We start from the raw sequence: 111,814 nt of genomic DNA, 5'->3' as shown, positions 1-111,814 counted from the left end.
AGGGTGTGGCTTGGTCTTCTGGCAGGGGCGGCGAACGGTAGGATTTGCCGAGCTTGTGACCATCGGGCTGGATAATCAGGGGCACGTGCAGGTAGCGCGGCTGGGACAGGCCGAGCAGTTCCTGCAGATAAAGCTGCCGTGGCGTCGAGTCGAGCAGGTCGGCCCCACGCACCACGTTGTTGACGCCCTGCCAGGCGTCATCGAGGACGACCGCGAGCTGGTACGCGTACAGACCGTCACGACGGCAGATGACGAAATCGCCCACTTCGCGGCCCAGGTGCTGGCTATACTCGCCCTGCACCCGGTCGGTGAAGCGGTAGATCAGTTGTGGCACGCGCAGGCGGATGGCGGCGTCGTGACGGCCGTGGCCGGCATTAGCGCAGTGGCCGGGGTAGATACCGCCGCTGCCTTCGAGCTGCTTGCGCGAACAGGTGCAGGCGTAGGCCAGGCCCTGATCGAACAGGCGTTGCACCAGCGCTTCATACTCGGCATGGCGCTCGCTCTGGCGTACGACTTCACCGTCCCAGTGCAGGCCGTAGCATTCCAGTGTTTGCAGGATGGCAGCCTGCGCACCGGGGACTTCCCGGGGCGGGTCGAGGTCTTCCATGCGCAGCAGCCAGCGGCCGCCGACGGAGCGGGCATCGAGGTAGGAAGCGAGGGCGGCCACCAGCGAGCCAAAGTGCAGATAGCCACTGGGCGTGGGGGCGAAACGGCCGACGTAGGTTGGGTTGGACATGAGGGCGTTTACGGAGGGGGGAAACGAAACGGGGCGCCTAAGCGCCCCGTTCAGTCGACTCAGGAGCCGACCTGTTTTTCCTTGATTTCCGCCAATGTCTTGCAATCGATGCAAAGGGTGGCGGTGGGGCGGGCTTCCAGACGGCGAATGCCGATCTCGACGCCACAGGAGTCGCACCAGCCGTAGTCTTCGTCCTCGATCAGCTGCAGCGTTTCGTCGATCTTCTTGATCAGCTTGCGCTCGCGATCACGGGCACGCAGTTCCAGGCTGAACTCTTCTTCCTGGCTGGCACGGTCTGCCGGATCCGGGAAGTTGGCTGCCTCGTCCTGCATGTGGTGCACGGTACGATCGACTTCCTGCATCAGCTCCAGCTTCCATTTGTTCAGGATGCCGGTGAAGTGGGCGCGCATCGCCTCGCTCATGTACTCCTCGCCCTTTGTTTCCTTGTAGGGTTCGAAGCCACGAATCAATTGGCCGTTTGTTGCTTTTGCTTTGATGGGCATGGATGACCGCCTCTCACTCTCTCTAATCCACCGCGCAGGGAATGGTTCCGTGCCGTTTACAATAACGGCCCTGCGACTGCAAGCCGGCGAACTTACCAGATCGACTCAAGCCGCGCCACTCCTGCATGCCGTGGTTGTGCGTCTTGCTTCGTTAGAGCGTCTTCGCCTGCTTAACCACAGACACTAACAGCCGCTCGAGGCCTCAGCCTATCTGCTGAACGGCTTGTGCAGTCGCAGTGTAAACACGTGTTTCTATCCCCCATTGGCACGGTATGACAGAGCCGTCCTGATAGAATTCCACCTTTATCAGGCATCCCAAGGCGTCCCTCATGGCCCAGCTCTACAGCGCCCGCAGTCGCGCGATCGAACCGTTTCATGTCATGGCCCTGCTGGCGCGGGCCAACCAGTTGCAGACCGAGGGGCATGACGTCATCCATCTGGAAATCGGCGAGCCGGATTTTACGACTGCCGCGCCTATTGTTGCGGCTGGGCAGGCGGCCCTGGCGGCAGGGCACACGCGATACACCGCGGCGCGTGGGCTGCCCGCCCTGCGTGAGGCGATTGCCGCTTTCTACGCGCAACGCTATCGGCTCGACATAGACCCACAGCGCATTCTGATCACTCCCGGCGGCTCCGGCGCCTTGCTGCTGGCCGCCAGCCTGCTGGTCGACCCTGGCAAGCACTGGCTGCTGGCGGACCCGGGCTACCCCTGCAACCGGCATTTTTTGCGACTGGTGGAGGGTGCTGCGCAACTGGTGCCGGTCGGGCCTGAAGAGCGCTATCAACTGACGCCGCAGGCGGTGGCCGAGTATTGGAATGACGACAGTGTCGGCGCCTTGCTGGCCTCGCCCGCCAATCCCACCGGTACCTTGCTGAGCGCGCAGGAACTGGCCGCGTTGTCGCAGGCGCTGAAAGCGCGCGGCGGCCATCTGGTGGTCGACGAGATCTATCACGGCCTGACCTACGGCGTGGATGCCAGCAGTGTGCTGGAGGTCGACGACGACGCCTTCGTGCTCAACAGTTTCTCCAAGTATTTCGGCATGACCGGTTGGCGCCTGGGCTGGCTGGTGGCGCCCGAGGAGGCGGTGGGCGACCTGGAAAAGCTGGCGCAGAACCTCTACATCAGCGCGCCGAGCATGGCCCAGCACGCGGCGCTGGCCTGTTTCGAGCCGCAGACCCTGGCCATTCTCGAAGAGCGCCGCGCTGCCTTTGCCGAGCGTCGCGACTTTCTGCTGCCAGCGTTGCGCGAGCTGGGCTTCGCAATTGCCGTCGAGCCGCAAGGCGCCTTCTATCTATATGCGGACATAAGCGCCTTCGGCGGCGATGCCTACGCCTTTTGCCAGTACTTTCTGGAAAACCAGCATGTGGCATTCACCCCGGGGCTGGACTTCGGCCGCTATCGGGCCGGGCATCATGTGCGTTTCGCCTACACGCAAAGCCTGTCGCGCCTTGAGGAGGCCGTTGAGCGCATCGCCCGTGGCCTGAAACGCTGGAATGCCGATGCGATTTGATCCACCGCTCGAGGAAGCCCGCCTGCTGCGCCGTTACAAGCGCTTTCTCGCCGATATCGAAACCGCCGCCGGCGAGCTGCTGACCATCCACTGCCCGAACACCGGCTCGATGCTCAATTGCATGAGCGAGGGCTGCCGGGTGTGGTTCAGCCGTTCCAATGACCCGAAGCGCAAGCTGCCGGGCACCTGGGAGATCGGTGAAACGCCTCATGGCCGCCTGGCCTGTATCAACACCGCGCGGGCCAACGGCCTGATCGAAGAGGCGCTGCGTGCCGGGCTGATCAGCGAGCTGGCCGGTTTCAGCGCCCTGCGCCGCGAGGTGCCATATGGCGTGGAGCGCAGCAGGGTGGATTTCTGCCTGGAATACGCCAGCGGCGTGGCCTTCGTCGAAGTGAAGAGCGTCACCCTGGGCTTTGCCGACAGCGCGGTGGCGGCCTTTCCCGATGCGCGCACCGAGCGCGGCGCCAAGCATTTGCGCGAACTCGCGGCGCTGGCACGCAGCGGTGTGCGCGCCGTGCAGCTGTATTGCGTCAACCTGTCCGGTATCGAGGCGGTGCGTGCGGCCGAGGAAATCGACCCGGCCTACGCGGCGGCGTTGAGGGATGCCGTGCAGGCGGGTGTTGAGGTGTTGGCGTATGGCGTGGATATCTCGCCGCAAGGCATCGAGGTGGTCAGGCGGCTGGATGTGTTGCTGACGTAGAGACCGTTCCCGGTATCGCTGCGCTCCACCCAGGCTACGGGGCCGCGTCCCGCCGGCATGCTTCTGTAGCCTGGCGTTGAGCGAAGCGATACCCAGGTTTTGCTCTACAGGTCGACCCAGATCCCGTCCGCGTCTTCTTTGCTGCTGATCACCTGCAGCGCATCGCCCTCGCACGGCCCCGCCACGCATTCACCGGATTCGATCAGGAACAGCGCGCCATGCCGGGCGCAGCGGATCAGGCTGGCGCTGTCGTCGAGAAACTGGTCGGCTTGCCACTCCAGCGCAACGCCGCGGTGCGGGCAGCGGTTGCGGTACACGAACACGTCGCCGTCCTTGCGCACGGCAACCACTTGCAGCTCATCAACGACAAAGCCCCGGCTGTGAGCTTCGGCAAGCTCATGCGGGGCGCACAAACGAATCATCGCTATCTCCAGGCCAGAGCGGGGATTATCCCGTATCGGCCTGGCGATGGAAAAGGGCACGCGTCCTTGCGCGAATGGGCTCAGATCTCCCAGATCAGGTTAAAGGCTGCATGGCGGCCCGGTTGGGAGTAGCGGCCCAGGCTGGGGCTGTTCTCGGTAAGGCTGCGCACGTCGCCCCATTGCCAGTACTGTTTGTCAGTCAGGTTGAACAGGCCGGCATTCACCGAGACGCCCGAACCGACGTTCCAATAAGCGCTGAGGTCGAGCGTGCCGTAGCCCGATGGCTCGAATTGATTGGCGATCTGGGTGTGGTCGACGCGTTCCTTGGCGGCGGCAACCGTCCAGGTAAGTTCGCCGCCAAACTGACCACTCGGGGCGTCGTAGCCCAACCCGAGTACCGCCTTGAGCGGGTCGACACTGTTGATCGGCTGCCCGCTGGCTTCGTCCTTGCCGCGCGCATAGGCAATGGCGCTGCGCAGACGGCTGCCAGCCGGCATACCGAAGCTGTCGAGGAACAGTTCGCCGCGTGCTTCCGCGCCGCGAATGGTGACGCGGTCCAGGTTCTGATACTGGAAGGTCATGCGCCCTGCGCCCGTCGGGTCGCTGGCCAGCGTCACCTGTTCGATGAAATCGTCGTAGCGGTTGTAGAACAGTGCCACGCCAAAGGCGCCGGACTGGTACTGGCCGCGCACGCCAATCTCGTAACTGTCGCTGGTTTCCGGCTTGAGGCTCGGGTTGGCGATGGTCTGGTAATTACGGGCGAAGTTGATGAACTCGCCGAAGATATCCACCGCATTTGGAGCCCGGAAGCCGGCGGCGTACTGACCGTAGACGCTGTGCGCCTCATCGAGCTGATAGGTGACACCGAGCTTGGGCGAGATGGCCTCGTCACGGTAGTCAGCGGGGTTGCGGTTGATCGGTTGGCTATTCAGATAGTGCTGCGTGACCTGCGGTTTCATCTCGTAGTGGTCGTAGCGCAGGCCTGGCAGCAGCGTCCAGCGACCGATCTCGACGTTGTCCTGAACGAAGAACGCATACTCGGTCGAGGTCGGGTCCGGGAAGTCGCTGAGCGGGAAGGTTTCATCGCCGGGAATTGCCGGAACCGGCAGACCGCTGCTCGCGAATACTTCACGGCCTCTGCGCAGGTCGCTGCTTTCCTGACGTTTGAGATCCAGCCCGTAGATCAGCCGGTGGCTGGCCGGCCCGGTTTCGAATGTTTTGTCGAGCTTGGCGTTGAAGGCCCAGAGGTCTTCCTGATAGGTCGAGTCGCGGCTGCGTTCACGCAGGCTGCCGCCGCTGAAACGCTGCTGGTAGGTGCGCTGGCGAATCTGGCTTTGCTGATAGCTCAGTTGCCACTCGGCACGGTCGCTGATCGGCGTTGCCAGGGCGAACGTGTGTTGCAGGCTGACGCGCTGGCGATCCGTGTTGTCGGTGGCATCGGATGTACGCACCGTGGCCGTAGGGCTGTATTCACTGAGCACCCGGGTATCGGCATCGTCTTCGTAGCGCTCGTAAGTCAGTTGCAGACGGTCGTCGTCGAGGTAGTTCCAGCCGAGCTTGGCGAGCAGGTTGTTGGCCGTGTAGTCCTGATGGTTGGCCTCTTCGCGGCTGGCGCCGATCCCGCCTTGGCCGCCATGGGTGTCGAGTGCCTGGCCGTCACGTCGCCCCAAGTGCAGCAGGCCATCTACCGAGCCCTGGCGACCGGCGAAGGTTGCGCTGCGCGACCAGCTGTCGTCGGCGCCGTCATAGCCGGTCTTGAAGCGTGCATAGGCATCGTCACCGGGTTGCAGGTAATCGGCGGCGTCCTTGGTCAGGAAGCTGACGGCGCCGCCGATGGCATCACTGCCATACAGCGAACTGGCCGGGCCGCGGATGATCTCGACGCGCTTGAGCGTGTCCGGGTCGACGTAGTTGCGGCGCGCATCGAGGAATGGGCCGAAGGCAAAGGCGTCCGGCATCGGCACGCCATCCACCTGGGTGAGAATGCGGTTGCCGCCAATGCCTCGAATGGTGAACCCGGCCAGGCCGAAGCGGCTGCCAGTACCGCTGACCGACACGCCTGGTTCGTAACGCACCAGATCCCTGATGTTCTTCACTGTCTTGCGGTCGATGTCCTGTTGGTCGAGCACCGACACGGTATTCGGCACGCTGTCGGTGCTCTGTTCGGTGCGTGTCGCGCTGATGGTGGTCTTCTCCAACTGCAGCGTCTGGGCGGCGTAGGTGAAGGTTGGCGTCAACAGCAGCATGGCCAGGCAAGAGCGAAGCGGGAAGGGCGGGAAAGGCGGGAAGGACGACATGCGGTTCTCCTTGATCATGTCGATAAACGAGTGAAGCACTGGCGCTGTATTTAATGCTAGTGATTATCGTTTGTAAACGAGATCTCATAACATTTAAGATGTGCCAAGATTTGCGAGGCGTTGCCTGCAAAAGCTGGCCTTTTCCCCTTTCCGTTGTCGGTTCCGCGCTTGGCCAGCGCGACTTCATAGGAGTTGAAGCAATGAGTGAGCAAGCCGCAGCCAGCAACAGCCTGTACGCCTCGTGGCAGATTTTGCGTGCCAAGCAGCCGCACCTGCGGGCTCGGGATGCGGCGGCGCAGCTGGGCGTCAGCGAGGCTGAGCTGACCGCCAGCCGGCTAGCGGTCGATACTGTGCGCCTGCGCCCCGAGTGGGCATCGCTGTTGCCGGCGCTTGGCGAACTCGGCCAGGTGATGGCGCTGACCCGCAACGCATCCTGCGTGCATGAGCGCAAGGGCGTGTACCGCGAGGTGACAGTGGCGGGTAACGGGCAGATAGGCCTGGTGGTGTCCGCCGATATCGATCTGCGCCTGTTTCTCGGTGGCTGGGCCAGCGTATTCGCCGTCGAGGAACCAGGGCCGCGCGGGGTGCTGCGTAGCGTTCAGGTGTTCGATCAGCAGGGCGTGGCAGTGCACAAGGTGTACCTCACCGAACAGAGCGAGTCGGCAGCCTGGGCGCCGCTGGTCGAGCGCTTTCGTGACGAGCAGCAAAGCGCCGAGCTCGAGCTGATACCCCTTGCCGAGCCGACACCGCGCCGTGCGGATGAGCAAATCGATACCGACGCACTGCGTGTCGGCTGGTCAACGCTCAAAGACACCCATCATTTCTTCGCGCTGCTCAAAACCCATGGTGCCACGCGTACTCAGGCGTTACGCCTGGCGGGTCGCGAGTGGGCCGAGGCGCTGGCGCCCGATGCCTTGCCTGGGCTTTTCGAGCGGGCCGCGGCGACCGAGGTGCCGATCATGGTGTTTGTCGGCAACCGGCACTGCATTCAAATCCACACCGGGCCAGTGAGCAATTTGCGCTGGATGGACACCTGGTTCAACGTGCTCGATCCACAGTTCAACCTGCACCTCAAGGCCCACGACATCCATGAGCTGTGGCGGGTGCGCAAGCCGAGCAGCGACGGGGTGATCACCAGCTGGGAAGCTTTCGATGCCCAGGGCGAGTTGATCCTGCAGCTCTTCGGCGCGCGCAAGCCCGGCGTGCCGGAGCGCGAAGATTGGCGTCGACTGGCCGAAGAGACGCCAGCTTTGAATGCCTGAGGGCCGCAGTCGGCGTGACTGCGGCTACACTGGCAGCCCTGGCCATCGCCGCTTGGCCCTGCCTGAGACTTTCCTGATCCAACTGGAGCCTGATCCATGACCCGCCCCATCGCCGTATTCGCCTTGTTCGCCAGCCTGCTGTCGCCGCTGGTGGCGAGCGCCGAGAACCTGCCCCAGCGCTGGGTCAGCGCGGGCGGATCACTCAGCGAATGGGTGGTCGCGTTGGGCGGTGAGAGCAAGCTGGTCGGCGTCGACACCACCAGTCAGCACCCCGCCGCCCTGCAGAAACTGCCGAGCGTGGGCTATCAGCGCCAGTTGGCCGCGGAAGGCATCCTGGCCCTGAACCCCGATGTGCTGCTTGGCACCGAGGAGATGGGCCCGCCGCCCGTGCTGGCGCAATTGGCGGCCGCTGGCGTCAAGGTCGAAGCCCTCTCGGCGGACGCTGATCTGCAGGTGCTGCAGGGCAACCTGCAGCGTATCGGCGCACTGCTTGGCGACCAGGCGCGTGCCGAGCGCGTCTTCACTGCTTACCAGGCTCAACTCGGCGAGCAGGCTGACTGGGTCGCCAAAGCCAAGGCCGAGATTGAGGCGCCAACCGTGCTGTTGTTGCTCGGGCACGCGGGCAGCAGCCCGATGGCCGGCGGGCAGGACACCGCTGCGGCGTGGATGATCGAGCGTGCCGGTGGCAGGAACCTGACCACCCACGATGGCTACAAAGCGTTGTCCACCGAGGCGCTGCTGGCACTGGACCCCGAGGTGGTGATTTTTGCCGACCGCCGTCTCAGTGGTGACGAAGCCAAGCAGGCGCTGCTCAAGCATAACCCGGCGCTGGCATCGACGAAGGCCGGGCGGGAAGGGCGCCTGGTGGCGATCGACCCGACCTTGCTGGTCGGCGGTCTCGGCCCGCGTGTTCCGGCTGGGCTCGCCGCACTGTCCGCCGCCTTCTACCCCAGCCGCACGCCGCTTCCTGCCGCCACCCCATGAAAGCGGTGATCAGCCCCCGCTCACTGTTTATTGCACTGAGCCTGCTGCTGGCGCTCGCATTATGGCTGTCGCTGGCGCTCGGGCCGGTCAGCCTGCCGCTTGGCGATACTGTTCGGGCGGCGTTGCGCCTGGCGGGCCTGCCGCTTGACGATGAAGGCCTGCAGCAGGCCGAGCTGATTCTCGGCCAGATCCGCATGCCGCGCACCTTGCTGGGTCTGGCCGTCGGCGCTGTGCTGGCGTTGTGTGGGGTAGCGATGCAGGGGCTGTTTCGCAACCCGCTGGCTGACCCCGGCCTGATCGGCGTGTCCAGCGGTGCCGCGCTCGGCGCGGCTGTCGCCATTGTCGGTGGCGCGGCGTTGGGTGGCATTCCCGAGTTGTTCGCGCCCTATCTGTTGTCGCTGTGCGCCTTTCTCGGTGGCCTGGTGGTGACTGCGCTGGTCTATCGCCTGGGCCGTCGCAACGGCCAGACCAGCGTGACCACCATGCTGCTTGCCGGCATCGCCCTCAACGCGCTGGCATTTGCCTGCATCGGCTTGTTCACCTACCTGGCCGACGACGCCACGTTACGCACCCTGACCTTCTGGAACCTCGGCAGCCTCAACGGTGCCAGCTATGCGCGGCTTTGGCCGCTGCTGCTGGTAACGCTGGCCGTGGCGCTGTGGCTGCCGCGCCGCGCCCAGGCGCTGAATGCCCTGCTGCTCGGCGAATCAGAGGCGCGCCACCTGGGCGTCGCGGTCGAGCGGCTGAAACGGGAGCTGGTGTTTTGCACGGCGCTGGGTGTCGGCGCGGCGGTGGCAGCGGCCGGGATGATCGGCTTTATCGGCCTGGTGGTGCCGCACCTGGTGCGCCTGCTGGTCGGCCCAGATCACCGCGTGCTGCTACCGGCTTCGGCACTGGCCGGGGCCAGCTTGTTGCTGCTCGCCGACCTGTTCGCCCGGCTGATCCTGTCACCGGCCGAGCTGCCCATCGGCATCGTTACCGCGCTGATTGGCGCGCCGTTCTTTCTGTATCTGCTGCTGCGGGGGCGCACCTGATGCTCAGTGCACGCAAGCTGTCGATTCAACGCGGCGACAAACAGGTGCTGGTCGATATCGACCTTAAGCTGCAGCCCGGCGAAGTCCTGGGCGTACTCGGCCCGAATGGCGCCGGCAAGAGCACGCTGCTCGACGCCTTGTGTGGCGAACTGAATCCGGCCAGCGGCGAGGTGTGGCTCGGTGACCGGCCGTTGAGTGACTGGCAGGGTGTGGAGCGCGCGCGGCGCCTGGCGGTGCTGCCGCAGAGTTCGTCGCTGAGCTTCGGCTTTCGGGTCAGCGATGTGGTGATCATGGGCCGCATGCCCCACGGCACTGGCCAGGCCCGTGATGCCGAGATCGTTCGTGAAGCGCTGCAGGCCGCCGATGCCGAGCACCTGGCCGAGCGTAGCTACCTGGAATTGTCCGGCGGCGAGCGCCAGCGCGTGCACCTGGCACGGGTGCTGGCCCAGCTGTGGCCGGGCGGTGTCGAGCAGACGCTGCTGCTCGACGAGCCCACTTCGATGCTCGACCCCCTGCACCAGCACACCACGCTGCAGGCCGTACGGCGCTTTGCCGAAGAGGGCGCGGCGGTGCTGGTGATCCTGCATGACCTGAACCTGGCCGCGCGCTACTGCGACCGCCTGCTGTTGCTTAATGATGGTCGCGCCCACGCCATTGGCACGTCCGACGAAGTGTTGCGTGCCGAGCCGCTGCACGCGGTATTTGGCCTCGAGGTGCTGGTGCAACGGCATCCCGAGCGCGGCCATCCGCTTATCGTTGCCCGCTAAGGAGCCCTTATGCGATATCTCCTGCTGTGCGCCGTGCTGATGCTCGGCGCGTGCCAGAGCCAGCCTGCGCCGGCCCCTTTACCCGACTGGCAAAGCCCCGAAGGTCGCGGGCAGGCCGAGCTGGGGCAGATTCATGACCTGCGTAGCGGCCAACGGCTGACGCCCCAGCAACTGGTGGAGCGACTGGCTGGCGCGCCTCGGGTGCTGGTCGGTGAGCAGCACGACAACCCTGACCATCACGCGCTACAGCTGTGGCTGCTGCATGCCCTGGAAGCGCGTCGTGATCAAGGCAGTCTGCTACTGGAGATGCTTGCGTCAAGCCAGCAGCCGTTGGCCGACAATGTGGCGATGCAGCTCAGGGAAGGCCGGCAGATCGATAACCTGGCCAAGGCGCTGGAGTGGACCAATGGCTGGCCGTGGTCGCTGTATGGGCCGATTGTGCGCCATGGCCTGGCTCAGGATTATGGGCTGCGCGCGGCGAATCTCGACCGTGCCGAGATCATGGCCATCTACCAGCGACCGCCTGCTCTGTCAGGCGATGCGTCGACAGCAGCGGCGGTACGTGAACGGCTGCTGGCACAGATTCGCGAATCTCATTGCGACAAACTGCCGATCAGCCAGCTACCGGCGATGCTCGCCGTGCAGCAGCAACGAGACCGGCGCATGGCCGAACGCCTGCTGGCCGCGCCCAAACCGGCAATGCTGTTGGCGGGCGCCTTCCATGTAAGGCGCGACCTGGGCGTGCCGCTGCACTTACGTGATCTGGGATCGGCGGAGGGCGCGCAGGTGCTGATCCTGTCCGAAGTTGGCAAACCAGTCACGGCAGAGCAGGCGGATTACGTCTGGTATACCGCCGCTTTGCCGGCCGAGGATCATTGCGCACGATTCGCTAGCGCAACATCTTCGTAGGGCGGACGACGCTTTATCCGTCCACATCATTCACCGTGGTGGTGGATGAAACAGCGTCATCCATCCAACGGGGCCCGGCCTCGGTCAGAAGCCTTCGAGCACGATCTTGCCTTTGGCGGTGCCGCTCTCCAGCAGGGCGTGGGCGCGGCGCAGGTTGTCGGCGTTGATGGTGCCGAAGTGTTCACCCAGGGTGGTTTTCAGGGTGCCGGCATCCACCAGGTCGGCAACCCGGTTAAGTAAACGGTGCTGTTCGAGCATGTCCGGGGTTTCGAACAGCGAGCGAGTGAACATCAGCTCCCAGTGCAGGGAAATGCTCTTGCGCTTGAGCTTCATCACGTCCAGCGGCTGCAGCGGATCGTCGATCAGCGCCAAGCGGCCCTGCGGCGCCAGGGCTTCGACCAGCTGGTCGTAGTGCTGGTCGGTCTGCGTCAGGCTGGCCACGTAAGTGACCTGCGGCACTCCGAGGCGCGCCAGTTCCTCGCTTAGCGGCAGGCTGTGATCGATGACGTGGTGGGCGCCCAGCTCGCGTACCCAGGCTTTGGTTTCTGGCCGCGAGGCCGTCCCAATCACGGTCAGCCCGGTGAGCTGCCGCGCCAGTTGCACGAGCATCGAGCCGACGCCACCGGCCGCACCGACGACCAGCAGGCTCTGGCCCTGGTCGGCCGTGCCGTCGGCCACCTGCAGGCGGTCGAACAGCAACTCCCAGGCGGTGATCGCGGTCAGCGGCATGGCCGCGGCTTCGGCGAACGGCAGGCTGCGTGGCTTGCGACCGACGATGCGCTCATCCACCGCGTGCAACTCGCTATTGGCCCCAGCGCGATTGATGGCGCCCGCGTAGGACACCTCATCGCCGACCTTGAACAGGGTGACGTCGCTGCCGACCGCCTTGACCACGCCAGCGGCATCCCAGCCGAGCACCTTGGCCTGGCCAGCGTCCGGCGCCACGTTGCGGCGGATCTTGGTGTCGACCGGGTTGACGGAGATGGCCCTGACCTCGACGAGCAGGTCACGCGGGCCGGCTGTCGGCGCGTCCAGTTGCACGTCCTGCAAGGCCTGCGGGTTATCGATGGGCAGTGACTGGTGGTAGGCGACGGCTTTCATGAGCTTCCTCGGAATCAGGCGATACGGTTCAGGGGTTGCAAGGCGACACCCTGCAGCGCGTCGCCGCAGGTGGCCTTGAAGTGGCGGTAATGGTCGGTGCCCTGGTGGAAGGCGAGGGCGGCGCTGTCCTGCCACTGCTCGATCATCACGAACACATTGGCATCGTCCTGGTGACGGTGCAGGTCGTACTGCAGGCAGCCGGCTTCGGCACGGCTGGCGCTGACCAGTTGGCGCAGCCCGGCTTCGACGGCGTCGGTCTGGCCGCTCAGGGCGGTGATGGTGGCAACCAGTGTCAGGGTCATGGTGAGGCTCCGCTGTAAGGTCAGTCATGCTCGTTTATTTGCGTGGCAAGAAAAACAGCGTGCAAGTAGAGTCTCTTTCAATATTTTTTTGAAAGTGAGCGGCCGTGTTGCGTCTGGATGATCTGCAGGTATTCGTGCGCACTGCCGAAGTTGGCAGCCTGTCCGCCGCCGCGCGGCTGCTCGATATCTCGCCCGCGGTGGCCAGCGCCGGCCTCAAACGCCTCGAGCAGCAACTGCAGGCACGCCTGTTCGCCCGCTCAACCCGTAGCCTGCGCCTGACGGCCGAGGGCGAGGCGTTTCTGGTGCATGCGCGGCAAGCCCTGCAGAGCCTGGAAGCGGGCCGCCAGCAGTTGGCGGGCAGCAAATCCACTATCAGTGGCCCGTTGCAGCTCTCGGTGCCCTCCGACTTCGGGCGCAACACGCTGCTGCCGTGGCTCGATACCTTCATGCATAACCACTCGCAGGTGCAGCTGAGGCTGCTGCTTGGCGACCGGGTGACCGACCTGTTTCGCGAGCCGGTGGATATCGCCCTGCGCTATGGCGAGCCGGAAGACTCCAGCCTGGTGGCGCTGCCAGTGGCGGCTTGTAACCGGCGGGTGCTGTGTGCGGCGCCGGCTTATCTGCAGGCCCATGGCGAGCCGTGGCAGATCAGCGAGCTGCGCGAGCACAACTGCCTGATCTACATGCTCGGCGGGCGCGCCTACGAGCGCTGGCGCTTCCACACCGCCGATGGCGAACACAGCTTGCAGGTAGCTGGTGACCGGCTCAGTGACGATGCCGATGTGGTGCGCCGTTGGGCGTTAGCCGGCGCCGGCGTGGTGTACAAGTCCTGGCTGGACGTGGCTGGTGACGTGCAGGCCGGGCGCTTGAAGATTCTTTTGCCGCACGTATTGGGTGAGCCGACCCCGCTCAATCTGATCTGCGCACATCGCGAGCAACTGAGCAAACCGGTGCATTTACTCCGCGAGTTCGTGCAGGCCCGTTGCACTGAATTGTTGGCCCAGGCGCCTTGGGATCGCTGACGGTGGGTGCCCACCAGCGTGAGGCAAACGCATCGCCCGGATTTTTCATCAGCCTGCCGCTCGTGATAAAACCTGAACCGCCGCCGTGCTGCGGCAATCCACCGCAGCACCTGACTGGCCACAGCCACTAGAATCGCCGCCCATGAACCTGTCCCGCTCCGACCGCTCGTTGCTCGCCTGGGTGCTGTATTTCAGCGTCCTGTTCAGCGCGTTCGCCTGTGCCATTGGTCACGGGCAAATGACCGGTCTGCAGCTCAGCGGGATGGACGGTGGCTTCTGCGCACTGGATGCCAGCGGCAATGCGGGCATGGACATGGGCGGCGTGGAGCCGGGTATGCCGATGCCATCGACCGGGCCGGGCTGCCTGCTGTGCTCCTCCTTCGTCGCCCTGGCGCTGGCTGCTTTCTTCGGCCTGCTGGGCCTGTCGCCACGCCAGCGCTCTGCAAACCCTCGCCCCAACGCCGAACCCGGCGCAGCAGTCCGATACCTCTGGCCTTCGGCCAACCCTCGCGCCTCGCCGCTGATCGCCTGACTTCGTTTCGCTGTCGTTGCTTGCCGCGCTCGTTGCCGCGGCGGCAGTTCGCTATGCAAAAGATCGGGCTCACAATGAAAAACTCGACTCCATCCTTTTACAACCTGGCCTGGCGCTGGCATTTCTACGCCGGGCTGTTCGTCATTCCGTTTCTGATCATGCTGTCGCTGACCGGCATCATCTACCTATTCAAACCGCAGCTCGACCAGCTGATGTACGCCGACCTGCTGCAGGTCGAGGCCAGCGGCCAGTCGCTGACGGCCGATGAAATGCTTGGTCGGGTCCAGGCGGTCTACCCGCAGGGCAGTGTCAGCCAGTACCTGCCACCGGTGGACGCCGAGCACAGCGCGCAGTTCGTCGTTGGCGTTGGCGAGCGCACCCGCAATGTGTTCGTCGACCCCTACAGCGGCGCCATCCTCGGCACCCAGGACGCCCACGATAACCTGCAGGCGTTGGCGCGTGCGGTACACGCCGACCTGCTGATCGGTACACCGGGCGATCGCCTGATCGAACTGGCGGCCGGCTGGGCAGTGGTGCTGGTGGTCTCTGGCCTGTATCTCTGGTGGCCGCGTGGCACCAGCAAAATAGGCGTGCTGTGGCCGCGGCTGTCGGCCCGTGGCCGGTTGTTCTGGCGCGACCTGCATGCCGTCACCGGTTTCTGGGGCGCCTTGCTGTTGTTGTTCATGCTGCTGACCGGCATGACCTGGACGGGTTTCTGGGGCAAGCAGTTCGCGGGTGCCTGGAACCACTTTCCCGCGGCCATGTGGGACGAGGTGCCGACCTCGGATCGCCAGGCCGGTGAGCTCAACCAGAGCCACAAGCAGACCGTGCCATGGGCACTGGAAAATACGCCGATGCCGGAGTCCGATCCGCACGCGGCGCATAACGGTGGTGCCATGCCGGCCTCTACGGCCAACCCAACAGTCAGCGTGCAGCGGGTGGTCGATATCGCCAGCGAGCGCGGTGTGCATCCGGGCTACAGCATCACCTTTCCGACCACGCCCACGGGTGTCTACACCATCGCCGTGTTCGCCGACGACCCGCGCAATGACGCGACTCTGCACATCGACCAATACAGCGGCGCGGTGCTGGCCGATGTACGCTGGCGCGATTACGGCCTGGCGGCCCGCGCCGTGGAAAGTGGCGTGATGCTGCACATGGGCAAGCTCTATGGCCTGCCGCATCAGCTGTTTATTTTTTTCGTGTGCCTGATGATTCTGCTCAGCTCGATAAGCGGTCTGGTCATGTGGTGGAAGCGTCGCCCCAGCGGCAGCCTTGGCGTGCCGCCGCTGCGCCACGACCTGCCACGCTGGAAGGTCGGCGTGGCGATCATGATCGTGCTGGGCGCGCTGTTTCCCCTGGTCGGCGCCTCGCTGCTGCTGATCTGGCTGGTGGATTTCTTTGTGCTGTCGCGCCTCGGGTCGCGTCGCACTGCTTGATTTCAGGTCGTGCCTCCTGGCACGGCCGTTACGTTCATTTCGTTTGTGGAGAGCAAGCATGTCGTTGAAAAAGATCGTTCTCGCTGCCGTACTGCTGAGCACCAGCCTGCTGGCCAACGCCCATGAATACGACGCTGGCGAGCTGCATATCGACCACCCCTGGTCGCGGGAAATGCCGCCGGTGGCGCCGACCGCCGCCGCCTACTTTGTCGTGCACAACAAGGGCGACGCCGATGACCGCCTGCTCACCGTCGAAACCCCGGTGGCCGGCAAGGCGGAGATTCACGAGCATGCCCACGTGGGCGGCATGATGAAGATGCAGCAGGTGCAAAACGTGCTGATTCCCGCCGGCGGCGAAGTGAAGTTCGCGCCCATGGGTTACCACGTGATGTTGTTCAACCTGAAGCAGCAGGCCAAGGAGGGGGATCGCTTCCCGCTGACCCTGACCTTCGAAAAGGCCGGCAAGGTGCAGGTCGAAGTCGCCGTGCAGAAGGATGAGCCGGCCGCCGGAGGCGGGCATGACCACCAGGGTCACTGATCCACCGAGCCCAAAAGCGTAGCCTGGGAGCGCAGCGATACCCAGGGCCGGGTATCGCTGCGCTACGACGTTTCACACCAACCGTGCATCCAGGCTGTTCTGCGCCAGGCGTTTGGCCTGCTCTTCGCTCATGCCCAGGCCTTGGTGCAGGGCCGCGAAGTTTTCGGTGACGTAACCGCCGAAGTAGGCCGGGTCATCCGAGTTGACCGTGACCTTCACGCCGCGCTCGAGCATGTCGAGGATGTTGTGTTGGCCCATGTGCTCGAATACGCAGAGCTTGGTGTTCGACAGCGGGCAGACGGTCAGCGGAATCTGTTCGTCGATAATGCGCTGCATCAAACGCTCGTCTTCGATGGCGCGCACGCCGTGGTCGATGCGTTGGATTTTCAGCAGATCCAAAGCCTCCCAGATGTACGCGGGCGGGCCTTCCTCGCCCGCGTGCGCCACCGCATGCAAACCCTCGCTGCGCGCCTTGGCGAACACGCGCTCGAACAGCCGCGGCGGAAAGCCCTGCTCCGAACTGTCGAGCCCGACGGCGATAAAGGCATCGCGAAACGGCATGGCTTGCTCCAGGGTCTTGAACGCCTGCTCTTCGGGCAGGTGGCGAAGGAAGGCGAGAATCAGACCATGGCTGATGCCCAGCTGTTTTTCGCCATCCACCAGCGCCTGCTGGATGCCGCGCAGCACCACCTCGAAGGGAATGCCACGGTCGGTGTGGGTTTGCGGGTCGAAGAACGGCTCGGTGTGTACGACGTTCTGCTCTTTGCACTTGAGCAGGTAGGCCCAGGTCAGGTCGTAGAAATCCTGCTCGGTACGCAACACGTCGGCGCCCCGGTAATACAGGTCGAGGAATTCCTGCAGGTTGTTGAAGGCGTAGGCCGCGCGTAGCGCCTCGACATCGTTCCAGGGCAGGGCGATGCGGTTGCGCTCGGCCAGGGCGAACAGCAGCTCGGGCTCCAGAGAACCTTCCAGGTGCAAGTGCAGTTCGGCCTTGGGCAGGGCGTTGAGCCAATCGTACATAGGGAGCAATCTCGTTCAGCAGCGGTAAGTCCGTCAGTTTAACCGCATGCGGCCAGAGCCGCGGCCGCAGCATCCAGATGGTGTGAATTATTTACTGGATGTTGCAGTCCGAGCAGAGATCGACGTCTGTCTGCAAGGAATCGCTCATGTTAAGTGCCATCAAGCAGGAATACTGGCTGCTGCTGGCCGTGCTCGCCGCCCTTATCGCACTGCCGATGGAGCATGCGGTGCTGGGGCATGGTCAGGGTGTCGCGCTGATTGGCGCAGTCGCTTTGATCGCGGCCATCGTCTGCGCCTCGCTGCGCGTGGCCCATCACGCCGAGCAGCTGGCGGAACGCGTTGGCGACCCTTACGGCACCATGATTCTCACCTTGTCGGCGGTGTTGGTCGAAGTGGTGATCCTGGCGATCATGATGAGCAATGAAGCGTCACCGACGTTGGTGCGCGACACCATCTATTCGGCAGTAATGCTCGACATCAACGGCATCCTTGGACTCGCCGCCCTGATGGGCGGGATCAAGCACGGCGAGCAGTCCTACAACGACGATTCCGCGCGCAGCTACAGCGTGATGATCCTCACCGCCATGGGTATTTCCATGGTGGTGCCCGAGTTCATCCCCGAGGCCGACTGGAAGGCTTATTCGATGTTCACCATCGGCGCGATGCTGGTGCTGTATGCGGTGTTCCTGCGCATGCAGGTCGGCCCGCACAGCTACTTCTTCAGCTACGCCTACCCGGAGAAAAAGAGCCGCGGCGGCGAGGTGCATGCGGGCAGCGAGCACAAGGTCAATGTCGGCTGGTCGGTCGGCGTACTGGTATTTGGCGTGGTGGTGATCGGCGTGCTCGCCGAGGTGATGTCCCAGGCGCTGGACGTTGGCCTCGAGGGCACCGGCGCGCCTCCTGTGCTCACCGCCATCGTGGTGGCGGGGATTTCCGCCGCGCCGGAAATCCTCACGGCGCTACGGGCGGCGTTGGCCAACCGCATGCAATCGGTGGTCAATATCGCCCTCGGCGCGTCGCTGTCGACAGTTATCCTGACCGTGCCGGTGATGGAGGCGATGGCGCTGTACAGCGACCAGCCGTTCCAGATGGCCATGACGCCGGTGCAGACGGTGATGGTGTTCATCACCCTGATCGTCTGCGCCATCAACCTCAACGATGGGGAAACCAACGCCATCGAGGGCATGACGCACTTCGTGCTGTTTGCCACCTTCATCATGTTGGCGATGCTGGGGTTGTAAGCCGGCTTACCAGGCGATCTGCTGACCCTGGTAGTCGACGAAGTGATGACCGCCCTGGCCGGCAAAACGCACGACCTGTTCGATCAGGCCGCGGCAGCTGTCAGCCACTTCAACCATCGCGCCATCGCCGCCCATGTCGGTCTTCACCCAGCCTGGGTGCAGCGACAGCACCGTCGGGCGTGGCCCCGGCAGTTCGCAGACAAAACTGTTGGTCAGCGAATTGAGCGCTGCCTTGCTGGCCTTGTACAGCGCCAGGTTGTTGCCCTCGGGGTTGGCCACGCTGCCCAGCCCTGAACTCATGAAGGCCAGCACGCCGCTCTGCGGGCGCAGCTGAGCCACCAGGCATTCGGCCAGGCGAATGGGCGCGGTGACGTTGGTCAGGAACAGCTGGCCCAGCTCCTCGGCGGTGGCGGCTGCTGCAGATTGGTGGTTCGGGCCGAGAATGCCGGCGTTGACGAACAGCAGATCGAATACCTGACCGCTCAAGCGCACCGTCAAGCGTTCCAGCGCCGCGGCATCGTCGATATCCAGGGATTCGATGTGCACGCCCTGAAGTGCCTGCAGGTCTGTTGCCCGGGACGGGTCACGGACCGTGGCGGTGACCTGCCAGCCATCGGCATGCAGCTGGCGCACGAGGCCCAGGCCGATGCCGCGCGAGGCACCAATTATCAATGCGGTCTTGGGGGACATGGTGCAGCTCCGAGCAATATCAGGGATGGCAGCTTAACAAGCGCAGCGTCCGCAGGTGTCTGCAATAAGCTTCAGCGCTACACATTGGCTGACAAAACATGGGCTTATGGGCTCTATCGTAAAGGTTGGCGAAAGGTTGGCGCTCTAGGATGTCGCGCTCGTGTCGTGTGTAGCGATCCTCACAAGAAGAATAGGAGACCTCCGGTTTGCTGACCCTGATTGGCTTGTTGACCATTTTCTGCCTGGTCGTGTTGCTTCTGAGCGGGCGTATGTCGCCCGTATTGCCGTTGATCGTCGTGCCGTTGCTGGGCGCGCTTTGCGCTGGCTTCGGGCCGGAAGAGATCTCCGAATTCTTCACCGCAGGCGTTGGCAAGGTGGTGGCGATTGCCACCATGTTCATCTTCGCCATTACCTTTTTCGGTGTGCTGCAGGACACCGGCCTGTTTCGCCCGATCATCGGCTTCATGGTCAAGCTGACTCGCGGTAACGTGATTGCCGTAGCGGTCGCCACGGCGATCATCGGCATGCTCGCCCACCTCGATGGCGCTGGCGCGACCACCTTTCTGCTGACCATTCCCGCGCTGCTGCCGCTGTACAAAAAGCTGCGCATGAGTCCCTACCTGATGCTGATGTTGCTGGCCACCGGCGCCGGCATTCTCAACATGGTTCCTTGGGCGGGCCCGCTAGGCCGCTCGTCCGCAGTGACCGGCCTGGATGTCACCGAATTGTGGCGTCCACTGCTCGCCGTTCAAGGCGTCGGCGTTGTGCTGCTTGTCGCGTTGGCTGCGCTGCTCGGTTGGCGTGAGCAACGACGCATCGCGGCGACCGGAGGCACCGTTGTCGATGATGGAGAGATAGACCATATGGGCAGCATCGATACGATCAGCGCCGAGGAGCGCGCACTCGAGCGCCCTGGGCGGATGTGGATCAATGGTGCTGTGTTCTTTGCGGTGCTGGTGGCGTTGTTCACCGGTGTGCTGCCGGCCGGCTACGTGTTCATGATCGGCCTGAGCGCGGCACTGTTGATCAATTACCCCAGCGGTAAATTGCAGATGCAGCGAATCGCAGCGCATTCTGCTGCGGCCTTGAGCATGGGCATGATCATCCTGGCAGCGGGCTCGATGCTCGGCATCCTTTCCGGCACCGGCATGCTGACGTCCATTGCCCAGGATCTGGTCAAGGTGCTGCCTGGCAGCATGGTCGGTCAGCTGCACATCATCCTGGGTATCTTCGGCTTCCCGATGGAGTTCCTGCTCAACACCGACGCCTACTATTTCGGCCTGCTGCCGGTAGTCATGGAAGTGGTCGAGCACCATGGCGTAGCGGCACCGAGCGTGGTCTACGCGCTGATGATCGGCAACATCATCGGTACCTTCATCAGCCCGTTCTCGCCCGCGCTGTGGCTGGCGCTGGGCTTGGCCAGGCTGGAGATGGGCAAACACATCCGCTATTCGTTCTGGTGGATGTGGGGCTTCTCGCTGGTGCTGTTCGGGTTCGCCTGGATCATCGGTCTGTTCTGATCCCAACTCGGCGCCGCTTTTGCGGCGCCGAGTCGTTTTACACCTCGGCTGCTAACGGCCGAGGCGGTGCAGCTCATCCGATTCGACCACCCGCAGGCCTTCGTCTTCCTCCAGCGCCAGGCGCCACAGCGCGCGTGCCAGAGCGGTGACGTCGATGGCTCGGTGCTTGCCCGGCAGCCAACGCATGAACGGCGCGGCCAGGCTTTCGCCAAGGCGATATTCGTTACGAGGGCCGAGCAATAACGAGGGCCGGGCCAGGGTCAGTTGTGGCCAGCCCTGCGCCTTGAGTGCTTCCTCGGTTTCGCCCTTTACTCGGTTGTAGAACACCGAGGAATCGGGATTGGCGCCAATGGCGCTGACCACCAGCAAGTGCCGTGCACCCAGCTCCAGGGCGCGCTGGGCAAATGCCAGCACCAGGTCATGATCGACTGCGCGAAATGCATCCTGCGAGCCTGCCTGTTTCATGGTGCTGCCCAGGCAGCAGAAGGCGGTGTGGATCGGGCCATCGAGTTGTGGCAGTAAATCGAGCATCTCGCCAACCGGGTTGACCAGGTTGGGGTGTTCGGCCAATGGCTTGCGACTCGGTGCCAGCACGCGCTCGACGGTGGGTTCGTTGAGCAGGCGATCAAGCAGGTGTTCGCCGGTCATCCCGGAGGCGCCTGCCAGAAGAATGTGCTGGGGGGTCAGGTACATGGTCGATCCTCGACTGCTGTTTCGATTCATGGGCTCTGTACGCACGTTACCTGCATGCGGCGGCTTGCGTACCGACTCAGTTTAGAGGGCAGCGCCCGATTGATCGTTCAAGGCCGCTGCGCTTGGCTGTGCGCGCAAGGCGTTCCAGTGCTGCAACACGGCAGCGGGCGCCCAGATCTGCGGCTCGGAGGGCTCGAAGCCTTCGGCTTGCTCGCGCTCGGCGACGGCGGCGCTAGCTAGGTCGAAGGCACGTTGCAGATCATCGGTCTGCTGCAGCGCTTCGGCGAACAGCGCCCGGCCGAAGTAGGTGAAATCGGCCTCTTCCGAGCAGCCGAACGAAACCCGATCAGCCCGTGCGGCGGTCATCAGCAGGGTCTTGTCATTTTTGAGCGCCGGGATGAAACCGCCGGAATAGCACGCGGAAATCACCACCACCTTGTGGCGGTCGGCCAGCGGCTGCAACAGACCAGCCAGCTCGTCAGCCGGCAGGTCGGCCAGTTGCAGGCGTGGCTGATCGAGATTCAGCTCGTGCGTGCGCGAGCCGTGGCTGGTCAGGTAGATGAACACCAGGTCTTCCGGGCCGCTGCGCTCGGCGATCGCCTGCACCGCGCGGCGCAGGTTCTCGCGGGTCGCCAGCGGACGGTCGGTCAGGTGGTCGCGGTGGTTGGCCAGGGTGATGCGGCCACGGGCGGCGAAGCGTTCGGTGAGCAAGTTGGCGACGTAATCGGCCTCGCGTAGGAACACGCTCTGTTTGCCATCGCCGGCCAGCGTGAGGGCATAGAGCTCGCTACGCGGGGTGGACGGCGGTAGCGCAGCGATGGCTTGGTCGAGCAGTTCGCCCTGTTTCAACAGGCCGATTTCCAGTGGGTCGGGCAGGGCCTGGCCGTGTTCGTCCCGCACGCGCAGGCCGCGTTGCCACGTGCCCTGTTGGCGAGTGCCATCGGCAAGCGTCAGGGTGCCTTCGCCATGAAAGCGGCCGTTGACGAAATGCCCCTGGTAACGGCTGCCATCGGCCTGCAGCAGCAGGCCCGCACCCTGGTAGCGCCAATCCTTGAATTGCCCTTGGTAGCGATTGCCGTCGCTGCCGGTGTATTCACCTTTGCCGGTGAGGGCGCCATCCACGAAGGTGCCGCTCCAGGCATCACCGGTGGCGCTCTGGTAGCGGCCCTGGCCATTGAACAGGCTGTCCTGCAGCTCACCGTCGTAGCTGTCGCCCTCGCTGCTGCGGTAGTTGCCGGCGCCCTTCAGTTGGCCGCCGACGAAATGGCCGGACAGCTGGTTGCCGAGTTCGTCCTCGCGTACGCCCTGACCATCCGGCAGGCCATTCACGAAATGTCCTTGGAAGCGGCTGCCGTCGGTCTGCTCCAGGGTGCCGAAACCGTGGAAGCGACCGGCGCGAAATTGCCCGCGGTAGGTCTGGCCAGCCTCTTCCAGTGTGCCTTCGCCGCCGAAGCGGCCCTTGGCGAATCCGCCGCTGTAACGGCTGCCGTCGGCCATTTTCAGGTTGCCCTGGCCGGAGAAGCTGCCTGCCGCGAATTCGCCGACATAGTGCTGGCCATCGGCACCCTGCCATTCACCGGCACCGTGGCGCTGACCGTCGAGGAAGTGGCCGACGAACCAGCTGCCGTCGGCGTAGTCCAGGCGGCCCTCACCCTGCAGCAGGCCATCCACTACGTCGCCGTGATAGCGCGAGCCGTCCGGCAAGATGGCGTCAGGCGGCAGCAGCGGGGCGCTCTGGCCGCAGGCAGTGAGGGACAGAATCAGGACCAGAGGCGCGAGGCGGAACATGCGGGGACATCCAGGTCAGATAAGCAATGTCGGCAGTATGCCGCAAGCGTCTGGTGACGCCCAGGCAGACGCAGTGAGCGGGGCGCTGCAGCGCTGGCGGCGTTCCGAGAGCCCGCCTTACCTGCCTATAATGGCTGCCTTGTACGGTGGCGCACCCTGCCCGGGTGCCCGCCCCAGCGTCTGAGGGGAGTCTTCATGCTGCTTCGTGGCCTGTTCTGGCTGGTGCTGTGCCAACTGCTCGGCACGGCGATCAATGCGCTGTTTCTGCCGATGCTGCCGGGGCCGATCCTCGGCATGCTGCTGTTGGTGGGGTTCCTGCTCTGTCGCGGGCGGGTCGATGAGCCGATCCAGCAGGCCGCCAGTGGCCTGCTCAAATACTTGCCGCTGCTGCTGGTGCCGCCCGCGGTGGGCGTAATGGCCTATGCCGAGGCGATCGTCGCCGATTTCTGGGCGGTAATCGGTGCGCTGGTGCTGTCGCTGATTCTCTCGCTGGTGTTCGCCGGCTGGATGATGCAAAAGCTGATCGAACGGCAGGCACGCCGCGGGGAGCGCGGGTGATGCTCGACTGGCACGGCGCCTGGATGGCCGTTACCCATCATCCGCTGTTTGGCGCCGGCATCACACTGGGTGCTTATCAGCTGGCCATTGCGGTCTACGAGAAGACCCGGCTGGTTTTCCTGCAGCCGGTGCTGGTTTCTACCTTGCTGGTCATCGCTATTTTGCTGCTCTGTGGGTTGACCTTTGCCGAATACAACAGCGGTGCCGAGGCGCTGACGGTGTTTCTGGGGCCAGCGACCGTAGCGCTGGCGGTGCCGTTGTACCTTAACCTCAAACGCATCCGCGAAATATTCTGGCCTACCGTGCTGACGCTGTTGATTGCCGGGGTGATAGCCACCGCGCTCGGCGTAAGCCTGGCCTGGCTGCTGGGTGCCGAGCACAACATGCTGATGAGCATGGCGCCCAAGTCAGTGACTTCGCCAATCGCCATGCTGGTAGCCAGCCAGATCGGTGGCTTGGCCGCATTGGCGGCGGTGTTCGTGATGATTACCGGCGTGCTGGGGGCGATCATCGGGCCGTCGTTGCTGCGCTGGTGCGGCGTTCACCACCACGCCGCCGTCGGTATGGCGCTGGGCATGACTGCCCACGCGGTCGGCACTTCTCGCGCCATGCAGGAAAGCGAGGAATGCGGCGCCTTCGCGGCCCTGGCCATGAGCCTGATGGGCGTATTCACTGCCATCCTGCTGCCCCTGGCTATCGTCTTTCTGAGTTGAGAACTGCAATGACCCTACCTCTATTTCCGCTGCACACTGTCCTGTTCCCCGGCTGCGTGCTGGACCTGCAGATATTCGAAGCGCGCTATCTGGATATGGTTAGCCGCTGCATGAAGCAAGGCGAAGGTTTTGGCGTGGTGTGCATCGTCGAAGGCGATGAGGTCGGCGATGCTGTCGAGCGCATCGCGCAGACCGGCTGCGAGGCGCTTATCACCGATTTTCAACAGCGCCCCAACGGGCTATTGGGTATTCGTGTGCAGGGCGGCCGCAGGTTTAACGTCAAGCAGGCGCAGGTGCTGCCCGACAAGCTGACGCTGGCGCACGTCGAATGGCTCGAGGAACAGCCACAGCGGTCTCTGGAAGAGGAACATGCTGACTTGCTCGCGTTGCTTGGCGCGCTGGCCGAACACCCGATGGTCGCCAGCCTGGACATGGGCGGTGGCGCCGACAGCCAGGCCGAACTGGCCGACAAGCTCGCCTACCTGCTGCCATTCAGCGCTGAGCAAAAGATCGGCCTGCTGGCCGAGCCAGACGCCGCCCAGCGCCTGGTCATGCTGCAAGAACTGGTCGAACAGCTGCAGAGCGACGGTGCGGCTCAGTAGCGATAGATCTCCACTCCAGCGGACATTCGCCACAGCGCCATGCAGGTCAGCAGTGCAATGCAGCTGGGCAGGATCATCCACCAGACCTTCGTTGGCAGCGGCGGCAGCGACGCGAAGCGCTGCATCATCGCCAGGCTCAGCGCACACAGGCTGCTGGCCAGCAGGGCGCCGGCGATGATATCGCTCGGCCAATGCACGCCCAGGTAGACCCGCGACATCGCAATAGCGAGGGCTGGCATGCAGGCCAGCAGAATCCAGGTCAGGCGCAGGCGCGCAGGCAGGCCACGACCCGCGAGTATGGCCAGGGTCAGGAAGAAGGCGAACGCTGCCGAGCTATGGCCGCTGGGAAAACTGTAGGTATGCAGCGGCTCGAGCAGTACCTCGGGGCGTGCCCTTTCGAACAGGCCCTTGAGTGCGCCATTAGCCAGCGCTGTGCTGAGCATGGCGCCCGTCGCGAACAGCAGGGCCTGCCATTTACGGGCAACTAGCAGCAGCACGCAGAGCAGGGCGGCAACCGCCAACTGAACATCGAAATCGCCGAAGTGAGTGATTAGTACCGCTACATAATCGAAGCGCGGGCTGCGCTCCTCCTGAATCAGGGTGATCAGCCCTTGATCCAGCTGAATGAGATGCGGCCAGCCGACGAACAGCGCAAGCAGCATAATTACGCCCAGGCCGCCGGCGATGAGGCTGGCCTGGTGTTGTTCGCGCAGGCTGCTTTGTACGGTCAGCACCAGCAGCAGTGCCAGACCGCCTGCGACCACCGCGGCTTGTGGCCAGAAACCCGGCGGCAGTGGCAGGCGCAACGCGGCACCGGCTGCCCAGCCAGGCGCCAGATAGGCGACCGCCCAGCCAGCGGCGGCGAGCATGCTCACGGCAATGAAGCGGCCCAGTGGCATGCTCAGCATGCCGGCAACCATCGGCAGCATCGGCCGCAGCGGGCCGATGTAGCGGCCTAGCAGCAGACTGGCAACGCCGTAGCGCTCGAAGTAACTTTCCGCACCGCTGAGCCACTGCGGGTGGCTGCGCAGGCCTGGCAGGCGGCGAATGTCCTGGTGGAAATAGCGGCCCAGGGCATAGGAAATAGCGTCGCCAAGCAGGCCGCCAAAATATGCCAGCGCCAGGGTTTCCCAGAGGCTCAGCGCACCGTTGCCGGCCATCACGCCGACGGCGAACAGCAGCACAGTGCCAGGGACAATGATGCCGGCAATGGCCAGGCATTCAATGCACGCGATCAGGAAGATCGCCAGGCCCAGCCACTGCGGGTGAGCCGCCAGCCAGGTAGTCAGACTATCGAGCCATTGGCCCATGGGTGGACACCTAATAGATGAGAAATCGCAGCCTTCGACCCGTGCACGTGAAAAGCGGTTCCTTTGCCGAATTACGGCGCAGGCCAGTGAGGGCGAGCGATCATAGCAACAAGCCGCTGATTTGCGATGGTGCCTATATGCGGCCCAATCACGCGGTACAGCCAGTTACAAGGCTTTCACGACCATCTGCCCGGCGCTGCTGTGCGCGGCGCGGCATGCCCGCTATACTCAGCAACTTTTTCCAGCTGCCAGACCTGAGTTGCCATGACCGAGTCCGTGCTTGACTACATGACCCGCCTGGGCCGCGCCGCCCGCCAGGCTTCGCGCGTGCTTGCGCGGGCCAGCACCGCGCAGAAGAACCAGGCCCTGCAAGCCGCCGCCGCTGCGCTCGACGCCGCCCGCGCCGAGTTGAGCGCCGCCAATGAGTTGGACTTGGCCGCCGGCCGTGCCAACGGTCTGGAGCCGGCAATGCTCGACCGCCTGGCGCTGACGCCCAAGGTCATCGACAGCATGATCGAAGGCCTGCGCCAGGTTGCCACGCTGCCGGATCCCATTGGTGAAATTCAGGGTATGCGCTACCTGCCGTCCGGCATTCAGGTCGGCAAGATGCGCGTGCCGCTGGGCGTGATCGGCATCATCTACGAATCGCGGCCCAACGTGACCATCGATGCGGCCAGCCTGTGCCTGAAATCCGGCAACGCCACCATCCTGCGTGGCGGCTCCGAGGCGATTCATTCCAATCAGGCCATTGCGCGCTGCATCCAGGACGGTCTGGCCGAAGCCGGTTTGCCGGCCAGTGCCGTGCAGGTCGTGGAAACCACCGACCGCGCCGCAGTCGGCGCATTGATTACCTTGCCCGAGTTCGTCGATGTGATCGTGCCGCGCGGTGGTAAAGGCCTGATCGAGCGCATCAGCCGTGAAGCCAAGGTGCCGGTGATCAAGCATCTCGACGGCGTTTGCCACGTGTATGTGGATATCGCCGCCGACCTCGACAAGGCCATCCGCGTTTGCGACAACTCGAAAACTCAGCGCTATTCGCCGTGCAACACCATGGAAACCCTGCTGGTGCATGCCGATATCGCCGCGCGTCTACTGCCACCGCTGGCCGCCATCTACCGTGACAAGGGCGTGGAGCTACGCGGTGACGCGCAGACCCGCGCACTGCTGGGCCGCGACGTGCTGGAGGCCAGCGAAGACGACTGGTACGCCGAGTACAACGCGCCGATCCTGGCGATCCGCGTGGTCGACTCGCTGGATGCGGCTATCGAACACATCAACACCTACGGCTCGCAGCACACCGACGCGATCATCACCGAAAACTTCAGCGATGCCCGGCGCTTCCTTACCGAAGTGGATTCCAGCTCGGTAATGGTCAACGCCTCGACACGCTTCGCCGACGGTTTTGAATACGGCCTGGGCGCGGAGATCGGTATTTCCACCGACAAGCTGCATGCCCGCGGGCCGGTCGGTCTGCTGGGGCTGACCAGCGAGAAGTACGTGGTGTTCGGCGACGGGCACGTGCGCGCCTGATGGCAAGCTGCAAGCGCATCGGATTGTTGGGCGGTACCTTCGATCCGGTGCATATCGGCCACTTGCGCGGCGCGCTCGAGGTGGTCGAATTCATGGGGTTGGACGAGCTGCGGCTGATTCCCAGCGCGCGTCCACCGCATCGGGAAACGCCGCAGGTCGGCGCGCAGGATCGCTTGGCGATGGTCGAGCAGGCCGTTGCGGGTTTACCGCCGCTGCGGGTGGATGACCGCGAGCTACAGCGCGACAAGCCGTCCTACAGCATCGATACCCTGGAGTCGCTGCGGGGCGAACTGGCGGCGGATGATCAGCTGTTTTTGATTCTAGGTTGGGATGCCTTTTGTGGCTTGCCGGCCTGGCATCGGTGGGACGAGTTGCTATGCCATTGCCACATTCTGGTGTTGCAGCGCCCGGACGCCGACAGTGAAGCGAGCGAGCCGCTACGCGACCTGCTGGCAGCACGCAATATCGCTGACCCGCTGGCGCTGAAAGGGCCGGCAGGGCAGATTTCGTTTATCTGGCAGACACCGCTGGCGGTGTCTGCCACCCAGATCCGTTCGCTGCTGGCGAACGGCCGCTCGGTGCGCTTTCTGGTGCCCGACGCGGTGCTGGCTTATATCAACGCCCATGGACTGTACCGTGGGTGAATCGAACACGAGGCAAACGAGTTAGTTATGACGAAGCAAACCATGCACAGTGAAGACCTGGTCAAGCTGGCCATCGCAGCACTGGAAGAGATCAAGGCCCAGGACATCACCACCATCGACGTGCGTGACAAGACCAGCATCACCGACTTCATGGTGATCGCCAGCGGCACCTCCAGCCGTCACGTCAAGTCGCTGGTCGACAACGTGCTGGAAAAGACCAAGGAGCAGGGCGTGCGGCCGATCGGCAGCGAAGGCCTGGACAGCGGCGAATGGGCATTGCTCGACCTGGGCGATATCGTCGTTCACGTGATGCTGCCGACCGCTCGCCAGTTCTATGACCTGGAGCGTTTGTGGCAGGGCGCCGAGCAGAGCCGCGCGCAGCACGGTGCAGAAGGCGAGTAAGGGACTGTCGTGCGTATCAAACTGATTGCCGTCGGCTCGCGCATGCCGCGCTGGGTCGAGGACGGCTGGCAGGAATACGCCAAGCGCATGCCGTCCGAGCTGTCGCTGGAGCTGGTGGAAATTCCCCTGACCACGCGCGGCAAGAACGCCGACGTGGCGCGGATGATCCGCCAGGAAGGCGAAGCGATGCTGGCCAAGGTGCAGCCTGGGGAACGCATCGTTACCCTGGAAGTCGAAGGGCGACCCTGGAGCACCGAGCAACTGGCCGTCGAGCTCGACAAGTGGCGGCTGGACTCGCGCACCGTCAACCTCATGGTCGGCGGCCCGGAAGGGCTGGCTCCCGAGGTTCAGGCGCGCAGCGAGCAGCGCTGGTCACTGTCGCCGCTGACCCTGCCTCACCCGCTGGTACGGATACTGGTCGGCGAACAGATTTATCGGGCCTGGACGGTATTGTCCGGTCACCCGTACCACAAGTAGTCAGCCGTTCCGATGCCCCAGCCGATTCGCCTAAAAGACCACGAAAAGGACGCACGCCTGATTCGCAAGCGTGCGTTGGTTGGTGGCGCGTTTTTTCTGGCGCTGACTTGTCTGCTGGTGGGTCGTCTCTATTATCTGCAGGTCATTCAGTACGAGTACCACTCGACGCTGGCAGAGAACAACCGCATCCACGTACAGCCGATTCCGCCGAACCGCGGGCTGATCTACGACCGCAATGGCGAGATCATCGCTGACAACCGGCCCAGCTTCAGCCTGACCCTGACCCGCGAGCGCGCCGGTAATTGGGAGCAGGTACTGGATGTGATCGTCGAAGTACTGGAGCTCACGCCAGATGACCGCGAACTGTTCGAGAAACGAGTGCGCCAGGGACGGCGACCGTTCGAGCCAGTGCCGGTGCTGTTCGAGCTGAGCGAAGAGCAGATCGCGCGGCTGGCGGTCAACCAGTTCCGCCTGCCCGGCGTCGAGGTGGCCGCCCAGTTGGTGCGCCACTACCCGCAGCGTGAACATTTTGCCCACTCGGTCGGTTATGTCGGGCGTATCAACGAAAAAGAGCTCAAGGAACTCGATCCGGTCGAGTACAGCGGCACGCACCATATCGGCAAGACCGGCATCGAGCGCTTCTACGAAGATCAGCTGCACGGCAAGGTCGGCTATGAAGAGGTCGAAACAAACGCCCGTGGCCGAGTCCTGCGGGTGCTCAACCGCACCGACCCGCTGCCCGGCAAGGATGTGATCCTCACGCTCGACGTGCGTCTGCAGGAGGCTGCAGAGGCAGCGCTGGGTGGCCGGCGAGGAGCCATTGTGGCCATTCAGCCATCGACTGGCGAAGTACTGGCAATGGTCAGCCAGCCAAGTTTCGATCCCAATCCGTTTGTCACCGGGATCAGTTTCAAAGCCTATGCGGAATTGCGCGATTCCATCGACCGACCGCTTTATAACCGCGTGCTTCGCGGTTTGTATCCGCCAGGCTCGACGATCAAACCGATGGTCGCGGTCGCCGGCCTGGATGCCGGAGTTATCACCCCGACGTCGCGGGTATTCGATCCAGGCTTCTACCAATTGGCCAACCACAGCCACAAGTATCGCAACTGGAACCGCACCGGCGACGGCTGGGTGGACCTGAACCTGGCGATCATGCGGTCCAACGATACCTACTTTTACGACCTGGCCCACAAGATGGGCATCGATCGCTTGCATGATTACATGACCCGCTTCGGTATTGGCCAGCGCGTTTCTCTGGACATGTTCGAAGAGACTGCCGGCCTGATGCCGTCGCGTGACTGGAAGCGTGCGCGCTATCGTCAGCCCTGGTACCCCGGCGAGACGCTGATTCTGGGGATTGGCCAAGGCTACATGCAGACCACACCCTTGCAGTTGGCTCAGGCCACGGCGCTGGTCGCTACCAAAGGCAAGTGGATTCGTCCGCACCTGGCCAAGACCATCGATGGGCAGTTGCCACACGACGAAAACCCGATTGACGATATCGTGCTGCGTGACCCCAAATCCTGGGATTACGCGCGCCTCGGCATGGAAGCAGTGATGCATGGCGCGCGCGGTACGGCTCGCAAGGTCGGTGAAGCCGCGGCTTACCGCATCGCCGGCAAGAGCGGCACGGCGCAGGTCGTGGCGATTAAGCAGGGCGAAAAATATGACCGCAGCAAGGTGCAGGAGCGCCATCGCGACCATGCCCTGTTCGTTGGCTTCGCACCCGCAGAAAACCCGCAGATCGTCGTCGCGGTGATGGTCGAAAACGGTGAGTCCGGCTCGGGTGTCGGTGCGCCGGTGGTCAAGCAGGTGATGGACGCCTGGTTGCTCGATGAGAGTGGCCAGCTCAAGGCCGAATACACCACGCCAGCGGCTTCGGCACCGCTCAACGCAGAGGTGAAGCATCCATGAGCCTGACCGGTAGCTTCGACCGCACGCTTTCCACCGATGACGTGCTGCGTCGCCGTTCCAGCCTGCTGCAGCGTTTGCACATTGACGGCATTCTGCTGTTGCTGTTGCTGCTGCTCGCCACTGGCAGCCTGTTCATCCTCTATTCGGCCAGCGGCAAGAACCTCGATCTGCTGACCAAGCAGGCCAGCTCATTCGGCATCGGCCTGGTGGCGATGGTGATCATCGCCCAGTTCGAGCCGCGCTTCATGGCGCGCTGGGTGCCGCTGGGCTACCTGGGCGGCGTTGCATTGCTGGTGGTGGTCGATGTCATGGGCCACAACGCCATGGGCGCTACCCGCTGGATCAACATTCCAGGGGTGATCCGTTTCCAGCCCTCGGAATTTATGAAGATCCTGATGCCGGCGACCATGGCCTGGTATTTGTCCAAGCGCACGCTGCCGCCCAGCCTCAAGCATGTGGCGGTCAGCCTGGCGCTGATCGTCACCCCATTCGTGCTGATTTTGCTGCAGCCGGACCTCGGCACCTCGGTGCTGATTCTGGCATCCGGTGCGTTCGTGCTGTTCATGGCCGGGCTGCAGTGGCGCTGGATCGTCGGCGCTGTCGCCGCGCTCGCGCCAATCGCCACGGCGATGTGGTTCTTCGTCATGCACGACTACCAGAAGCGCCGGGTACTGACCTTCATGAACCCGGAAAGCGACCCGCTGGGCGCTGGCTGGAACATCATCCAGTCCAAGGCGGCAATCGGTTCCGGCGGGGTATTCGGCAAGGGGTGGCTGATGGGCACACAGTCGCACCTGGACTTTTTGCCGGAAAGCCACACGGACTTTATCATTGCGGTTCTGGCCGAAGAATTTGGCCTGATTGGTGTCTGTCTGTTGCTGCTCTTGTATGTGCTGTTGATCGCACGCGGTCTGGTGATTACCGTGCAAGCGCAGACACTGTTCGGTAAGCTGCTCGCCGGCGGTTTGACCATGACGTTCTTTGTCTATGTCTTTATCAATATCGGCATGGTCAGTGGTTTGTTGCCGGTGGTGGGTGTGCCGCTGCCGTTTATCAGTTATGGCGGCACGTCGTTGATCACGTTGTTGTCGAGTTTCGGAATTCTGATGTCCATCCACACGCACCGTAAGTGGATCGCTCAGGCTTGATTGGGGTTATGAATTCAATGCAGATTTTGCGTGGCTGGGCCGCACGACATGCACATTGGCTGGCGGTTGCCGGCCTGTTCGGTGCTCCACAGGCGATGGCTGCCAATGAATACGCGAACTCGCCGCAGGTCGGCGAATTCATCACCGAGATGACCCGTGACTACGGTTTCGCTGGCGAGCAGCTCAGCGAGTTGTTCGGCGGCGTCGAGCGCAAGCAGGCGATCCTCGACGCCATTTCGCGCCCGGCCGAACGCGTCAAGCCGTGGAAGGAATACCGCCCGATCTTCATCACCGACGCGCGCATCAACAAAGGCGTGGCGTTCTGGAACGAGCATGCCGAAGCGCTGGCGCGTGCCGAGCAGGAATACGGCGTGCCGGCCGAGATCATCGTCGCCATCATCGGCGTCGAGACTTCCTACGGCGGCAACACCGGCAGCTACCGAGTGATCGATGCGCTGTCCACGTTGGCTTTCGATTACCCGCCGCGGGCGCCGTTCTTCCGCAAGGAATTGCGTGAGTTCCTCATGCTGACCCGTGAAGAACAGGTCGACCCGGCCAGCCTGAAGGGTTCCTACGCGGGTGCCATGGGCCTGCCGCAGTTCATGCCGAGCAGCTTCCGCGCTTATGCCGTGGACTTCGACGGCGACGGCCACATCAATATCTGGAACAACCCGACCGATGCCATCGGAAGCGTGGCCAGCTACTTCAAACGGCATAAGTGGCAGCCGGGCCAACCGGTCGCCAGCCTCGCTACGGTCAAGGGCGACCAGGCCGAGCAGGGCCTGAGCGCCGGTCTCGATCCGGAAAAGAACGTCGGCGAACTGCGCGCGTTGGGCTGGTCGAGCAACGACGTGCTGGCTGATGATCTGCCGGTCACCGCGTTTCGCCTCGAAGGCGCCGAGGGCGCCGAATACTGGATTGGCCAGCCGAACTTTTACGTCATCACCCGCTACAACCGCAGCGTGATGTATGCCATGGCAGTCAATCAGTTGTCCGAGTTGCTGGTTCAGGCCCGAGGTGCCAATCAATGACGGGTCTGCCGTTCAAACTGGCCGCGTGCGGCGTTCTTGCGCTGGTGCTGGCGAGCTGTTCGTCCAGCCGCGCGCCGACAGGCACGGCGGCCACGCCTGCTGCCGGCGGCTCGCTATCCGGGCCATCCGAATTCGATCGCCCACACAAGGATGGTGCGCCCTGGTGGGATGTCGACGTCTCGAAGATTCAGGACGCCATTCCCATGCCCCATTACGGTCCGGTGAAAGCCAGCCCGTATGTGGTGTTCGGCAAACAGTACTACCCGATCGCTGATGCCCGTCGCTACAAGGCGACCGGCCCTGCATCGTGGTACGGCACCAAGTTTCACGGCCAGGCCACTGCCAACGGCGAGGCCTATGACCTGTATGGCATGACCGCGGCGCACAAGACCCTGCCGCTGCCCAGCTATGTGCGCGTGACCAACCTGGAAAATGGCAAGAGCGTGATCCTGAGGGTCAATGACCGCGGCCCGTTCTATTCCGATCGCATCATCGACCTCTCGTTTGCCGCCGCCAAGAAGCTCGGTTATGCCGAGAAGGGCACCGCGCAGGTTCACGTCGAAGGTATCGATCCGACCGAATGGTGGGCTCAGCAAGGCCGGCCGGTGCCGATGATGCTGGCAAAGCCGCAGATGGCCAAGGTCCAGCCCGCACAGGTTGCCCAGCTGCAGGCAGCCAGCGCTCCGGTCGAGCAATTTTCGCCGCCGCCAGCCCAGCACGCCGCCGCCACCGTACCGGTGCAGATCGACTCAAAAAAAAACGCTTCAGCCGCAGCGTCTGGCCTGTATCTCCAAGTGGGAGCCTTCGCCAATCCCGACGCTGCGGAGCTCCTCAAGGCCAAGTTGAGCGAGTCGGTGACTGCCCCGGTGTTCATCAACTCAGTGGTGCTCAATCAACAGATTCTGCACCGCGTCCGACTGGGTCCGATCAACAGTCAGGGCGAGGCTGAGCGGGTGCGTGACAGCATTCGCGTGGCCAATCTCGGGCAAGCAACTCTGGTCAAGGCAGACTGAAGGGCGCCGCCCTTCGATGCGGGCAACTATTTGCCCGGCCGCCTGACTAAGCAGTGAATCCCCGCCGTGTGCGGGGATAACTTCTCATATGTGCCCGCAAGGGCCTGTTCGACCATCAGCTACATAGAGAGACGGATGAAAATCACCAGCTTCGCGCAACGCATCTTCCTGTCACTTCTGCTCCTTGGCGCCTCCAGCGTCTGGGCCAGTCAGGCGCCGCTGCCGGCTCCCCCGCAATTGGCCGCCAAGTCCTATGTGCTGATGGATGGTGCCAGCGGTAACATCCTGGTCGAGAACAATGGTGACGAGCGCCTGCCGCCCGCCAGCCTGACCAAGCTGATGACCGCCTACATCGCCACCCTGGAAATTCGCAACGGCAAGATCGGCGAGCAGGACATGGTGACCATCAGCGAGCATGCCTGGCGCACCGGCGGTGCTGCTTCGGGCGGCTCCACGATGTTCTTGCCGGTGAACAGCCAGGCGTCAGTCGACGATCTGCTGCACGGCATCATCATTCAGTCGGGTAACGATGCCAGCATCGCCTTGGCCGAGCACATTGCCGGTAGCGAAGACGCGTTCGCCGACATGATGAACGCGACTGCCGAGCGTCTGGGCATGAAAAACAGCCACTTCATGAACGCCACCGGGTTGCCGCATCCGGAGCACTATTCCAGCGCTCATGACATGGCGATCCTGGCTCGCGCGATCATCAATGAAGATGCCGAGCATTACGCCATCTATTCGCAGAAAGAGTTCCTCTGGAACAACATCAAGCAGCCCAATCGCAACCTGTTGTTGTGGCGCGACCGCACCGTTGATGGCCTGAAGACTGGCCACACCAACGAAGCCGGCTTCTGCCTGGTGGCGTCGGCCGTTCGTGACGGTGCGCGGATGATCACCTCGGTGTTCGGCACCGACAGCGAGCGCGCCCGTGCTGCGGAAACTCAGAAGCTGCTGACTTACGGCTTCCGCTTCTTCGAAACCCGTACTTTCTATCAGAAAGGTGCCGAACTGGCTCAGGCGCAGGTCTGGAAGGGCCAGTCGCCGCAGGTCAAAGCCGGCCTGGCGCAGGATCTGACGCTGACCCTGCCCAAAGGCCAGCTGGAAAAGCTGCAGGCCAGCATGACCCTGAATCCGCAAATCACCGCGCCAATCGCCCAAGGCGATGTAATCGGCAAGGTCGAGGTGAAGATGGGTGACCAGGTGGTGCACAGCGCCGATCTGGTAGCGCTGGAAGCTGTCGAGGAAGGTGGCTTCTTCCGCAGCCTGTGGGATAGCATTCGCCTGTTCTTCTACGGGTTGTTTAACTGACAGCTCGCCCCCATGTAGCGATGAACGCCCTCGAACCGAGGGCGTTTCATTTTGGATCAGTGAACACCATGACCGATACCGACGTACAAGCTCCGAAAATCGAATTTCCCTGCAAGAACTATCCGATCAAGGTGATCGGTGAGGCCGGTGAAGGTTTCACCGACATGGTGATCGAGGTGATGCAGCGCCACGCGCCTGACTTCGACACCGGCACTCTGGTGACCCGCGACAGCAGCAAGGGCCGCTTCCTTTCCGTGCAGGTGCTGATTACCGCCACTGGTGTCGAGCAGCTGGAGGCTATTCACGTTGACCTACGCGCCACTGGCCGCGTGCACATGGTGCTGTAGTGACCGCCGAGCTGATCGTGCGGCACCTCGGAGTGGTCGAGTACCTGCCCACCCTGGAGGCGATGCGCACGCTGACTGCCGAACGTGACGATGCCACGCCGGACGAGATCTGGCTGCTGCAACATCCGCAGGTGTTTACCCAGGGGCAGGCCGGCAAGCCGGAGCACCTGCTGGCACCGGGTGATATTCCAGTCATACAGGTGGAGCGCGGCGGGCAGGTGACCTATCACGGGCCTGGCCAGCTGGTGGCCTACCTGATGCTCGATCTGCGTCGCCTCGGCTTGGGCGTGCGCGAGCTGGTCACCGCGATGGAGCAGACCCTGGTCGACGTGCTGGCCAGCTATGGCGTCGAAGCAGCGCCCAAAGCCGACGCGCCGGGCGTGTATGTGAAGGGTGACAAGATCGCTTCGCTGGGCCTGCGCGTGCGCCGTGGTTGCTCGTTCCATGGCCTGGCGCTCAACGTCGACATGGATATGCGCCCGTTCCAGCGCATCAATCCGTGCGGTTATGCCGGCTTGAAAATGACGCAACTCAGGGATCAATTGGACGCGCCGCTGCGTTTCGACGAGGTTGCCGAGCGCCTTGAGCGGGCTCTTCGTCAGCGCTTGGGGTATGAGCAGTAAGGCTGTTATGGCTTCACTGGAGCGCAGCTGTTTCCTGGGTATCGCTGCGCTCAACCGCAGCTACGGTTGGCCAGGCTCGCTTTTGAAGCCTGGCGTTGAGCGCAGCGATGCCCGGGTGATCAGTTGACGTTCAGCGCCGGGATCAGGCTGGTGTCAGCTTGCTGGCCGGGTACTGGAACCGGCGCGGCGAGGCCCAGGTTGTTCTTCTCGAACACCTTGTCCGCGCGGTAGCTGGAGCGCACCAGCGGGCCAGCCGCTACCTCCATGAAGCCCATTTTCAGGCCGATTTCACGGAAACGATTGAATTCGTCCGGGCTGACCCAGCGCTGCACCTTCAGGTGATTGCGGGTGGGCTGCAGGTACTGGCCAAGGGTCAGGATATCCACGCCTACGGCACGCATATCTTCCATGGCTTCGAATACTTCGTCGTCGGTCTCGCCCAGGCCCAGCATCAGGCTGGTCTTGGTGAGCACGTCCGGGCGATGGCGTTTGGCGTGTGCCAGCACGTCGAGGGTCTTGCGGTAGCCGGCGCGAGGGTCACGCACTTCGCGGGTCAGGCGATTGACGGTCTCGACGTTCTGAGCGAACACTTCAAGGCCCGAATCCACCACGCGCTCGATGGCTTCGAGATCACCGTCGAAGTCCGGCGTCAGCGCTTCGACCACCACTTGCGGGGTATTGGCCTTGATCGCCTGCACGCACGCTGCGTAGTGAGCCGCGCCGCCGTCTGGCAGGTCATCGCGGTCCACCGAGGTGAGCACGATGTAACGCAGCGCCATCAGCTCCACCGACTTGGCGGTGTTCTGCGGTTCTTCCTTGTCCAGCCAGCCATTGGGGTTGCCGGTATCGACTGCGCAGAAGCGGCACGCCCGGGTGCACACCGAGCCCATCAGCATGATGGTGGCCGTGCCGTTGGACCAGCATTCGCCCATGTTCGGGCAGTGGGATTCCTGGCAGACGGTGCTCAAGCGGTGTTCGCTGACGTTGCGTTTGACGGCTTCGAAACGACTGCCGCCCGGTGCCTTGACTCGCAGCCAGCTGGGCTTGGGTTCGTAAACCTGGGGCTCGCTCGAGGCGCGGCGCTTCTGGCCGTCCTTGATTGCGGTAATACCCTGTACGGTACGGAATTTGTCGCCGCTGGCAACGGGTTTGGGCGAGGCAGTATCGGACATCGAAAATCTCGGCTCCGGTAGGGGCTGCGGTGGCGGATGGGGAGCTTGTGGCCGCCGCGCAGTGTATCACAGAGGTATTTGTACGAGGCTCACCGTCTGTTCGCGCTGCCGTCCCTTACCCGCCGCCGCTTGGCCGGAAAGCGTTTCAGTGGATCACTTCACTGCCGCTTCCGGTAGCTTGGCGATCACCTTGATCTCGAACTGAAAACCGTACAGCCAGGTGACGCCCACGCAGGTGATGTTCGGATGTGGCGCCTCGCCCCAGTACTCGGGCACCACCTGCCAGATGGTTTCGAATTGCGCTTCGGGGTTGACGATGAACACCGTCACGTCGACCACGTCATCGAAGGTGCAATCAGCAGCCTTGAGCACGGCATTGAGGTTCTCGAAGGCCAGGCGAACCTGTGCCTTGAGGTCCGGCTCGGGTGAGCCGTCGGGGTGGCTGCCAACCTGGCCCGAGACGAACAGCAAGCCATTGCAGCGCACAGCTGGCGAGTAGCGGTTGCGCTCGTAAAGCGCCTGGCGGCCTGCTGGGAAAACTACGTCGCGGTTATTCATGTTGCCTCCTGTGGGTCAGGTCGACCCGAATAGCGGTGAGGCCACTATAGGAAGGACTGCTGGCTGGAAAAACCGGCTGGCACCGGCAACACTGTTCGGGAACTCCAAACAATCAATGGTCAGGCCTCACCACATGGATCGATTCGAAGCGATGCGGGCATTCGCTCGCGTGGTCGAAACCGGCAGCTTCACTAAGGCGGCCGATACCCTGCAAATCAGCAAAGCCACCGTGACCCAGCAGGTGCAGCAGTTGGAGGCGCGACTGCGCGTGAAGCTGCTCAATCGCACCACGCGCAGAGTCAACGTCACAGCGGATGGCGCGGCCTATTACGAGCGCGTGCTGCGCCTGCTAGCTGATATGGATGATGCTGAAACCAGCCTGTCGGATGCCTCCAGCAAGCCGCGCGGGCGGCTTCGGGTGGATGTGCCCAGCCCGTTCGCGCGGATGATTCTGGTGCCCGCGTTACCGGCTTTTTATGCGCGCTATCCGGATATCCAGCTGGCGCTGGGGGTCAGTGATCGTCTCGTCGATCTGATCGGAGAGAACGTCGACTGCGTGATCCGCGGCGGCGAGATTACCGATCAGTCACTGATGGCGCGCCGCGTCGGTGACCTTCAGTCTGGCGTGTATGCCACCCCGGGCTACCTGCAGCGCGCCGGCATCCCGGAGCACCCACAGCAGCTCGCCGACACCCACCACCGCATTGTTGGCTTCCAGTGGGGGCGAGCCGGCAAAGTGTTTACGTATGTGATGCACCGCGATGGCGAGCGCGTCGCTGTGCAGGGGCGCCATGTGTTGGTGGTCGATGACGGCAACGCCTACCTGGCCGCGGGTCTGGCCGGCATGGGCGCGTTGTGGCTGCCTCATTACATGGCGCAGCCGCATGTGCAGAGCGGCGAGCTTGTCGAGGTGTTCGAGGATTGGCAGTTCGAACCGATGCCGATGTACATCGCCTACTCGCCGAACCGTCATGTCAGCGCCAAGTTGCGCGTGTTCATCGACTGGATCGTCGAGCTGATGGCGCTGCATGCGCCGGTTATCAACCGCAGCGGGCGCTGAGGGTCGGGCTGCGGGTCGCAAAGGCGTTAAACTGCGCGTTCCGCTCTGCCAATGGCTTTCTGCATGTCCCGACCCTCCCGCCCCGCGTCACGACCGTATCGAACCGCCAAGGCGCCGCCTGCTGAACCGCGGTTGCTCGTGCTCAACAAGCCGTTCGACGTTCTCACCCAGTTCAATGATGATCAGGGCCGCGCCACGCTCAAGGATTTCGTCCCGGTAACCGGTGTGTACCCGGCCGGCCGGCTGGACCGCGACAGCGAAGGTCTGCTGCTGTTGACCAATGACGGTCAGTTGCAGGCCCGTATTGCCGACCCCAAGCACAAACTGGCCAAGACCTACTGGGTGCAGGTTGAAGGGGAGCCGACGGCTGAGCAGGTCCAGCAGCTGTGTGACGGCGTGCAGCTCAACGACGGGCCGACGCTACCCGCCGAGGCGAGGCTGCTGGATGAGCCGATCCTGTGGCCTCGCAACCCGCCGGTGCGCTTTCGCAAGAGCGTGCCAACTGCTTGGCTCGAACTGGTGATCCGTGAAGGGCGCAATCGCCAGGTACGGCGCATGACTGCCGCGGTGGGGCTGCCGACCTTGCGACTGGTGCGCGTGCGCATCGGCCCCTGGCAACTCGACGGTCTGCAGCCGGGCGAATGGCGAGACGTGCCGCCCACTCTCAAGTAGGCGGGCGCCATCCGGGGGCGTCGTAGTCAGCTCAGAACATCTGATGCCGGTATCCAGCACCGTCAGCGTTGCGCCAGAGCGCCTGCCGCTCGGCCATATGAAGATGAGAAAATTATCGGCCGGTGCTTCGCAACGAATCAGCGCTTTTCGTGGCCTTTAGCTACGCAGATGCTGGAGTGGCAATTGCGTGCTGGAAAGAATCTGCTGCAGCACGAAGCTGGAGCGCACGCTGGAAACCCCATCGATCCGGGTCAGGGTGCCGAGCAGCAGCTTCTGATAATGATCCATGTCCGGCACCACCACTTTGAGCTGGTAGTCGGCGTCCATCCCGGTCACCAGGCAGCATTCCAGCACTTCGGGGCACTTGCGGATCTCTTCCTGGAAATGCTCGAAGCGTTCGGGTGTGTGGCGGTCCATGCCGATGAGCACATAGGCGGTCAGGCTCAGGCCAAGCTTTTTGCGATCCAGTAAGGCCACTTGCTGGACGATGTAGCCGTCATCCTCCAGCTGTTTGACCCGTCGCGAGCAGGGTGAGGGCGATAGGCCGATACGCTCGGCCAAGTCCTGATTGGACAGGGTCGCGTCGCGTTGCAATTCGGCAAGAATGTTCAGGTCGTAACGGTCGAGTTTGTTCATGATTCGGCTTAAAGATAGTTGGCTTGCGCTGAATAATGAATGATTGGCGTAAAATTGCGCAAGAGATGCTTTGATGAGCAATATTTGCAATATCTGGTCGCGGCGCCGGGCGTAAGCTTTACCTCAGTTTCAAGGCCCGGACGACAGTCCACCCGGCTCGCCCAATCAGGAGAGCTGGCGCCGCCGACCCCACCGGGTCGTCACGGCACCCGGGTCCGCACTGCCCAACCAGGCGGGCGAGGAAAGCGGCGACAGAATTGCCAGCACAGGACATCTACGAAAGGGGAGGCCGAGAGGTCTCCCCTTTGTTCGTTGTGAGGCGCGCTTCGCTTCAGTGGTCGCCGCAGCACGGCTCCCAATATTTGCTCTTAGAAGTATGGCCGATGCCTGGGTTGAAGGTGTTGGTCGGGTCCAGTTCGCGATAGAAATCGGCCAATGCCGGCTTGGCCACATACAGGTGACCGACGTTGTGCTCCGCCGGGTATTCGGCGCGGCGCTCATCGAGCAGTGCCCACATGGCGTGCTCCATGGCGATCGGATCGACGCCCTTTTTGACGATGTAATCCTGATGGAACACGTGGCAGAAGAAGTGCCCGTAGTACAGCTTGTGAATAATCTGCTGCTCCATTGCAGGCGGCAGCGTCTCGACCCAATCGCGGTCGTTGCGACGCAGAGCGATATCCAGTGCGAGGATATCCTCGACCTCGCGACGATGCGCCTCGCGGTAGCGAATCGCTGCACCCGCGATGGCGAAGCGATGCAGGAATGCTCTGCGACCTTCGTCGGCATCGCACTCGAAAAATGCGCCGCTATTGCGCTCTCCGAAAAACGCATCCAAAAACGTCCGGGTCTGCTCCCGGCTGTCGTTGGCGACGCGAACCAGCAGGTGATGCTCGAAGCGGTCACGGTACTGGCGCATACGCTGCGGCAGATGGCTGGGCAGCAGGTTCATCAACAGCTGAATGGCTCGATCACTGACGCCGCGCAGGCCGAAACGCTCGAAGAAACCATCGACGCGGCTTTTCAGCGCGAAGGCTGCCGGCACCTTGGCAGTGCCGAACTTGTCGATGACCAGAAAGGTGTCCTTGCCGTATCGCTCGCCGATGTCGAAGGCAGTGCGGTGAATGTACTCCCCGGCAATCGGCAGGCTGGGCAACTGGCTGAGCAGGTGACGGCGCACCTCGGTGAGGTCATGCGGGTCATTGCTGCCGATATAGAAGACGGTGCTCGGCTCTTTGCGAAAGGTATCCAGGCGCACGGCGAACAGGCACAACTTGCCGGCTGAGCCGGACGCTTCGAACAGCCGCGACGGGTCGGCGTTGAAGCGCGCTGGCGTGTCGGCATCGACGTCGCGTACGTATTCGGCGTAGCTGCCGTCCGAGGCTTTGCCGGTGCCTTCGTTGCTGACTTGGAACGGGCTGTAGTCGCCGCGCTGCAGGCGAGTGAGGATTTCCTCAGGGCTATTGCCCAGATCAATGCCCAGGTGATTGATCAGCTCCAGGGTGCCGTCTTCCCGCACCTGCGCGTACAGCGCCAGCTCGGTGTAGGCCGGGCCGCGGCGCACCAGTGAACCTCCCGAGTTGTTGCACACGCCGCCGAGTACCGAGGCGCCGATGCAGGAAGAGCCGATGACCGAGTGGGGCTCGCGGTCGAGCGGAGCCAGTGCCTGTTCCAGGCGATCCAGCGTGGCGCCGGGCAGGCATACCACCTGCTTGCCATCGTTGATCAGCTGTACGCCGGTGATGCGCAGGGTGCTGATCAGCACGATCTCGCGGTCGTAGTCATTGCCATCCGGGGTCGAACCACCGGTGAGGCCTGTGTTGGCCGCCTGCATGATGACGATGCGGTCCGCAGCGACAGCCGCTTGCAGCACACGCCACTGCTCCAGCAGCGTGCCGGGCCGCACCACCGCCAGCACGCCACCGTCGCCGGTGCGGTGGCCCTTGCGAAAGCGGCGGGTGTTCTGTTCATCGGTGAGCACATGTTCACTGCCCACGGCATCGCGCAGGGTCGCCAGCAGCGCGTCGCGGCTTATCGCAGTCATGGCCTCAGAGCTCCCGAACCAGCGACTCAGCGCTGATCTCGGCAATGGATTTGGCGCCGGTCAGCACCATGGCCACGCGCATTTCCTTCTCGATCAGGCTCAGCAGGTTGCTTACGCCGGCACCGCCAGCGGCGGCCAGCGCGTAAATGAAGGCACGGCCGAGCATCACCGTGTCGGCGCCCAGGGCGATCATGCGTACGACGTCCAGGCCGCTGCGAATGCCCGAGTCGGCAAGAATTTTAAGGTCACCCTTCACCGCGTCGGCAATCGCCGGCAACGCTCGGGCGCTGGACAGCACACCGTCGAGCTGGCGACCGCCATGATTGGACACGACAATGCCGTCGGCGCCGAAGCGGATCGCATCGCGCGCATCGTCAGGGTCAAGAATGCCTTTGATGACCATCGGACCATCCCAGAACTCGCGGATCCACTCCAGGTCCTTCCAAGAGATCGACGGGTCGAAGTTGGCGCCCAGCCAGCCGATATAGTCGGCCAGGCCGGTCGGGTGACCGCGGTAAGCGGAGATGTTGCCGAGGTCGTGGGGCTTGCCCAGAAGGCCCACATCCAGCGCCCACGCCGGGTGAGTAAAGGCCTGCAGCATGCGGCGCATAGCGGCATTGGCGCCGCTCATGCCCGAATGGGCATCACGGTAGCGGGCGCCCGGCGTCGGCATGTCGACGGTAAACACCAGGGTGGTTACGCCGGCGGCCTTGGCGCGCTCCAGGGCATTCTTCATGAAGCCGCGGTCTTTCAGGACGTACAGCTGGAACCACATCGGCCGGCTGATCGCCGGGGCCACTTCTTCGATCGGGCACACCGAGACCGTGGACAGGGTAAACGGAATACCCTTGTCCGCAGCCGCCTTGGCTGCCTGCACCTCGCCGCGGCGCGCGTACATGCCGGTGAGACCGACCGGAGCCAGGGCCACCGGCATCGCCAGCGTCTCGCCGAACAGTTGGGTTTCCAGGCTCAGTTCGGACATGTTGCGCAGCACACGCTGGCGCAGGGCGATACTGGCGAGGTCGTCGACGTTGCGCTTGAGTGTGTACTCCGCATAGGCGCCGCCATCGATGTAGTGAAACAGGAACGGCGGCAGGCGACGTTGCGCCGCGGCGCGGTAGTCGGTGGAGGCAGAAATGATCATGGGCTCATCCCGTGGCAGAAAAGAGTAGGGGACTTTTGTACGGCAGCGCCCCGGCAGTGCCGAGGCGCATTGGCGACTTATCGTTACACGCCAACCAGTGGGTCACTGATACCCAGCAGGTAAATGGCGATCAGTGCGATCACACCAGTAAAGATCACGTAATACAGCGTCGGCCAGATGGTTTTGCGCAGGATACTTCCTTCACGGCCAAGCAGCCCGACAGTGGCGGAAGCGGCGACCACGTTATGAATCGCCACCATGTTGCCGGCTGCTGCGCCTATCGCCTGCACTGCGACGATCAGCGCACTGGAAATACCCAGGCTGCTGGCTACGCCAAACTGGAACTGGCTGAACATCATGTTGCTGACTGTGTTCGAGCCGGCAATGAACGCGCCCAGCGCGCCGATGCTCGGAGCCAGCAGCGGGTACACGCCGCCTACGCTGTCGGCTACCCAGCGAGCCATGAGAATCGGCATGCTGGCCAACTCGGCGCCATTCACGCCGGAGTTGATCAGAATGCGCACCATCGGCACGGTGAACAGCAGAACGAAACCGGCGCTGAGCAGGACGCTGGAGGATTCCCTGACCGCCGCGCTCAGCTCGCGCACTTTCATGCCGTGCAGGAAGAATGTCGCCAGCACGACCGCAACCAGAATGCCGCCCGGCAGGTACAGCGGCTGGAAGTTTGCGCTCACGCCGACCTCACCGAGCAGGTCGGGGAAATTCACCACAACCGCCTTGAGGGCGTTGCCAACTGATGGGAAAACCCTGCTGATGACCAGCAAAGCGCCAACCAGTACATAGGGAAGCCAGGCGCGCACAGCACCCATCGGTTTGGCCGTCAGGTTGTCCAGCTTGATTTCAACGCTGCCCAGCCATTCGCTTGGCCACTTGTCTGCCGGAGCGAAATCCCAGGTCTTTTTAGGCACCAGAAACCCGTAGCGGGCGGCGCTGGTGACGATAGCCAAACCTACCAGCCCACCGATCAGTGAAGGAAATTCCGGGCCCAGCAGCACGCCAGTTGCCGCGTAGGGCAGCACGAAGGCGAGACCGGCGAAGAGCGCGAAGGGCAGCGCCTCCAGGCCCGCCTTCCAGCTTTTTTCCTGACCGAAGAAGCGGGTCAGCATCATCACCATAAACACCGGAATAGCCACACCGACCAGTGCGTGAATGATCGCTACCTGGCTGGTGATCAATTGCAGGAATTGCGCCCACGACGAGCCGTTCTCGATCAGTTGTGCGCCGATGGTGGCGGTATCCAGCCCGGTGTTCACACCAACGATTATCGGCGTGCCGACCGCTCCGAAGGAAACCGGCGTGCTCTGTACCAGCATGCCCATCAATACGGCCGCCATGGCGGGAAAGCCGATGGCAACCAACAGTGGTGCGGCAACCGCCGCTGGCGTGCCGAAACCTGAAGCACCTTCGATAAAGCAGCCGAACAGCCAGGCGATGATGATCGTCTGGATGCGACGGTCCGGGCTGATGGTGGCAAACCCCGAGCGAATGGCGAGGATGCCGCCCGAATGCTTGAGCGTATTGAGCAGCAGGATGGCGCCGAAAATGATCCACAGCACACCTACAGTAATCAGCAAACCCTGCAGGGTGGAGGCCAGCACTCGGTTGAAGCTCATGTCCCAGGCAAACAGACCGATCGCCGCGGTGACCAGATAGACCAGCGGCATGGCGCGCTTGGCCGGCCAGCGCAGACCGACGAGCAGGAGTGCGGCCAGAAGGATTGGCGAAAAAGCCAGTAAAGCGAGAATTCCGGTGGACATGGTGGCACTCACTCCCCGCAGCGGCGCAAGAGGCGCGTGAAAGGAAGAGCAGGTAGCTGCGGCATGGCCTGACGAGGCGTCATGGTGTGACCTCATGGTTATTGTTGTTGTAATGTAAATTGGTAAGACCAATTTACAGGTGATGATCGACAGGTTAAAAGGTCCGGTAAATGGCTGTCAAATCGCCTCATCCAGACTTTGGTCGTAGAATGTCGCGCTTCTTGTCCAGGCAGCGCTGCGCCGTCCAGGGGCTTGGCTTATTCGAATGGGGTTGTGGCAATGGAAGTGGGTCAGGTGCGTCAGCGGCGTTTGTCGGACGACATCGCCGGGCAGGTCGAAACCATGATTCTCGAAGGCACGCTCAAGGCCGGTGAGCGTCTGCCCGCCGAGCGCGTTCTGGCCGAGCAGTTCGGCGTGTCTCGCCCCTCGTTGCGCGAAGCGATCCAGAAACTGGTCGCCAAGGGGTTGTTGCTCAGCCGCCAGGGTGGCGGCACCTACGTTTGCGACAGCGTCGGCTCCACGTTCAGTGATCCGCTGTTACACCTGCTGGAGAACAACAGCGATGTGCAGCGCGACCTCCTCGAATTCCGGCATACCCTCGAGGGGTCCTGTGCGTACTACGCTGCGCTGCGGGCGACGGATCGAGATCGCCAGCGCTTGAGCGAAGCGTTCGATCGGCTGCAGGACTGTTATGGGCGCGCCGGTGAAGTGACTCGCGCGGAGGAGGGAGCGGCCGACGCCAATTTCCACTTGGCGATTGCCGAGGCCAGCCACAATGCGGTGTTGCTGCACACCATTCGCGGCCTGTTCGACCTGCTCAAGCGCAATGTGGTGACCAACATCGGTGGCATGTATGCCCTGCGCGGCGAAACCCGCAGCATGCTCAATGCGCAGCATCGCGCGCTGTACGAGGCAATCATCGAAGGGCGGGCCGAAGAGGCGCGAGGGCTGTCCAACCAGCACATCGACTATGTGCAGGAGGTTCTGGCTGGCGCCATGCAGCAGGAAGTCCGCGAGCTACGCGCACAGCGTCGAGGCAAGACGGCGGGTTCCAAAGCCTGAGATTGGCTGTCGGCTAACTATGGCAAGGTAAAGGCCTGCAGCGGGGCAGGCCGGCGGTGCTTACTCGTCCTTGCCCTTGCTGCGCATCGCGCGCTGCACTTCGCGGTCGGCGTCACGCTCTTTCTCTGTGTGGCGCTTGTCGAAATCCTTCTTGCCTTTGGCCAGAGCGATTTCGCACTTCACCAGATGCTGCTTCCAGTAGAGCGACAGGGCGACGCAGGTGTAGCCCTTCTGTTGCACGGAACCGAACAGCTTTTCCAGCTCGCGCTTGTTCAGCAACAGCTTGCGCGTGCGCGTCGGGTCGGCGATGACGTGAGTGCTGGCGGTTTTCAGCGGCGTGATGTGGCAACCCATCAGCCAGGCTTCGTCGTCTTTGAGCAGCACATAGCTGTCTACCAACTGGGCCTTGCCGGCGCGCAGACTTTTCACTTCCCAGCCGGCCAGAGCCAGCCCGGCCTCGAAGCGGGACTCGACGAAGTAGTCGTGCATCGCTTTCTTGTTCTGCGCGATGCTGCCTTGCGGATGTTTCGTTTGTTTAGCCATAGGCGGCGCATTATATGGAGTATGACGACAACGCGCCATGCATCCGCATGCGAAAAACCGCTGCGGCAGTGGTGCGCTTGAGCCCTCCGGGCGAATCCCCGACAATGTGGGCACTTCTCGTCTTGTGGTCGATGCCGGTTGCCTTTTGCATCGCCCTGCAACGTCGCGTTACAGCGATGTCGCCAACCGTGGAAACCCTATTTCTATGAGTACTCATATTCAACGCTCGGCTCTGCTGCCTTACCCCGCGCAGGCGCTGTACGACCTGGTCAACGACGTAGAGCGCTACCCGGAATTTCTGCCGTGGTGCGCCTCAAGCGAGGTCATCGAGGTCAGTGACACGCACATGCGTGCCAGTCTGGAAGTGGCCAAGGCCGGTTTGAGTCAACGCTTCACCACGCGCAATGTGCTGGTGCCGGGGCAATCCATCGAGCTGAATCTGGAAAGCGGGCCGTTCGAACATCTGCATGGCCAATGGACCTTCAAGGCGCTCGGTGACAAGGCCTGCAAGATCAGCTTGGATCTGACCTTCGACTATGCCGGGTCGATCATGCGCGCGACGCTCGGGCCGTTGTTCAATCAGGCCGCCAATACCATGGTCGATGCCTTTTGCCAGCGAGCCAAAGAGCTTCATGGTCAGTGAGTTGATTTCGGTGGAGGTCGTGTTCGCTGCCCCTGGCCGGCAACTACTGATTGCACTGCAATTACCTGCGGGCAGCACCGTACGCGAGGCCGCCTTGAAATCCGGTTTGCAGGGAGCATTCCCTGGCCTCGATCTGGCTGGCGCGCCGTTAGGGATATTTGGCAAAGCTGTGGCGTCGCCGGAGACACGGCTGCTGGAAGGCGGAGATCGAGTGGAGATCTACCGGCCCCTGCTGGCGGACCCTAAAGACGTACGCAAACGCCGGGCGGCGCAGGCCGCCGAGCGAGCCCGGAGCGCGGGTAACGGCAAGCGCTGAGGGCGAACGAGGCGAGTGCTGCAGCGGCCGGCTCGAATGAGCGGCAATAAAAAACCCCGGCATTACCGGGGTTTTTTTACGTCGCAGTGTTATTGCGGAGAGGTTTCCAGCGGCTCTGGCGTCGGTACCGGTACGGTCTCGACGTTATCCACATCGCGCTGGATCTGCTCGAGCAGCGAACCTGGAGCGGCTGGTTCTTCCTGCGGCTGAGTCGGTGCAGTCTGTGGCGCGCCGTCGCGACCGAGAATCGCATCATCACGGCTGACGCCCGGCATGAAGTCGCCAGACAGGCCGACCAATTGGTCATCGGCGTTGAAGTTAACGCTTACACGCTCTTGCTGCCGTTGGCTGCCGCCGGCCTGCATGCTGTACAGGTAGTCCCAGCGATTGGCATGAAACGTGTCGGTCAGCAGGGGATTGCCCATGATAAACCGTACTTGGCGTCGGGTCATTCCCGGCCTCAACTGGTCTATCATGTCCTGCGTGACGACATTGCCCTGTTGGATGTCGATTTTATAAACCCCGGGGAATGAGCAGCCGGCGAGTGCGATGAGCCCCATGAAGGTGAGGCTGGTCAGCAGGAGTCTGGTTTTTTGCATCGGTGGGCGTCTTCCACTATCTTGGCTGGGCAACGTAAACCCCGATCATACCCGCAATAAGGGAAGCTGCGAAGCGCTTCCGCGAGAAAGCAGACCATGGTTGAAAATAGCGAACTCCGCAAAGCTGGCCTGAAAGTGACCCTGCCACGGGTCAAAATCCTGCAGATGCTGGACTCTGCCGAGCAGCGTCACATGAGCGCAGAAGATGTCTACAAGTCCCTGATGGACGCTGGTGAAGACGTCGGTCTGGCCACTGTGTACCGGGTTCTGACCCAGTTCGAAGCGGCGGGTCTGGTGGTACGCCACAATTTCGACGGCGGCCATGCCGTATTCGAATTGGCCGACGGTGGTCACCACGATCACATGGTGTGCGTGGATACTGGTGACGTGATCGAGTTTTTCGATGCTGAAATCGAGAAGCGCCAGAAGGAAATCGTGCGTGAGCATGGTTTCGAGCTGGTGGATCACAACCTGGTTCTGTACGTGCGCACCACTGGTGCCAAGCAGTAAGTACGACCCAGTATTGGAAAAGGCGACCCTGGGTCGCCTTTTTCATGCCTGCAGTAAAGTCAGATTGAGTAGTCAGCCCTGGGCGTTGCTGACCAGTTTGCGCGCGTGAGCCAGCGACTCTTCGGTGAGGTCGATGCCGCCGAGCATGCGGGCGATTTCTTCCACCCGCTGCGCATCGCTCAGCTTGCTGACCGCCGTACGTGTGGCGTTGTTGCCGCGAACCTTGTGTACGAACAGATGCTGGTGCCCCTGAGCGGCAACCTGCGGCAGGTGCGTGACGGTGAGTACTTGGCCGCGCTCGCCCAGGCGGCGGAGCAACTGTCCGACAACTTCGGCCGTCGGGCCGCCGATGCCCACGTCCACTTCGTCGAACACCAGCGTCGGCACGCGCGATGTTTGCGCAGTGATCACCTGGATCGCCAGGCTGATACGTGACAGCTCACCACCTGACGCCACCTTGGCCAGCGCCTTTATCGGCTGGCCCGGGTTGGCGCTGACCAGAAACTCGACCTGCTCCAGACCATTGCCGTTGGGGTCTGTGCTGGTATTTTCCTGCAGCTGGATGCTGAAGCGTCCGCCGGGCATGCCCAGCAGCTGCATTTCCTTCTCCACTGCTTTGCTCAGTTTGGCTGCTGCTTTCTGCCGGCGGGTACTCAGTTCGGCGGCCTTTTCCTGGTAGTGCCGGCCATAGGCGGCCAGTTCTTCACTCAGGCGCTCGGTGGCCTGGTCATCGGCATTCAGGCCTTCCAGCTCGTCGAACAGCTGCTGCTGCATGGCAGGCAATTCGCTAGGGTGAATGCGGTGTTTGCGCGCCAGGGTGTAGATGGTGTCCAGGCGCTCCTCCAGTTGTTGCTGGCGCTGCGGGTCGGCTTCGAAATGATCGAGGAAGCGATTCAGTTCACCGACCGCTTCTTCAACCTGGATCTGCGCGCTGGCCAGCAGGTTGGCCGCTTCATTGAGCGGCCCTGGCTGGCCTTGTACGCCACTGAGTCGGCTTAGGCTGCTGGTCAGCGCGGACAGCACGTTGCCGGCATCGCTCTCGCTGCATTGCTCGATGACCTGGCGACAGGCGGCAAGCAGCCCCTCGGCATTGGTCAGTGCCTTGTGATCCTGTTCCAGCTGCTCCAGCTCATTGTCGCCGAGGCCGAGATTCTCCAGCTCCTCCAGTTGATAGCTGAGCAATTGATGGCGCGCGCGCTGCTCGTCGCCCTGCGAAGCAAGGCGTTCGAGTTCGCTGCGGGTCTGCTTCCAGCGCTGCGCGGCCAGATTGACCTGGCGAGACAGTTCCTGTGCGCCGGCATATTCATCGAGCAAGCGCCGGTGGGTGTCGACCTTGAGCAGCGACTGGTGCTCATGCTGGCTGTGGATGTCGATCAACAGTTCGCCCAGCGCCTTGAGGTCACCGAGCGGGCAGGGCGTGCCATTTATATAGCCGCGCGAGCGGCCTTCGGCGGTAATTACCCGACGCAGGATGCACGGGCCCTCGGTGGCCAGGTCACGCTGGGCGAGCCAGGTGTGGGCTTCGGGAATATCGCCCAGGTCGAAGCTGGCGAGAATGTCGGCCTTGTCGGCGCCAGGCCGCACTACGCCGCTGTCCGCGCGATCGCCCAGGGTCAGGCCCAGGGCGTCGAGCATGATCGATTTACCCGCGCCAGTTTCGCCGCTGATAACACTCATGCCGCGATCCAGTTCCAGATCGAGGTGTTCGACGATGGCGTAATTGTGTACGGACAGGTGCACCAGCATGGCGAGGCCTCCCAGAATTTGTCTGGTTATTTATACAGTGTTTTATTTGTGGCTGGCAATCCTGTGCGCGATGTCGGGCGCTGATATCGTCGCGCCCCTTGAAACCCTACAAATCGTCCTTATATAGGCGGCAGACGCGCGAGTTGAGGCTCGTCGAATTATTCAGAGGAGAAATGCATGGCTGACGAACAGAACCTGGATCCGCAGACTCCCGAGGCTGAAGCGAACGACGCTGCGCTGGGTGAAGACCTGGCTGCTCGCGTGCAAACGCTGGAAGAGCAACTGGCTACTGCGCAGGATCAGTCGCTGCGCATGGCTGCCGATCTGCAGAACGTGCGCCGCCGCGCTGAGCAGGATGTCGAGAAGGCGCACAAGTTCGCCCTCGAGAAATTCGCCAATGATCTGTTGCCGGTGGTCGATAGCCTCGAGCGGGGTCTCGAGCTGTCGAGCGCGGACGACGAGGCGATCAAGGCGGTGCGCGAGGGCATGGAGCTGACGCTCAAGCTGTTGCTCGACACCCTCAAGCGTCACCAGCTGGAAGCCATCGATCCGCATGGTGCGCCGTTCAATCCTGAGCACCATCAGGCCATGGCTCTGCAGGAAAGCACCCATGTCGAGCCCAACAGTGTGCTCAAGGTGTTCCAGAAGGGCTACATGCTCAATGGTCGCCTGCTGCGCCCGGCAATGGTCGTGGTCAGCAAGGCGCCAGCCGAAACGCCGCCGTCTATCGACGAGCAGGCTTGAAATCGGCGGGTGAGCCCCCATTTATTAAGTCAAGCGTATTAGTGCTACCGCAGCGGTCACGACAACGCTGCGGATATATCAAAGTTTCGGGAGAGTGAAATGGGCAAAATTATCGGTATCGACCTGGGGACCACCAACTCCTGCGTCTCCATTCTTGAAAACGGCAACGTCAAAGTCATCGAAAACGCCGAAGGCACTCGCACCACGCCTTCGATCATCGCTTATGCCAACGACGGCGAGATCTTGGTTGGCCAGTCCGCCAAGCGTCAGGCCGTGACCAACCCGCACAACACCCTGTATGCGGTGAAGCGCCTGATCGGCCGCCGTTTCGACGAAGAAGTCGTGCAGAAAGACATCCAGATGGTGCCGTACAAGATTTCCAAGGCCGACAATGGTGACGCCTGGGTCGAAGTCAACGGCCAGAAGATGGCGCCGCCACAGATTTCGGCTGAAATCCTCAAGAAGATGAAGAAGACCGCCGAAGACTACCTCGGTGAAGCGGTTACTGAAGCGGTGATCACCGTTCCGGCTTACTTCAACGACAGCCAGCGCCAGGCCACCAAAGACGCCGGCCGCATTGCGGGTCTGGACGTCAAGCGCATCATCAACGAGCCGACCGCGGCTGCACTGGCGTACGGCATGGACAAGGCCAAGGGCGATCACACCGTGATTGTTTATGACCTGGGCGGCGGTACCTTCGACGTCTCGGTCATCGAAATCGCTGAAGTCGACGGCGAGCACCAGTTCGAAGTACTGGCTACCAACGGTGATACCTTCCTCGGTGGCGAAGACTTCGACATCCGCCTGATCGACTACCTCGTCGACGAGTTCAAGAAAGAAAGCGGCATGAACCTCAAGGGCGACCCGCTGGCCATGCAGCGCCTGAAGGAAGCTGCCGAGAAGGCCAAAATCGAGCTGTCCTCGAGCCAGCAGACCGACGTCAACCTGCCGTATATCACTGCAGACGCAACCGGTCCGAAGCACCTGAACGTGAAGATTTCCCGCGCCAAACTGGAATCGTTGGTCGAGGATCTGGTGCAGCGCACCATCGAGCCGTGCCGCATCGCGCTGAAAGATGCCGGTATTGATGTTGGTGCGATCAACGATGTGATCCTGGTCGGCGGTCAGACCCGTATGCCGCTGGTGCAGAAGCTGGTTACCGAGTTCTTCGGTAAAGAAGCTCGCAAGGACGTCAACCCGGACGAAGCGGTTGCCATGGGTGCTGCCATTCAGGGTGCGGTTCTGGCTGGCGACGTCAAGGACGTGCTGCTGCTGGACGTTTCCCCGCTGACCCTGGGTATCGAAACCATGGGTGGCGTGATGACTGCGCTGATCGAGAAGAACACCACTATCCCGACCAAAAAGTCGCAGGTGTTCTCTACTGCCGACGACAACCAAAGCGCCGTGACCATTCACGTGCTGCAGGGCGAGCGTAAGCAGGCTGGTCAGAACAAGTCCCTCGGCAAGTTCGACCTGGCCGAGATTCCGCCGGCTCCACGTGGTGTGCCGCAGATCGAAGTGACCTTCGATATCGATGCCAACGGCATCCTGCACGTCGGTGCGAAGGACAAGGCAACTGGCAAGACCCAGTCCATCGTGATCAAGGCCAACTCCGGTCTGTCCGATGACGAGATCGAGCGCATGGTGCGTGACGCCGAGGCCAACGCCGAGGAAGACCGCAAGTTCGAAGAGCTGGCCACTGCCCGTAACCAGGGCGACCAGCTGGTTCATGCGACCCGCAAGATGCTCACCGAAGCCGGCGATAAGGCCACTGCGGACGAGAAAGCGGCGATCGAAACTGCGCTGGGTGAACTGGAAGTTGCCGTACGTGGTGACGACAAGGCTGCCATCGAAGCGAAGATGAACGCCCTGTCCGAAGCGACCACGCCGTTGGCGCAGAAGATGTATGCCGAACAGCCACAGCCAGGTGCTGCAGGTGCGGCGGATGCCGGTGAAACCAAAGGCTCTGCGGACGACGTGGTCGACGCCGAGTTCGAGGAAGTCAAGGACAACAAGTAAGCCCCGGCTTGCCTGTGTTTGCGCCCCTGTGCACTGCTGTGCGAGGGGCGATCCGCCGCGCGGGGGCTTGCTCCCGCGTTGGCGTGTCTGGACGGTACGAATTTTGAGAGTGTTAGAAACCCATGTCTAAACGTGACTACTACGAAGTGCTCGGGGTCGAGCGCGGTACCAGCGAGGCCGAGCTGAAGAAGGCTTACCGTCGCCTGGCGATGAAGCACCACCCCGATCGTAATCCTGGCGACAAGGCTGCCGAAGACGCCTTCAAAGAGGCTAACGAGGCCTATGAAGTGCTGTCCGATGCGGGCAAGCGCAGCGCTTACGATCAGTACGGTCATGCGGGCGTCGACCCGCAAATGGGCGGCGGTGGCGGTTTTGGCGGCGGCAGCGCCAACTTCTCCGATATCTTCGGCGACGTATTCAGTGATTTCTTCGGTGGCCAGCGCGGCGGCCAGCGCGGCGGTGCACAGCGCGGCAGCGATCTGCGTTACACCCTGGAACTGGATCTCGAGGAAGCAGTGCGTGGCACGACGGTAACCATCCGCGTGCCGACCCTGGTCAACTGTAAAGTCTGCGAAGGCTCCGGCGCCAAGAAGGGCACCAGCCCGGTGACTTGTACCACCTGCGGCGGCATCGGCCAGGTGCGCATGCAGCAGGGCTTCTTCTCGGTGCAGCAGACCTGTCCGCGTTGCCACGGCAGCGGCAAGATGATCACCGACCCATGCGGCTCCTGCCACGGCCATGGCCGTGTCGAAGAGCACAAGACGCTGTCGGTCAAGGTGCCCGCGGGCGTTGATACCGGCGACCGTATCCGTCTCACCGGTGAAGGTGAGGCTGGCGCCATGGGCGGTCCGGCTGGCGATCTGTACGTGGTCGTCAATGTGCGTGAGCACGCGATCTTCCAGCGTGACGGCAAGCACCTTTACTGCGAAGTGCCGATCAGCTTTGCCGATGCGGCGCTGGGCGGTGAGCTGGAAGTGCCGACCCTCGATGGACGGGTCAAGTTGAAGATCCCGGAAGGCACGCAGACCGGCAAACTGTTCCGCTTGCGCGGCAAGGGCGTGGCCCCGGTGCGCGGCGGTGGTGCGGGCGATTTGATGTGTAAGGTGGCGGTGGAAACACCGGTCAACCTGGATCGTCGCCAGCGTGAGCTGCTCGACGAGTTCCGTCAGTCCCTGGCCGGTAACAGCTCGCACTCGCCCAAGGCCAATGGCTGGTTCGAAGGCGTCAAGCGCTTCTTCGGCGACCTTTAACGCGGCAACGCACGGCGGGCCGCCAGCTTCGGTTGGCCGCCCGCCGTTTGCACTTTTGGAGTTAGGCATATGCGTATTGCAGTCACAGGCGCCGCCGGGCGCATGGGCAAGAATCTGATCGAAGCGGTGCACCAGGCCGACGGTCTTACCCTCGGCGCTGCGGTGGCGCGCCCGGAGAGTACTTTGCTCGGTGCCGATGCCGGTGAGCTGGCGGGTGTCGGCAAGCTGGGCGTGGCGCTTTCCGGCAATCTGGAGGGCGTGCTCGATCAGTTCGATGTGTTGATCGACTTCACCCATCCCTCGGTAACGTTGAAGAATCTGCAAATCTGCCGCCGCGCCGGCAAGGCGATGGTGATCGGCACTACCGGTTTCAGTGCTGCCGAGAAGCAGCTGCTGAGCGAAGCGGGTGAAGATATATCCATCGTCTTCGCTGCCAACTTCAGTGTTGGTGTCAATCTTTGCCTGAAGCTGCTCGACACCGCGGCTCGGGTGCTGGGTGACGACGTGGACATCGAAGTCCTCGAGGCCCATCACCGCCACAAGGTCGATGCGCCTTCGGGTACTGCGCTGCGCATGGGTGAGGTGGTCGCCAATGCGCTAGGGCGTGATCTCGACAAGGTCGCGGTCTACGGCCGCGAAGGCCAGACGGGCGCCCGTGCGCGCGAAACCATTGGCTTCGCCACGGTGCGTGCCGGTGATGTGGTAGGCGATCACACCGTGCTGTTCGCCGCCGATGGTGAGCGCGTGGAAATCACCCACAAGGCCTCCAGTCGCATGACTTTCGCCAAGGGCGCCGTGCGCGCCGCCTCCTGGCTGAGCGGCCGCTCTGCCGGTCTGTACGACATGCAGGATGTACTCAGTCTGAAGTGAGCAGGATGCGGATGGCGGCTGCATGCGCCATCCGTTTTCCTTTGCACGAGCATTCCGCCTTTTGTCGGTGAAAAGGCTCTATTTCGCCGTATTGGCGGCATGGCTTCGAGGCTCGTTTCGAGGTGCACGAAATGTCGTACAGCGAATTTAAGGTTTTTGCCCGCACATAACTTTCGAAAAAATGTACTTTCCTGTAAGCTTCTCTCTTTAGTGTGTCCACTAAAAGTTGCGCAGAATGAATCAATTAAAAAAGCGGGATGACCTTCACACGTCATCCCGCTTTTTTACAATCTGCGTTTGCTCCACGATCTACGGGAGGTCTTCTTGAGTAAGCCAGCCATACTCGCCCTTGCTGACGGCAGCATTTTTCGCGGCGAGGCCATCGGGGCCGATGGCCAGACTATCGGGGAAGTGGTGTTCAACACCGCCATGACCGGCTATCAGGAAATCCTCACCGATCCTTCCTATGCCCAACAGATCGTCACCCTGACCTATCCACACATCGGCAATACCGGCACCACGCCGGAAGACGCCGAGTCCAATCGCGTCTGGGCCGCCGGCCTGATCATTCGTGACCTGCCGCTGACCGCCAGCAACTGGCGTAACAAGCAGTCCTTGCAGGATTACCTCAAGGAAAATGGCACCGTCGCCATCGCCGGTATCGACACTCGCCGCCTGACCCGCATCCTGCGCGAGAAAGGTTCGCAGAACGGCTGCATTCTGGTCGGCGCAGACGCCACCGAAGAAAAAGCCCTCGAACTGGCGCGCGGCTTCCCGGGCCTGAAAGGCATGGATTTGGCCAAGGAAGTCAGCTGTACCGAGCGTTACGAGTGGCGCTCCAGCGTGTGGGATCTCAAGGATGACAGCCATCCGGAAATTGCCGCGAGCGAGCTGCCCTACCATGTGGTTGCCTACGACTACGGCGTCAAGCTGAACATCCTGCGCATGCTGGTCGCACGCGGCTGCCGCATCACCGTAGTACCGGCGCAAACGCCTGCCGAGGATGTACTGGCGCTCAACCCGGATGGCGTGTTCCTGTCCAATGGTCCTGGCGACCCCGAACCGTGCGACTACGCGATCCAGGCGATCCAGGATGTGCTGGAAACCGACACGCCGGTCTTCGGCATCTGCCTCGGTCACCAGCTGCTGGCCCTGGCGTCCGGTGCCAAGACCGTGAAGATGGGCACCGGCCACCACGGCGCCAACCACCCGGTGCAGGACCTCGACACCGGTGTGGTGATGATCACCAGCCAGAACCATGGTTTTGCCGTGGACGAGAGCAGCCTGCCGAGCAACCTGCGCGCGATCCACAAATCGCTGTTCGACGGCACCCTGCAGGGCATCGAGCGTACCGACAAGGACGCCTTCAGCTTCCAGGGTCACCCCGAAGCCAGCCCGGGCCCGAACGATGTCGCTCCGCTGTTCGACCGTTTCATCGACGCCATGGCCAAACGCAAATAGACCATTTGGCTGGAAAGGGTAGCGGGCGCTGTCTGGGCAGGGCGCTCGGCACGCAACGACGAGACAGTACATGTCAGTACGGCGAGGAAGCGAGTACCGCGCAACGCAGCCCAGAGAGCGCGCAGTAGCTTTCAAGATGACTCGCCGACTGACCTAAGGATTCGAGAGATAACATGCCAAAACGTACAGACATCAAAAGTATCCTGATCCTCGGCGCCGGCCCAATCGTCATCGGCCAGGCGTGCGAGTTCGATTATTCCGGCGCCCAGGCCTGCAAGGCCCTGCGCGAGGAAGGTTTCCGCGTCATTCTGGTGAACTCCAACCCGGCCACCATCATGACCGACCCGTCGATGGCCGACGCCACCTACATCGAGCCGATCAAGTGGGCCACCGTGGCCAAGATCATCGAGAAGGAGCGTCCGGACGCGCTGCTGCCGACCATGGGTGGCCAGACCGCACTGAACTGTGCCCTGGACCTCGAGCGTCATGGCGTGCTGGAGAAATTCGGCGTCGAGATGATCGGCGCCAATGCCGACACCATTGATAAAGCCGAAGACCGTTCGCGCTTCGACAAGGCGATGAAGGACATCGGCCTGGCCTGCCCGGTTTCGGGCATCGCCCACAGCATGGAAGAAGCGTACGGCGTGCTCGACAAGGTCGGCTTCCCATGCATCATCCGTCCGTCCTTCACCATGGGCGGTACCGGCGGCGGTATCGCCTACAACCGTGAAGAGTTCGAAGAAATCTGTGCCCGTGGCCTGGACCTGTCGCCGACCAACGAGCTGCTGATCGACGAATCGCTGATCGGTTGGAAGGAATACGAGATGGAGGTGGTCCGCGACAAGAAGGACAACTGCATCATCGTCTGCGCCATCGAGAACTTCGACCCGATGGGCGTGCACACCGGTGACTCGATCACCGTCGCACCGGCCCAGACCCTCACCGACAAGGAATACCAGATACTGCGTAACGCCTCGCTGGCGGTGCTGCGCGAGATTGGCGTGGAAACCGGTGGCTCCAACGTGCAGTTCGGCATCTGCCCGAACACCGGTCGCATGGTGGTCATCGAGATGAACCCCCGCGTATCGCGTTCGTCTGCACTGGCTTCCAAGGCCACCGGCTTCCCGATCGCCAAAATCGCCGCCAAGCTGGCTGTCGGCTACACCCTCGACGAGCTGAGCAACGACATCACCGGCGGTCGCACCCCGGCGTCGTTCGAGCCAGCCATCGACTATGTCGTCACCAAAATCCCGCGTTTCGCCTTCGAGAAGTTTCCCAAGGCCGACGCCCGCCTGACTACCCAGATGAAGTCCGTCGGTGAGGTCATGGCGATCGGGCGTACCTTCCAGGAGTCCCTGCAGAAAGCGTTGCGTGGCCTGGAAGTTGGTGTATCTGGTTTCGATCCGAAGCTCGATCCGGCTGATCCGGAAGCTGAAAGCACCCTCAAGCGCGAACTGATCGTGCCGGGCGCTGACCGTATCTGGTACGTGGGCGACGCCTTCCGCGCCGGCAAGACGGTCGAAGAAGTGTTCGAGCTGACGCGCATCGACGAGTGGTTCCTGGTGCAGATCGAAGATCTGATCAAGGACGAGCAGCGCATCAAGACCCTGGGCCTGTCCAGCATCGACCGCGACCTGATGTTCAGCCTCAAGCGCAAGGGCTTCTCCGATGCCCGCCTGGCCGAATTGCTTGGTGTGACCGAGAAGAATCTGCGCAGCCACCGTCACAAGCTCAAGGTGCTGCCGGTCTACAAGCGCGTGGATACCTGCGCCGCCGAGTTCGCGACCGACACCGCCTACATGTACTCGACCTACGAGGAAGAGTGCGAGGCCAATCCGAGCAGCCGCGACAAGATCATGATCCTCGGTGGCGGCCCGAACCGCATCGGCCAGGGTATCGAGTTCGATTACTGCTGCGTACACGCGGCGCTGGCCATGCGTGAAGACGGTTACGAGACCATCATGGTCAACTGCAATCCGGAAACCGTCTCCACCGACTATGACACCTCCGATCGCCTGTATTTCGAGCCGGTGACCCTGGAAGACGTGCTGGAAATCGTCCGCGTCGAGGAGCCTAAAGGCGTGATCGTCCAGTACGGCGGCCAGACACCGCTGAAACTGTGTCGTGCTCTGGAAGAAGCCGGTGTGCCGATCATCGGCACCAGCCCGGATGCTATCGACCGTGCCGAAGACCGTGAGCGTTTCCAGCAGATGGTGCAGCGCCTCGGCCTGCGTCAGCCTGCCAATGCCACTGCGCGCAGCGAAGAAGAAGCGCTGACGCTGTCCAAGAACATCGGTTATCCGATGGTCGTGCGCCCGTCCTATGTGCTGGGCGGCCGGGCGATGGAAATCGTCTACCAGGAAGAAGAACTCAAGCGTTACATGCGCGAAGCGGTGAAGGTCTCCAACGACAGCCCGGTGCTGCTCGATCGTTTCCTCAACTGCGCCATCGAAGTCGATATCGACGCGGTCAGCGACGGCGAGACCGTGGTGATCGGCGCGATCATGCAGCACATCGAACAGGCTGGCGTGCACTCCGGTGACTCCGCTTGCTCGCTGCCGCCGTATTCGCTGCCGGCGCACATCCAAGACGAGATCCGCGACCAGGTCAAGAAAATGGCCCTGGAGCTGAACGTGATCGGCCTGATGAACGTGCAGATGGCCGTGCAGGGTGAAGACATCTATGTGATCGAAGTGAACCCGCGTGCCTCGCGTACCGTGCCGTTCGTGTCGAAGTGCATCGGCGAGTCGCTGGCCAAGGTCGCGGCTCGTGTAATGGCCGGCAAGACCCTGGCCGAAGTAGGCTTCACCCAGGAAATCATCCCGCCGTTCTTCAGCGTCAAGGAAGCGGTGTTCCCGTTCAACAAGTTCCCAGGCGTGGACCCGATCCTCGGCCCTGAAATGAAGTCCACCGGTGAAGTGATGGGCGTGGGCGATACCTTCGGTGAAGCGTTCGCCAAGGCGCAGTTGGGTGCCAGCGAGATTCTGCCGAACTCAGGTTGCGCGTTCATCAGCGTGCGTGACGACGACAAGCCGCTGGCCGAGCAGGTCGCTCGCGATCTGATCAGTCTGGGCTTCGAAGTCGTGGCCACCTCTGGCACCGCCAAGGTGATCGAGGCCGCTGGCTTGCCGGTGCGTCGCGTGAACAAGGTCACCGAGGGCCGTCCGCATGTGGTCGACATGATCAAGAATGACGAAGTCACCCTGATCATCAACACCACCGAAGGCCGTCAGTCCATCGCTGACTCCTACTCCATTCGTCGAAACGCTCTGCAGCACAAGATCTACTGCACCACCACCATCGCGGCGGGGCAGGCGATCTGCGAGGCGCTCAAGTTCGGTCCCGAGAAGACCGTACGCCGTCTGCAGGATCTGCACGCAGGAATCAAGGCATGATCAAGTACCCCATGACCGTCGAGGGCGCTCGCGCCCTTGAAGAGGAGCTGGCCCACCTGACCAAGGTGGTACGGCCAAAACTCAGCCAGGATATCGGCACCGCGCGCGAGCTCGGTGACCTGAAGGAAAACGCCGAATACCATGCCGCTCGCGAGCAGCAAGGTATGGTTGAGGCGCGTGTGCGAGATATCGAAGGTCGTCTGCAGAATGCCGTGGTGATCGATGTCACCACCATTGCGCATACCGGCAAGGTGATCTTCGGCACCACGGTGGAAATCGCCAACGTCGAGACCGACGAAAGCGTGTCCTATCGGATCGTTGGTGAAGACGAAGCCGATATCAAACAGGGCAAGATTTCCGTCGGTTCGCCCATCGCCCGTGCCCTGATCGGCAAGGAAGAAGGCGACGTGGTCGCGGTGAATACGCCAAGCGGTCTGATCGAGTACGAGATTGTTGAAGTACGCCACATCTGACCAAGCAGCTCAGCGCAGCATGGCTGCAGGTTTCTGGATGCTGCTGCAAACCCTCTGGGTGGGCGGCATCTGGATTCTGCACTTCATGGTATTGCCGGGGCTGCAAAGTGTCGGGCTGGCGTCGCTACTAATCGAGGAAATCGCCGGCGTGCTGATGCCGCTGATGGTGGTGATTACCCTGGTTTGCGCGCTGATTCAGGCGGGTTTGCTGGCCAGCTTGCGTGGCCTGTCGACTCTCTGGGGTGAGCGCTGTGGGCAATTGCTGCTGACAGTGCTGGTGATCGCCCTGACCCTGCTGGCATCGCTGGCGTTGTGGCCCGATGCGCTACGCTGGCAGCTGTTCAGTTACCTGCTGCTGGCGTTTTTCGGCCTGCTGCTGGTGCTGCAGCCAGCGCCTCGCAAGCATTCGCCAGCCGACCCTGAAGTCGGCTGACCTGAGGGCTCAGCCCTGATGGCGGCTGATGTTCGACAGGTTGCGATTGGCCTTGGGATTCTTGCGGTACAGCAAGGCCATTTTACCGATCACCTGTGCCAGCTCGGCCTTGCCGGCTTTGCACAGCTCATCGATCACCGCCAGGCGGCTTTCACGCTCGGTGATGCGCAACTGAACCTTGATCAGTTCATGATCATTCAGGGCGCGTTCCAGCTCCGCCAGTACGCCTTCGGTAACACCGTTATCGGCAACGATCAATACCGGTTTCAGGTGGTGGCCGATAGATTTGAACTGTTTCTTCTGCTCTTGAGTGAGCGGCATAATCTGAACCCTGCGTCTTAATCTGGGGAAAGCGGCCTATTTTAACCGAGCTGCTTGCAGACCGCCCAGTTATTCATTTTGTTCTTCCGAGGTGTTGTGTGGCCCGTTCCAAAACCAGCCAGCGTTGGCTGAAAGAGCATTTCGACGATCCGTACGTCAAAATGGCGCAAAGGGACGGTTACCGTTCACGTGCCAGTTACAAGCTGCTTGAGGTCCAGGAGAAGGATCGCATCCTGCGGCCGGGCATGACCGTGGTCGACCTCGGCGCCGCGCCAGGTGGCTGGTCGCAGGTCACTAGTCGGGTCATTGGTGACAAGGGCCGGCTGATCGCCTCGGACATCCTCGAGATGGACAGTATTCCGGACGTCACCTTCATTCAGGGCGATTTCACTGACGACGAAGTGTTTGCACGCATCCTTGATGCGATCGGCGATCACCCGGTAGACCTTGTGATTTCCGATATGGCCCCCAATATGAGTGGAGTCAGGGAGTCGGATCAGCCGCGCGCGATGTACCTGTGCGAGCTGGCGCTGGATCTGGCGACCCGGGTTTTGCGCCCGGGCGGCGATTACCTGATCAAGATTTTTCAGGGTGAAGGCTTCGACGAGTACCACAAGCAGGTTCGCGGTCTGTTCGAAAAGGTACAGATGCGCAAGCCGCTGTCGTCACGCGGTCGCTCTCGCGAGCAGTACATGCTGGCGCGGGGCTTCAAAGGCCCGCGCGAAGAGTAAAACCAAAGGTCTGGTTGTCAGTCCAAGTCGATACGCGCATCTTTAATGGGCAAATGCCTCATAAAGGGTTACAGACGGTGTCAGCCACGAGCGGGCGTTTGTAGTAAGTTAGATCGGTACATAACTGGTCGTCATGCGAAGCACGCTTCGGCAAGAGGCCTGCTTCAGAGGGTAGCTAATTGAACGACATGGCAAAGAATCTGATCCTGTGGCTGATCATCGCCGCCGTCTTGGTGACGGTGATGAACAATTTCTCCAGCCCGAGCGAGACCAACAAGCTCAATTACTCGGAGTTCATCCAGCAGGTTCAGGATGGCGGGGTCAAGCGCGTAACTGTCGATGGCTACATCATCAGCGGTATGCGTTCCGACGGCTCGTCGTTCGAAACCGTGCGCCCGGCGATTCAGGATAATGGCCTGATCAAGGACCTGATGGACAACAACGTCGAGATCGTTGGCAAGCAGCCTGAGCAGCAGAGCATCTGGACTCAGCTGCTGGTCGCCAGCTTCCCGATTCTGGTGATCATCGCCGTGTTCATGTTCTTCATGCGCCAGATGCAGGGCGGTGCGGGCGGCAAGGGCGGGCCGATGAGCTTCGGCAAAAGCAAGGCACGCCTGCTTTCCGAAGATCAGGTCAAGACCACCTTCGCTGACGTCGCCGGTTGCGACGAGGCCAAGGAAGAAGTTAGTGAGCTGGTTGAATTCCTGCGTGACCCCGGCAAGTTCCAGCGCCTTGGCGGCCGTATTCCTCGCGGCGTGTTGATGGTTGGCTCGCCGGGTACCGGTAAGACGTTGCTCGCTAAAGCCGTTGCCGGTGAGGCGAAAGTGCCGTTCTTCACCATTTCCGGTTCCGACTTCGTGGAAATGTTCGTCGGTGTCGGCGCGTCTCGTGTCCGTGACATGTTCGAGCAGGCCAAGAAGCACGCGCCTTGCATTATCTTCATCGACGAAATCGACGCTGTGGGTCGCCATCGTGGCGCCGGCATGGGCGGCGGTCATGACGAGCGTGAGCAGACTCTCAACCAGTTGCTGGTAGAGATGGACGGCTTTGAAATGAACGATGGCATCATCGTCATTGCTGCCACCAACCGGCCGGATGTGCTTGACCCTGCGCTGCTGCGCCCAGGCCGTTTCGACCGTCAGGTCGTAGTCGGGCTGCCGGACATTCGCGGCCGCGAGCAGATTCTCAATGTGCACATGCGCAAGGTGCCGATGGGCGAGGACGTCAAGGCTGCAGTGATCGCTCGCGGCACACCTGGCTTCTCGGGTGCTGACCTGGCCAACCTGGTCAACGAGGCCTCGCTGTTCGCCGCTCGCTCCGGCAAGCGTGTCGTCGAGATGAAAGAGTTCGAGCTGGCCAAAGACAAGATCATGATGGGCGCCGAGCGCAAGAGTATGGTCATGTCGGACAAGGAAAAGCTCAATACGGCCTTCCACGAGGCGGGCCACGCTATCGTTGGGCGTCTGGTGCCTGAGCATGACCCGGTCTACAAGGTCTCGATCATTCCTCGCGGCCGTGCCCTGGGTGTGACCATGTTCCTGCCCGAAGAAGATCGCTACAGCCTGTCCAAGCGTGCACTGATCAGCCAGATCTGCTCGCTGTACGGCGGCCGTATTGCCGAAGAAATGACGCTGGGCTTCGACGGCGTTACTACTGGCGCCTCCAATGACATCATGCGCGCCAGCCAGATCGCCCGAAATATGGTCACCAAGTGGGGCCTCTCCGAGAAGCTTGGCCCGCTGCTTTATGCCGAAGATGAAGACGGTGGTTTCCTTGGTCGTGGCGGCGGTGGCAGTAGCTCCAGCGTATCGGGCGAAACTGCCAAAATGATCGATTTGGAAGTGCGCAGCATCATCGATCATTGCTATGACACGGCCAAGCGCCTGCTCGAGGAGAACCGCGACAAGCTCGATGCCATGGCTGAAGCGCTGATGAAGTACGAAACCATCGACGCCGAGCAGATCGACGACATCATGAGCGGTCGCGCACCGCGTGAGCCGCGTGACTGGACCGGTGGCGGCAACGACGCAGGTACGCCTGCAGCCAAGCCCGATGAAGCGGACCGTCCCGAGAAACCTATCGGCGGGCCTGCTGCCGAGTTGTAAGGTCACCCATGTCGCTTGCGATATCCCGGAACCGGCTGCCCTGTGGCAGCCGGTTTCTTGATTTAACCCGTCCTCAGGTGATGGGTATCCTGAACGTCACGCCTGACTCCTTTTCCGATGGTGGCCGCTTCGCGATGCGCGACGCAGCGCTGCGTCATGCCGAAAGCATGGTGCTGGCGGGGGCTACCCTCATTGACGTTGGTGGTGAATCCACGCGCCCAGGTGCTCAGGTTGTCTCGGTTGCAGAGGAGCTCGCCCGTGTGGCGCCGGTGGTCGAAGCCATCGCTGCCGAGCTGGATGTGATCGTATCCGTCGATACGTCGACGCCCGAGGTGATCACTGAGTCCGCCAAGCTAGGTGCCGGATTGATCAATGACGTGCGTTCGCTGCAGCGCGACGGAGCGCTGCAGGCAGCTGCCGCCACAGGGCTGCCGGTGTGTTTGATGCACATGCGCGGCGAGCCCACGACCATGCAGCAAAACCCTCAGTACGATGATGTGCTGGGCGCCGTAGCAGACTTCCTGCGTGAGCGTCTGGCGATCTGTGAGGCGGCAGGTATATCAGCGGAGCGTATCGTGCTTGATCCGGGTTTTGGCTTTGCGAAAACGCTGGAGCACAACCTCAGTTTGTTCCGGCGTATGCCTGCGCTGCAGGTTTTTGGTCTGCCGCTACTGGTCGGTGTTTCGCGCAAGAGTATGATTGGCGCTGTTTTGGGTCGCGAGGTCGACGGGCGTCTGTATGGCAGCCTGGCGCTGGCGGCGCTGGCTGTTGCCAAGGGCGCAAGCATTCTGCGCGTTCACGATGTGGCGGAAACCGTCGACGTGGTACGCATGGTCGCCGCAGTTGAAGCGGCGCAGTAAATAAAAGGGAGTTGTCGTTTGAGCCGCAAGTATTTTGGTACCGACGGGATTCGTGGTCGCGTCGGTCATTACCCCATTACCCCCGATTTCATGCTCAAGCTCGGTTGGGCTGCAGGCATGGCATTTCGTAAGCAGGGCAAGTGTCGGATCCTGATCGGCAAGGACACGCGCATCTCGGGCTACATGTTCGAGTCGGCTCTGGAGGCGGGGCTGTCTGCCGCAGGTGCGGATGTCATGCTGCTGGGGCCGATGCCGACGCCGGCCATCGCCTACCTGACGCGTACCTTCCATGCCGAAGCTGGCATCGTCATCAGCGCATCGCACAATCCGCACCATGACAACGGCATCAAGTTCTTCTCCGGGCAGGGCACCAAGCTGCCCGACGAGGTCGAGCTTATGATCGAAGAGCTGCTCGACGCGCCAATGACCGTGGTCGAGTCCGAGCAGCTCGGCAAGGTCTCGCGGATCAATGATGCGGCGGGTCGCTACATCGAATTCTGCAAGAGCAGCGTGCCGACCAGTACCGATTTCGCTGGCCTCAAAATCGTCCTCGATTGCGCCCATGGCGCGGCCTACAAAGTCGCTCCCGCGGTGTTTCAGGAGCTGGGCGCTGACGTATCGGTGCTCTCTGCGCAGCCCAATGGGCTGAACATCAATGCCGATTGCGGCTCGACCCATATCGAAAACCTGCAGGCTGAGGTGGTGGCACGTCAGGCTGATCTCGGCATTGCCTTCGATGGTGATGCGGATCGCGTGCTGATGGTCGATCACACGGGAGCTGCGGTAGACGGCGATGAGCTGCTGTTCATCATCGCCCGCGATCTTCAGGCACGCGGCAAGCTGCAGGGTGGCGTGGTCGGTACGCTGATGAGCAACCTGGGTCTCGAACTCGCCCTCGGCGAACTGCAGATTCCTTTCGTGCGCGCCAATGTCGGCGATCGCTATGTGATTGCCGAACTGTTGGAGCGTGGCTGGCAGTTGGGTGGTGAGAACTCGGGTCACCTGGTGTGCTTCCAGCACGTCACCACGGGTGATGCGATCGTTGCGGCGCTGCAAGTGCTGCTCGCCATCCGTCGCCGCGGGCAAAGCCTTGCCGAGGCGCGCCAGGGCTTGCGCAAATGTCCGCAGGTGCTGGTCAACGTACGTTTCGGCGGCGGCGTTGACCCGCTCAAGCACCCGGATGTGCAAGCCGCCAGCGATAGCGTAACCGAGCGTATGGCCGGGCGTGGCCGGGTATTGTTGCGCAAGTCCGGTACCGAGCCGCTGGTTCGCGTGATGGTCGAAGGTGAAGACGAAACCCAGGTGCGAGCCTATGCCGATGAATTGGCTGAGGTTGTCACTCGAGTCTGTGTTTGATTCGGCTTGCCAGTCCCCAAGCGGTTGGGTAACATCTGCGCCCTCTTTGACCAACGAGGTAAAGCATGCGCCGCCCAATGGTTGCTGGTAACTGGAAAATGCACGGTACCCGCGCCAGTGTCGCAGAGCTGATCGGTGGTCTGAATCAGCAGGCATTGCCTGTTGATATCGATATTGCTGTGTTCCCTGTCAGTGTTCATCTCGGTCAGGTTGTCGAGGGGCTGAGTGGTACTGTTGTGTCGATTGGCGCACAGGACTGTGCAGTTGAAACGGGGCAGGGGGCCTTGACCGGCGAAGTGTCGAGCGAGCAATTGCTTGATGTTGGTTGTAAGCTGGTGTTGATCGGTCATTCCGAGCGTCGCCTGATTTTGGGTGATAGCGAAGAGCAGATCGTGCGCAAGTTCGCTGCGGCTCAGGTCGCCGGATTGGTGCCGGTGCTGTGTGTGGGGGAAACCCTTGAGCAACGTGAAGCGGGTGAGACGCTTGCGGTTGTTGAGCGTCAGCTTGACAGCGTGATCGATGCGCTTGGTGTTGCGGTGCTTTCGAGTGCTGTGGTTGCTTACGAGCCGGTTTGGGCCATTGGTACTGGGCTCACCGCGTCGCCTGAGCAGGCGCAGGACGTGCATGCGGCTATTCGTGCGCGGATCGCTGGAAAGGATGCAGATGTTGCGGGTGCTTTGAGAATTCTTTATGGCGGCAGCGTCAAGGCCGCCAATGCAGCCGATCTATTCGGCATGCCTGATATCGATGGGGGGCTTGTGGGTGGAGCCTCTCTGAATGCGGATGAGTTCGGTGCGATCTGTCGCGCTGCAGGAAACTAAGAATATGCTGGAAACAGTCGTTGTGGTTCTTCATCTGCTGGGCGCGATCGGTGTGGTTGTGCTGGTTTTGCTGCAGCAGGGTAAGGGTGCCGATGCAGGTGCTTCGTTTGGTGCTGGTGCTTCGAATACCGTGTTTGGTAGTCAAGGAAGTACTACCTTTCTGAGCCGAGTTACTGCTATACTTGCCGCCGCTTTTTTCATTACCAGCTTGGGTTTAGCGTTCTTTGCTAATCAAAAAGCTGATATGCTTGGCCGGGCTGGTTTGCCGGATCCGGCAGTGTTGGAAGTGCCGCAGGACAGCAAATCTGCAGCGGAAGATGTACCGGTGCTTGAGTCTGAGGCACCAACTTCGGGCGAGCAAGATGTACCTCAATCGCCTGAGGCGCAGTAAGCGTTAATTTGCCGAGGTGGTGGAATTGGTAGACACGCTACCTTGAGGTGGTAGTGGCCATAGGCTGTAGGGGTTCGAGTCCCCTTCTCGGTACCAATTGAACAGCAAAGCCCGCAGCATGCGGGCTTTGCTGTTTCTGGGAGGCAGGTTGACCTGCTGGGCGTTTGAGTCATATAATCCGCTCCCAGTTTTGAAGCGGGGTGGAGCAGTCCGGTAGCTCGTCGGGCTCATAACCCGAAGGTCGTTGGTTCAAATCCAGCCCCCGCAACCAGCAGTAGCGGAGCCCCTTTCAAGGGGCTTTTTGCTAGCTGGAGGATAGATTTACCGTCTCTAGGACGGTCTTATGGATGGGCGTTTCGCCCATTTTTTATTTGCAAAGCATGCGCGAGGGGTTCAGGTGTCGAGCAAGCTAGAACAGTTGCAGGCCTTGGTGGCCCCGGTAGTCGAGGCGCTTGGCTACGAGTGCTGGGGTATTGAGTTCCTGTCTCAGGGGCGGCATTCGCTGCTACGTATCTATATCGATCATGCCGATGGCGTTCTCATCGAAGATTGCGAGAAAGTCAGCCGGCAGATAAGTGGCGTTCTCGATGTTGAGGATCCGATTGCGGCGGAGTACACCCTTGAGGTGTCATCGCCGGGCATGGATCGGCCACTGTTCACGTTGGCGCAGTTCGCCAGTCACGCCGGTGAGCAGGTAAAAATCAAGTTGCGCTCGCCGTTTGAAGGGCGCCGTAACTTTCAGGGTCTGCTCCGCGGTGTGGAGGAGGAGGACGTGGTGGTGCAGGTGGATGACCACGAGTTCCTTTTGCCGATCGATCTGATCGACAAGGCCAACATTATCCCCCGGTTTGATTGAGACCCGGATCCTGCAGGATTCGCGGAATGCGTGGATCCCAATGGATTGTGAAAGGCGAGGCGTACGATGAGCAAAGAAGTACTGCTGGTTGTTGAGTCGGTATCCAATGAAAAGGGCGTACCGGCCGCTGTGATTTTCGAGGCGCTTGAGTTGGCTTTGGCCACAGCGACCAAGAAACGTTTTGAAGACGAAGTCGAGCTGCGCGTGGCGATCAATCGCCAAAGCGGCAGCTACGAAACGTTCCGTTGCTGGACGGTGGTCGAGGAAGAAGACTTCGACGATCCGGCGCATCAGGTGACCACCGACATGCCGCGTGCTGTCGAAGCAAGCGCCAAGGTCGGTGACGTTCTCGAAGAAAAGATCGACTCCATCGAGTTCGGCCGCATCGCTGCGCAGACCGCTAAGCAGGTCATCGTGCAGAAAGTGCGTGAGGCCGAGCGTGCTCAGGTCGTGGAAGCCTATCGCGAGCGCCTTGGCGAGATCATCGCCGGCACCGTGAAAAAGGTTACCCGTGACAACGTCATCGTCGATCTGGGTGCCAATGCTGAAGCATTGCTGGCTCGCGAAGACATCATCCCGCGTGAAACTTTCCGAGTGGGTGTGCGCTTGCGTGCGCTGCTCAAGGAAATCCGCACCGAGAACCGCGGCCCTCAGCTGATCCTGTCGCGTACTGCGCCGGAAATGCTGATCGAGTTGTTCCGCATCGAAGTGCCGGAAATCGCCGAAGGCCTCATCGAGGTCAAGGCCGCTTCTCGTGATCCGGGCTCGCGAGCCAAGATCGCGGTCCGTTCCAAGGACAAGCGTATCGACCCGCAAGGTGCCTGTATCGGCATGCGCGGTTCGCGCGTGCAGGCGGTTTCCGGCGAGTTGGTCGGTGAGCGCGTGGATATTGTGCTGTGGGACGACAACCCGGCGCAGTTTGTCATCAACGCCATGTCGCCGGCTGAAGTCGCGGCGATCATTGTTGATGAAGACGCACATGCCATGGATATCGCCGTTGGCGAGGACAACCTGGCGCAAGCGATTGGCCGTGGTGGTCAAAACGTTCGCCTGGCCAGTCAATTGACTGGTTGGACGCTGAACGTGATGACCGAAGCGGACATTCAGGCCAAGCAGCAGGCAGAGACTGGTGACATTCTGCAGGGCTTCATCGACGAGCTGGAAGTCGACGAAGAACTGGCGCAGGTGCTGGTCGAAGAAGGCTTCACTAGCCTGGAAGAAATCGCTTACGTGCCGATGGAAGAGATGCTCAGCATCGACGGTTTCGATGAAGAAATCGTCAACGAACTGCGCTCCCGCGCAAAAGATCGTTTGCTGACCAAAGCCATCGCCACAGAAGAAAAACTGGCAGACGCCCAGCCAGCCGAAGACCTCCTCGAACTCGAGGGTATGGACAAAGGCCTGGCGCAGGAACTGGCAGTGCGCGGTGTGGTTACCCGCGAAGACCTGGCCGAGCAGTCTATTGACGACCTGCTCGACATCGACGGCATCGACGAAGAGCGTGCCGGCAAGCTGATCATGGCCGCCCGAGCCCACTGGTTCGAGTAAGTTTTACGGCCTGAGGAGAGAAGTGCATGACGCAAGTCACGGTGAAAGAACTGGCCCAAGTGGTCGACACACCGGTAGAGCGCCTGCTGCAGCAGATGCGAGAGGCGGGTTTGCCGCACAGCAGTGCCGAGCAAGTTGTCACCGATAACGAGAAGCAGGCCCTGCTTGCTCATCTGAAGAGCAGCCACGGCGAGAAGAAAGCCGACGCGCCGCGCAAGATTACCTTGCAGCGCAAGACCACCAGCACCCTGCGGGTCGCTGGTAGCAAGACCATCAGCGTTGAAGTGCGCAAGAAGAAGACATTTGTCGAGCGCAGCAACGAAGAGATCGAAGCCGAGAAGCAGCGTGGACTCGAAGAGCAGCGCGCCGCTGCCGAAGCTGCTCGTCTGAAGGCTGAAGAAGAAGCCAAGCGCAAGGCCGACGATGAGGCCAAGCGTCAGGCTGCCTCGCCTAATGCCGAGCGTGCGCCTGTTGTTGACGCGCCAGTGCCTGCTGCTGCGCCTGTCGTAGCGCCCGCTGCCGATGAGCGCAAGAAGGACGAGCCGCGCCGGCCGGACAAGGCCCGTAACGACGACGCTGATCGCCGTGGTGATCGCAAGACCACCCAGCATCGCCCGACCGTTAAGGAAAAAGCACCTGCTCCGCGCGTCGCGCCACGTACTACCGACGAAGAGAGCGATAGCTTCCGTCGTGGTGGCCGTGGCAAGGGCAAGCTGAAGAAGCGCAATGCTCACGGTTTCCAGAGCCCGACCGGCCCTATCGTGCGTGAAGTGAAGATCGGCGAGACGATCACTGTTGGCGATCTCGCTCAGCAGATGTCGGTCAAAGCTGCTGAAATCATCAAGTTCATGTTCAAGCTGGGCACGCCGGCCACTATCAACCAGGTTCTGGATCAGGAAACTGCTCAACTGGTTGCCGAAGAGCTGGGCCACAAAGTGACCCTGGTCAGTGATACGGCGTTGGAAGATTCCCTAGCCGAATCCCTGAAGTTCGAAGGTGAAACGTTCTCTCGTGCGCCGGTTGTAACGGTCATGGGCCACGTTGACCACGGCAAGACCTCGCTGCTCGACTATATCCGTCGTGCCAAGGTGGCCTCTGGTGAAGCGGGTGGTATCACCCAGCACATCGGTGCCTACCACGTGGAAACCGAGCGCGGCATGGTGACCTTCCTCGACACCCCCGGCCACGCTGCGTTTACCGCTATGCGTGCCCGTGGTGCCAAGGCTACCGACATCGTGATTCTGGTGGTTGCGGCGGACGACGGCGTGATGCCGCAGACCATCGAAGCTGTCCAGCACGCTGTTGCTGCTGGCGTGCCGCTGGTCGTTGCGGTGAACAAGATCGACAAGCCGGGCGCTGATCTCGATCGCATCCGTAGCGAATTGTCGGTACACGGCGTGACGTCGGAAGAGTGGGGCGGTGACACGCCGTTCGTACCTGTCTCGGCCAAGGTCGGTACCGGTGTAGACGAGCTGCTCGAAGCCGTTCTGCTGCAGGCCGAAGTCCTGGAACTCAAGGCAACCCCGTCGGCCCCAGGCCGTGGTGTGGTGGTCGAGTCCCGTCTGGACAAGGGCCGTGGTCCGGTTGCTACTGTGCTGGTTCAGGACGGTACGCTGCGTCAGGGCGACATGGTACTGGTTGGCTCGAACTATGGCCGCATCCGCGCCATGCTCGACGAGAATGGCAAGCCAATCAAGGAAGCTGGCCCAGCAATTCCGGTCGAGATACTTGGTCTCGACGGCACGCCTGAAGCCGGTGATGACATGACCGTCGTCGCTGACGAGAAGAAGGCGCGTGAAGTCGCCTTGTTCCGCCAGGGCAAGTTCCGCGAAGTGAAGCTGGCACGTGCTCACGCAGGCAAGCTGGAAAACATCTTCGAGAACATGGGCCAGGAAGAGAAGAAGACGCTCAACATCGTCCTCAAATCCGACGTCCGTGGTTCGCTGGAAGCGCTGCAAGGTTCGCTCAGCAGCTTGGGTAACGATGAAGTGCAAGTGCGCGTCGTCGGTGGCGGTGTCGGTGGTATCACCGAGTCCGACGCCAACCTGGCACTGGCCTCCAATGCCGTACTGTTCGGTTTCAACGTGCGTGCCGATGCGGGCGCCCGGAAGATCGTCGAGCAGGAAGGCCTGGACATGCGTTACTACAACGTCATTTACGACATCATCGAGGACGTCAAGAAGGCGCTCACCGGTATGCTCGGCAGTGATGTGCGTGAGAACATTCTCGGCATCGCCGAAGTGCGTGACGTGTTCCGTTCGCCGAAGTTCGGTGCGGTCGCCGGTTGTATGGTGGTGGAAGGTACGGTGTTCCGTAACCGTCCGATCCGTGTACTGCGCGACGACGTGGTGATCTTCGAGGGCGAGCTGGAATCCCTGCGTCGCTTCAAGGACGATATGGCTGAAGTGCGTAACGGCATGGAGTGCGGTATCGCGGTGAAGAGCTACAACGACGTCAAGGTCGGCGACAAGATCGAAGTGTTCGAGAAAGTCCAGGTGGCTCGCAGCCTGTAATCGCGAGTCGCAACACGCAACGCCCGGCCCCGCATTCGCGCGGCCGGGCGTTTGCCGCTTTTGAGTCCGATGCTTTTGCAGGCATCGAGGCGAGTGGAAGGTAGCAAGATGGCAAAAGACTATAGCCGTGCCCAGCGCATCGGCGACCAGATTCAACGCGAGTTGGCGCAGCTGATTCGTACCGAAGTCAAAGACCCGCGGTTGGGTGGCCTGGTGACTGTGACAGCGGTCGATGTCAGCCGCGACGCCAGCCATGCCAAGGTGTTCGTCACCATCATGGGTGCCGAGCCGGAAGAGGGCGTCGATCCCATCGTGCAGAGCCTCAGGGTGCTCAACGATGCCAGTGGCTTTTTGCGCATGCAGCTGGGCAAGGCCATGAAGCTGCGTAGCGTGCCGAATCTGCGCTTTCACTATGATGAGAGTGTAATTCGTGGTGCTCAGCTGTCGGCGCTCATTGAGCGTGCGGTCACCGAGGACAGCAAGCACGGCGACACCGATACCGATACCGATACCGATACCGAAGCCAAGGAGTAAGCACGTGGCTCAGGTAAAGCGTATTCGTCGCAAGGTCGACGGCATCATTCTTCTCGACAAGCCGAAGGGCTTCAGCTCCAACGCGGCGCTGCAGAAGGTGCGCTGGCTGCTCAATGCCGAGAAGGCCGGGCATACCGGTAGCCTCGACCCGTTGGCGACTGGTGTACTGCCGTTGTGCTTCGGCGAGGCGACCAAGTTCTCCCAGTACCTGCTCGATGCTGACAAGGGCTACGAGACGGTCATGCAGCTGGGTGTCACCACCACCACGGCCGATGCCGAGGGTGAGGTGCTCGAGCGCCGTGACGTCAATGTTGCGGCTAGCGATATCGAGGCGCTGTTACCGCGTTTTCGTGGTGACATCAGCCAGATCCCTCCGATGTATTCGGCGCTCAAGCGCGACGGTCAGCCGTTGTACAAGCTGGCCCGGGCAGGAGAAGTAGTGGAGCGCGAGGCGCGTTCTGTTACTATTGCGCGCCTGGAGTTGCTCGACTGCGCCGCCGACAAGGCGAGCCTGGCAGTCGACTGCAGCAAAGGGACTTACATCCGGACGCTGGTCGAGGACATCGGTCAGTTGCTGGGGTGTGGTGCCCACGTCGCTGAACTGCGTCGGGTCAAGGCCGGTCCATTCGGTCTGATTCAGACCGTCAGTCTCGAAGAGCTCGAACGTGTGCATGCCGAAGGTGGCAACGAAGCGGTTGATCGCTTCCTGCAGCCGGTGGACAGCGGCCTCGAACATTGGCCGCTGCTGAGTTTCTCGGAACACAGCTCGTTCTATTGGCTGCAGGGGCAGCCCGTCCGCGCGTCGGATGCGCCGAAGTTCGGCATGGTGCGGGTACAAGATAACAACGGTCGCTTCATCGGCATCGGTGAAGTGAGCGAGGACGGGCGCATTGCGCCGCGTCGTCTGATTCGGTCTGCGTGACCGTGGCGAGCCGCTCCGGCGGCTCGTATCGAGGGTGGCTGTCAATAGGCACGGTCATTCCTCCTCTTAAAACACGGGAAGCAATTCCCGGCCTATTGAGATCGTCGTTCGCGCCGGTCTCCAGATGAGAGGATGCCCACATGGCACTCAGCGTTGAAGAAAAAGCTCAGATCGTTAACGACTACAAGCAAGCCGAAGGCGATACCGGTAGCCCGGAAGTTCAGGTTGCTCTGCTGTCCGCTAACATCAACAAGCTGCAAGGCCACTTCAAGGCCAACGGCAAAGACCACCACTCGCGTCGTGGTCTGATCCGTATGGTTAACCAGCGTCGTAAGCTGCTGGACTACCTGAAGGGTAAAGATGCAAGCCGTTACAGCGCCCTGATCGGTCGCCTGGGTCTGCGTCGCTAAGCAATGCTTATGCGCCGTTGACCGCAAAAGCTGGAAGTGGGCTCGCCTCGCTTCCAGCTTTTGCGTTTATGCTTCACTGGATTTAAGGCTTTACCCGTTGGACAGGTTCGGGCCGATTCCCGAAGCGGCTGCCCACCAATTCGCAAGAAACCGTTTCCCCAAAGGCAACAGAGAGAAGGAAAACACCGTGAACCCGGTAATCAAGAAATTTCAGTTCGGTCAGTCGACCGTCACCCTCGAGACTGGCCGTATCGCCCGTCAAGCCTCCGGCGCAGTGCTGGTCACCGTTGACGACGACGTCGCCGTACTGGTCGCCGTAACCGGCGCCAAAACTGCCGACCCAAGCAAGGGCTTTTTCCCGCTGTCGGTGCACTACCAGGAAAAAACCTACGCAGCCGGCAAGATTCCTGGCGGCTTCTTCAAGCGTGAAGCGCGCCCGAGCGAGAAAGAAACCCTGACCTCGCGTCTGATCGATCGCCCGATCCGTCCGCTGTTCCCGGAAGGCTTCCAGAACGAAGTGCAGGTTATCTGCACCGTGGTATCTACCAGCAAGAAGACCGATCCGGACATCGCTGCGATGATCGGTACCTCGGCTGCGCTGGCTATCTCCGGTATTCCGTTCAACGGACCGATCGGTGCCGCTCGCGTCGCCTTCCACCCGGAAACTGGCTACCTGCTGAACCCCAACTACGAGCAGCTCAAGGCTTCCAGCCTGGACATGGTCGTGGCCGGCACCAAAGACGCCGTGCTGATGGTCGAATCGGAAGCTAAAGAGCTGACCGAAGACCAGATGCTGGGCGCTGTACTGTTCGCCCATGACGAGTTCCAGGCCGTGATCCAGGCTGTGACCGAGCTGGCTGCCGAAGCCGCCAAACCGACATGGGACTGGCAGCCGAAAGCGGAAAACACTTCCCTGCTGTCGGCTATCCGTAGCGAGTTCGGCGACGCGATTTCTCAGGCCTACACCATCATCATCAAACAGGATCGCTACGCGCGTCTGGGCGAGTTGAAAGATCAGGTGGTTGCCAAGTTCTCCGGCGAAGAAGGTCAGCCTTCCGCTGGTGAAGTCAAAGAAGCCTTCGGCGAAATCGAATACCGCACCGTGCGCGAGAACATCGTCAACGGCAAGCCGCGTATCGATGGTCGTGACACCCGCACTGTGCGTGGTCTGAACATCGAAGTCGGTGTATTGGACAAGACCCACGGTTCGGCGCTGTTCACCCGTGGCGAAACCCAGGCGCTGGTCGTAGCCACCCTGGGTACCGCCCGCGACGCGCAGTTGCTGGACACCCTCGAAGGCGAGCGTAAAGACCCCTTCATGCTGCACTACAACTTCCCGCCGTACTCGGTAGGCGAATGTGGTCGCATGGGCGCTACTGGCCGTCGTGAAATCGGCCACGGCCGTCTGGCGCGTCGCTCGGTACAGGCCATGCTGCCAGCTGCCGACGTGTTCCCTTACACCATTCGTGTGGTCTCGGAAATCACCGAGTCCAACGGTTCCAGCTCCATGGCTTCCGTCTGCGGTGCTTCCCTCGCGCTGATGGATGCTGGTGTGCCGATGAAGGCGCCGGTAGCCGGTATCGCCATGGGTCTGGTCAAAGAAGGTGAGAAATTCGCTGTTCTGACCGATATCCTTGGTGACGAAGATCACCTGGGCGACATGGACTTCAAGGTTGCCGGTACCGCCAATGGCGTCACCGCACTGCAGATGGACATCAAGATCCAGGGCATCACCGAAGAGATCATGGAAATCGCGCTGGGCCAGGCCTTGGAAGCGCGCCTGAATATCCTCGGCCAGATGAACCAGGTCATTGCTCAGTCTCGTAGCGAGCTGTCGGCCAACGCGCCGACCATGATCGCCATGAAGATCGATCAGGACAAGATTCGCGATGTCATCGGTAAAGGTGGCGCCACCATCCGCGCCATCTGCGAAGAAACCAAGGCATCGATCGATATCGAAGACGACGGTTCGATCAAGATCTTCGGCGAAACCAAGGATGCTGCCGAGGCTGCGCGTCAGCGCGTGCTGGGTATCACCGCGGAAGCCGAGATCGGCAAGATCTACGTCGGCAAGGTTGAGCGCATCGTCGACTTCGGCGCATTCGTAAACATCCTGCCGGGCAAGGACGGTCTGGTGCACATCTCCATGCTTAGCGATGCGCGCGTCGAGAAAGTCACCGACATCCTGAAAGAAGGCGAGGAAGTCGAAGTGCTGGTGCTGGACGTCGACAACCGCGGCCGTATCAAACTGTCCATCAAGGACGTTGCCGCTGCCAAAGCTTCCGGTGTCTGATCCGGGCTAACGCCGCTGCAACAGAGAAGCCAGTCAGGGTAACCTGACTGGCTTTTTTATTGCCGCTTCACAAGGCGCCTGGCGCGCCTGTTAAGCGTCAAGGAATACGGTCCGACCGGACTGATCAATCAGTCAAAAAAACGCCCGTCAGGCATGCCTGGCGGGCGTTTTCGATGGGGCGGCTTCGATCAGTCGGTGTACTGGAACAACTTGATGATTTTCTGCACGCCTGAGGTGTTCTGTACGACGTTGCTCGCGGCATTGGCTTCCTGGCGGCTGACGACGCCAAGCAGATAGACGACGCCATTTTCGGTGATCACCTTGATGCGGCTGCCCGGCACGCCGCTGTCGGTGAGCATCTGGGTTTTGATCTTGGTGGTCAGCAAGGAGTCGTTGCTGCGCGCCAGCAGCGAGCTGGGCTGTTGCACCTGCAGTTCGTTGTGCACTTTGCGCACGCCCTGGACCTTGCGAGCAGCCTGTTCGGCGGTGCTCTTCAGCTCGGCGCGCGGCGTCTGGCCGGCGATCAGGATTACCCCGTTATAGCTGGTCACCACGATGTGCGAGGTCGGGCTGGCGAGATCTGCATGTGCACGGGTAATGGCGTTTTCGACGTTGGGGCCGACGAACTGGTCGTCGATCTTGTTGCCGATGCTGCGGCTGCCGCAGCCGCCGAGGATCAGGCTGAAAGCCAGTGCGGCGAAGATCAGTGGTGAACGGGTCATTCTTCACTCCCAAACAGTTGACTGTCGATAAGGTCGCACAAGCAGTGGATGGCCAGCAAATGCACTTCCTGAATACGCGCCGTGACTTTGGACGGCACACGAATTTCCACATCTTCCGGCAGCAGTAGCGACGCCATGCCGCCACCATCGCGACCGGTCAGGGCTACCACGGTCATTTCACGATCGTGGGCGGCCTGAATGGCCTGGATCACGTTGGCCGAGTTGCCGCTGGTGGAGATGGCTAACAGCACGTCGCCGGGTTGGCCCAGTGCGCGGATCTGCTTGGAGAAAATCTCGTTGTAGCTGTAATCGTTGGCGATCGAAGTGATCGTCGAGCTGTCGGTGGTCAGGGCGATCGCCGGCAGGCTGGGGCGCTCGCGCTCGAAACGGTTAAGCAGCTCCGAAGAAAAGTGCTGTGCATCGCCAGCTGAGCCGCCGTTGCCACAGGAAAGAATCTTGCCTTCGCTGAGCAGTGCCTGAACCATCACCTGGCTGGCATGTTCGATGAACGGAGGCAGCACCTCCATCGCGTGGTGCTTGGCTTCGATGCTTGCTTGGAACAGCTGGCGAATACGGGCTTGCATATCCATGTGGACGTTTTGACCTTGACTGTAACGGTACGCGGTGCCGGATTGGGCATTACGCTAGCGTTGAAAATGGCGGTGCTTCAAGAATGCTGCAGGAAGCCGAAGCTTCAGCTATCGAAGGCGTTCCTGATCCACTCCAGTGGCGCGGGTTTGCCATGGCCTATGGCTATGACATCGAAACGACAGGGATGTTTGGCCCAGCGCTTCTCTTGCTGCAGAAATTGCTGAGCGGTGGCGATCAGCTTGTCTCGCTTGCGCCTGTCGACGCTTTCGATCGCGCCGCCCCATGCGGTGTGCTTGCGGTAGCGCACTTCGGCGAATATTACTGTATCGCCATCGAGCATGACCAGATCGAGTTCGCCGCGTTGACCGCGCCAGTTCTGGGCGATGGGCGTCAGCCCGTGAGCCTCGAGGTGCTCACGGGCGAGGGTTTCCGCTTCCCGCCCGCTGGCATGTCGCGGATCATCGCTCAAAGTGGCACGTCGGGCAGGCGCTGGACCTGACCGCCGCGGAATTCGGCCCACGGTAGTTGGCGTTCGATACGTTGCGCTGCGTTCAGGCTAAGGCTGCCGGACAGACCATCTACGCGGCTGTCGGGCAGCGCCTTGAGTTGGCCCAGGCGCGGCGCCAGGCGGAAGGCGTCGACGCCCATGGCATACAGGCGACCCAGGCTGCCGCCGGCCTGCGGCCACTGGTTATTGACCTGTTGGCGCAGCGGGTCGTTGGCATCCAGCAGCCAGGGCGTTTCGCAGAAGCGAATGCCGTCCAGGTCGCGATACTGCGCGGCGCTCATGCTGCCACTGAACAGGTGCGAGGTGGCATACACCGGCACTTCGCCGGCGTATTGATAGGCCAGGGTCGGTTTGATCTGCTGGGCCTGCTGCGGCGTGGCGGCGAGGAAGATGAAGTCCACGTCCTGGCGGCGAGTCGGTGCAGCACCGGAGCCCGAGCCGCTGCCACTGAGCTGGAACAGGTTGGCGATCTGCCGCGCCATGTCCACGGGCTGGTCGATGTGTTCGGCGCCGAGGAAGGTGCCACCAGCGGCTTGCCAGCTTTGCTGGAACGCGGCCAGAACGCGATCGCCCCAGTCACCTTTCGGCACCAGCGCCACGGCGCTGCGCTTGCCGTCAGCCCAGGCGCGGCGGGCGACTTCGCGGGCTTCGTCTTCGGCGGCCAGGCCGAATTGGAACAGCTGTTCCGGGCTTTCGGCGGCGGACTCGCTGTAGTTGAGGGCCAGTGTGGTGATAGGTAGCTGCTCGCGATTGCCTAGCTGGGTCACCAGGTTCTTCTCCAGCGGGCCTACCACCAGTTGCACGCCATCTGCCTGGGCCTGGCGATAGAAGTCATCCAGGGAGGTGAGGCGTGCGCTGTCATAGAACTGGATCTGCGGAGGTTTCTCGCCGGCTTGCTGAGCCTGGTAATGAGCGGCCAGGAAGCCGTCGCGCAAGGCCCGGGACACTGCGGCCAGTTGGCCTTCCTGAGGAAGCAGCAGGGCGATCTTTTCCAGCGGCTGGCTCGACAGCGCTTGCAGATCAGCCAGCGCCTTTGGCAGCTGCTGCGCGGCGGGGTGGTTGGGGTGCTGGGCCAGCCAGTTGTCGATGGCGTCCTGCTGTTGCTGCAGGGTGCCGACCGTCTTGGCGACCTGGGCCAGCGAAAGCCAGCCGGCAAGATCTGCATCTTCGGCACTGGGCGCCGGTTCTGCCGGTAGGTTGGAAACCAGGCTCCAGATATGGTCCTGGTTGCGCTGCGCCTCATCGCCGGTCAGCAGGGGTGCGATGAATACCCGCTCGCGGGCAGCGGCGAGGATCTGGCCGTCTTTCTCCAGGGCATTGGCGCGGACCAGCTGAGTGCGCATCTGCTGCTCGACAGGCAGTTCGCCCAAGCGTTCCAGGCTGGGGTGGGCCAGCGCGGCGAGCGCTGCTTTGGCGTCGTTGCGGGCCAGGGCCAGTTCGGCCAGCAGGGTGCTCGCATAGATTTGTTGCGCCGGCTTCAGCGTTTGCAGGTCAACCTGCTCGAGAATGCTGCTGGCCCGTGCCGCGTCGCCTTGTTTGTAGGCTTGGTCAGCGGCGGACAGGCGCAACAGCTGGGCCTCTTCGCTCTGGCTGTTGCCGGCCTGCTGGAGCATTTGCTCGAGGCTGGCTTGAGGTGTGCGTGGCAGTTCGCCGAGGTTTGAGGTGGGCGAGCTGCTGCAGGCAACGAGCAAGCCAGCTAGGCAGAGTGCAGAGAGCGGACGCAGGCAGGCGATCATGTAAGCGATTCCGGTTCTTGAGCAAATGAACGCACAAGTGTACCCAAGGCACGGCGCCTGTGCGATCTCCAAGGTGTTAAGCGGTACGCATACCGCGTGCGCCGCCTCCGGCGTGCTGCACGCGTTACAATGGCCGCTCTGTAATCGACATGAGGCGCCGCCGTGACTGCTAGTGAAGTTCCCCTTTCTGCCACGGGCACCTTGTTTGTGGTGGCGACGCCAATTGGTAATCTCGATGACCTCAGTGCGCGTGCCTTGAAGGTGTTGAGCAGTGTCGCGCTGATTGCAGCCGAGGACACCCGGCATTCGGCGCGGCTGATGCAGCACTTCGGTATCGGTACACAGCTGGCGGCCTGCCATGAGCATAACGAGCGCGACGGCAGTAGTCGTTTTCTCGAGCGTTTGCGGGCCGGCGACGATGTCGCGCTGATTTCAGATGCGGGCACGCCGCTGATTTCCGACCCTGGCTATCATCTGGTGCGCCAGGCGCGCGCTGCCGGTCTTCGCGTGGTGCCGGTGCCGGGTGCGTGTGCGTTGATCGCCGCGTTGTCGGCTGCCGGATTGCCTTCCGATCGGTTCGTCTTCGAAGGCTTTTTGCCGGCGAAGAGCGTGGGGCGACGCACGCGTCTGGAAGCCGTGCGTGAAGAGCCGCGTACGTTGATCTTCTATGAAGCACCGCACCGTATCCTCGAATGCCTGCAGGACATGCGTGACGTGTTCGGCGGCGAGCGCCAGGCGTTGCTGGCGCGTGAGCTGACCAAAACGTTCGAGACCCTGCAAGGGCTGCCACTCGATCAGTTATGCGAGTGGGTAGCGGCGGACGCCAACCAGCAGCGCGGTGAGTGTGTGGTGCTGGTGGCAGGCTGGCAGGCGCCCGAGGACGAAGCCGCGGTAAGCGTCGAGGCAATGCGTGTACTCGACCTGTTGCTTGCCGAGTTGCCACTCAAGCGGGCGGCTGCGCTGGCCGCGCAGATTACCGGGGTGCGCAAAAACCTGCTCTACCAAGCCGCGTTAGAGCGTCAGCAGGACGTTTAAACTTGTTCTCTCTGTACGCCAGCGGTTAACCTAGTCGGCGGAGAGTCGATCGGACAGTCGCTGCCGTGCTTCGTTCGCGAGGTATGGGGGAGGAAAGTCCGGGCTCCATAGGGCGGAGTGCCAGGTAATGCCTGGGGGGCGTGAGCCTACGGAAAGTGCCACAGAAAATAACCGCCTAAGCGCTTCGGCGCCGGTAAGGGTGAAAAGGTGCGGTAAGAGCGCACCGCACGGCTGGTAACAGTCCGTGGCTAGGCAAACCCCACTCGGAGCAAGACCAAATAGGGTTCCATTGGCGTGGCCCGCGCTGGAACCGGGTAGGTTGCTAAAGACGTACAGTGATGTCCGTCGTAGAGGAATGACTGTCCTCGACAGAACCCGGCTTACAGATCGACTCTCCACCTCTTTCGCTTTCTGCTGCACCTCCTCATTTCTAAGACCGAAAAAATCTTACTCTTCACAAACTACATTAAGTTTGTGAGGCAGCTTTCTGTATGTGCTTGTTTTTACCCCTCCGATTGCATCTGGGCCTCTGTCCCACTCTCTTCTTTATTCGCTAAATCTCCGTTCTATAAGGACTTTTCCGCTCTGGCGTGCCTTGACGGTGGGGTGTGGGCGTTCCTATAGTGTGCCCCGGTGGTGAAAAGTGGCATGAAGTGGGTTTTTTTGGATGCAGATGGCTAATTAAGGGGAAGCGCAACAGTGTTTCGCGGAGCTAACGCCATAAGTCTCGACGCCAAAGGGCGACTCGCGATGCCTAGCCGGTATCGGGATGAGCTCGTGTCGCGTTCGGCTGGCCAGCTCATCGTCACCATTGATGCCATTGACCCTTGCCTGTGTGTCTACCCGCTGCCGGAGTGGGAAATCATCGAAAACAAGCTGCGCGAGTTGGCGTCCTTTCGCGAGGAAAACCGTCGCTTGCAGCGTTTGTTGATTGGTAATGCCGTCGATCTCGAGCTGGACGGTAGTGGTCGTTTCCTGGTTCCGCCGCGTTTGCGCGAGTACGCCAAGCTGGATAAGCGCGCGATGTTGGTGGGGCAGCTAAACAAATTTCAACTGTGGGATGAGGATTCCTGGAATGCCGTGGCTGATGCCGATCTGGCCGCCATCAAGCAACCGGGCGCTCTTTCCGATGACCTACGTGACCTGATTCTGTGAACATGACCAGTACCTTCCGCCATATCACCGTGCTGCTCGAGGAGGCCGTCGAAGGCCTCTCGCCGCGCGCAGATGGCTGCTACGTGGACGGTACCTTTGGACGAGGAGGGCACAGTCGGCTGATTCTGGAGCGGCTCGGGCCAGGCGGTCGCTTGCTGGGGTTCGACAAGGACCCTCTCGCAATTGCGACTGGACATACGCTAGCGGCCGAAGACGGCCGCTTTGTCGTTGTGCAGAGAAGCTTTGCGGAACTTGCTGATGAGCTTGCTGTCCGCCAGCTTTCCGGTCAGGTCAGCGGCGTGCTGCTGGACCTGGGTGTGTCGTCTCCGCAGCTGGATGACGCCGAGCGCGGCTTCAGCTTCCTCAACGATGGTCCGCTGGATATGCGCATGGACCCGACGCGTGGCGTCAGTGCCGCGCAGTTCATCGCCACTGCTGCCGAAGAAGAAATCGCCCGTGTGTTCAAGGAATACGGCGAAGAGCGTTTTGCTCGGCGTATGGCGCGGGCCGTGGTGATGCGCCGCGTCGAGCAGCCGTTCGAACGTACCGCCGATCTGGCTCAGGTGCTGACCGTCGCCAATCCCGCCTGGGAAAAAGGCAAGAATCCGGCAACTCGCGCCTTTCAGGGGCTGCGCATTCACGTCAACAACGAGCTGGGTGATCTGGAGCGTGGCCTCGATGCTGCGCTGGAGAACCTGGAGGTCGGTGGTCGCCTGGTAGTAATCAGCTTCCATTCGCTGGAAGACCGTATCGTCAAGCTGTTCATGCGCAAGCACGCCAAAGGCGAGATGGACAAGCTGCCGCGTGATCTGCCGATTATCCCCAAGGCTTTCGAGCCGCGTCTGAAATTGATCGGCAAGCCGCAATTCGCCTCCGAAGCCGAGTTGAAGGCCAATCCTCGCTCGCGTAGCGCTGTCATGCGTGTCGCGGAGAAGTTGCGATGAGCGGCGTACTCGCCAAGCGCTTTCCCAAGGGCAGCCTGCTGATGCTGGTGCTGTTCATTGCCGTGCTCGGCTCGGCACTGGCGGTGTCTTACAGCGCCCACTGGAATCGCCAATTGCTCAACGGCCTTTATGCCGAGCTGAGCGTACGTGACAAGGCGCAGGCCGAGTGGGGTCGGCTGATCCTCGAACAAAGCACCTGGACCGCTCACAATCGTATTGAAACCCTGGCCAGCGAACAGCTGAAGATGCGCATTCCCGATGCCGCCGAAGTGCGCATGGTGGCGCCATGATGAAGCTGGAGGGTGCGCTCTATCCGTGGCGTTTTCGCCTGGTCATGCTGTTGCTGGCACTGATGGTGGCAGCAATTGCTGCGCGCATCGTCGAGTTGCACGTGTTCGACCATGACTTCCTGCAAGCGCATGGCGACGCGCGCAGCGTCAGGCATATCCCTATTCCGGCGCACCGTGGCCTGATCACCGACCGTAATGGCGAGCCGCTGGCTGTCAGCACCCCGGTCACCACGTTGTGGGCCAATGGCAAGGAACTGCAAGCCGGCAAGGCGCAATGGCCGGTGCTCGCAGCGGCACTCGGGCAGGAACCGAATGCCTTCGCCAAGCGCCTGCAGGCCAATGCCGAGCGTGAGTTCATGTATCTGGTGCGTGGTCTGACGCCCGAGCAAGGCCAGCGCGTACTCGATCTCAAGGTGCCGGGCGTTTACCCGATCGAAGAATTCCGGCGCTTTTACCCCGCTGGTGAAGTGACTGCCCACATGGTCGGCTTTACCGATATCGACGACCGCGGCCGTGAAGGCGTCGAGCTGGCGTTCGAGGATTGGCTGGCTGGCGTACCGGGCAAGCGTCAGGTGCTCAAGGATCGCCGTGGCCGGCTGATTCGCGATGTGCAGGTCACCCAGAACGCCAAGGCCGGCAAGGCGCTGGCGCTGTCTATCGATTTGCGTCTGCAATACCTGGCGCACCGCGAGCTGCGCAATGCGCTGGTCGAATTCGGCGCCAAGGCCGGCAGCCTGGTGATGGTCGATGTGAAAACCGGCGAAATTCTCGCCATGGTCAACCAGCCTACTTACAACCCGAACAATCGCCGCAACCTGCAACCGGCTGCCATGCGCAACCGCGCGATGATCGACGTGTTCGAGCCTGGTTCGACCATGAAACCGTTCTCCATGAGCGCCGCGCTGGAAACCGGGCGCTGGAAGCCTACCGACAAGGTGGATGTGCAAGGCGGTACGCTGCAAATCGGTCGCTATACCATCAAGGACGTCTCGCGTGCCCCGGACGGCGTGCTCGACCTGACCGGCATCCTCATCAAGTCCAGTAACGTCGGCATGAGTAAAGTCGCTTTCGATATTGGCGGCGCTGCCATTTATGACGTGATGCAGCAGGTCGGCCTCGGCCAGGATACCGGCCTTAGCTTCCCAGGTGAGCGCGTTGGCAATCTGCCCAACCACCGCGAGTGGCGTAAAGCCGAAACAGCCACGCTTTCTTACGGCTATGGCCTCTCCGTCACCGCTGTGCAATTGGCGCATGCCTATGCCGTTCTCGGTAATGGCGGGCGCAGCGTGCCGATGTCGCTGACCCGTACCGACCGCATACGCGACGGCGTGCAGGTAATTCCCGAAGATGTTGCCCACACCATCCAGGGCATGCTGCAGCAAGTTATCGAAGCGCCAGGTGGCGTTTATCGCGCTCAGGTGCCGGGTTATCACGTGGCCGGCAAAAGCGGCACGGCCCGTAAGACATCGGCTGGAACCAAGGGTTACCAGGCCAACGCCTACCGGTCTCTGTTCGCGGGTTTCGCACCGTCGACCAATCCACGTATTGCAATTGCCGTGGTGATCGATGAGCCAAGCAAGAGCGGTTACTACGGCGGCCTGGTATCGGCGCCGGTGTTCAGCCGCGTGATGGCCGGCGGTCTGCGCCTGATGAACATTACCCCGGACAACCTGCCCGAGGCCGCTGCGGTAAAAGCCGAGGCGCCTGCTGCGCCCGCTAATAGTGGAGGGCGCGGCTGATGCCCATGCCATTGAATCAACTGTTGCCGCAGGCAAACAGCGGCGTACTTATTCGCGAACTGACTCTTGATAGCCGTCAGGTTCGCCCTGGCGATCTGTTTTTGGCGGTGCCCGGCACTCGCCAGGATGGTCGTGTGCACATTGCTGATGCCATCTCCCGCGGCGCTGCTGCAGTGGCTTACGAGATCGACGGTTCGCTACCGATGACCGCCGAGAGCGCCGAACTGGTCGCCATCAAAGGGCTGGCCGGGCAACTGTCGGCAATCGCCGGGCGCTTCTACGGCGAGCCGAGCCGCGGCCTGCACATGGTCGGCATCACCGGCACCAACGGCAAAACCAGCGTCAGCCAGTTGCTGGCTCAGGCGCTGGATCTGCTTGGCGAGCCGTGCGGCATCGTCGGCACGCTTGGCAACGGCTTTTATGGCTCCCTGGCCCAGGGTTTGCACACCACGCCGGATCCGATCGGCGTGCAGGCGACCCTCGCAGGACTGAAGAAGAGCGGTGCGCGAGCCATTGCCATGGAGGTGTCATCCCATGGTCTGCATCAGGGGCGTGTCGCAGCGCTGGATTTCGACGTGGCGGTATTCACCAACCTGTCGCGCGATCACCTGGATTATCACGGTTCGATGGATGCATATCAGGCTGCCAAGTCGGCGCTGTTCGCCTGGCCGAGCCTGCGTAGCCGTGTCATCAATCTGGACGATGCCGTGGGACAGAGGCTGGCCGAGGACGAGCGCGAGTCGCGCCTGATCGGTTACAGCCTGGAAAACCAGGGCGCCTACCTGTTTTGCCGCGACATTCGTTTCGATGATCAGGGCGTACGCGCCACCCTGGTGACGCCGCGTGGCGAAGGCAGCCTGCGCAGTTCGCTGCTGGGTCGCTTCAACCTCAGCAACCTGCTGGCAGTGGTGGGTGCGCTGGTGGCCATGGACTATCCGCTCGACGAAATTCTCAAGGTATTGCCGCGTCTGCAGGGGCCGGTTGGGCGTATGCAGCGCCTGGGTGGCGAGCAGGCGCCGTTGGTAGTGGTCGATTACGCCCACACTCCCGATGCGCTGGAAAAAGTACTCGGCGCCTTGCGTCCGCACGTAACCGGCCGCTTGCTGTGCCTGTTCGGCTGTGGCGGTGATCGTGATCGCGGTAAGCGCCCGCTGATGGCCGAAGTGGTTGAGCGCCTCGCTGATGTCGCTCTGGTCACCGATGACAACCCGCGTAGCGAGCCTCCTGCGCAGATTTTCGATGACATTCGCAGCGGTTTCCGCGCCGCGGATCAGGTGCGTTTCGTTCACGGTCGTGGCCGCGCCATCGCTGAGCTGATTGGCGAGTCCCAGGTCGGCGACGTAGTGGTGTTGGCCGGCAAGGGCCACGAGGACTATCAGGAAGTCGACGGGGTACGCCAGCCGTTCTCCGACCTGCAGGAAGCCGCCCGCGCATTGGCGGCATGGGAGGCAGCCCATGCTTAAGGCATTGCGTTTGAGCGAAGTGGCCGGGCCGCTGAATGGCCGTCTGGTCGGCGAAGATTGCTCGTTCGATGCCGTCAGCACCGACAGCCGCAGTATCGTACCCGGGCAACTGTTTATTGCCCTGAGCGGCCCGCGGTTCGACGGCCACGATTACCTTGCTCAGGTCTCCGCCAAAGGTGCAGTCGCGGCTCTGGTCGAGCGCGAAGTGGCCGATGTCGGGCTGCCACAACTGGTAGTCGGCAACGCTGCCCTGGCGCTCGGCCAACTGGCTGCCCTGAATCGCCAAGCCTACGGTGGCCCGTTGGCGGCGGTGACCGGCTCCAGCGGCAAGACCACGGTCAAGGAGATGCTTGCGGCCATCCTGCGCGCCGCGTTCATGGAGCTCGGCGGCACTGTGCTCGCGACACGCGGCAACCTGAATAATCAGCTCGGCGTGCCGTTGACATTGTTGGAGTTAGCACCCGAACACAAAGGCGCAGTGATCGAGCTCGGGGCTTCCGGTATTGGCGAGATCGCCTACACCGTCGGCCTGACCAAGCCCCATGTGGCCATCATCACCAATGCGGGTAGCGCCCATGTCGGCGAATTCGGCGGCCCTGAGAATATCGTCCTGGCAAAGGGCGAGATCCTCGAAGGCTTGAGTGACGGCGGCGTCGCCGTGCTCAATCGTGATGACGTGGCCTTCGAGCGCTGGGTCCAGCGTGCCGCCGGCCGTCGCGTACTGAGTTTTGCGCTGCGTGATGCCTGCGCTGATTTCCATGCCAACGAATTGAGTCGCGACCCGCGCGGCTGCCCGGCCTTCACGCTGTATTGCCATGACGGCCAGGCCCGTATCCAGCTCAATCTGCTGGGCGAACACAATGTCGCCAATGCCCTGGCTGCCGCGGCTGCCGCCTATGCGCTGTCGGTACCTCTGGTGGCAATCAAGAACGGCCTGGAAAGCCTGTTGCCGGTGAAGGGCCGCGCGGTTGCGCAACTTGCCCGCAACGGTGCACGGGTAATCGACGATACCTACAACGCCAACCCGGCTTCGATCTGCGCCGCCATCGACATTCTCACCGGCTTTTCCGGCCGCAAGGTGTTGGTGCTGGGTGACATCGGTGAACTGGGCGCCTGGTCGGAGCAGGGCCACCGTCAGGTTGGCGAATACGCCATCGGCAAAGTGGATGCGTTCTACGCCGTTGGCCCACAAATGAAACATGCCGTGCAGGCTTATGGCAGCGAAGGTCGACACTTTGCCGATCAGGCCGCGTTGATCGATGCGGTACGCGCCGAATCCGGCGATAGCACCATTCTAATTAAAGGTTCACGCAGCGCCGCGATGGAAAACGTCGTCGTCGCATTGTGTGGCGATTGTGGGGAGAGTCACTAAATGCTGCTGCTGCTGGCAGAGTATCTGCAACAGTTCCATAAAGGCTTCGCGGTCTTTCAGTACCTGACGCTACGCGGGATTCTTGGCGTGCTGACGGCGCTGGCGCTGGCGCTGTTCCTGGGCCCCTGGATGATCCGTACTCTGCAGATCCGGCAGATCGGTCAGGCCGTGCGCAACGACGGACCGCAGTCGCACCTGTCGAAAAAGGGCACGCCGACCATGGGCGGTGCGCTGATCCTTTCGGCAATCGCGGTTAGCACCCTGCTGTGGGCAGACCTGAGCAATCGCTATGTATGGACCGTATTGATCGTCACTCTGCTGTTCGGCGCCATTGGTTGGGTCGATGACTACCGCAAGGTGATCGAAAAGGACTCGCGTGGCCTGCCGAGCCGCTGGAAGTACTTCTGGCAATCGGTGTTTGGCCTTGGCGCGGCGATCTTCCTTTATATGACTGCGCAGACACCGGTCGAAACCACCTTGATCGTGCCGTTGCTCAAGGATGTGAGCATCCCGCTGGGTATCGGTTTCGTGGTGCTGACCTATTTCGTCATCGTCGGATCAAGCAACGCCGTGAACCTGACTGATGGCCTCGACGGCTTGGCCATTCTGCCAACCGTGATGGTCGGCGGCGCTCTGGGTATTTTCTGCTACCTGTCAGGCAACGTGAATTTTTCCGAGTACCTGCTTATTCCCTATGTGCCGGGCGCAGGCGAGTTGATCGTGTTCTGCGGCGCGTTGATTGGTGCCGGCCTGGGTTTTCTATGGTTCAACACCTATCCGGCTCAAGTGTTCATGGGCGATGTCGGTGCGCTCGCGCTGGGTGCTGCGCTGGGCACTATCGCAGTGATCGTGCGGCAGGAAATCGTGCTGTTCATCATGGGCGGCGTGTTCGTCATGGAAACCCTGTCGGTGATCATCCAAGTCGCCAGCTTCAAGCTGACCGGCAAGCGCGTGTTCCGCATGGCACCGATTCACCACCATTTCGAGTTGAAGGGTTGGCCCGAGCCACGGGTCATCGTTCGTTTCTGGATCATCACCGTCATTCTGGTGTTGATCGGCCTCGCTACTTTGAAACTGCGTTGAGGACAGCATGAGCCTGATCGCTTCCGACCAATTCCGCATCGTTGTCGGCCTCGGCAAGAGCGGCATGTCCCTGGTGCGCTACCTGGCGCGCCAGGGCGTGCGCTTTGCCGTGGTCGACACCCGTGCAAATCCGCCGGAGCTGAGCACGTTGCGTGAACAGTTCCCGCAGGTCGAAGTGCGTTGCGGTGAGCTGGATGCAGAGTTCCTCGGTCGCGCCAGCGAGCTGCTGATCAGCCCCGGGTTGGCCGTGGCCACGCCTGCCTTGCAGGAAGCGGCGCAGCGTGGCGCCAAGTTGTCCGGCGATATCGACCTGTTCGCCCGCGCGGCGAAGGCGCCGATCATTGCCATCACCGGTTCCAACGCCAAGAGCACCGTAACGACTCTGGTCGGTGAGATGGCGGCTGCTGCCGGTCGCAATGTCGCCGTGGGCGGCAATCTCGGCACGCCGGCACTCGACCTGCTCGCCGATGACGTCGAGCTGTATGTCATCGAGCTGTCCAGCTTCCAGCTTGAGACCACTGAACTGCTCAACGCTGAAGTGGCCACTTGCCTGAATGTCAGCGAAGATCACATGGACCGTTACGCCGATCTGCCGGCCTATCACCTGGCCAAGCACCGTGTGTTTCGCGGCGCGCGTCAGGTGGTAGTGAATCGTGACGATCCGCTTTCGCGGCCGATGATTGCCGACCAAGTCCCGTGCTGGAGCTTCGGCCTCGGCAAGCCGGACTTCAAACGCTTCGGCCTGCTCGAAGAGAACGGTGAGAAGTGCCTGGCGTATCAATTCGAAGCCTTGCTGCCGGTGCGTGAATTGAAGGTGCGCGGTGCCCACAATTACTCCAATGCCCTCGCGGCCTTGGCGCTTGGTCAAGCGGTAGGCTTGCCGATGGCAGCCATGCTCGACACCCTCAAAGGCTTCACCGGCCTGCCGCACCGCTGCCAGTGGGTTGGCGAGCGCGCCGGCGTGAGCTACTACGACGACTCCAAGGCCACCAATGTCGGCGCCGCTCTGGCAGCCATTGAAGGCTTGGGCGAGGACATTGCCGGCAAGCTGGTGCTAATTGCTGGCGGCGACGGCAAGGGCGCTGACTTCTCCAGCCTGCGCAAGCCGGTAGCCGCTCAATGCCGCACCGTGGTGCTGCTTGGTCGTGATGCCGACAAGCTGGCCGCAGTGCTGGGCGGCGCGGTCGACATCGTCCGAGTCGACAGTCTGCAAGCTGCCGTCGAGCAGGCCGCCTCCATCGCCCAGCCAGGCGATGCGGTGCTGCTGTCGCCCGCCTGTGCAAGCCTCGATATGTTCAAGAACTTCGAAGAACGCGGGCGCCTGTTCGCCCAGGCCGTGGAGGCGCTCGTCTGATGCTGTCCTTCCTGCGCCCTTATCCGTCCCCGCTGTTCAGCCGTCGTGGCCTGGACATGGACTTCCCCATGCTTGCCGGCTGCCTCGCGCTGCTGGGCCTGGGGCTGGTGATGATCTCCTCGGCATCCACCGAAGTCGCCGCTGTGAATACCGGCAGCCCGCTTTACTACATGATCCGTCACCTGGTGTATCTGGTGATTGGTATCGGCGCAGCGGGCGTAGTACTGATGGTGCCGCTGGCCACTTGGCAGCGCCACAGCTGGTTGCTGCTGCTGATCGCCATCGCCCTGCTGGTGATGGTGCTGGTGCCTGGTATTGGCCGCGAAGTGAACGGCGCCCGGCGCTGGATCGGCTTCGGCGCCTTCAACATTCAGCCCTCGGAAATCGCCAAGGTGTTCGTGGTGCTTTACCTCGCGGGTTATCTGGTGCGTCGCCAGGAAGAAGTGCGTGAGAGCTGGGCTGGGTTCTTCAAACCGTTCGTGGTGTTGCTGCCGATGGCCTTCCTGCTGCTGCTGGAGCCGGACTTCGGTGCCACCGTGGTGATGATGGGCGCGGCCATGGCCATGTTGTTCCTCGGCGGGGTCGGCCTGTTCCGGTTCTCGCTGATGGTGGCTCTGGCCGTGGGCGCGGTGTTCGTGCTGGTACAGACCCAGGAGTACCGCCTGCAGCGTCTGATCACCTTTACCGATCCGTGGGCCGACCAGTACGGTTCCGGCTACCAGCTGACCCAGGCATTGATCGCCTTCGGTCGCGGCGAGTGGCTGGGCGTCGGCCTGGGCAACAGTATTCAAAAGCAGTTTTACCTGCCGGAAGCGCACACCGATTTCGTGTTCTCCGTATTGGCCGAAGAACTCGGCCTGGTCGGCGCGCTGCTGACCGTCGCGCTGTTCGTGTTCGTCAGCGTACGAGCGCTGTACATCGGCATGTGGGCAGAACGCGCCAAGCAGTTCTTCTCCGCTTACGTAGCGTTCGGCCTGGCCTTCCTGTGGATCGGCCAGTTCCTGATCAATATTGGCGTGAACATCGGCCTGTTGCCGACCAAAGGGTTGACCTTGCCTTTCCTCAGCTACGGCGGCAGCTCGCTGGTGATCTGCTGTGTGAGCTTGGCACTGCTGCTGCGCATCGAGTGGGAAACGCGCAATCAGCTGGGCAATGAAGACGTCGAATTCGCCGAATCGGATTTCCCTGAGCCCGCAGTTGGCAAGGAGGCGCAGCATGTCCGGTAATGTGCTGATCATGGCAGGCGGCACGGGCGGCCACGTATTCCCGGCCCTGGCTTGCGCGCGCGAGTTCCAGGCCCGCGGCTACCGTGTGCACTGGCTGGGCACGCCGCGCGGCATCGAGAACGAACTGGTGCCAGCCGCCGGACTGCCGCTGCACCTGATCAACGTCAGCGGCCTGCGCGGCAAAAGCAAGCTGTCGCTGCTCAAGGCACCGTTGCAGCTGCTCAAGGCGCTGTTACAGGCTCGCAAGGTGGTGCGTGAACTGCAGCCGGTCTGCGTGCTCGGCATGGGCGGTTACGTCACCGGCCCGGGCGGCCTGGCTGCACGACTGGCTGGTGTGCCGCTGATCATTCATGAACAGAATGCAGTGGCCGGTACCGCCAATCGCAGTCTGGTGGCATTCGCCAGCCGGGTCTGCGAGGCTTTCCCCGATACCTTCGCGGCGTCGGACAAGCGTCGCACTACGGGCAACCCGGTGCGCGAAGAGCTGTTCCTGGAAACGCCTCGCGATACGTTGACCGGTCGTCGCCCGCACCTGCTGATTCTAGGCGGTAGCTTGGGCGCCGAACCGCTGAACAAACTGCTGCCAGAGGCGCTGGCGCAGGTGTCCGCCGAGCTGCGGCCTGAAGTCTTTCACCAGGCCGGCAAGCAACACGCCACGGTGACCGGCGAACGTTACACCGCTGTGGGCGTCGAAGCGCAAGTCGCACCGTTCATCAGCGACATGGCCCGCGCTTACGCCTGGGCCGACCTGGTGGTCTGCCGCTCCGGCGCGTTGACCGTCAGTGAACTGGCTGCTGCCGGCCTGCCGGCTTTCCTGGTGCCGTTGCCCCACGCGATCGACGATCACCAGACGCACAATGCCAGCTATCTCGCGAAAGACGGTGCTGCCGTCCTTCTGCCCCAACGCTCCACTGACGCTGCCGATCTTGCAGCGCAGCTGACCGAGGTCTTGATGCACCCCGAACGACTCAAAGAAATGGCCAGCACGGCACGTCGCCTGGCCAAGCCCGATGCCACCCGTAGTGTTGTAAATGTCTGCCTGGAGGTGGCCCGTGGCTAAATCTCCCGCAGCGGTCAAGGCAGAAGTGCGGCGCATGCGCCGTATCCGCCGTATCCATTTCGTCGGTATTGGCGGCGCTGGCATGTGCGGCATCGCTGAAGTGTTGCTGAACCTCGGTTATGAAGTCTCGGGTTCGGACCTGAAGACTTCTTCGGTTACCGAGCGCCTGGAAAACTTCGGCGCGCACATCTTCATCGGCCACCGTGCCGAGAACGCCGAGAGTGCCGATGTGCTGGTGGTGTCCAGTGCCATCAATACGTCCAACCCGGAAGTGGCCACCGCCCTTGAGCGGCGCATTCCGGTGGTGCCGCGTGCCGAAATGCTTGCCGAGCTGATGCGCTACCGGCACGGCATCGCAGTGGCCGGCACCCACGGCAAGACCACCACCACCAGCTTGCTGGCCTCGGTTTTCGCTGCCGGCGGTCTGGATCCGACCTTCGTGATTGGCGGGCGCCTGAACGCTGCCGGTACCAATGCGCAGCTCGGCACCAGCCGCTACCTGATCGCCGAAGCCGACGAGAGCGACGCCAGCTTCCTGCACCTGCAGCCCATGGTTTCGGTGGTCACCAACATCGACATGGACCACATGAGCACCTATGAAGGCGACTTCAACAAGTTGAAGAAAACCTTCATCGAGTTCCTTCACAACCTGCCGTTCTACGGCCTGGCCGTGGTCTGCGTGGACGATCCGGTGGTGCGTGAAATTCTGTCTCAGGTCGGCCGCCCGACTGTGACCTACGGCTTCAGCGAAGACGCCGACGTGCGCGCCATCAATGTGCGTCAACAGGGCATGCAGACCTTCTTTACGGTGCTGCGCCCGGACTGCGAGCCGCTCGACGTGTCGGTGAACATGCCGGGCAATCACAACGTGCTCAATGCGTTGGCAACTATCTGCATCGCTACCGACGAAGGCATCAGCGATGACGCCATCCTTCAGGGGCTGTCGCAGTTCCAGGGTGTCGGCCGTCGCTTTCAGGTGTATGGCGAGCTGCCGGTCGAGGGCGGTGAAGTGATGCTGGTGGACGATTACGGCCATCACCCGCGCGAAGTCGCAGCAGTGATCAAGGCCGTGCGCGGCGGTTGGCCGGAGCGCCGCCTGGTGATGGTCTATCAGCCGCATCGCTTTAGCCGCACCCGTGATCTGTACGACGATTTCGTTCAGGTGCTGGCCGATGCCAACGTGCTGCTGCTGATGGAAGTCTACCCGGCCGGCGAGGAGCCGATTCCCGGTGCCGATAGCCGCCAGCTGTGCCACAGCATTCGCCAGCGCGGTCAGCTGGATCCTATTTATGTCGAACGTGGTGCCGAGCTGGCGCCGCTGATCAAACCGCTGCTGCGTGCCGGCGACATCCTGCTTTGTCAGGGTGCTGGCGACATCGGCGGGGTGGCCCCACAACTGCTGCAAAGCCCGCTGTTCAGCGTGCAAGGTCAAGGGAAATGAGTGCCGAAACCCTGAAATCTCAACTGCCGGTCGCAGCGTTCGGCCGAGTGGCCGTGCTGTTCGGCGGCAAGAGCGCCGAGCGCGAGGTGTCGCTGAAGTCCGGCAATGCCGTGTTGTCCGCGCTGCAGGGCGCTGGCGTGGATGCCTTCGGTATCGACGTGGGCGACGATTTCCTTGCGCGCCTGCTCAACGAGAAGATCGACCGGGCGTTTATCGTGCTGCATGGCCGTGGTGGCGAAGACGGCAGCATGCAGGGCTTGCTCGAGTGCGCCGGCATTCCCTACACCGGCAGCGGCATCCTGGCCTCGGCACTGGCAATGGACAAACTGCGTACCAAGCAGGTCTGGCAGAGCCTTGGGCTTTCCACGCCGCGTCACGCCGTACTGGCCAGCGCCGACGATTGCCGTCGTGCAGCTACCGAGCTGGGCTTCCCGTTGATCGTCAAGCCGGCCCATGAAGGTTCGAGCATTGGCATGGCCAAGGTCGCCGATGTCGATGCACTGATCGCTGCCTGGCAGGATGCCGCCGTGTATGACAGCCAGGTGCTGGTCGAGCAATGGATCCACGGGCCGGAGTTCACCATCGCCATGCTGCGCGGCGAGGTGTTGCCGCCGATCGCGTTGGGCACGACGCACAGCTTCTACGATTACGATGCCAAGTACCTGGCCAATGACACCCAATACCGCGTTCCCTGCGGCCTTGACGCAGACAAAGAGGCCGAACTGAAGGCCCTGACTGCCAAAGCCTGTGAAGCCGTTGGCACCCAGGGTTGGGCGCGCGCCGACGTGATGCAGGATGGCGAAGGGCGTTTCTGGCTGCTTGAAGTGAACACAGTACCCGGCATGACCGACCACAGTCTCGTGCCAATGGCCGCGCAGGCTGCGGGTCTGGATTTTCAGCAGTTGGTGTTGGCGATTCTGGCCGATAGCGTCGAGGCCCGGGGGTAATCATGAGCGCCGTCTTGCGTCATCAGCCAGGTACAACGCGTGCGCCCATGCGCGGCAAGGCTGTGCCGCGCGGCGCCAGCCGTATGGTGGCGAAAGAGCCAATCAGCCTGCGTCTGCCACGGCCCAATTTCAGCCTGTTGAAGCGCGTGACCTGGCCACTGCTGTTGCTGGTATTGGGTTTTGGGGCGTACGAGCTGTCGCTGCGCCTGCTGCCTTATGCGGATCGACCGATCGCCAAGATCAGCGTGGAAGGTGATCTCAGCTATATCAGCCAGCAATCGGTGCAACAACGCATTGAACCTTTTGTCAGTGCGAGCTTCTTCAGTGTCGACCTTGTCGGTATGCGTCACGAACTGGAACAGATGCCCTGGATCGCGCACGCCGAAGTACGCCGCGTATGGCCTGACCAGGTGATGGTGCGTCTGGAAGAGCAACTGCCGATTGCCCGCTGGGGTGATGAGGCACTGCTCAACAACCAGGGACAGGCATTCGCACCCAAAGAGCTGGCGCATTACGAGAATTTGCCACAGTTGTACGGCCCGAAGCGGGCTCAGCAACAAGTCATGCAGCAGTATCAGGTGCTGAGCCAGATGCTGCGACCAATGGGATTCACCGTGGCACGCCTGGAGTTGCGTGAGCGCGGCAGCTGGTTCCTGTCCACCGGGCAGGGCATCGAAGTGCTGCTGGGGCGCGACCATCTGGTGGAAAAAATACGTCGTTTCGGCGCCATCTACAGCAAGGCGCTGAAGGATCAGAAAGACAATATCGCGCGGATCGATCTGCGCTACGCCAACGGCCTCGCCGTGGCGTGGCACGAGCCGCCGGCACCCGTAGCGGTTGACCCCGCTGCGGTGCAGTGAATCAGGAGAGAAGGCAAGACTCATGGCAAATGTGCAGAGCGGCAAGATGATCGTCGGCCTCGATATCGGCACCTCCAAGGTGGTGGCGTTGGTGGGCGAAGTGACGGCTGATGGTCAGCTGGAAATCGTCGGCATCGGTACTCACCCATCGCGCGGCCTGAAGAAAGGCGTGGTGGTCAATATCGAGTCCACGGTGGCCTCTATCCAACGCGCGGTCGAAGAGGCCCAGCTGATGGCGGGCTGCCGTATTCACTCGGCCTTCGTCGGCGTGGCCGGCAATCACATCCGCAGCCTGAACAGCCATGGCATCGTCGCTATTCGCGACCGCGAGGTCAGCAATGCCGATCTGGAGCGCGTCCTCGACGCTGCTCAGGCCGTGGCCATTCCGGCTGACCAGCGCGTGCTGCATACCCTGCCGCAGGATTACGTGATCGATAACCAGGAAGGTGTTCGCGAGCCCCTGGGCATGTCCGGCGTGCGCCTGGAAGCCAAGGTGCACGTAGTTACTTGTGCGGTGAACGCTGCGCAGAACATCGAGAAATGCGTACGCCGTTGTGGCCTGGAAGTCGATGACATCATCCTCGAGCAGCTGGCCTCCGCGTATGCAGTGCTGACCGACGATGAGAAGGAACTGGGTGTTTGCCTGGTCGACATCGGTGGCGGCACCACCGACATCTGCATCTTCACCGAAGGTGCGATCCGTCACACCGCGGTGATCCCGATTGCTGGCGACCAAGTCACCAACGACATCGCCATGGCGCTGCGGACTCCGACCCAGTACGCCGAAGAGATCAAGATCCGTTACGCCTGCGCCCTGGCCAAGTTGGCCGGTGCCGGCGAAACCATCAAGGTGCCGAGCGTCGGCGATCGTCCGCCGCGCGATCTGTCGCGCCAGTCCCTGGCCGAAGTGGTCGAGCCGCGTTACGACGAGCTGTTCACCCTGATCCAGGCTGAGCTGCGTCGCAGTGGCTACGAAGACCTGATTCCTGCCGGCATTGTCATGACCGGTGGTACGGCGAAGATGGAAGGTGCCATAGAACTGGCCGAAGAAATCTTCCATATGCCGGTGCGTCTCGGCATGCCGCACAGCGTCAAAGGCCTCAGTGACGTGGTGCGCAACCCTATCTATTCGACAGGCGTTGGCCTGTTGATGTACGGCCTGCGCAAGCAGTCCGACGACATCCCGATGCCCGGCAACGGTGGCTACGGCGATGAAACGAAAACCCCCGTACTGGAGCGGCTGAAACGCTGGATCCAGGGCAATTTCTAATGTTGGGCGGCGCGTGCACGGGCGTGTGCAGCGCTATCAGCAGTAGGCGTTAAAAACTAGAAAGTACAGGAGAGAGACCATGTTTGAACTCGTAGACAACCTTCCGCAGAGCGCGGTCATCAAGGTCATCGGCGTCGGTGGTGGTGGCGGTAACGCTGTCAATCACATGGCCAAGAGCAACATCGAAGGCGTTGAGTTCATCTGCGCCAACACCGATGCTCAGGCACTGAAGAACATCGGCGCACGCACCGTTCTGCAGCTCGGTACCGGCGTGACCAAGGGCCTTGGCGCTGGCGCCAATCCGGAAGTCGGCCGTCAGGCCGCGCTGGAAGACCGTGAGCGCATCGCCGAAGTGCTGCAGGGTTGCGACATGGTGTTCATTACTACCGGCATGGGCGGCGGTACCGGTACCGGTGCTGCGCCAGTGATCGCCGAAGTGGCCAAGGAAATGGGCATCCTCACCGTTGCGGTGGTGACCCGTCCGTTCCCGTTCGAAGGCCGCAAGCGTATGCAGATCGCCGATGAAGGCATCCGCGCGCTGCAGGAAAGCGTCGACTCGCTGATCACCATCCCCAACGAAAAACTGCTGACCATCCTCGGCAAGGATGCCAGCCTGCTGTCCGCCTTCTCCAAGGCCGACGACGTGCTGTCCGGCGCTGTCCGTGGCATCTCCGACATCATCAAGCGTCCGGGCATGATCAACGTCGACTTCGCCGACGTGAAAACCGTCATGAGCGAAATGGGCATGGCCATGATGGGTACCGGCTGCGCCAGCGGTCCTAACCGTGCGCGTGAAGCCACCGAAGCGGCGATCCGCAACCCGCTGCTCGAAGACGTCAACCTGCAGGGCGCTCGCGGTATTCTGGTGAACATCACCGCCGGTCCGGACCTGTCCCTGGGTGAGTACTCCGATGTAGGTAACATCATCGAACAGTTTGCCTCCGAGCACGCGACCGTGAAAGTCGGCACCGTGATTGACCCGGATATGCGTGACGAGCTGCACGTGACCGTTGTTGCCACCGGCCTGGGTGCGCGCATGGAGAAGCCGGTCAAGGTCATTGATAACACCGTTCAAGTGGCTGCTGCGCAGTCCACAACGCCTGCAGCTGCACCGGCTCGCAGCGAGCAGAACGTCAATTACAAAGATTATGAGCGCCCAACTGTGCAGCGTCAGAGCCACGGCAGCGCTGCCACTGCGGCGAAGATGAATCCTCAGGATGACCTGGATTATCTGGATATTCCTGCGTTCCTGCGTCGTCAGGCGGATTGATGAAATCTATCAGGAGCATAAGGGTGATTGGTGTTCAGCAAAGGTCGGTTCTGCTATCATCGCCAGCCTTTGTTGAAAACAATTCGCACCTAGCGCAATAGCGGCCAGACCCATGATCAGACAACGCACCCTGAAGAACATCATCCGCGCCACGGGTATCGGCCTGCACTCCGGGGAGAAGGTTTACCTGACCCTGAAGCCGGCCCCGGTGGACACCGGCATCGTGTTCCGTCGCACCGACCTCGACCCTGTTGTAGAGGTCAAGGGCCACGCATTGAACGTCGGTGAAACCACCATGTCGACCACGTTGGTCAATGGTGATGTCAAGGTGGATACGGTAGAGCACCTGCTTTCGGCCATGGCTGGCCTGGGCATCGATAACGCCTACGTCGAGCTCTCTGCCTGTGAAGTGCCGATCATGGACGGCAGTGCCGGGCCTTTTGTTTTCCTGATTCAATCGGCTGGACTGCAAGAGCAGGACGCGCCCAAGAAGTTCATCCGCATCACCCGTGAAGTGACCGTGACGGACGGCGACAAGCGCGCCACGTTCGTTCCGTTCGAAGGCTTCAAGGTGAGCTTCGAGATTGATTTCGATCACCCGGTGTTCCATGACCGTACCAAGACCGCGAGTGTGGATTTCTCCAGCACCTCGTTCGTCAAGGAAGTCAGCCGTGCCCGCACATTCGGTTTCATGCGTGATATCGAATTCCTGCGCTCGCACAACCTGGCTCGCGGCGGCAGTGTGGACAACGCCATCGTGGTGGACGAATTCGGTGTGCTCAACGAAGACGGCCTGCGTTACGAGGACGAATTCGTCAGGCACAAGATTCTCGATGCCATTGGTGACCTTTATCTGCTCGGTAACAGCCTGATCGGCGAGTTCCGCGGCTACAAATCCGGCCATGGCCTGAACAACCGTCTGTTGCGTGCACTGATTGCACAGCCGGATGCTTGGGAAGTGGTCACATTCGAAGACGCCGATACTGCACCGATTTCTTACATGCGCCCAGCTGCAGCAATGTAAGACACTCTCCTTGCTTTATCTTTAAGGCCACCTCCGGGTGGTCTTTTTTATTGCCCGCGTTTTTCACCGCGCAGGCGGGTGCGGGTTGGAGTGCAAGGTTGCCCAGACGATGGAGTTGGCGTTAGGTGGCAGTTTTCCGGCTACCTCGAGTTGCTCGGCTAACTCGCTGATGCGCTTTACGAATCACTGCGCCGGCGGTGGCTGGCCAGACGCTCCAAGGCGTCGCGCAGGCGCGGATCACTGACGCCTTCGGCGGTTGCCTGAATGCTGTCGGCAGCGCTGTCGGAGAGCTCGAAGGGGCGTGCAGGCTCGCGCCTTTCGGCGGTGGAAGGTTGCACCTTGAAGAGGATTTTCGTTAAGGTCGCGAACGTTTCGAGCGCCTGCAACTGCCTCTGCAAGCGTCTTTGTTGATACCGCAACCGGGTGGCCCAGTGGCCGTCGGTGACGATTAGAAGCAGGCAACCCTCCCGCCAGGACGCCACACGGCAATGTTCTCGGGCGGCAGGTTGCAGCTGGCTTTCCAGTAACTGTTGAAGGTGGTCGATCCGCTGAGCCTGGTTGAACAGGGCTTTCAGCGGCTTGGCCTCACGCAACAGTGCGGCAGGAGCCTTGGCCGGCAAGGGACGAAAACTCATGGCGGGAAGCCTGCAACTCTTGGGGCCGTCATGTTAGCAGAACCCGGCTGACCACTCTGGTTCCACTTTTTTATGGGGATGTCATGCACATCATTGTTCTCAGCCGTCGCCACGGCGCCGCGCGGTCGCTCTCTCTCGACCTGCGCTGGCTGACGCTTGGCCTGGCCTTGCTGGTTGCATTGGCGGTCGGTGGCGGTGCCGCGGTGGGTGCCTGGTTGGCGCCCGCCGGCTCCGCGCTGCCGGACACCATCGAGATCACTCAGGCGTTGGACGCTCAGCGAGATGAAGTGGGCGCGGTGCGGGTCGATGCCCAGCGTCAGCTCGACGCTTTTGCTGCCCACGTTGCCGAATTGCAGGCGCGGCTGACGCGCCTGGATGCCCTGGGCGAGCGTCTGACCGAACTCGCCGAGCTGGACGCCAGCGAGTTCGATTTTTCCCTGAATGTCGGGCAGGGTGGGCCTGAAGAGCTGCTCGATGGCGCTGCCTATGCGCCCCCGCCGTTCATGACTACCCTGGACGACCTTGCTCTGCGCATGGACAGCCGCGAACAACAGCTCGAAGTGCTCGAGCAGTTGCTGGCCGATCGGCGTATCGATGAGGCGGTGATGCTGTCCGGGCATCCGGTACTGCAGGGCTACGTCTCATCCCCGTTCGGCCGCCGTATCGATCCGCTGACCGGTCGAGTGAGCGTGCACAAGGGTGTAGATTTCGCGGCCAAGGCGGGCAGTGATGTGGTTGCGGTCGGTGCCGGCGTGGTGACCTTCGCCGGACGCCGTAACGGCTACGGCAACACCGTGGAAATCAGCCACGCCGATGGCTACCTGACGTTATATGCCCACAACCGCAGCAACCGCGTGCAGGTGGGTGATCTGGTGCAGCGCGGCCAGACAATCGGCACAGTGGGCAGTACCGGGCGCTCGACCGGTAACCACGTGCACTTCGAAGTCAGCCGTAATGGGCAAGTGGTCAATCCACATAGCTACATTGCGCGAGCCGGCGACGAGTAATGGTGGCGACGGCGGTTGTCGTCGTCACGCAGCGGTTCGTGGCCTTGTGCCAATAACGCCGCTTTCCTCAATGCCTTTTCCGGGTAGAATGCCCCCTTCGCACGCAGCCATAAGGGCTGCATGGGCGACTCACGGGGCCGCCCTCCATCCATAGCGTGGAAGATCCTGTCGATATGTTTGCGCCTTTGTTGAAGAAACTCTTTGGAAGCAAGAACGAGCGTGAGGTCAAGCGCCTGCTCAAGGCGGTTCAAGCCGTCAATGCATTCGAGGAGCAGATGCTCGCTCTCTCCGACGAGCAACTGCGCGCCAAGACCGAAGAATTCAAGGCCCGCCTGGCCAAAGGCGAAACCCTGGATCAACTGCTGCCTGAAGCGTTCGCCGTGGCCCGCGAGGCCGGCAAGCGTGTAATGGGTATGCGTCACTTCGACGTTCAGTTGATCGGTGGCATGACCCTGCACGAAGGCAAGATCGCCGAGATGCGTACCGGTGAGGGCAAGACCCTGGTCGGCACTCTGGCCGTCTACCTCAACGCGCTGGAAGGCAAAGGCGTGCACGTGGTTACGGTCAACGATTACCTGGCCCGCCGCGACGCCAACTGGATGCGCCCGCTGTATGAGTTCCTCGGCCTGTCGGTCGGCATCGTCACGCCGTTCATGCCGCCGGATGAGAAGCGTGCCGCCTATGCAGCCGATATCACCTATGGCACCAACAACGAATTCGGCTTCGATTACCTGCGCGACAACATGGCGTTCAGCGTGGAAGAGAAATTCCAACGCGAGCTGAATTTCGCCGTGATTGACGAAGTGGATTCGATCCTCATCGACGAAGCCCGTACACCGCTGATCATCTCCGGCCAGGCCGAAGACAGTTCGAAGATGTACACCGAAATCAACAAGCTCATCCCTCTCCTCAAGTTGCACATCGAGGAAGAAGAGGGCGTGGTGACGCAGGAAGGCCATTACAAGGTCGATGAGAAAAGCCGCCAGGTCGAGCTCAACGAGGAAGGTCATCAGTTCATCGAGGACATGCTGACCCAACGTGGTCTGCTGGCTGAAGGCGAAAGCCTGTATTCCGCTCATAACCTTGGCCTGCTGACTCATGTGTACGCGGGTCTGCGTGCGCACACCCTGTTCCAGCGCAACGTTGAGTACATCGTGCAGAACGGCCAGGTGATCCTGATCGACGAGCACACCGGCCGTACCATGCAGGGCCGTCGTCTCTCCGAGGGCTTGCACCAGGCCATCGAAGCGAAAGAAGGCGTGAATATCCAGGCCGAGAGCCAGACGCTTGCGTCGACCACCTTCCAGAACTACTTCCGGCTGTACAACAAGCTGTCCGGCATGACCGGTACTGCGGACACCGAGGCCTTCGAATTCCAGCAGATCTATGGTCTGGATGTAATGGTGATCCCGACCAACAAGCCGATTTCCCGTAAGGACTTCAACGACCTGGTCTATCTGACCCAGGAAGAGAAGTACGCGGCGATCGTCAACGACATCAAGGAATGCCAGGCCCAGGGCCGGCCTATCCTGGTCGGTACGGCGACTATCGAGACATCCGAGTACGTGTCGCGCCTGCTCGAGCAGGAAGGTATCGAGCACAAAGTGCTCAACGCCAAGTTCCACGAAAAAGAAGCCGAGATCATCGCTCAGGCCGGTCGCCCAGGCGCGCTGACCATCGCTACCAACATGGCCGGTCGCGGTACCGACATTCTGTTGGGCGGCAACTGGGAAGTGGAAGTTGCGGCGCTGGAAAACCCGACCGATGAGCAAGTGGCACAGATCAAGGCTGACTGGCAGAAGCGTCATCAGCAGGTGCTCGAGTCTGGCGGTCTGCATGTGATCGCGTCCGAGCGCCACGAATCGCGCCGTATCGACAACCAGCTGCGCGGCCGTGCCGGTCGCCAGGGTGATGCCGGCTCCAGCCGCTTCTACCTGTCGCTGGAAGACAGCCTGATGCGCATCTTCGCCTCCGATCGCGTGAAGAACTTCATGAAGGCTCTGGGCATGCAGCCTGGCGAGGCTATCGAGCATCGCATGGTGAGCAACGCCATCGAGAAGGCCCAGCGCAAGGTCGAGGGTCGTAACTTCGACATGCGCAAGCAGTTGCTCGAATTCGATGACGTGGCCAACGAGCAGCGCAAGGTGATCTATCACATGCGCAACACCTTGCTGACCGCCGATAACGTGGGCGAGACCATCGAGGACTTCCGCAAGGAAGTGCTGGACAACACCATCAACGCGCACATGCCGCCGCAATCTCTGCCCGAGCAGTGGGACATCGCGGGCCTGGAAGAGGCGCTCTACGCCGGTTTCAACCTGCGTCTGCCGATCCAGCAGTGGCTCGATGAAGACGATAAGCTGTACGAGGACACGCTCCGTGAGCGCATTCTCAAGGAGCTGATCGAGGCGTACAACGAGAAAGAAAACCAGGCCAGCGCCGAAGCCCTGCGTACTTTCGAGAAGCAGATTCTGCTGCGCGTACTCGACGACCTGTGGAAAGATCACCTGTCGACCATGGACCACCTGCGTCACGGTATCCATCTGCGTGGCTACGCCCAGAAGAACCCGAAGCAGGAATACAAGCGCGAGTCTTTCACTCTGTTCCAGGAGCTGCTGGATTCGATCAAGCGCGACGCCATCCGTGTGCTCTCGCACGTTCAGGTTCGCCGCGAAGATCCGGCCGAAGAAGAGGCCCGCCTGCGCCGCGACGCCGAAGCACTGGCCCAGCGCATGCAGTTCCAGCACGAAGAGGTTTCCGCGCTCGAAGAGCCTGAAGCCGAAGGGCAGGACGGCGATGTTGCTGTAGCCGCCGCCCCGGTGCGTGCCGAGCAGAAGATCGGCCGCAATGAGCTATGCCCGTGCGGATCCGGCAAGAAGTACAAACACTGCCACGGTCAGGTCAACTGAGAGCCTGAACACGACTAAGAGCGCGTCGGCCCTGCGGCGTTGAAAGCAGGCTCGCAGGGCTCTAGCTCGCAAGGTCGTGATCAGGTTCTTAACTGAACTGGCTGTAAAATCCTAACGCCGCGAGGGTCTATCCCTTCGCGGCGTTTTCGCATCGAACACGCTGTGCAATTCCACCTAATTCGAGGAGCTTTCCCATGGCTGTTGGTCTTGGCCCGCTGTCTACCCTGCACCCGGTTCCAGGTTTCGAGCTGGGCATCGCCTCCGCCGGCATAAAGCGCCCGGGGCGCAAGGATGTGGTGGTGATGCGTTGCGCCGAAGGCAGCAGCGTGGCGGGCGTGTTCACTCTCAATGCGTTCTGCGCGGCGCCGGTGATCCTGGCTAAAAAGCGTGCTTCCGGTAGCGTGCGCTACCTGCTGACCAACACCGGTAACGCCAATGCCGGCACCGGCGAGCCGGGCCTGCAGAACGCGATGCGCACCTGCGCCAGCCTGGCCAAGCTGGCGGACGTAGACGAAAGCGAAGTACTGCCGTTCTCCACTGGCGTGATCGGTGAGCCGCTGCCGGTGGAAAAGATCGAAGGCGCGCTGCAAGCCGCTCTGGACAATCTGTCCGTGAATAACTGGGCTGATGCCGCCACCGGCATCATGACCACCGACACCCTGCCCAAAGGCGCCAGCCGCCAGTTCACTCACGAAGGCGTGACCGTCACCGTGACCGGCATCAGCAAGGGTGCGGGCATGATCAAGCCGAACATGGCCACGATGCTTGGTTACATCGCCACCGACGCCAAGGTCGCTCAGGGCGTGTTGCAGGATCTGCTGCGCGACGCGGCGAACAAGTCGTTCAACCGCATCACCATCGATGGTGACACTTCGACCAATGACTGCTGCATGCTGATCGCCACCGGCCAGGCGGAGCTGCCGGAGATCACCCAGGCCAGTGGCGCGCTGTTCGCGGCGCTGAAACAGGCAGTCTTCGACGTGTGCATGGAGGTCGCTCAGGCCATCGTGCGGGATGGCGAGGGCGCCACCAAGTTCGTCACCGTGCAGGTAAACGGTGGGGCGACTCATCAGGAATGCCTGGATGTCGGTTACGCCGTGGCGCATTCGCCGCTGATCAAGACTGCACTATTTGCTTCCGACCCCAACTGGGGCCGCATTCTTGCCGCTGTAGGCCGTGCCGGTGTGGCGCAGTTGGACGTTAGCAAGATTGACGTGTTCCTGGGCGATGTATGCATCGCCAGCAAAGGTTGCCGCGCTGCCAGCTACACCGAAGAGCAGGGCTCGGCGGTGATGGCCGAAGAAGAAATCACCATCCGTATCGAGCTGGGCCGCGGCACCTGCAGTGAGACCATCTGGACCACCGACCTGTCCCACGAGTACGTGAAGATCAACGCCGAATACCGCACCTGATCGGATTGCTCGCCGCCAGCGAGATTGCCCTCCAGATCGCGGCACCGCTGGTATTCCGCTCGCGCATGGCCCCATGAGCGAGCGGAATTTGCCTTTGCGGTCGCCGACGGTGAAGCTGTCGTTCTGTCCCTTCCCACCGCTGGAGACGCACATGCCGCTGGAATTGCTGATAGGCAACAAGAACTACTCGTCCTGGTCCTTGCGCGGCTGGCTGCTCGCCGAGCTCAGCGGTGCGGACTACCAGGAAACGCTGGTGCCGCTGTTCCGTGCCGACACCCACGCACGTCTGCTGGCACATTCGCCGACGGCCAAAGTGCCGGTGCTGAAGACCGACGATGCCGGAGTGATCTGGGATTCGCTGGCCATCGCTGAGTATCTGGCAGAGCGTTTTCCCGAAGCCGGCCTGTGGCCGCGCGATGTTGCGGCTCGCGCCATGGCGCGTTCGGCCTGCGCAGAAATGCACAGCGGCTTCGGTGCGCTGCGCAGCCATATGCCGATGGACATGCAGCGCAACGCACCGCTGGTCAGCGTGGTTGATGACGTACAGAACGACATCCGGCGGATCATCGCCCTGTGGGCGGACTGCCGGCAGCGGTTTGGTCAGAGCGGGCCTTATCTGTTCGGTCAGGTCTGCGCCGCTGATGCCTATTTTGCGCCGGTGGCCAGCCGCCTACGTAGCTATGGCGTGCAGTTGCCGGAAGAGGCCGCGGCCTATGTAGACACCATTTTTCAGTGGCCGGCGTTCCAGCGTTGGCTGCAGGCAGCCTTGAAGGAGTGAGCGTGAAACGCGTGCATGTAGCGGCAGCGGTGATTCGTGGTGAGGACGGTCGCATCCTCATCGCCAAGCGGCCCGATGACAAGCATCAGGGTGGGCTCTGGGAATTTCCCGGCGGCAAGGTCGAGGAGGGTGAGGCCGTTCTGGCGGCGCTCTCGCGGGAGCTGCAGGAAGAGCTGACGATTCGCCTCGACAGCGCCCGCCCGCTGATCCAGGTGCGCCACGATTATGCCGACAAGTACGTGTTGCTGGACGTCTGGGAGGTCAGCCGTTTTACCGGCGAGCCCCACGGCGCCGAGGGCCAGCCGCTGGCCTGGGTGACTGCGCGGCAGCTGGGCGATTATGAGTTTCCGGCCGCCAACCGGCCGATCGTCGCGGCCGCGCGCTTGCCCGAACACTACCTGATTACCCCGGACGACCTCGATGGTCCGCAGTTGCTGGCCGGTATCCGCACGGCCATCAGCCAGGGTGTGCGTCTTATCCAGCTGCGTGCACCGGCGATGTTCGATGCCCAGTACCGGGACCTTGCGGTGGATATCCAGGGGTTGTGCGCCGGCAAGGCACAGCTGATGCTCAAGGGGCCGCTGGAGTGGCTCGGCGACTTCCCCGCGGCTGGCTGGCACCTGACGGCTGAGCAGCTGCGCAAATACGCCGCCAAGGGCCGTCCGCTGGCCGTCGATCGCTGGCTTGCCGCATCGTGCCACAGCGCCGAGGAACTGCAACTGGCCACCCAGATCGGTGCCGATTTCGTGACCTTGTCGCCGCTGCAGGCGACCCAGACCCACCCCGACGCCTCACCGCTGGGCTGGGAGCAGGCCAGCACGCTGTTGCAGGGTTTCAACCAGCCCTGCTACCTGCTGGGTGGGGTCGGCCCGCAGCACGGGGAGCAGGCCAGGCAAGCCGGCGCTCAGGGCGTGGCCGGCATTCGCGCGTTCTGGCCCGATCCGCTTCAGTAAAACGCCGCCGCTTGTTCCGAGCGGCGGCAGCACCTACCCTGCGTCGTCTTTCAGGTAAGAGTTTTCTGGCCCATGGCCTCGGTTTTCAACGTCATCCTGCCGGTTTTCGCGCTGATACTCGCTGGCTTCGCCTGCCGTCGGCTGGGCCTGCTGGGCGCCAATGCGGCGTCCGAGATCAACCGCATGGTGGTCTGGCTGTGCCTGCCGGCGCTGCTTTTCGAGGCCATGGCGACCGTGGTCTGGGAACAGATCTGGCAGCCGGGATTCATCCTCGCGTATGGCGTCGGCACGCTGGGAATTTTTGCCGTGGTACTGCTCTGGGGGCTACGCAGCACCGGCAGCCTGGCCGACGCCAGCGTACAAGGGCTCAGCGCCTCCTACGCCAATACCGGCTATATGGGTATCCCGCTGTGCCTGCTGGTGTTCGGTGACGCTGGCATGGAGCCGGCGTTGATCGCCTGCCTGATCGTTATCTGCGTGCTGTTCGCGCTGGCAGTGGTTTGCATCGAGGTTGGCTTGCAGAACGAGAAGAGCGTATGGCTCGCCGTGCGCAAGGTCTTCGTCGCGCTGCTGAAGAACCCCATTGTCATGGCGCCGCTACTCGGCGCCTTGTGGGCCGCAACAGCGCAGCCGTTGCCCGCGCCGCTGCATCAGTTTCTCAAGCTGCTCGCGGGCGCAACCGGCCCATGTGCGCTGATCGCCTTGGGCCTGTTTCTCGCCCAGAAGCAGGCAGGGCCGGAGCAGCGCGGCACCGGCCTGGTACTGATCAAACTGATCGCTCATCCGCTGATTACGTGGGTGCTGGCCGTTTACGTCTTTCGCCTGCCGCCGATGTGGGCGCATGCCGCGCTGCTGCTCAGCGCGTTGCCGACCGGCACCGGTCCGTTCATGCTGGCCGAGTTCTACCGGCGTGAGGGCGCCCAGGTGTCGAGCACCATCCTGCTGTCGACACTCGGATCGTTGCTAACGCTGTCGATCTGCCTGTACCTGATTGCTCCCTGATAAACGCGCTGGAGCGCCGTATGTCCGCAACCGATTCGATTGCCACCCTGAAGCCCAGTACCCTGCATTTGCCCGCTGGCCCGTGGGCGACGGTGCTCGACTGCTTGTGCGCGCATTTCCCGGCGATTTCGCGAGAGGTCTGGCTGGAACGAATAGCAAGGGGGCGGGTGCTGGATGCGCAACGAGCGCCGATTGGTGTCGACCATCCGTATCAGGTCGGCCTGCGTGTGCATTACTTTCGCGAGGTGCCAGCCGAGCCGCATATCCCGTTCGACGAGGCCATCGTGCATGCCGACGAGCATCTGTTGGTAGCCGACAAGCCGCACTTCCTGTCGGTGATGCCAGCGGGTGCCTATGTCGAGCAGACATTGCTGGCGCGCCTGGTCAAACGTACCGGCAATCCGGACCTTGTGCCGCTGCACCGCATCGACCGGCACACCGCCGGGCTGGTGCTGTTCTCCACCAACCCGCAGAGCCGCGGGCGTTACCAGGCGCTGTTTCGCGAGCGCAACATCGACAAGCGTTACGAGGCGCTGGCGGCTCCGCTGCCGCACCTTGAATTTCCCTTACTGCGCGAGACCCGGTTCGAGGCGGGCGAGCCGTTCTTTCGCATGCGCGAGGCGCCGGGCGTGGCCAACACCCGAACACGTATCGAGGTCATCGAGCGGCGTGCGGACTGCTGGCTCTACGGTCTCGAGCCGGTCACCGGCAAAAAGCACCAGCTGCGCGTGCACATGGCAGCGCTGGGTGCGGCGATCCTCAACGATCCGTTCTACCCCGAGGTCAGCTGCGCCGAGGGTGCGCCGGACGATTACAGCCGGCCACTGAAGCTGCTGGCCCGCGGGCTGTCGTTCGCCGACCCCTTGAGCGGTGAGCTTCGCCGGTTCGAGAGCAGCCTCAACCTTTAGCGGCTGCCTGCCAGAGCACTTCGGCGATGCCTTGGCGCGTGGCGATCAGCCGCGCTGCCACGAACAGCAGGTCGGACATGCGGTTGATATACGCCAGTAACTCACTGCGCAGCGGCTCGATGGCATGCAGCTGCCCACAACGGCGTTCGGCCGTACGCGCGCTGCTGCGACACAAGTGGGCCTGGGCGATCAGCCGGGAGCCGCCAGGCAGGATGAAGTTGGTGAGCGGGCCGACCTCCTCGTTCCAGCGGTCGATGGCTGCTTCCAGTCGCTCGATTTCTGCCGCCTGCAGGGCCTGGTAGTCTGGCATCGCCAGTTCGCCACCGAGGTCGAACAGACGGTGCTGGCAAGGCGACAACACCTCGATCAGCTCGTCGAGCCCCGGGCAGCTGCTCCGTTCCTCGCTGAGGTCCGCCAACAGCAGGCCGAGCTGGCTGTTCAGCGTATCCACTTCGCCGATGGCTTCGATACGCGGGTGATCCTTGGCGACGCGGCGGCCGTCAGCCAGGCCGGTTTCTCCGGTGTCACCAGTGCGCGTGTAAATTTTCGACAGTCGATAGCCCATGGGATCTCCGAGGCGCGGGTTCAGTTGCTGACACCGAGGGGCAGGCGCAGGGTGAAGCAGGTGCCCTGGCCGGTGCGTGACTGCACTTCCATCTGCCCCTTGTGATTGTTGGTGACGATGAAGTACGACACGGACAGGCCCAGGCCGGTGCCCTGGCCGACTTCCTTGGTGGTAAAGAAGGGTTCGAAGATGCGCTTGCGTACGGCTTCTGGAATGCCCACTCCGTTATCTTCTACCTGCACTTCGGCCCACGGCGGCGCCAGGCGTGTGCGCAGAATTATCTTGCCCGGCGCGCTGTCGTCATCGCGCAAGTGAAGGGCCTGAGCGGCGTTCTTCAACAGGTTGAGCAGCACCTGTTCCAGTTCGTTGGCGATGCCGGGGATTGGCCCCAGTTCCAGGTCAAACTCGCGTTCGATCAGCAGGCTCTTGAAGTCGAAGCTCTCGGTCAGGTCGAAATCATTGCTGGCGATCTCCACCGCCTGGTCGATCAATGCCGGCAATTGGCAAGGCGCCAGCTGGCGGTTGCTCAGGCGGCTGAAGCTGAGCATGTGGGTAACGATCTTCGCGGCGCGCGTGCCGGCCTGCTGAATGCCGTCGAGCAGGGTAGGAACCTCCCGGGCGGTTAGGTAGCCGTCGATGGCCTGCAGACTCACGCCGGCCAGTTCGGCCTGCTCCTGATTGCGCGGCAGCTCCGGGGACAACCGCCGGCGGATGTTCTGCACATTATGCAGGATAGCGCCCAACGGGTTATTGATCTCGTGGGCCATGCCGGCCGCCAACCCGCCCACCGAGAGCATTTTCTCCGACTGCACCATGACCTCTTCGAGGTTCAGGCGCTGGGTGATGTCGTCGATGCGGATCACCACGCCACGGCCGATGCTGCCGATCAGCGGGTAGAAGGTCAGGGCATAGTGGTGTGGCTCGTCATCGCGAATCCAGGTCACCCGTTCGATCTTCTCGACCCGATGCTGCTCGGCGGTACGCTTGAGCTTGGACAGGTAGGGCTTGAGCAGCGGGAAGGCGAGGAACACCGGCTGGTTGACCGCTTCGTCCAGCGAGGTGCCGGAGAGCGCGCTGGCTTCCTGATTCCACTGCGCCACGTAGAGCTGTTCATCGAGGGCAATCAGCG

Annotated in this window: 106 protein-coding genes, 2 tRNA genes and 1 other RNA gene (2 of these 109 running past the window's edge); 81 read left to right on the top strand and 28 right to left on the bottom strand. The window is 62.0% G+C overall.

The window, feature by feature from the left end; all coding sequences use genetic code 11:
• Together gluQRS and dksA are read right to left on the bottom strand one after the other, a co-directional pair.
• A protein-coding gene (gluQRS, locus tag BLS60_RS07170; protein ID WP_092366311.1) for a tRNA glutamyl-Q(34) synthetase GluQRS crosses the window boundary here: on the bottom strand, nucleotides 1–736 show its 5' portion. 152 nt of this gene lie to the left of the window's left edge; 736 of the gene's 888 nt are visible here — the first part of the coding sequence; the start codon lies at nucleotides 734–736; the stop codon falls past the left edge of the window.
• A 59-nt stretch (nucleotides 737–795) separates the two neighbouring features.
• Nucleotides 796–1,239, bottom strand: coding sequence for an RNA polymerase-binding protein DksA (gene dksA / locus BLS60_RS07165; protein WP_042554833.1), 444 nt, complete (start codon nucleotides 1,237–1,239; stop codon nucleotides 796–798).
• A 329-nt stretch (nucleotides 1,240–1,568) separates the two neighbouring features.
• Between dksA and BLS60_RS07160 the strand changes: the two genes are divergently transcribed.
• Both BLS60_RS07160 and sfsA read left to right on the top strand, forming a co-directional pair.
• On the top strand, nucleotides 1,569–2,750 hold the full coding sequence (locus BLS60_RS07160; RefSeq protein ID WP_092366308.1) for a pyridoxal phosphate-dependent aminotransferase: 1,182 nt from the start codon (nucleotides 1,569–1,571) through the stop codon (nucleotides 2,748–2,750).
• Nucleotides 2,740–3,450, top strand: coding sequence for a DNA/RNA nuclease SfsA (gene sfsA, locus BLS60_RS07155; RefSeq protein ID WP_092366305.1), 711 nt, complete (start codon nucleotides 2,740–2,742; stop codon nucleotides 3,448–3,450). Before BLS60_RS07160 ends, sfsA begins: the two co-directional genes overlap by 11 nt.
• A 104-nt stretch (nucleotides 3,451–3,554) precedes the next feature.
• Here the strand turns inward: sfsA and BLS60_RS07150 are convergent, their stop codons facing one another.
• Both BLS60_RS07150 and BLS60_RS07145 read right to left on the bottom strand, forming a co-directional pair.
• Nucleotides 3,555–3,872, bottom strand: a complete 318-nt coding sequence (locus BLS60_RS07150; RefSeq protein ID WP_092366303.1) for a Rieske (2Fe-2S) protein — start codon at nucleotides 3,870–3,872, stop codon at nucleotides 3,555–3,557.
• A gap of 80 nt (nucleotides 3,873–3,952) precedes the next feature.
• Entirely contained in the window at nucleotides 3,953–6,169 is a 2,217-nt protein-coding gene (locus BLS60_RS07145) for a TonB-dependent hemoglobin/transferrin/lactoferrin family receptor (RefSeq protein WP_092366300.1), read from the bottom strand.
• Between the two features lie 200 nt (nucleotides 6,170–6,369).
• Here BLS60_RS07145 and BLS60_RS07140 point away from each other — a divergent pair, with 200 nt between their 5' ends.
• From BLS60_RS07140 to BLS60_RS07120, 5 genes are all read left to right on the top strand, one after another.
• Complete coding sequence (locus tag BLS60_RS07140) at nucleotides 6,370–7,431, top strand: hemin-degrading factor (protein ID WP_092366297.1); 1,062 nt, start codon at nucleotides 6,370–6,372, stop codon at nucleotides 7,429–7,431.
• A 96-nt stretch (nucleotides 7,432–7,527) separates the two neighbouring features.
• Complete coding sequence (locus BLS60_RS07135; protein WP_092366294.1) at nucleotides 7,528–8,415, top strand: heme/hemin ABC transporter substrate-binding protein; 888 nt, start codon at nucleotides 7,528–7,530, stop codon at nucleotides 8,413–8,415.
• Nucleotides 8,412–9,449 (top strand): FecCD family ABC transporter permease, encoded by a 1,038-nt coding sequence (locus BLS60_RS07130; RefSeq protein ID WP_092366292.1) that lies wholly within the window; start codon nucleotides 8,412–8,414, stop codon nucleotides 9,447–9,449. Before BLS60_RS07135 ends, BLS60_RS07130 begins: the two co-directional genes overlap by 4 nt.
• Nucleotides 9,449–10,216 (top strand): heme ABC transporter ATP-binding protein, encoded by a 768-nt coding sequence (locus BLS60_RS07125; protein ID WP_092366289.1) that lies wholly within the window; start codon nucleotides 9,449–9,451, stop codon nucleotides 10,214–10,216. Before BLS60_RS07130 ends, BLS60_RS07125 begins: the two co-directional genes overlap by 1 nt.
• Before the next feature lie 9 nt (nucleotides 10,217–10,225).
• Complete coding sequence (locus BLS60_RS07120) at nucleotides 10,226–11,125, top strand: ChaN family lipoprotein (RefSeq protein ID WP_092366286.1); 900 nt, start codon at nucleotides 10,226–10,228, stop codon at nucleotides 11,123–11,125.
• Between the two features lie 84 nt (nucleotides 11,126–11,209).
• On the opposite strand, the gene BLS60_RS07115 is transcribed toward BLS60_RS07120, so the two are convergent.
• Together BLS60_RS07115 and BLS60_RS07110 are read right to left on the bottom strand one after the other, a co-directional pair.
• On the bottom strand, nucleotides 11,210–12,226 hold the full coding sequence (locus BLS60_RS07115) for a zinc-binding alcohol dehydrogenase family protein (RefSeq protein WP_092366283.1): 1,017 nt from the start codon (nucleotides 12,224–12,226) through the stop codon (nucleotides 11,210–11,212).
• Between the two features lie 14 nt (nucleotides 12,227–12,240).
• Complete coding sequence (locus BLS60_RS07110; RefSeq protein WP_092366280.1) at nucleotides 12,241–12,528, bottom strand: putative quinol monooxygenase; 288 nt, start codon at nucleotides 12,526–12,528, stop codon at nucleotides 12,241–12,243.
• A 104-nt stretch (nucleotides 12,529–12,632) separates the two neighbouring features.
• On the opposite strand from BLS60_RS07110, the gene BLS60_RS07105 reads away from it, so the two are divergent.
• The 4 genes from BLS60_RS07105 to BLS60_RS07090 all read left to right on the top strand — a co-directional run bounded on the left by BLS60_RS07105 (nucleotide 12,633) and on the right by BLS60_RS07090 (nucleotide 16,059).
• Nucleotides 12,633–13,550, top strand: coding sequence for a LysR family transcriptional regulator (locus BLS60_RS07105; protein ID WP_092366277.1), 918 nt, complete (start codon nucleotides 12,633–12,635; stop codon nucleotides 13,548–13,550).
• A 142-nt stretch (nucleotides 13,551–13,692) separates the two neighbouring features.
• On the top strand, nucleotides 13,693–14,082 hold the full coding sequence (locus BLS60_RS07100; protein WP_070880748.1) for a DUF2946 domain-containing protein: 390 nt from the start codon (nucleotides 13,693–13,695) through the stop codon (nucleotides 14,080–14,082).
• Nucleotides 14,083–14,156: 74 nt separating this feature from the next.
• Entirely contained in the window at nucleotides 14,157–15,521 is a 1,365-nt protein-coding gene (locus tag BLS60_RS07095; protein WP_092366274.1) for a PepSY-associated TM helix domain-containing protein, read from the top strand.
• Nucleotides 15,522–15,579: 58 nt separating this feature from the next.
• Nucleotides 15,580–16,059: a copper chaperone PCu(A)C gene (locus BLS60_RS07090; protein WP_092366271.1), complete on the top strand. Its 480-nt coding sequence runs from the start codon at nucleotides 15,580–15,582 to the stop codon at nucleotides 16,057–16,059.
• Nucleotides 16,060–16,131: 72 nt separating this feature from the next.
• On the opposite strand, the gene BLS60_RS07085 is transcribed toward BLS60_RS07090, so the two are convergent.
• A complete protein-coding gene (locus tag BLS60_RS07085; protein ID WP_092366268.1) occupies nucleotides 16,132–17,079 on the bottom strand; it encodes an adenosine deaminase in 948 nt (315 codons plus the stop codon).
• Between the two features lie 146 nt (nucleotides 17,080–17,225).
• Here BLS60_RS07085 and BLS60_RS07080 point away from each other — a divergent pair, with 146 nt between their 5' ends.
• Nucleotides 17,226–18,320, top strand: a complete 1,095-nt coding sequence (locus BLS60_RS07080; protein ID WP_092366265.1) for a calcium:cation antiporter — start codon at nucleotides 17,226–17,228, stop codon at nucleotides 18,318–18,320.
• A gap of 6 nt (nucleotides 18,321–18,326) precedes the next feature.
• On the opposite strand, the gene BLS60_RS07075 is transcribed toward BLS60_RS07080, so the two are convergent.
• Entirely contained in the window at nucleotides 18,327–19,010 is a 684-nt protein-coding gene (locus tag BLS60_RS07075) for an SDR family oxidoreductase (protein ID WP_092366262.1), read from the bottom strand.
• 206 nt (nucleotides 19,011–19,216) lie between these two features.
• On the opposite strand from BLS60_RS07075, the gene BLS60_RS07070 reads away from it, so the two are divergent.
• Nucleotides 19,217–20,530 carry a CitMHS family transporter gene (locus tag BLS60_RS07070; RefSeq protein WP_092366259.1) on the top strand — a complete coding sequence of 438 codons (1,314 nt, stop codon included), beginning with the start codon at nucleotides 19,217–19,219 and terminating at the stop codon, nucleotides 20,528–20,530.
• A 51-nt stretch (nucleotides 20,531–20,581) separates the two neighbouring features.
• On the opposite strand, the gene BLS60_RS07065 is transcribed toward BLS60_RS07070, so the two are convergent.
• On the bottom strand, nucleotides 20,582–21,223 hold the full coding sequence (locus BLS60_RS07065; protein WP_092366257.1) for an oxidoreductase: 642 nt from the start codon (nucleotides 21,221–21,223) through the stop codon (nucleotides 20,582–20,584).
• 81 nt (nucleotides 21,224–21,304) lie between these two features.
• Nucleotides 21,305–23,011 (bottom strand): C13 family peptidase, encoded by a 1,707-nt coding sequence (locus tag BLS60_RS07060; RefSeq protein ID WP_092366254.1) that lies wholly within the window; start codon nucleotides 23,009–23,011, stop codon nucleotides 21,305–21,307.
• Nucleotides 23,012–23,206: 195 nt separating this feature from the next.
• On the opposite strand from BLS60_RS07060, the gene BLS60_RS07055 reads away from it, so the two are divergent.
• From BLS60_RS07055 to BLS60_RS07045, 3 genes are read left to right on the top strand one after another with little or no spacing between them, the layout of a single operon-like run.
• Entirely contained in the window at nucleotides 23,207–23,569 is a 363-nt protein-coding gene (locus BLS60_RS07055; protein ID WP_092366251.1) for a CidA/LrgA family protein, read from the top strand.
• Nucleotides 23,569–24,282 carry an LrgB family protein gene (locus BLS60_RS07050; protein ID WP_070880758.1) on the top strand — a complete coding sequence of 238 codons (714 nt, stop codon included), beginning with the start codon at nucleotides 23,569–23,571 and terminating at the stop codon, nucleotides 24,280–24,282. Before BLS60_RS07055 ends, BLS60_RS07050 begins: the two co-directional genes overlap by 1 nt.
• A gap of 8 nt (nucleotides 24,283–24,290) precedes the next feature.
• Nucleotides 24,291–24,884 (top strand): LON peptidase substrate-binding domain-containing protein, encoded by a 594-nt coding sequence (locus tag BLS60_RS07045; protein ID WP_092366248.1) that lies wholly within the window; start codon nucleotides 24,291–24,293, stop codon nucleotides 24,882–24,884.
• On the opposite strand, the gene BLS60_RS07040 is transcribed toward BLS60_RS07045, so the two are convergent.
• Nucleotides 24,878–26,194 carry a bifunctional DedA family/phosphatase PAP2 family protein gene (locus BLS60_RS07040; RefSeq protein ID WP_092366245.1) on the bottom strand — a complete coding sequence of 439 codons (1,317 nt, stop codon included), beginning with the start codon at nucleotides 26,192–26,194 and terminating at the stop codon, nucleotides 24,878–24,880. The two genes, BLS60_RS07045 and BLS60_RS07040, sit on opposite strands and share 7 nt — an antisense overlap.
• A 264-nt stretch (nucleotides 26,195–26,458) precedes the next feature.
• Between BLS60_RS07040 and BLS60_RS07035 the strand changes: the two genes are divergently transcribed.
• The 11 genes from BLS60_RS07035 to lipB all read left to right on the top strand — a co-directional run bounded on the left by BLS60_RS07035 (nucleotide 26,459) and on the right by lipB (nucleotide 36,637).
• A complete protein-coding gene (locus BLS60_RS07035; protein ID WP_070880761.1) occupies nucleotides 26,459–27,724 on the top strand; it encodes a glutamate-5-semialdehyde dehydrogenase in 1,266 nt (421 codons plus the stop codon).
• A complete protein-coding gene (gene nadD, locus BLS60_RS07030; RefSeq protein ID WP_070880762.1) occupies nucleotides 27,724–28,368 on the top strand; it encodes a nicotinate-nucleotide adenylyltransferase in 645 nt (214 codons plus the stop codon). The genes BLS60_RS07035 and nadD overlap by 1 nt, the downstream gene beginning before the upstream one ends.
• A gap of 42 nt (nucleotides 28,369–28,410) precedes the next feature.
• Nucleotides 28,411–28,770 carry a ribosome silencing factor gene (gene rsfS, locus BLS60_RS07025; protein ID WP_070880806.1) on the top strand — a complete coding sequence of 120 codons (360 nt, stop codon included), beginning with the start codon at nucleotides 28,411–28,413 and terminating at the stop codon, nucleotides 28,768–28,770.
• Nucleotides 28,771–28,779: 9 nt separating this feature from the next.
• Nucleotides 28,780–29,247, top strand: a complete 468-nt coding sequence (rlmH, locus tag BLS60_RS07020; protein ID WP_042554860.1) for a 23S rRNA (pseudouridine(1915)-N(3))-methyltransferase RlmH — start codon at nucleotides 28,780–28,782, stop codon at nucleotides 29,245–29,247.
• Between the two features lie 12 nt (nucleotides 29,248–29,259).
• Nucleotides 29,260–31,164 (top strand): penicillin-binding protein 2, encoded by a 1,905-nt coding sequence (gene mrdA, locus BLS60_RS07015; protein WP_092366242.1) that lies wholly within the window; start codon nucleotides 29,260–29,262, stop codon nucleotides 31,162–31,164.
• Between the two features lie 2 nt (nucleotides 31,165–31,166).
• Nucleotides 31,167–32,312 (top strand): rod shape-determining protein RodA, encoded by a 1,146-nt coding sequence (gene rodA, locus BLS60_RS07010; RefSeq protein WP_092366563.1) that lies wholly within the window; start codon nucleotides 31,167–31,169, stop codon nucleotides 32,310–32,312.
• Nucleotides 32,313–32,329: 17 nt separating this feature from the next.
• Nucleotides 32,330–33,343 carry a lytic murein transglycosylase B gene (gene mltB / locus BLS60_RS07005; RefSeq protein ID WP_092366560.1) on the top strand — a complete coding sequence of 338 codons (1,014 nt, stop codon included), beginning with the start codon at nucleotides 32,330–32,332 and terminating at the stop codon, nucleotides 33,341–33,343.
• The gene (locus tag BLS60_RS07000) at nucleotides 33,340–34,356 is read left to right on the top strand and encodes a septal ring lytic transglycosylase RlpA family protein (RefSeq protein WP_070880765.1); all 1,017 of its coding nucleotides are present in this window, start codon (nucleotides 33,340–33,342) and stop codon (nucleotides 34,354–34,356) included. The genes mltB and BLS60_RS07000 overlap by 4 nt, the downstream gene beginning before the upstream one ends.
• 135 nt (nucleotides 34,357–34,491) lie before the next feature.
• A complete protein-coding gene (locus BLS60_RS06995; protein ID WP_070880766.1) occupies nucleotides 34,492–35,667 on the top strand; it encodes a D-alanyl-D-alanine carboxypeptidase family protein in 1,176 nt (391 codons plus the stop codon).
• Between the two features lie 68 nt (nucleotides 35,668–35,735).
• Nucleotides 35,736–36,014, top strand: coding sequence for a DUF493 domain-containing protein (locus tag BLS60_RS06990; protein WP_070880767.1), 279 nt, complete (start codon nucleotides 35,736–35,738; stop codon nucleotides 36,012–36,014).
• Nucleotides 36,014–36,637 (top strand): lipoyl(octanoyl) transferase LipB, encoded by a 624-nt coding sequence (gene lipB / locus BLS60_RS06985; RefSeq protein WP_092366239.1) that lies wholly within the window; start codon nucleotides 36,014–36,016, stop codon nucleotides 36,635–36,637. The genes BLS60_RS06990 and lipB overlap by 1 nt, the downstream gene beginning before the upstream one ends.
• A 119-nt stretch (nucleotides 36,638–36,756) precedes the next feature.
• On the opposite strand, the gene lipA is transcribed toward lipB, so the two are convergent.
• Both lipA and BLS60_RS06975 read right to left on the bottom strand, forming a co-directional pair.
• Nucleotides 36,757–37,809 carry a lipoyl synthase gene (gene lipA / locus BLS60_RS06980; RefSeq protein ID WP_092366236.1) on the bottom strand — a complete coding sequence of 351 codons (1,053 nt, stop codon included), beginning with the start codon at nucleotides 37,807–37,809 and terminating at the stop codon, nucleotides 36,757–36,759.
• A gap of 153 nt (nucleotides 37,810–37,962) precedes the next feature.
• On the bottom strand, nucleotides 37,963–38,367 hold the full coding sequence (locus BLS60_RS06975; protein ID WP_070880769.1) for a RidA family protein: 405 nt from the start codon (nucleotides 38,365–38,367) through the stop codon (nucleotides 37,963–37,965).
• A 133-nt stretch (nucleotides 38,368–38,500) separates the two neighbouring features.
• On the opposite strand from BLS60_RS06975, the gene BLS60_RS06970 reads away from it, so the two are divergent.
• Together BLS60_RS06970 and BLS60_RS06965 are read left to right on the top strand one after the other, a co-directional pair.
• Nucleotides 38,501–39,427 (top strand): LysR family transcriptional regulator, encoded by a 927-nt coding sequence (locus BLS60_RS06970; RefSeq protein ID WP_092366233.1) that lies wholly within the window; start codon nucleotides 38,501–38,503, stop codon nucleotides 39,425–39,427.
• Between the two features lie 63 nt (nucleotides 39,428–39,490).
• Nucleotides 39,491–40,099 (top strand): pseudouridine synthase, encoded by a 609-nt coding sequence (locus BLS60_RS06965; protein WP_070880809.1) that lies wholly within the window; start codon nucleotides 39,491–39,493, stop codon nucleotides 40,097–40,099.
• Nucleotides 40,100–40,255: 156 nt separating this feature from the next.
• Here BLS60_RS06965 and BLS60_RS06960 read toward each other — a convergent pair whose 3' ends face one another.
• From BLS60_RS06960 to BLS60_RS06945, 4 genes are all read right to left on the bottom strand, one after another.
• Nucleotides 40,256–40,735 carry an Lrp/AsnC family transcriptional regulator gene (locus BLS60_RS06960; protein WP_042554872.1) on the bottom strand — a complete coding sequence of 160 codons (480 nt, stop codon included), beginning with the start codon at nucleotides 40,733–40,735 and terminating at the stop codon, nucleotides 40,256–40,258.
• 331 nt (nucleotides 40,736–41,066) lie between these two features.
• Nucleotides 41,067–42,779 carry a D-lactate dehydrogenase gene (gene dld / locus BLS60_RS06955; RefSeq protein ID WP_092366230.1) on the bottom strand — a complete coding sequence of 571 codons (1,713 nt, stop codon included), beginning with the start codon at nucleotides 42,777–42,779 and terminating at the stop codon, nucleotides 41,067–41,069.
• Nucleotides 42,780–42,783: 4 nt separating this feature from the next.
• Nucleotides 42,784–43,923, bottom strand: a complete 1,140-nt coding sequence (gene lldD / locus BLS60_RS06950; protein WP_092366228.1) for an FMN-dependent L-lactate dehydrogenase LldD — start codon at nucleotides 43,921–43,923, stop codon at nucleotides 42,784–42,786.
• 83 nt (nucleotides 43,924–44,006) lie between these two features.
• Complete coding sequence (locus BLS60_RS06945; protein WP_092366225.1) at nucleotides 44,007–45,701, bottom strand: L-lactate permease; 1,695 nt, start codon at nucleotides 45,699–45,701, stop codon at nucleotides 44,007–44,009.
• 279 nt (nucleotides 45,702–45,980) lie between these two features.
• Here BLS60_RS06945 and BLS60_RS06940 point away from each other — a divergent pair, with 279 nt between their 5' ends.
• Nucleotides 45,981–46,763: an FCD domain-containing protein gene (locus BLS60_RS06940; RefSeq protein ID WP_092366222.1), complete on the top strand. Its 783-nt coding sequence runs from the start codon at nucleotides 45,981–45,983 to the stop codon at nucleotides 46,761–46,763.
• 60 nt (nucleotides 46,764–46,823) lie between these two features.
• On the opposite strand, the gene smpB is transcribed toward BLS60_RS06940, so the two are convergent.
• Nucleotides 46,824–47,306: an SsrA-binding protein SmpB gene (gene smpB, locus BLS60_RS06935; RefSeq protein ID WP_042554876.1), complete on the bottom strand. Its 483-nt coding sequence runs from the start codon at nucleotides 47,304–47,306 to the stop codon at nucleotides 46,824–46,826.
• A gap of 205 nt (nucleotides 47,307–47,511) precedes the next feature.
• On the opposite strand from smpB, the gene BLS60_RS06930 reads away from it, so the two are divergent.
• Together BLS60_RS06930 and BLS60_RS06925 are read left to right on the top strand one after the other, a co-directional pair.
• Complete coding sequence (locus BLS60_RS06930) at nucleotides 47,512–47,949, top strand: type II toxin-antitoxin system RatA family toxin (RefSeq protein ID WP_070880776.1); 438 nt, start codon at nucleotides 47,512–47,514, stop codon at nucleotides 47,947–47,949.
• Nucleotides 47,939–48,265 (top strand): RnfH family protein, encoded by a 327-nt coding sequence (locus tag BLS60_RS06925; protein ID WP_092366219.1) that lies wholly within the window; start codon nucleotides 47,939–47,941, stop codon nucleotides 48,263–48,265. The genes BLS60_RS06930 and BLS60_RS06925 overlap by 11 nt, the downstream gene beginning before the upstream one ends.
• An 89-nt stretch (nucleotides 48,266–48,354) precedes the next feature.
• Here BLS60_RS06925 and BLS60_RS06920 read toward each other — a convergent pair whose 3' ends face one another.
• Nucleotides 48,355–48,864 carry an outer membrane protein assembly factor BamE gene (locus tag BLS60_RS06920; protein WP_070880778.1) on the bottom strand — a complete coding sequence of 170 codons (510 nt, stop codon included), beginning with the start codon at nucleotides 48,862–48,864 and terminating at the stop codon, nucleotides 48,355–48,357.
• A gap of 96 nt (nucleotides 48,865–48,960) precedes the next feature.
• Here BLS60_RS06920 and fur point away from each other — a divergent pair, with 96 nt between their 5' ends.
• Nucleotides 48,961–49,374: a ferric iron uptake transcriptional regulator gene (fur, locus tag BLS60_RS06915; RefSeq protein ID WP_070880779.1), complete on the top strand. Its 414-nt coding sequence runs from the start codon at nucleotides 48,961–48,963 to the stop codon at nucleotides 49,372–49,374.
• A gap of 72 nt (nucleotides 49,375–49,446) precedes the next feature.
• Here the strand turns inward: fur and recN are convergent, their stop codons facing one another.
• A complete protein-coding gene (gene recN / locus BLS60_RS06910; RefSeq protein WP_092366216.1) occupies nucleotides 49,447–51,120 on the bottom strand; it encodes a DNA repair protein RecN in 1,674 nt (557 codons plus the stop codon).
• A gap of 177 nt (nucleotides 51,121–51,297) precedes the next feature.
• On the opposite strand from recN, the gene grpE reads away from it, so the two are divergent.
• The 8 genes from grpE (at nucleotide 51,298) to BLS60_RS06870 (ending at nucleotide 61,765) form a co-directional block, all read left to right on the top strand.
• Nucleotides 51,298–51,864: a nucleotide exchange factor GrpE gene (grpE, locus tag BLS60_RS06905; protein ID WP_070882061.1), complete on the top strand. Its 567-nt coding sequence runs from the start codon at nucleotides 51,298–51,300 to the stop codon at nucleotides 51,862–51,864.
• 99 nt (nucleotides 51,865–51,963) lie between these two features.
• Nucleotides 51,964–53,883 carry a molecular chaperone DnaK gene (dnaK, locus tag BLS60_RS06900; protein ID WP_070882062.1) on the top strand — a complete coding sequence of 640 codons (1,920 nt, stop codon included), beginning with the start codon at nucleotides 51,964–51,966 and terminating at the stop codon, nucleotides 53,881–53,883.
• A gap of 122 nt (nucleotides 53,884–54,005) precedes the next feature.
• Nucleotides 54,006–55,133 (top strand): molecular chaperone DnaJ, encoded by a 1,128-nt coding sequence (gene dnaJ / locus BLS60_RS06895; protein ID WP_070882063.1) that lies wholly within the window; start codon nucleotides 54,006–54,008, stop codon nucleotides 55,131–55,133.
• A gap of 69 nt (nucleotides 55,134–55,202) precedes the next feature.
• Entirely contained in the window at nucleotides 55,203–56,003 is an 801-nt protein-coding gene (dapB, locus tag BLS60_RS06890) for a 4-hydroxy-tetrahydrodipicolinate reductase (RefSeq protein ID WP_092366213.1), read from the top strand.
• Between the two features lie 324 nt (nucleotides 56,004–56,327).
• Nucleotides 56,328–57,464: a glutamine-hydrolyzing carbamoyl-phosphate synthase small subunit gene (gene carA, locus BLS60_RS06885; RefSeq protein ID WP_092366210.1), complete on the top strand. Its 1,137-nt coding sequence runs from the start codon at nucleotides 56,328–56,330 to the stop codon at nucleotides 57,462–57,464.
• A 173-nt stretch (nucleotides 57,465–57,637) separates the two neighbouring features.
• Nucleotides 57,638–60,859: a carbamoyl-phosphate synthase large subunit gene (gene carB, locus BLS60_RS06880; RefSeq protein ID WP_092366207.1), complete on the top strand. Its 3,222-nt coding sequence runs from the start codon at nucleotides 57,638–57,640 to the stop codon at nucleotides 60,857–60,859.
• A complete protein-coding gene (gene greA, locus BLS60_RS06875) occupies nucleotides 60,856–61,332 on the top strand; it encodes a transcription elongation factor GreA (RefSeq protein WP_070882067.1) in 477 nt (158 codons plus the stop codon). Before carB ends, greA begins: the two co-directional genes overlap by 4 nt.
• Before the next feature lie 19 nt (nucleotides 61,333–61,351).
• Entirely contained in the window at nucleotides 61,352–61,765 is a 414-nt protein-coding gene (locus tag BLS60_RS06870; protein ID WP_092366204.1) for a DUF4149 domain-containing protein, read from the top strand.
• Nucleotides 61,766–61,774: 9 nt separating this feature from the next.
• Here BLS60_RS06870 and yhbY read toward each other — a convergent pair whose 3' ends face one another.
• On the bottom strand, nucleotides 61,775–62,086 hold the full coding sequence (yhbY, locus tag BLS60_RS06865; protein ID WP_070882069.1) for a ribosome assembly RNA-binding protein YhbY: 312 nt from the start codon (nucleotides 62,084–62,086) through the stop codon (nucleotides 61,775–61,777).
• A 98-nt stretch (nucleotides 62,087–62,184) separates the two neighbouring features.
• On the opposite strand from yhbY, the gene rlmE reads away from it, so the two are divergent.
• From rlmE to pnp, 15 genes are all read left to right on the top strand, one after another.
• On the top strand, nucleotides 62,185–62,817 hold the full coding sequence (rlmE, locus tag BLS60_RS06860; RefSeq protein WP_070882070.1) for a 23S rRNA (uridine(2552)-2'-O)-methyltransferase RlmE: 633 nt from the start codon (nucleotides 62,185–62,187) through the stop codon (nucleotides 62,815–62,817).
• 179 nt (nucleotides 62,818–62,996) lie between these two features.
• Nucleotides 62,997–64,922 carry an ATP-dependent zinc metalloprotease FtsH gene (gene ftsH, locus BLS60_RS06855; protein ID WP_476704150.1) on the top strand — a complete coding sequence of 642 codons (1,926 nt, stop codon included), beginning with the start codon at nucleotides 62,997–62,999 and terminating at the stop codon, nucleotides 64,920–64,922.
• A gap of 8 nt (nucleotides 64,923–64,930) precedes the next feature.
• Nucleotides 64,931–65,782: a dihydropteroate synthase gene (folP, locus tag BLS60_RS06850; RefSeq protein WP_092366201.1), complete on the top strand. Its 852-nt coding sequence runs from the start codon at nucleotides 64,931–64,933 to the stop codon at nucleotides 65,780–65,782.
• A gap of 18 nt (nucleotides 65,783–65,800) precedes the next feature.
• Nucleotides 65,801–67,138 (top strand): phosphoglucosamine mutase, encoded by a 1,338-nt coding sequence (gene glmM, locus BLS60_RS06845; RefSeq protein ID WP_070882073.1) that lies wholly within the window; start codon nucleotides 65,801–65,803, stop codon nucleotides 67,136–67,138.
• 65 nt (nucleotides 67,139–67,203) lie between these two features.
• On the top strand, nucleotides 67,204–67,959 hold the full coding sequence (gene tpiA, locus BLS60_RS06840) for a triose-phosphate isomerase (protein WP_092366198.1): 756 nt from the start codon (nucleotides 67,204–67,206) through the stop codon (nucleotides 67,957–67,959).
• Between the two features lie 4 nt (nucleotides 67,960–67,963).
• Nucleotides 67,964–68,350 carry a preprotein translocase subunit SecG gene (gene secG / locus BLS60_RS06835; protein ID WP_092366195.1) on the top strand — a complete coding sequence of 129 codons (387 nt, stop codon included), beginning with the start codon at nucleotides 67,964–67,966 and terminating at the stop codon, nucleotides 68,348–68,350.
• 10 nt (nucleotides 68,351–68,360) lie between these two features.
• A tRNA-Leu gene (locus tag BLS60_RS06830) sits at nucleotides 68,361–68,446 on the top strand.
• A gap of 98 nt (nucleotides 68,447–68,544) precedes the next feature.
• A tRNA-Met gene (locus tag BLS60_RS06825) sits at nucleotides 68,545–68,621 on the top strand.
• A gap of 126 nt (nucleotides 68,622–68,747) precedes the next feature.
• Nucleotides 68,748–69,206: a ribosome maturation factor RimP gene (gene rimP, locus BLS60_RS06820; RefSeq protein ID WP_070882326.1), complete on the top strand. Its 459-nt coding sequence runs from the start codon at nucleotides 68,748–68,750 to the stop codon at nucleotides 69,204–69,206.
• A gap of 66 nt (nucleotides 69,207–69,272) precedes the next feature.
• Nucleotides 69,273–70,754 carry a transcription termination factor NusA gene (nusA, locus tag BLS60_RS06815; protein ID WP_070882076.1) on the top strand — a complete coding sequence of 494 codons (1,482 nt, stop codon included), beginning with the start codon at nucleotides 69,273–69,275 and terminating at the stop codon, nucleotides 70,752–70,754.
• 26 nt (nucleotides 70,755–70,780) lie between these two features.
• Nucleotides 70,781–73,267, top strand: coding sequence for a translation initiation factor IF-2 (gene infB / locus BLS60_RS06810; RefSeq protein WP_092366192.1), 2,487 nt, complete (start codon nucleotides 70,781–70,783; stop codon nucleotides 73,265–73,267).
• Nucleotides 73,268–73,375: 108 nt separating this feature from the next.
• On the top strand, nucleotides 73,376–73,801 hold the full coding sequence (gene rbfA, locus BLS60_RS06805; protein ID WP_092366189.1) for a 30S ribosome-binding factor RbfA: 426 nt from the start codon (nucleotides 73,376–73,378) through the stop codon (nucleotides 73,799–73,801).
• 4 nt (nucleotides 73,802–73,805) lie between these two features.
• Complete coding sequence (gene truB, locus BLS60_RS06800; protein WP_092366186.1) at nucleotides 73,806–74,723, top strand: tRNA pseudouridine(55) synthase TruB; 918 nt, start codon at nucleotides 73,806–73,808, stop codon at nucleotides 74,721–74,723.
• Nucleotides 74,724–74,863: 140 nt separating this feature from the next.
• Entirely contained in the window at nucleotides 74,864–75,133 is a 270-nt protein-coding gene (gene rpsO / locus BLS60_RS06795; protein WP_070882080.1) for a 30S ribosomal protein S15, read from the top strand.
• Between the two features lie 187 nt (nucleotides 75,134–75,320).
• Nucleotides 75,321–77,426 carry a polyribonucleotide nucleotidyltransferase gene (gene pnp / locus BLS60_RS06790; protein ID WP_070882081.1) on the top strand — a complete coding sequence of 702 codons (2,106 nt, stop codon included), beginning with the start codon at nucleotides 75,321–75,323 and terminating at the stop codon, nucleotides 77,424–77,426.
• Between the two features lie 188 nt (nucleotides 77,427–77,614).
• On the opposite strand, the gene BLS60_RS06785 is transcribed toward pnp, so the two are convergent.
• The 4 genes from BLS60_RS06785 to BLS60_RS06770 form a co-directional block, all read right to left on the bottom strand.
• Nucleotides 77,615–78,148 carry a BON domain-containing protein gene (locus tag BLS60_RS06785; protein ID WP_092366183.1) on the bottom strand — a complete coding sequence of 178 codons (534 nt, stop codon included), beginning with the start codon at nucleotides 78,146–78,148 and terminating at the stop codon, nucleotides 77,615–77,617.
• Nucleotides 78,145–78,738, bottom strand: coding sequence for a phosphoheptose isomerase (locus BLS60_RS06780; protein ID WP_042554905.1), 594 nt, complete (start codon nucleotides 78,736–78,738; stop codon nucleotides 78,145–78,147). The genes BLS60_RS06785 and BLS60_RS06780 overlap by 4 nt, the downstream gene beginning before the upstream one ends.
• Nucleotides 78,739–78,842: 104 nt before the next feature.
• A complete protein-coding gene (locus BLS60_RS06775; protein WP_092366179.1) occupies nucleotides 78,843–79,208 on the bottom strand; it encodes a YraN family protein in 366 nt (121 codons plus the stop codon).
• Nucleotides 79,205–80,983, bottom strand: coding sequence for a penicillin-binding protein activator (locus tag BLS60_RS06770; RefSeq protein WP_092366176.1), 1,779 nt, complete (start codon nucleotides 80,981–80,983; stop codon nucleotides 79,205–79,207). The genes BLS60_RS06775 and BLS60_RS06770 overlap by 4 nt, the downstream gene beginning before the upstream one ends.
• A 162-nt stretch (nucleotides 80,984–81,145) precedes the next feature.
• Here BLS60_RS06770 and rsmI point away from each other — a divergent pair, with 162 nt between their 5' ends.
• From rsmI to lpxC, 18 genes are all read left to right on the top strand, one after another.
• On the top strand, nucleotides 81,146–82,018 hold the full coding sequence (rsmI, locus tag BLS60_RS06765) for a 16S rRNA (cytidine(1402)-2'-O)-methyltransferase (protein ID WP_070882086.1): 873 nt from the start codon (nucleotides 81,146–81,148) through the stop codon (nucleotides 82,016–82,018).
• Between the two features lie 41 nt (nucleotides 82,019–82,059).
• An RNA gene (rnpB, locus tag BLS60_RS06760) (RNase P RNA component class A) lies at nucleotides 82,060–82,417 on the top strand.
• Nucleotides 82,418–82,717: 300 nt separating this feature from the next.
• Nucleotides 82,718–83,173, top strand: coding sequence for a division/cell wall cluster transcriptional repressor MraZ (mraZ, locus tag BLS60_RS06755; RefSeq protein WP_013792660.1), 456 nt, complete (start codon nucleotides 82,718–82,720; stop codon nucleotides 83,171–83,173).
• A gap of 2 nt (nucleotides 83,174–83,175) precedes the next feature.
• The gene (gene rsmH, locus BLS60_RS06750; protein WP_092366173.1) at nucleotides 83,176–84,117 is read left to right on the top strand and encodes a 16S rRNA (cytosine(1402)-N(4))-methyltransferase RsmH; all 942 of its coding nucleotides are present in this window, start codon (nucleotides 83,176–83,178) and stop codon (nucleotides 84,115–84,117) included.
• On the top strand, nucleotides 84,114–84,407 hold the full coding sequence (gene ftsL, locus BLS60_RS06745; protein ID WP_070882088.1) for a cell division protein FtsL: 294 nt from the start codon (nucleotides 84,114–84,116) through the stop codon (nucleotides 84,405–84,407). Before rsmH ends, ftsL begins: the two co-directional genes overlap by 4 nt.
• A complete protein-coding gene (locus tag BLS60_RS06740; RefSeq protein ID WP_092366170.1) occupies nucleotides 84,407–86,146 on the top strand; it encodes a peptidoglycan D,D-transpeptidase FtsI family protein in 1,740 nt (579 codons plus the stop codon). The genes ftsL and BLS60_RS06740 overlap by 1 nt, the downstream gene beginning before the upstream one ends.
• The gene (locus BLS60_RS06735) at nucleotides 86,146–87,609 is read left to right on the top strand and encodes a UDP-N-acetylmuramoyl-L-alanyl-D-glutamate--2,6-diaminopimelate ligase (protein ID WP_092366167.1); all 1,464 of its coding nucleotides are present in this window, start codon (nucleotides 86,146–86,148) and stop codon (nucleotides 87,607–87,609) included. The genes BLS60_RS06740 and BLS60_RS06735 overlap by 1 nt, the downstream gene beginning before the upstream one ends.
• On the top strand, nucleotides 87,602–88,981 hold the full coding sequence (locus BLS60_RS06730) for a UDP-N-acetylmuramoyl-tripeptide--D-alanyl-D-alanine ligase (RefSeq protein ID WP_092366164.1): 1,380 nt from the start codon (nucleotides 87,602–87,604) through the stop codon (nucleotides 88,979–88,981). The genes BLS60_RS06735 and BLS60_RS06730 overlap by 8 nt, the downstream gene beginning before the upstream one ends.
• A complete protein-coding gene (gene mraY / locus BLS60_RS06725; protein WP_070882092.1) occupies nucleotides 88,982–90,064 on the top strand; it encodes a phospho-N-acetylmuramoyl-pentapeptide-transferase in 1,083 nt (360 codons plus the stop codon). It begins immediately after the preceding gene.
• A gap of 7 nt (nucleotides 90,065–90,071) precedes the next feature.
• The gene (gene murD / locus BLS60_RS06720) at nucleotides 90,072–91,418 is read left to right on the top strand and encodes a UDP-N-acetylmuramoyl-L-alanine--D-glutamate ligase (protein ID WP_092366161.1); all 1,347 of its coding nucleotides are present in this window, start codon (nucleotides 90,072–90,074) and stop codon (nucleotides 91,416–91,418) included.
• On the top strand, nucleotides 91,418–92,644 hold the full coding sequence (gene ftsW / locus BLS60_RS06715) for a putative lipid II flippase FtsW (RefSeq protein WP_092366158.1): 1,227 nt from the start codon (nucleotides 91,418–91,420) through the stop codon (nucleotides 92,642–92,644). The genes murD and ftsW overlap by 1 nt, the downstream gene beginning before the upstream one ends.
• Nucleotides 92,634–93,704 (top strand): undecaprenyldiphospho-muramoylpentapeptide beta-N-acetylglucosaminyltransferase, encoded by a 1,071-nt coding sequence (gene murG / locus BLS60_RS06710; RefSeq protein ID WP_092366155.1) that lies wholly within the window; start codon nucleotides 92,634–92,636, stop codon nucleotides 93,702–93,704. Before ftsW ends, murG begins: the two co-directional genes overlap by 11 nt.
• Complete coding sequence (gene murC, locus BLS60_RS06705; protein WP_083328683.1) at nucleotides 93,697–95,145, top strand: UDP-N-acetylmuramate--L-alanine ligase; 1,449 nt, start codon at nucleotides 93,697–93,699, stop codon at nucleotides 95,143–95,145. Before murG ends, murC begins: the two co-directional genes overlap by 8 nt.
• Complete coding sequence (locus BLS60_RS06700) at nucleotides 95,142–96,092, top strand: D-alanine--D-alanine ligase (RefSeq protein WP_092366152.1); 951 nt, start codon at nucleotides 95,142–95,144, stop codon at nucleotides 96,090–96,092. The genes murC and BLS60_RS06700 overlap by 4 nt, the downstream gene beginning before the upstream one ends.
• Nucleotides 96,092–96,952, top strand: coding sequence for a cell division protein FtsQ/DivIB (locus BLS60_RS06695; RefSeq protein WP_092366149.1), 861 nt, complete (start codon nucleotides 96,092–96,094; stop codon nucleotides 96,950–96,952). Before BLS60_RS06700 ends, BLS60_RS06695 begins: the two co-directional genes overlap by 1 nt.
• Before the next feature lie 22 nt (nucleotides 96,953–96,974).
• Nucleotides 96,975–98,222: a cell division protein FtsA gene (gene ftsA / locus BLS60_RS06690; RefSeq protein WP_070882099.1), complete on the top strand. Its 1,248-nt coding sequence runs from the start codon at nucleotides 96,975–96,977 to the stop codon at nucleotides 98,220–98,222.
• 79 nt (nucleotides 98,223–98,301) lie between these two features.
• Complete coding sequence (ftsZ, locus tag BLS60_RS06685) at nucleotides 98,302–99,492, top strand: cell division protein FtsZ (RefSeq protein WP_070882100.1); 1,191 nt, start codon at nucleotides 98,302–98,304, stop codon at nucleotides 99,490–99,492.
• Between the two features lie 112 nt (nucleotides 99,493–99,604).
• Nucleotides 99,605–100,516 (top strand): UDP-3-O-acyl-N-acetylglucosamine deacetylase, encoded by a 912-nt coding sequence (gene lpxC / locus BLS60_RS06680; protein ID WP_070882101.1) that lies wholly within the window; start codon nucleotides 99,605–99,607, stop codon nucleotides 100,514–100,516.
• A 176-nt stretch (nucleotides 100,517–100,692) separates the two neighbouring features.
• Here lpxC and BLS60_RS06675 read toward each other — a convergent pair whose 3' ends face one another.
• A complete protein-coding gene (locus BLS60_RS06675; protein WP_070882102.1) occupies nucleotides 100,693–101,151 on the bottom strand; it encodes a DciA family protein in 459 nt (152 codons plus the stop codon).
• Between the two features lie 83 nt (nucleotides 101,152–101,234).
• On the opposite strand from BLS60_RS06675, the gene BLS60_RS06670 reads away from it, so the two are divergent.
• The 7 genes from BLS60_RS06670 to BLS60_RS06640 all read left to right on the top strand — a co-directional run bounded on the left by BLS60_RS06670 (nucleotide 101,235) and on the right by BLS60_RS06640 (nucleotide 110,120).
• Nucleotides 101,235–102,158, top strand: a complete 924-nt coding sequence (locus tag BLS60_RS06670; protein ID WP_092366145.1) for a M23 family metallopeptidase — start codon at nucleotides 101,235–101,237, stop codon at nucleotides 102,156–102,158.
• A gap of 173 nt (nucleotides 102,159–102,331) precedes the next feature.
• Nucleotides 102,332–105,067 (top strand): preprotein translocase subunit SecA, encoded by a 2,736-nt coding sequence (secA, locus tag BLS60_RS06665; RefSeq protein WP_092366142.1) that lies wholly within the window; start codon nucleotides 102,332–102,334, stop codon nucleotides 105,065–105,067.
• Nucleotides 105,068–105,261: 194 nt separating this feature from the next.
• Nucleotides 105,262–106,479, top strand: coding sequence for a bifunctional glutamate N-acetyltransferase/amino-acid acetyltransferase ArgJ (gene argJ, locus BLS60_RS06660; RefSeq protein WP_092366140.1), 1,218 nt, complete (start codon nucleotides 105,262–105,264; stop codon nucleotides 106,477–106,479).
• 151 nt (nucleotides 106,480–106,630) lie between these two features.
• The gene (locus BLS60_RS06655) at nucleotides 106,631–107,257 is read left to right on the top strand and encodes a glutathione S-transferase family protein (protein WP_070882106.1); all 627 of its coding nucleotides are present in this window, start codon (nucleotides 106,631–106,633) and stop codon (nucleotides 107,255–107,257) included.
• A gap of 2 nt (nucleotides 107,258–107,259) precedes the next feature.
• The gene (locus BLS60_RS06650) at nucleotides 107,260–108,210 is read left to right on the top strand and encodes a Nudix family hydrolase (protein ID WP_092366137.1); all 951 of its coding nucleotides are present in this window, start codon (nucleotides 107,260–107,262) and stop codon (nucleotides 108,208–108,210) included.
• A gap of 72 nt (nucleotides 108,211–108,282) precedes the next feature.
• On the top strand, nucleotides 108,283–109,212 hold the full coding sequence (locus BLS60_RS06645) for an AEC family transporter (protein ID WP_092366134.1): 930 nt from the start codon (nucleotides 108,283–108,285) through the stop codon (nucleotides 109,210–109,212).
• Between the two features lie 20 nt (nucleotides 109,213–109,232).
• A complete protein-coding gene (locus BLS60_RS06640) occupies nucleotides 109,233–110,120 on the top strand; it encodes an RluA family pseudouridine synthase (protein WP_092366131.1) in 888 nt (295 codons plus the stop codon).
• Here BLS60_RS06640 and BLS60_RS06635 read toward each other — a convergent pair.
• Both BLS60_RS06635 and BLS60_RS06630 read right to left on the bottom strand, forming a co-directional pair.
• Nucleotides 110,110–110,685 (bottom strand): cob(I)yrinic acid a,c-diamide adenosyltransferase, encoded by a 576-nt coding sequence (locus BLS60_RS06635; RefSeq protein WP_092366128.1) that lies wholly within the window; start codon nucleotides 110,683–110,685, stop codon nucleotides 110,110–110,112. The genes BLS60_RS06640 and BLS60_RS06635 overlap by 11 nt on opposite strands.
• Nucleotides 110,686–110,705: 20 nt before the next feature.
• Nucleotides 110,706–111,814, bottom strand: the 3' portion of a protein-coding gene (locus BLS60_RS06630; RefSeq protein ID WP_092366125.1) for a sensor histidine kinase. The gene runs 895 nt beyond the window's last position; only the last 1,109 of its 2,004 coding nucleotides appear in the window; its start codon lies off the right edge, out of view — the gene reads right to left on this strand; its stop codon occupies nucleotides 110,706–110,708.

This window comes from Phytopseudomonas seleniipraecipitans (assembly GCF_900102335.1).
Lineage (GTDB): Bacteria > Pseudomonadota > Gammaproteobacteria > Pseudomonadales > Pseudomonadaceae > Aquipseudomonas > Aquipseudomonas seleniipraecipitans.
Note: the sequence above shows the minus strand (reverse complement) of the source record. Positions and strands in the feature narration are given on the sequence as shown.

Bases quoted from the DNA above. Each gene is read 5' to 3' on its own strand.
- dksA (WP_042554833.1), bottom strand. From the start codon at position 1,239: ATGCCCATCAAAGCAAAAGCAACAAACGGCCAATTGATTCGTGGCTTC.
- BLS60_RS07160 (WP_092366308.1), top strand. From the start codon at position 1,569: ATGGCCCAGCTCTACAGCGCCCGCAGTCGCGCGATCGAACCGTTTCAT.
- sfsA (WP_092366305.1), top strand. From the start codon at position 2,740: ATGCGATTTGATCCACCGCTCGAGGAAGCCCGCCTGCTGCGCCGTTAC.
- BLS60_RS07150 (WP_092366303.1), bottom strand. From the start codon at position 3,872: ATGATTCGTTTGTGCGCCCCGCATGAGCTTGCCGAAGCTCACAGCCGG.
- BLS60_RS07145 (WP_092366300.1), bottom strand. From the start codon at position 6,169: ATGTCGTCCTTCCCGCCTTTCCCGCCCTTCCCGCTTCGCTCTTGCCTG.
- BLS60_RS07140 (WP_092366297.1), top strand. From the start codon at position 6,370: ATGAGTGAGCAAGCCGCAGCCAGCAACAGCCTGTACGCCTCGTGGCAG.
- BLS60_RS07135 (WP_092366294.1), top strand. From the start codon at position 7,528: ATGACCCGCCCCATCGCCGTATTCGCCTTGTTCGCCAGCCTGCTGTCG.
- BLS60_RS07130 (WP_092366292.1), top strand. From the start codon at position 8,412: ATGAAAGCGGTGATCAGCCCCCGCTCACTGTTTATTGCACTGAGCCTG.
- BLS60_RS07125 (WP_092366289.1), top strand. From the start codon at position 9,449: ATGCTCAGTGCACGCAAGCTGTCGATTCAACGCGGCGACAAACAGGTG.
- BLS60_RS07120 (WP_092366286.1), top strand. From the start codon at position 10,226: ATGCGATATCTCCTGCTGTGCGCCGTGCTGATGCTCGGCGCGTGCCAG.
- BLS60_RS07115 (WP_092366283.1), bottom strand. From the start codon at position 12,226: ATGAAAGCCGTCGCCTACCACCAGTCACTGCCCATCGATAACCCGCAG.
- BLS60_RS07110 (WP_092366280.1), bottom strand. From the start codon at position 12,528: ATGACCCTGACACTGGTTGCCACCATCACCGCCCTGAGCGGCCAGACC.
- BLS60_RS07100 (WP_070880748.1), top strand. From the start codon at position 13,693: ATGAACCTGTCCCGCTCCGACCGCTCGTTGCTCGCCTGGGTGCTGTAT.
- BLS60_RS07095 (WP_092366274.1), top strand. From the start codon at position 14,157: ATGAAAAACTCGACTCCATCCTTTTACAACCTGGCCTGGCGCTGGCAT.
- BLS60_RS07090 (WP_092366271.1), top strand. From the start codon at position 15,580: ATGTCGTTGAAAAAGATCGTTCTCGCTGCCGTACTGCTGAGCACCAGC.
- BLS60_RS07085 (WP_092366268.1), bottom strand. From the start codon at position 17,079: ATGTACGATTGGCTCAACGCCCTGCCCAAGGCCGAACTGCACTTGCAC.
- BLS60_RS07080 (WP_092366265.1), top strand. From the start codon at position 17,226: ATGTTAAGTGCCATCAAGCAGGAATACTGGCTGCTGCTGGCCGTGCTC.
- BLS60_RS07075 (WP_092366262.1), bottom strand. From the start codon at position 19,010: ATGTCCCCCAAGACCGCATTGATAATTGGTGCCTCGCGCGGCATCGGC.
- BLS60_RS07065 (WP_092366257.1), bottom strand. From the start codon at position 21,223: ATGTACCTGACCCCCCAGCACATTCTTCTGGCAGGCGCCTCCGGGATG.
- BLS60_RS07060 (WP_092366254.1), bottom strand. From the start codon at position 23,011: ATGTTCCGCCTCGCGCCTCTGGTCCTGATTCTGTCCCTCACTGCCTGC.
- BLS60_RS07055 (WP_092366251.1), top strand. From the start codon at position 23,207: ATGCTGCTTCGTGGCCTGTTCTGGCTGGTGCTGTGCCAACTGCTCGGC.
- BLS60_RS07050 (WP_070880758.1), top strand. From the start codon at position 23,569: ATGCTCGACTGGCACGGCGCCTGGATGGCCGTTACCCATCATCCGCTG.
- BLS60_RS07045 (WP_092366248.1), top strand. From the start codon at position 24,291: ATGACCCTACCTCTATTTCCGCTGCACACTGTCCTGTTCCCCGGCTGC.
- BLS60_RS07040 (WP_092366245.1), bottom strand. From the start codon at position 26,194: ATGGGCCAATGGCTCGATAGTCTGACTACCTGGCTGGCGGCTCACCCG.
- BLS60_RS07035 (WP_070880761.1), top strand. From the start codon at position 26,459: ATGACCGAGTCCGTGCTTGACTACATGACCCGCCTGGGCCGCGCCGCC.
- nadD (WP_070880762.1), top strand. From the start codon at position 27,724: ATGGCAAGCTGCAAGCGCATCGGATTGTTGGGCGGTACCTTCGATCCG.
- rsfS (WP_070880806.1), top strand. From the start codon at position 28,411: ATGCACAGTGAAGACCTGGTCAAGCTGGCCATCGCAGCACTGGAAGAG.
- mrdA (WP_092366242.1), top strand. From the start codon at position 29,260: ATGCCCCAGCCGATTCGCCTAAAAGACCACGAAAAGGACGCACGCCTG.
- mltB (WP_092366560.1), top strand. From the start codon at position 32,330: ATGCAGATTTTGCGTGGCTGGGCCGCACGACATGCACATTGGCTGGCG.
- BLS60_RS07000 (WP_070880765.1), top strand. From the start codon at position 33,340: ATGACGGGTCTGCCGTTCAAACTGGCCGCGTGCGGCGTTCTTGCGCTG.
- BLS60_RS06995 (WP_070880766.1), top strand. From the start codon at position 34,492: ATGAAAATCACCAGCTTCGCGCAACGCATCTTCCTGTCACTTCTGCTC.
- BLS60_RS06990 (WP_070880767.1), top strand. From the start codon at position 35,736: ATGACCGATACCGACGTACAAGCTCCGAAAATCGAATTTCCCTGCAAG.
- lipA (WP_092366236.1), bottom strand. From the start codon at position 37,809: ATGTCCGATACTGCCTCGCCCAAACCCGTTGCCAGCGGCGACAAATTC.
- BLS60_RS06975 (WP_070880769.1), bottom strand. From the start codon at position 38,367: ATGAATAACCGCGACGTAGTTTTCCCAGCAGGCCGCCAGGCGCTTTAC.
- BLS60_RS06970 (WP_092366233.1), top strand. From the start codon at position 38,501: ATGGATCGATTCGAAGCGATGCGGGCATTCGCTCGCGTGGTCGAAACC.
- BLS60_RS06965 (WP_070880809.1), top strand. From the start codon at position 39,491: ATGTCCCGACCCTCCCGCCCCGCGTCACGACCGTATCGAACCGCCAAG.
- BLS60_RS06960 (WP_042554872.1), bottom strand. From the start codon at position 40,735: ATGAACAAACTCGACCGTTACGACCTGAACATTCTTGCCGAATTGCAA.
- dld (WP_092366230.1), bottom strand. From the start codon at position 42,779: ATGACTGCGATAAGCCGCGACGCGCTGCTGGCGACCCTGCGCGATGCC.
- lldD (WP_092366228.1), bottom strand. From the start codon at position 43,923: ATGATCATTTCTGCCTCCACCGACTACCGCGCCGCGGCGCAACGTCGC.
- BLS60_RS06945 (WP_092366225.1), bottom strand. From the start codon at position 45,701: ATGTCCACCGGAATTCTCGCTTTACTGGCTTTTTCGCCAATCCTTCTG.
- BLS60_RS06940 (WP_092366222.1), top strand. From the start codon at position 45,981: ATGGAAGTGGGTCAGGTGCGTCAGCGGCGTTTGTCGGACGACATCGCC.
- smpB (WP_042554876.1), bottom strand. From the start codon at position 47,306: ATGGCTAAACAAACGAAACATCCGCAAGGCAGCATCGCGCAGAACAAG.
- BLS60_RS06930 (WP_070880776.1), top strand. From the start codon at position 47,512: ATGAGTACTCATATTCAACGCTCGGCTCTGCTGCCTTACCCCGCGCAG.
- BLS60_RS06925 (WP_092366219.1), top strand. From the start codon at position 47,939: ATGGTCAGTGAGTTGATTTCGGTGGAGGTCGTGTTCGCTGCCCCTGGC.
- BLS60_RS06920 (WP_070880778.1), bottom strand. From the start codon at position 48,864: ATGCAAAAAACCAGACTCCTGCTGACCAGCCTCACCTTCATGGGGCTC.
- fur (WP_070880779.1), top strand. From the start codon at position 48,961: ATGGTTGAAAATAGCGAACTCCGCAAAGCTGGCCTGAAAGTGACCCTG.
- recN (WP_092366216.1), bottom strand. From the start codon at position 51,120: ATGCTGGTGCACCTGTCCGTACACAATTACGCCATCGTCGAACACCTC.
- grpE (WP_070882061.1), top strand. From the start codon at position 51,298: ATGGCTGACGAACAGAACCTGGATCCGCAGACTCCCGAGGCTGAAGCG.
- dnaK (WP_070882062.1), top strand. From the start codon at position 51,964: ATGGGCAAAATTATCGGTATCGACCTGGGGACCACCAACTCCTGCGTC.
- dnaJ (WP_070882063.1), top strand. From the start codon at position 54,006: ATGTCTAAACGTGACTACTACGAAGTGCTCGGGGTCGAGCGCGGTACC.
- dapB (WP_092366213.1), top strand. From the start codon at position 55,203: ATGCGTATTGCAGTCACAGGCGCCGCCGGGCGCATGGGCAAGAATCTG.
- carB (WP_092366207.1), top strand. From the start codon at position 57,638: ATGCCAAAACGTACAGACATCAAAAGTATCCTGATCCTCGGCGCCGGC.
- greA (WP_070882067.1), top strand. From the start codon at position 60,856: ATGATCAAGTACCCCATGACCGTCGAGGGCGCTCGCGCCCTTGAAGAG.
- BLS60_RS06870 (WP_092366204.1), top strand. From the start codon at position 61,352: ATGGCTGCAGGTTTCTGGATGCTGCTGCAAACCCTCTGGGTGGGCGGC.
- yhbY (WP_070882069.1), bottom strand. From the start codon at position 62,086: ATGCCGCTCACTCAAGAGCAGAAGAAACAGTTCAAATCTATCGGCCAC.
- folP (WP_092366201.1), top strand. From the start codon at position 64,931: ATGTCGCTTGCGATATCCCGGAACCGGCTGCCCTGTGGCAGCCGGTTT.
- tpiA (WP_092366198.1), top strand. From the start codon at position 67,204: ATGCGCCGCCCAATGGTTGCTGGTAACTGGAAAATGCACGGTACCCGC.
- secG (WP_092366195.1), top strand. From the start codon at position 67,964: ATGCTGGAAACAGTCGTTGTGGTTCTTCATCTGCTGGGCGCGATCGGT.
- nusA (WP_070882076.1), top strand. From the start codon at position 69,273: ATGAGCAAAGAAGTACTGCTGGTTGTTGAGTCGGTATCCAATGAAAAG.
- infB (WP_092366192.1), top strand. From the start codon at position 70,781: ATGACGCAAGTCACGGTGAAAGAACTGGCCCAAGTGGTCGACACACCG.
- rbfA (WP_092366189.1), top strand. From the start codon at position 73,376: ATGGCAAAAGACTATAGCCGTGCCCAGCGCATCGGCGACCAGATTCAA.
- rpsO (WP_070882080.1), top strand. From the start codon at position 74,864: ATGGCACTCAGCGTTGAAGAAAAAGCTCAGATCGTTAACGACTACAAG.
- BLS60_RS06785 (WP_092366183.1), bottom strand. From the start codon at position 78,148: ATGACCCGTTCACCACTGATCTTCGCCGCACTGGCTTTCAGCCTGATC.
- BLS60_RS06780 (WP_042554905.1), bottom strand. From the start codon at position 78,738: ATGGATATGCAAGCCCGTATTCGCCAGCTGTTCCAAGCAAGCATCGAA.
- BLS60_RS06770 (WP_092366176.1), bottom strand. From the start codon at position 80,983: ATGATCGCCTGCCTGCGTCCGCTCTCTGCACTCTGCCTAGCTGGCTTG.
- rsmH (WP_092366173.1), top strand. From the start codon at position 83,176: ATGACCAGTACCTTCCGCCATATCACCGTGCTGCTCGAGGAGGCCGTC.
- ftsL (WP_070882088.1), top strand. From the start codon at position 84,114: ATGAGCGGCGTACTCGCCAAGCGCTTTCCCAAGGGCAGCCTGCTGATG.
- BLS60_RS06740 (WP_092366170.1), top strand. From the start codon at position 84,407: ATGAAGCTGGAGGGTGCGCTCTATCCGTGGCGTTTTCGCCTGGTCATG.
- BLS60_RS06735 (WP_092366167.1), top strand. From the start codon at position 86,146: ATGCCCATGCCATTGAATCAACTGTTGCCGCAGGCAAACAGCGGCGTA.
- BLS60_RS06730 (WP_092366164.1), top strand. From the start codon at position 87,602: ATGCTTAAGGCATTGCGTTTGAGCGAAGTGGCCGGGCCGCTGAATGGC.
- mraY (WP_070882092.1), top strand. From the start codon at position 88,982: ATGCTGCTGCTGCTGGCAGAGTATCTGCAACAGTTCCATAAAGGCTTC.
- murD (WP_092366161.1), top strand. From the start codon at position 90,072: ATGAGCCTGATCGCTTCCGACCAATTCCGCATCGTTGTCGGCCTCGGC.
- ftsW (WP_092366158.1), top strand. From the start codon at position 91,418: ATGCTGTCCTTCCTGCGCCCTTATCCGTCCCCGCTGTTCAGCCGTCGT.
- murG (WP_092366155.1), top strand. From the start codon at position 92,634: ATGTCCGGTAATGTGCTGATCATGGCAGGCGGCACGGGCGGCCACGTA.
- BLS60_RS06700 (WP_092366152.1), top strand. From the start codon at position 95,142: ATGAGTGCCGAAACCCTGAAATCTCAACTGCCGGTCGCAGCGTTCGGC.
- ftsA (WP_070882099.1), top strand. From the start codon at position 96,975: ATGGCAAATGTGCAGAGCGGCAAGATGATCGTCGGCCTCGATATCGGC.
- ftsZ (WP_070882100.1), top strand. From the start codon at position 98,302: ATGTTTGAACTCGTAGACAACCTTCCGCAGAGCGCGGTCATCAAGGTC.
- lpxC (WP_070882101.1), top strand. From the start codon at position 99,605: ATGATCAGACAACGCACCCTGAAGAACATCATCCGCGCCACGGGTATC.
- BLS60_RS06675 (WP_070882102.1), bottom strand. From the start codon at position 101,151: ATGAGTTTTCGTCCCTTGCCGGCCAAGGCTCCTGCCGCACTGTTGCGT.
- BLS60_RS06670 (WP_092366145.1), top strand. From the start codon at position 101,235: ATGCACATCATTGTTCTCAGCCGTCGCCACGGCGCCGCGCGGTCGCTC.
- secA (WP_092366142.1), top strand. From the start codon at position 102,332: ATGTTTGCGCCTTTGTTGAAGAAACTCTTTGGAAGCAAGAACGAGCGT.
- argJ (WP_092366140.1), top strand. From the start codon at position 105,262: ATGGCTGTTGGTCTTGGCCCGCTGTCTACCCTGCACCCGGTTCCAGGT.
- BLS60_RS06655 (WP_070882106.1), top strand. From the start codon at position 106,631: ATGCCGCTGGAATTGCTGATAGGCAACAAGAACTACTCGTCCTGGTCC.
- BLS60_RS06645 (WP_092366134.1), top strand. From the start codon at position 108,283: ATGGCCTCGGTTTTCAACGTCATCCTGCCGGTTTTCGCGCTGATACTC.
- BLS60_RS06640 (WP_092366131.1), top strand. From the start codon at position 109,233: ATGTCCGCAACCGATTCGATTGCCACCCTGAAGCCCAGTACCCTGCAT.
- BLS60_RS06635 (WP_092366128.1), bottom strand. From the start codon at position 110,685: ATGGGCTATCGACTGTCGAAAATTTACACGCGCACTGGTGACACCGGA.